The 112039-nt window shown below is 64.0% G+C and carries 114 protein-coding genes, 1 tRNA gene and 2 pseudogenes (2 of these 117 cut by a window edge); 52 read left to right on the top strand and 65 right to left on the bottom strand.

Annotated features, from left to right (window positions below; all coding sequences use genetic code 11):
• The 4 genes from DFR49_RS02355 to DFR49_RS02340 all read left to right on the top strand — a co-directional run.
• Positions 1-560, top strand: the 3' portion of a protein-coding gene (locus tag DFR49_RS02355; protein WP_004211643.1) for an OmpH/Skp family outer membrane protein. 25 nt of this gene lie to the left of the window's left edge; 560 of the gene's 585 nt are visible here — the last part of the coding sequence; its start codon lies beyond the left edge, outside the window; the stop codon is at positions 558-560.
• A 219-nt stretch (positions 561-779) separates the two neighbouring features.
• Positions 780-1961, top strand: coding sequence for a Fic family protein (locus tag DFR49_RS02350; RefSeq protein ID WP_004211644.1), 1182 nt, complete (start codon positions 780-782; stop codon positions 1959-1961).
• Between the two features lie 672 nt (positions 1962-2633).
• Complete coding sequence (locus DFR49_RS02345; protein ID WP_004211647.1) at positions 2634-4277, top strand: putative bifunctional diguanylate cyclase/phosphodiesterase; 1644 nt, start codon at positions 2634-2636, stop codon at positions 4275-4277.
• 478 nt (positions 4278-4755) lie between these two features.
• Positions 4756-5331, top strand: coding sequence for a hypothetical protein (locus DFR49_RS02340; protein WP_004211648.1), 576 nt, complete (start codon positions 4756-4758; stop codon positions 5329-5331).
• Positions 5332-5528: 197 nt separating this feature from the next.
• On the opposite strand, the gene DFR49_RS02335 is transcribed toward DFR49_RS02340, so the two are convergent.
• From DFR49_RS02335 to DFR49_RS02315, 5 genes are all read right to left on the bottom strand, one after another.
• Entirely contained in the window at positions 5529-6392 is an 864-nt protein-coding gene (locus DFR49_RS02335; RefSeq protein WP_004211649.1) for a class I mannose-6-phosphate isomerase, read from the bottom strand.
• Positions 6393-6424: 32 nt separating this feature from the next.
• Positions 6425-7498 (bottom strand): mannose-1-phosphate guanylyltransferase/mannose-6-phosphate isomerase, encoded by a 1074-nt coding sequence (locus tag DFR49_RS02330; protein ID WP_037491273.1) that lies wholly within the window; start codon positions 7496-7498, stop codon positions 6425-6427.
• Between the two features lie 76 nt (positions 7499-7574).
• Positions 7575-8429 (bottom strand): 3-deoxy-8-phosphooctulonate synthase, encoded by an 855-nt coding sequence (kdsA, locus tag DFR49_RS02325; RefSeq protein WP_004211652.1) that lies wholly within the window; start codon positions 8427-8429, stop codon positions 7575-7577.
• Between the two features lie 22 nt (positions 8430-8451).
• Entirely contained in the window at positions 8452-9240 is a 789-nt protein-coding gene (locus DFR49_RS02320) for a 3-deoxy-manno-octulosonate cytidylyltransferase (protein ID WP_080604517.1), read from the bottom strand.
• A 1-nt stretch (position 9241) separates the two neighbouring features.
• Entirely contained in the window at positions 9242-10246 is a 1005-nt protein-coding gene (locus tag DFR49_RS02315; RefSeq protein WP_004211655.1) for a KpsF/GutQ family sugar-phosphate isomerase, read from the bottom strand.
• Between the two features lie 516 nt (positions 10247-10762).
• On the opposite strand from DFR49_RS02315, the gene DFR49_RS02310 reads away from it, so the two are divergent.
• On the top strand, positions 10763-11506 hold the full coding sequence (locus tag DFR49_RS02310; protein WP_004211656.1) for a LuxR family transcriptional regulator: 744 nt from the start codon (positions 10763-10765) through the stop codon (positions 11504-11506).
• Positions 11507-11665: 159 nt separating this feature from the next.
• Here the strand turns inward: DFR49_RS02310 and DFR49_RS02305 are convergent, their stop codons facing one another.
• Both DFR49_RS02305 and DFR49_RS02300 read right to left on the bottom strand, forming a co-directional pair.
• The gene (locus tag DFR49_RS02305) at positions 11666-12454 is read right to left on the bottom strand and encodes an RES family NAD+ phosphorylase (protein WP_245968203.1); all 789 of its coding nucleotides are present in this window, start codon (positions 12452-12454) and stop codon (positions 11666-11668) included.
• A complete protein-coding gene (locus DFR49_RS02300; protein WP_051156925.1) occupies positions 12393-13076 on the bottom strand; it encodes a hypothetical protein in 684 nt (227 codons plus the stop codon). The genes DFR49_RS02305 and DFR49_RS02300 overlap by 62 nt, the downstream gene beginning before the upstream one ends.
• Before the next feature lie 282 nt (positions 13077-13358).
• On the opposite strand from DFR49_RS02300, the gene DFR49_RS02295 reads away from it, so the two are divergent.
• The 7 genes from DFR49_RS02295 (at position 13359) to DFR49_RS02265 (ending at position 18835) form a co-directional block, all read left to right on the top strand.
• Positions 13359-14501: a class I SAM-dependent methyltransferase gene (locus DFR49_RS02295; RefSeq protein ID WP_245968202.1), complete on the top strand. Its 1143-nt coding sequence runs from the start codon at positions 13359-13361 to the stop codon at positions 14499-14501.
• 18 nt (positions 14502-14519) lie between these two features.
• Positions 14520-15929 (top strand): hypothetical protein, encoded by a 1410-nt coding sequence (locus DFR49_RS02290; protein ID WP_004211662.1) that lies wholly within the window; start codon positions 14520-14522, stop codon positions 15927-15929.
• A 58-nt stretch (positions 15930-15987) separates the two neighbouring features.
• Positions 15988-16572 carry a hypothetical protein gene (locus DFR49_RS02285; RefSeq protein ID WP_004211663.1) on the top strand — a complete coding sequence of 195 codons (585 nt, stop codon included), beginning with the start codon at positions 15988-15990 and terminating at the stop codon, positions 16570-16572.
• A gap of 3 nt (positions 16573-16575) precedes the next feature.
• Positions 16576-17229, top strand: coding sequence for a DUF2971 domain-containing protein (locus DFR49_RS02280; RefSeq protein ID WP_004211664.1), 654 nt, complete (start codon positions 16576-16578; stop codon positions 17227-17229).
• A gap of 162 nt (positions 17230-17391) precedes the next feature.
• A complete protein-coding gene (locus DFR49_RS02275; protein WP_004211665.1) occupies positions 17392-17670 on the top strand; it encodes a type II toxin-antitoxin system TacA family antitoxin in 279 nt (92 codons plus the stop codon).
• The gene (locus DFR49_RS02270; protein ID WP_004211666.1) at positions 17667-18194 is read left to right on the top strand and encodes a hypothetical protein; all 528 of its coding nucleotides are present in this window, start codon (positions 17667-17669) and stop codon (positions 18192-18194) included. The genes DFR49_RS02275 and DFR49_RS02270 overlap by 4 nt, the downstream gene beginning before the upstream one ends.
• A 194-nt stretch (positions 18195-18388) precedes the next feature.
• The gene (locus tag DFR49_RS02265; RefSeq protein WP_004211667.1) at positions 18389-18835 is read left to right on the top strand and encodes a hypothetical protein; all 447 of its coding nucleotides are present in this window, start codon (positions 18389-18391) and stop codon (positions 18833-18835) included.
• Here DFR49_RS02265 and DFR49_RS02260 read toward each other — a convergent pair.
• From DFR49_RS02260 to DFR49_RS21570, 22 genes are all read right to left on the bottom strand, one after another.
• Positions 18832-22620, bottom strand: a complete 3789-nt coding sequence (locus tag DFR49_RS02260) for a conjugal transfer protein TraG N-terminal domain-containing protein (RefSeq protein ID WP_004211669.1) — start codon at positions 22618-22620, stop codon at positions 18832-18834. The two genes, DFR49_RS02265 and DFR49_RS02260, sit on opposite strands and share 4 nt — an antisense overlap.
• Before the next feature lie 14 nt (positions 22621-22634).
• Positions 22635-24056, bottom strand: a complete 1422-nt coding sequence (locus tag DFR49_RS02255) for a conjugal transfer protein TraH (RefSeq protein WP_004211670.1) — start codon at positions 24054-24056, stop codon at positions 22635-22637.
• A gap of 45 nt (positions 24057-24101) precedes the next feature.
• Entirely contained in the window at positions 24102-24686 is a 585-nt protein-coding gene (locus tag DFR49_RS02250) for a hypothetical protein (RefSeq protein ID WP_004211671.1), read from the bottom strand.
• On the bottom strand, positions 24686-25564 hold the full coding sequence (locus DFR49_RS02245) for a conjugal transfer protein TraF (protein ID WP_004211672.1): 879 nt from the start codon (positions 25562-25564) through the stop codon (positions 24686-24688). Before DFR49_RS02245 ends, DFR49_RS02250 begins: the two co-directional genes overlap by 1 nt.
• The gene (locus DFR49_RS02240; RefSeq protein WP_004211673.1) at positions 25561-26157 is read right to left on the bottom strand and encodes a S26 family signal peptidase; all 597 of its coding nucleotides are present in this window, start codon (positions 26155-26157) and stop codon (positions 25561-25563) included. Before DFR49_RS02240 ends, DFR49_RS02245 begins: the two co-directional genes overlap by 4 nt.
• The gene (locus DFR49_RS02235) at positions 26129-26725 is read right to left on the bottom strand and encodes a type-F conjugative transfer system pilin assembly protein TrbC (RefSeq protein WP_342768458.1); all 597 of its coding nucleotides are present in this window, start codon (positions 26723-26725) and stop codon (positions 26129-26131) included. Before DFR49_RS02235 ends, DFR49_RS02240 begins: the two co-directional genes overlap by 29 nt.
• A 253-nt stretch (positions 26726-26978) precedes the next feature.
• Positions 26979-28073 (bottom strand): conjugal transfer protein TraN, encoded by a 1095-nt coding sequence (traN, locus tag DFR49_RS02230; protein ID WP_004211676.1) that lies wholly within the window; start codon positions 28071-28073, stop codon positions 26979-26981.
• Positions 28073-30019, bottom strand: coding sequence for a hypothetical protein (locus DFR49_RS02225; protein ID WP_004211678.1), 1947 nt, complete (start codon positions 30017-30019; stop codon positions 28073-28075). The genes traN and DFR49_RS02225 overlap by 1 nt, the downstream gene beginning before the upstream one ends.
• A gap of 322 nt (positions 30020-30341) precedes the next feature.
• Positions 30342-31358: a TraU family protein gene (locus DFR49_RS02220; protein ID WP_004211679.1), complete on the bottom strand. Its 1017-nt coding sequence runs from the start codon at positions 31356-31358 to the stop codon at positions 30342-30344.
• Positions 31355-32032, bottom strand: a complete 678-nt coding sequence (locus DFR49_RS02215) for a hypothetical protein (RefSeq protein WP_004211680.1) — start codon at positions 32030-32032, stop codon at positions 31355-31357. Before DFR49_RS02215 ends, DFR49_RS02220 begins: the two co-directional genes overlap by 4 nt.
• Positions 32022-32258 carry a hypothetical protein gene (locus tag DFR49_RS02210; protein ID WP_004211681.1) on the bottom strand — a complete coding sequence of 79 codons (237 nt, stop codon included), beginning with the start codon at positions 32256-32258 and terminating at the stop codon, positions 32022-32024. The genes DFR49_RS02215 and DFR49_RS02210 overlap by 11 nt, the downstream gene beginning before the upstream one ends.
• Entirely contained in the window at positions 32255-32683 is a 429-nt protein-coding gene (locus DFR49_RS02205) for a hypothetical protein (RefSeq protein WP_004211682.1), read from the bottom strand. The genes DFR49_RS02210 and DFR49_RS02205 overlap by 4 nt, the downstream gene beginning before the upstream one ends.
• Positions 32680-33006 carry a hypothetical protein gene (locus DFR49_RS02200; RefSeq protein ID WP_004211683.1) on the bottom strand — a complete coding sequence of 109 codons (327 nt, stop codon included), beginning with the start codon at positions 33004-33006 and terminating at the stop codon, positions 32680-32682. The genes DFR49_RS02205 and DFR49_RS02200 overlap by 4 nt, the downstream gene beginning before the upstream one ends.
• Positions 33003-35525: a TraC family protein gene (locus DFR49_RS02195; protein ID WP_004211684.1), complete on the bottom strand. Its 2523-nt coding sequence runs from the start codon at positions 35523-35525 to the stop codon at positions 33003-33005. Before DFR49_RS02195 ends, DFR49_RS02200 begins: the two co-directional genes overlap by 4 nt.
• The gene (locus DFR49_RS02190) at positions 35522-36097 is read right to left on the bottom strand and encodes a TraV family lipoprotein (RefSeq protein ID WP_004211685.1); all 576 of its coding nucleotides are present in this window, start codon (positions 36095-36097) and stop codon (positions 35522-35524) included. The genes DFR49_RS02195 and DFR49_RS02190 overlap by 4 nt, the downstream gene beginning before the upstream one ends.
• A 35-nt stretch (positions 36098-36132) precedes the next feature.
• Positions 36133-37440 (bottom strand): TraB/VirB10 family protein, encoded by a 1308-nt coding sequence (locus DFR49_RS02185; protein ID WP_004211686.1) that lies wholly within the window; start codon positions 37438-37440, stop codon positions 36133-36135.
• Positions 37437-38195, bottom strand: a complete 759-nt coding sequence (locus DFR49_RS02180) for a type-F conjugative transfer system secretin TraK (RefSeq protein ID WP_004211687.1) — start codon at positions 38193-38195, stop codon at positions 37437-37439. The genes DFR49_RS02185 and DFR49_RS02180 overlap by 4 nt, the downstream gene beginning before the upstream one ends.
• Positions 38179-38817, bottom strand: coding sequence for a TraE/TraK family type IV conjugative transfer system protein (locus DFR49_RS02175; protein ID WP_004211688.1), 639 nt, complete (start codon positions 38815-38817; stop codon positions 38179-38181). Before DFR49_RS02175 ends, DFR49_RS02180 begins: the two co-directional genes overlap by 17 nt.
• Positions 38818-38826: 9 nt before the next feature.
• The gene (locus tag DFR49_RS02170) at positions 38827-39093 is read right to left on the bottom strand and encodes a type IV conjugative transfer system protein TraL (protein ID WP_004211689.1); all 267 of its coding nucleotides are present in this window, start codon (positions 39091-39093) and stop codon (positions 38827-38829) included.
• A gap of 134 nt (positions 39094-39227) precedes the next feature.
• Positions 39228-39542 (bottom strand): hypothetical protein, encoded by a 315-nt coding sequence (locus DFR49_RS02165; protein WP_004211690.1) that lies wholly within the window; start codon positions 39540-39542, stop codon positions 39228-39230.
• A 192-nt stretch (positions 39543-39734) separates the two neighbouring features.
• Positions 39735-40505: a DsbC family protein gene (locus DFR49_RS02160; RefSeq protein ID WP_004211691.1), complete on the bottom strand. Its 771-nt coding sequence runs from the start codon at positions 40503-40505 to the stop codon at positions 39735-39737.
• Positions 40492-40785, bottom strand: coding sequence for a hypothetical protein (locus DFR49_RS21570; protein WP_004211692.1), 294 nt, complete (start codon positions 40783-40785; stop codon positions 40492-40494). Before DFR49_RS21570 ends, DFR49_RS02160 begins: the two co-directional genes overlap by 14 nt.
• A gap of 445 nt (positions 40786-41230) precedes the next feature.
• On the opposite strand from DFR49_RS21570, the gene DFR49_RS02155 reads away from it, so the two are divergent.
• The 5 genes and pseudogenes from DFR49_RS02155 to DFR49_RS22475 all read left to right on the top strand — a co-directional run.
• A complete protein-coding gene (locus tag DFR49_RS02155; protein WP_004211693.1) occupies positions 41231-41647 on the top strand; it encodes a helix-turn-helix domain-containing protein in 417 nt (138 codons plus the stop codon).
• A gap of 312 nt (positions 41648-41959) precedes the next feature.
• On the top strand, positions 41960-42232 hold the full coding sequence (locus DFR49_RS02150; RefSeq protein WP_004211694.1) for a hypothetical protein: 273 nt from the start codon (positions 41960-41962) through the stop codon (positions 42230-42232).
• A gap of 45 nt (positions 42233-42277) precedes the next feature.
• Positions 42278-42517, top strand: a complete 240-nt coding sequence (locus DFR49_RS22480; RefSeq protein ID WP_037491284.1) for a FitA-like ribbon-helix-helix domain-containing protein — start codon at positions 42278-42280, stop codon at positions 42515-42517.
• Positions 42517-42960, top strand: coding sequence for a type II toxin-antitoxin system VapC family toxin (locus DFR49_RS02140; RefSeq protein WP_037491286.1), 444 nt, complete (start codon positions 42517-42519; stop codon positions 42958-42960). Before DFR49_RS22480 ends, DFR49_RS02140 begins: the two co-directional genes overlap by 1 nt.
• A 21-nt stretch (positions 42961-42981) precedes the next feature.
• A pseudogene (locus DFR49_RS22475) lies at positions 42982-44010 on the top strand (recombinase family protein); the annotation flags it as partial.
• A 30-nt stretch (positions 44011-44040) separates the two neighbouring features.
• Here the strand turns inward: DFR49_RS22475 and DFR49_RS02125 are convergent.
• The 3 genes from DFR49_RS02125 to DFR49_RS02115 form a co-directional block, all read right to left on the bottom strand.
• Positions 44041-44286: a hypothetical protein gene (locus DFR49_RS02125; RefSeq protein ID WP_037491290.1), complete on the bottom strand. Its 246-nt coding sequence runs from the start codon at positions 44284-44286 to the stop codon at positions 44041-44043.
• Between the two features lie 255 nt (positions 44287-44541).
• Positions 44542-44618 (bottom strand) — tRNA-Pro (locus DFR49_RS02120).
• 99 nt (positions 44619-44717) lie between these two features.
• Positions 44718-46019 carry an FAD-dependent oxidoreductase gene (locus DFR49_RS02115; RefSeq protein ID WP_119034377.1) on the bottom strand — a complete coding sequence of 434 codons (1302 nt, stop codon included), beginning with the start codon at positions 46017-46019 and terminating at the stop codon, positions 44718-44720.
• A 140-nt stretch (positions 46020-46159) separates the two neighbouring features.
• Between DFR49_RS02115 and lepA the strand changes: the two genes are divergently transcribed.
• The 3 genes from lepA to DFR49_RS02100 all read left to right on the top strand — a co-directional run bounded on the left by lepA (position 46160) and on the right by DFR49_RS02100 (position 50302).
• Positions 46160-47971, top strand: coding sequence for a translation elongation factor 4 (lepA, locus tag DFR49_RS02110; RefSeq protein ID WP_119034376.1), 1812 nt, complete (start codon positions 46160-46162; stop codon positions 47969-47971).
• Positions 47972-48036: 65 nt separating this feature from the next.
• The gene (locus DFR49_RS02105; RefSeq protein WP_245968200.1) at positions 48037-48642 is read left to right on the top strand and encodes a superoxide dismutase family protein; all 606 of its coding nucleotides are present in this window, start codon (positions 48037-48039) and stop codon (positions 48640-48642) included.
• 70 nt (positions 48643-48712) lie between these two features.
• The gene (locus tag DFR49_RS02100) at positions 48713-50302 is read left to right on the top strand and encodes an alpha-L-fucosidase (protein WP_245968199.1); all 1590 of its coding nucleotides are present in this window, start codon (positions 48713-48715) and stop codon (positions 50300-50302) included.
• A gap of 3 nt (positions 50303-50305) precedes the next feature.
• Here the strand turns inward: DFR49_RS02100 and DFR49_RS02095 are convergent.
• Positions 50306-51375 (bottom strand): annotated as a pseudogene (locus tag DFR49_RS02095) (PA0069 family radical SAM protein).
• A gap of 57 nt (positions 51376-51432) precedes the next feature.
• On the opposite strand from DFR49_RS02095, the gene DFR49_RS02090 reads away from it, so the two are divergent.
• The gene (locus tag DFR49_RS02090; RefSeq protein WP_119034374.1) at positions 51433-51777 is read left to right on the top strand and encodes a VOC family protein; all 345 of its coding nucleotides are present in this window, start codon (positions 51433-51435) and stop codon (positions 51775-51777) included.
• Between the two features lie 27 nt (positions 51778-51804).
• Here the strand turns inward: DFR49_RS02090 and moaB are convergent, their stop codons facing one another.
• The 3 genes from moaB to DFR49_RS02075 are packed head-to-tail and all read right to left on the bottom strand — an operon-like array spanning position 51805 to position 54828.
• The gene (gene moaB, locus DFR49_RS02085; RefSeq protein ID WP_119034373.1) at positions 51805-52332 is read right to left on the bottom strand and encodes a molybdenum cofactor biosynthesis protein B; all 528 of its coding nucleotides are present in this window, start codon (positions 52330-52332) and stop codon (positions 51805-51807) included.
• Positions 52322-54103 (bottom strand): lytic transglycosylase domain-containing protein, encoded by a 1782-nt coding sequence (locus DFR49_RS02080; RefSeq protein ID WP_119035236.1) that lies wholly within the window; start codon positions 54101-54103, stop codon positions 52322-52324. Before DFR49_RS02080 ends, moaB begins: the two co-directional genes overlap by 11 nt.
• On the bottom strand, positions 54103-54828 hold the full coding sequence (locus tag DFR49_RS02075; RefSeq protein WP_119034372.1) for a uracil-DNA glycosylase family protein: 726 nt from the start codon (positions 54826-54828) through the stop codon (positions 54103-54105). The genes DFR49_RS02080 and DFR49_RS02075 overlap by 1 nt, the downstream gene beginning before the upstream one ends.
• 136 nt (positions 54829-54964) lie before the next feature.
• On the opposite strand from DFR49_RS02075, the gene DFR49_RS02070 reads away from it, so the two are divergent.
• The 8 genes from DFR49_RS02070 to DFR49_RS02035 are packed head-to-tail and all read left to right on the top strand — an operon-like array spanning position 54965 to position 64510.
• A complete protein-coding gene (locus DFR49_RS02070) occupies positions 54965-56602 on the top strand; it encodes an electron transfer flavoprotein-ubiquinone oxidoreductase (protein WP_119035235.1) in 1638 nt (545 codons plus the stop codon).
• A gap of 40 nt (positions 56603-56642) precedes the next feature.
• The gene (locus DFR49_RS02065; RefSeq protein WP_119034371.1) at positions 56643-58214 is read left to right on the top strand and encodes a tetratricopeptide repeat protein; all 1572 of its coding nucleotides are present in this window, start codon (positions 56643-56645) and stop codon (positions 58212-58214) included.
• Entirely contained in the window at positions 58211-59038 is an 828-nt protein-coding gene (locus DFR49_RS02060; RefSeq protein ID WP_119034370.1) for a 4-(cytidine 5'-diphospho)-2-C-methyl-D-erythritol kinase, read from the top strand. The genes DFR49_RS02065 and DFR49_RS02060 overlap by 4 nt, the downstream gene beginning before the upstream one ends.
• A 46-nt stretch (positions 59039-59084) precedes the next feature.
• A complete protein-coding gene (locus DFR49_RS02055) occupies positions 59085-59792 on the top strand; it encodes an N-formylglutamate amidohydrolase (protein ID WP_119034369.1) in 708 nt (235 codons plus the stop codon).
• A 30-nt stretch (positions 59793-59822) separates the two neighbouring features.
• Positions 59823-61544: a dihydroxy-acid dehydratase gene (gene ilvD / locus DFR49_RS02050; RefSeq protein WP_119034368.1), complete on the top strand. Its 1722-nt coding sequence runs from the start codon at positions 59823-59825 to the stop codon at positions 61542-61544.
• Between the two features lie 43 nt (positions 61545-61587).
• Positions 61588-61941, top strand: a complete 354-nt coding sequence (locus DFR49_RS02045; protein ID WP_245968196.1) for a hypothetical protein — start codon at positions 61588-61590, stop codon at positions 61939-61941.
• Positions 61938-63320 (top strand): NAD(P)H-hydrate dehydratase, encoded by a 1383-nt coding sequence (locus DFR49_RS02040; RefSeq protein ID WP_119034367.1) that lies wholly within the window; start codon positions 61938-61940, stop codon positions 63318-63320. The genes DFR49_RS02045 and DFR49_RS02040 overlap by 4 nt, the downstream gene beginning before the upstream one ends.
• A complete protein-coding gene (locus DFR49_RS02035; RefSeq protein ID WP_245968195.1) occupies positions 63317-64510 on the top strand; it encodes a class I SAM-dependent RNA methyltransferase in 1194 nt (397 codons plus the stop codon). The genes DFR49_RS02040 and DFR49_RS02035 overlap by 4 nt, the downstream gene beginning before the upstream one ends.
• On the opposite strand, the gene truA is transcribed toward DFR49_RS02035, so the two are convergent.
• Positions 64501-65241: a tRNA pseudouridine(38-40) synthase TruA gene (gene truA, locus DFR49_RS02030; protein ID WP_119034366.1), complete on the bottom strand. Its 741-nt coding sequence runs from the start codon at positions 65239-65241 to the stop codon at positions 64501-64503. The two genes, DFR49_RS02035 and truA, sit on opposite strands and share 10 nt — an antisense overlap.
• Positions 65238-66137 (bottom strand): methionyl-tRNA formyltransferase, encoded by a 900-nt coding sequence (gene fmt / locus DFR49_RS02025; protein WP_119034365.1) that lies wholly within the window; start codon positions 66135-66137, stop codon positions 65238-65240. Before fmt ends, truA begins: the two co-directional genes overlap by 4 nt.
• A 55-nt stretch (positions 66138-66192) precedes the next feature.
• Here fmt and recR point away from each other — a divergent pair, with 55 nt between their 5' ends.
• Together recR and def are read left to right on the top strand one after the other, a co-directional pair.
• A complete protein-coding gene (gene recR, locus DFR49_RS02020) occupies positions 66193-66789 on the top strand; it encodes a recombination mediator RecR (protein WP_119034364.1) in 597 nt (198 codons plus the stop codon).
• Positions 66790-66822: 33 nt separating this feature from the next.
• Positions 66823-67356, top strand: a complete 534-nt coding sequence (gene def / locus DFR49_RS02015) for a peptide deformylase (RefSeq protein WP_119034363.1) — start codon at positions 66823-66825, stop codon at positions 67354-67356.
• Positions 67357-67367: 11 nt separating this feature from the next.
• Here the strand turns inward: def and DFR49_RS02010 are convergent, their stop codons facing one another.
• Positions 67368-67901 (bottom strand): hypothetical protein, encoded by a 534-nt coding sequence (locus DFR49_RS02010; protein WP_119034362.1) that lies wholly within the window; start codon positions 67899-67901, stop codon positions 67368-67370.
• 149 nt (positions 67902-68050) lie between these two features.
• Here DFR49_RS02010 and DFR49_RS02005 point away from each other — a divergent pair, with 149 nt between their 5' ends.
• On the top strand, positions 68051-69409 hold the full coding sequence (locus DFR49_RS02005; protein WP_119035232.1) for a DNA recombination protein RmuC: 1359 nt from the start codon (positions 68051-68053) through the stop codon (positions 69407-69409).
• A 26-nt stretch (positions 69410-69435) separates the two neighbouring features.
• Here the strand turns inward: DFR49_RS02005 and DFR49_RS02000 are convergent, their stop codons facing one another.
• From DFR49_RS02000 to DFR49_RS01965, 8 genes are read right to left on the bottom strand one after another with little or no spacing between them, the layout of a single operon-like run.
• Entirely contained in the window at positions 69436-70194 is a 759-nt protein-coding gene (locus tag DFR49_RS02000) for an META domain-containing protein (RefSeq protein ID WP_170150892.1), read from the bottom strand.
• A 59-nt stretch (positions 70195-70253) separates the two neighbouring features.
• Entirely contained in the window at positions 70254-71054 is an 801-nt protein-coding gene (locus DFR49_RS01995) for a TrmH family RNA methyltransferase (RefSeq protein WP_119034361.1), read from the bottom strand.
• Positions 71055-71324, bottom strand: a complete 270-nt coding sequence (locus DFR49_RS01990) for an HPr family phosphocarrier protein (protein WP_119034360.1) — start codon at positions 71322-71324, stop codon at positions 71055-71057.
• On the bottom strand, positions 71324-71731 hold the full coding sequence (locus DFR49_RS01985) for a PTS sugar transporter subunit IIA (RefSeq protein WP_119034359.1): 408 nt from the start codon (positions 71729-71731) through the stop codon (positions 71324-71326). Before DFR49_RS01985 ends, DFR49_RS01990 begins: the two co-directional genes overlap by 1 nt.
• 34 nt (positions 71732-71765) lie before the next feature.
• Positions 71766-72683, bottom strand: coding sequence for an RNase adapter RapZ (gene rapZ, locus DFR49_RS01980; RefSeq protein ID WP_119034358.1), 918 nt, complete (start codon positions 72681-72683; stop codon positions 71766-71768).
• Complete coding sequence (locus DFR49_RS01975) at positions 72680-73114, bottom strand: HPr kinase/phosphorylase (RefSeq protein WP_119034357.1); 435 nt, start codon at positions 73112-73114, stop codon at positions 72680-72682. The genes rapZ and DFR49_RS01975 overlap by 4 nt, the downstream gene beginning before the upstream one ends.
• Positions 73115-73139: 25 nt before the next feature.
• On the bottom strand, positions 73140-74708 hold the full coding sequence (locus DFR49_RS01970) for a sensor histidine kinase (RefSeq protein WP_119034356.1): 1569 nt from the start codon (positions 74706-74708) through the stop codon (positions 73140-73142).
• A complete protein-coding gene (locus DFR49_RS01965; protein ID WP_119034355.1) occupies positions 74677-75381 on the bottom strand; it encodes a response regulator transcription factor in 705 nt (234 codons plus the stop codon). The genes DFR49_RS01970 and DFR49_RS01965 overlap by 32 nt, the downstream gene beginning before the upstream one ends.
• A 157-nt stretch (positions 75382-75538) precedes the next feature.
• Between DFR49_RS01965 and DFR49_RS01960 the strand changes: the two genes are divergently transcribed.
• Positions 75539-77146 carry a phosphoenolpyruvate carboxykinase gene (locus DFR49_RS01960; protein ID WP_425454903.1) on the top strand — a complete coding sequence of 536 codons (1608 nt, stop codon included), beginning with the start codon at positions 75539-75541 and terminating at the stop codon, positions 77144-77146.
• Positions 77147-77226: 80 nt separating this feature from the next.
• A complete protein-coding gene (locus DFR49_RS01955) occupies positions 77227-77535 on the top strand; it encodes a hypothetical protein (protein ID WP_119034354.1) in 309 nt (102 codons plus the stop codon).
• 29 nt (positions 77536-77564) lie between these two features.
• Here DFR49_RS01955 and DFR49_RS01950 read toward each other — a convergent pair whose 3' ends face one another.
• A complete protein-coding gene (locus DFR49_RS01950; protein ID WP_119034353.1) occupies positions 77565-78026 on the bottom strand; it encodes an NfeD family protein in 462 nt (153 codons plus the stop codon).
• On the bottom strand, positions 78023-78997 hold the full coding sequence (locus DFR49_RS01945; protein WP_425454902.1) for an SPFH domain-containing protein: 975 nt from the start codon (positions 78995-78997) through the stop codon (positions 78023-78025). Before DFR49_RS01945 ends, DFR49_RS01950 begins: the two co-directional genes overlap by 4 nt.
• 178 nt (positions 78998-79175) lie before the next feature.
• Here DFR49_RS01945 and guaB point away from each other — a divergent pair, with 178 nt between their 5' ends.
• From guaB to DFR49_RS01930, 3 genes are read left to right on the top strand one after another with little or no spacing between them, the layout of a single operon-like run.
• Positions 79176-80633 (top strand): IMP dehydrogenase, encoded by a 1458-nt coding sequence (gene guaB, locus DFR49_RS01940; RefSeq protein WP_119034351.1) that lies wholly within the window; start codon positions 79176-79178, stop codon positions 80631-80633.
• Positions 80630-81817, top strand: coding sequence for an RsmB/NOP family class I SAM-dependent RNA methyltransferase (locus tag DFR49_RS01935; protein ID WP_119034350.1), 1188 nt, complete (start codon positions 80630-80632; stop codon positions 81815-81817). Before guaB ends, DFR49_RS01935 begins: the two co-directional genes overlap by 4 nt.
• 32 nt (positions 81818-81849) lie before the next feature.
• Entirely contained in the window at positions 81850-82362 is a 513-nt protein-coding gene (locus DFR49_RS01930) for a tetratricopeptide repeat protein (protein WP_119035229.1), read from the top strand.
• 3 nt (positions 82363-82365) lie between these two features.
• Here DFR49_RS01930 and rsmA read toward each other — a convergent pair whose 3' ends face one another.
• From rsmA to DFR49_RS01910, 4 genes are all read right to left on the bottom strand, one after another.
• Entirely contained in the window at positions 82366-83184 is an 819-nt protein-coding gene (rsmA, locus tag DFR49_RS01925) for a 16S rRNA (adenine(1518)-N(6)/adenine(1519)-N(6))-dimethyltransferase RsmA (protein ID WP_119034349.1), read from the bottom strand.
• Positions 83181-84185 (bottom strand): 4-hydroxythreonine-4-phosphate dehydrogenase PdxA, encoded by a 1005-nt coding sequence (gene pdxA, locus DFR49_RS01920; RefSeq protein ID WP_119035228.1) that lies wholly within the window; start codon positions 84183-84185, stop codon positions 83181-83183. The genes rsmA and pdxA overlap by 4 nt, the downstream gene beginning before the upstream one ends.
• Positions 84186-84213: 28 nt before the next feature.
• A complete protein-coding gene (locus DFR49_RS01915; protein ID WP_119034348.1) occupies positions 84214-85584 on the bottom strand; it encodes a peptidylprolyl isomerase in 1371 nt (456 codons plus the stop codon).
• Between the two features lie 92 nt (positions 85585-85676).
• The gene (locus tag DFR49_RS01910; RefSeq protein ID WP_119034347.1) at positions 85677-87917 is read right to left on the bottom strand and encodes an LPS-assembly protein LptD; all 2241 of its coding nucleotides are present in this window, start codon (positions 87915-87917) and stop codon (positions 85677-85679) included.
• Positions 87918-88079: 162 nt separating this feature from the next.
• On the opposite strand from DFR49_RS01910, the gene DFR49_RS01905 reads away from it, so the two are divergent.
• From DFR49_RS01905 to DFR49_RS01890, 4 genes are all read left to right on the top strand, one after another.
• Positions 88080-89552, top strand: a complete 1473-nt coding sequence (locus DFR49_RS01905) for a leucyl aminopeptidase (RefSeq protein ID WP_119034346.1) — start codon at positions 88080-88082, stop codon at positions 89550-89552.
• Positions 89553-89559: 7 nt separating this feature from the next.
• Positions 89560-89997 (top strand): DNA polymerase III subunit chi, encoded by a 438-nt coding sequence (locus DFR49_RS01900; protein ID WP_119034345.1) that lies wholly within the window; start codon positions 89560-89562, stop codon positions 89995-89997.
• Positions 89998-90073: 76 nt separating this feature from the next.
• Positions 90074-90496, top strand: coding sequence for a nucleoside-diphosphate kinase (gene ndk, locus DFR49_RS01895; protein ID WP_119034344.1), 423 nt, complete (start codon positions 90074-90076; stop codon positions 90494-90496).
• 13 nt (positions 90497-90509) lie between these two features.
• Positions 90510-91016, top strand: a complete 507-nt coding sequence (locus DFR49_RS01890; protein ID WP_342768456.1) for a GNAT family N-acetyltransferase — start codon at positions 90510-90512, stop codon at positions 91014-91016.
• A gap of 7 nt (positions 91017-91023) precedes the next feature.
• Here the strand turns inward: DFR49_RS01890 and DFR49_RS01885 are convergent, their stop codons facing one another.
• The 4 genes from DFR49_RS01885 to purM form a co-directional block, all read right to left on the bottom strand.
• Positions 91024-91695 carry a hypothetical protein gene (locus DFR49_RS01885; RefSeq protein ID WP_119034342.1) on the bottom strand — a complete coding sequence of 224 codons (672 nt, stop codon included), beginning with the start codon at positions 91693-91695 and terminating at the stop codon, positions 91024-91026.
• Positions 91692-92054 (bottom strand): MmcQ/YjbR family DNA-binding protein, encoded by a 363-nt coding sequence (locus DFR49_RS01880; RefSeq protein WP_119034341.1) that lies wholly within the window; start codon positions 92052-92054, stop codon positions 91692-91694. Before DFR49_RS01880 ends, DFR49_RS01885 begins: the two co-directional genes overlap by 4 nt.
• Positions 92051-92620, bottom strand: a complete 570-nt coding sequence (gene purN / locus DFR49_RS01875) for a phosphoribosylglycinamide formyltransferase (RefSeq protein WP_119034340.1) — start codon at positions 92618-92620, stop codon at positions 92051-92053. Before purN ends, DFR49_RS01880 begins: the two co-directional genes overlap by 4 nt.
• A gap of 77 nt (positions 92621-92697) precedes the next feature.
• On the bottom strand, positions 92698-93804 hold the full coding sequence (gene purM / locus DFR49_RS01870; RefSeq protein ID WP_119034339.1) for a phosphoribosylformylglycinamidine cyclo-ligase: 1107 nt from the start codon (positions 93802-93804) through the stop codon (positions 92698-92700).
• Positions 93805-93868: 64 nt separating this feature from the next.
• On the opposite strand from purM, the gene DFR49_RS01865 reads away from it, so the two are divergent.
• Genes DFR49_RS01865 through DFR49_RS01850 form a run of 4 tightly spaced genes read left to right on the top strand, consistent with a single transcriptional unit; the run spans position 93869 to position 99435 of the window.
• Positions 93869-95116 carry a heavy-metal-associated domain-containing protein gene (locus tag DFR49_RS01865; RefSeq protein ID WP_119035227.1) on the top strand — a complete coding sequence of 416 codons (1248 nt, stop codon included), beginning with the start codon at positions 93869-93871 and terminating at the stop codon, positions 95114-95116.
• Complete coding sequence (locus tag DFR49_RS01860; RefSeq protein WP_119034338.1) at positions 95113-95745, top strand: HdaA/DnaA family protein; 633 nt, start codon at positions 95113-95115, stop codon at positions 95743-95745. Before DFR49_RS01865 ends, DFR49_RS01860 begins: the two co-directional genes overlap by 4 nt.
• Positions 95742-97907: an RNA degradosome polyphosphate kinase gene (locus DFR49_RS01855; protein WP_119034337.1), complete on the top strand. Its 2166-nt coding sequence runs from the start codon at positions 95742-95744 to the stop codon at positions 97905-97907. Before DFR49_RS01860 ends, DFR49_RS01855 begins: the two co-directional genes overlap by 4 nt.
• A gap of 28 nt (positions 97908-97935) precedes the next feature.
• Positions 97936-99435, top strand: a complete 1500-nt coding sequence (locus tag DFR49_RS01850; protein WP_119034336.1) for a Ppx/GppA family phosphatase — start codon at positions 97936-97938, stop codon at positions 99433-99435.
• Here the strand turns inward: DFR49_RS01850 and DFR49_RS01845 are convergent, their stop codons facing one another.
• Together DFR49_RS01845 and rnd are read right to left on the bottom strand one after the other, a co-directional pair.
• A complete protein-coding gene (locus DFR49_RS01845; RefSeq protein ID WP_119034335.1) occupies positions 99436-99738 on the bottom strand; it encodes an I78 family peptidase inhibitor in 303 nt (100 codons plus the stop codon).
• Entirely contained in the window at positions 99735-100910 is a 1176-nt protein-coding gene (rnd, locus tag DFR49_RS01840; RefSeq protein WP_119034334.1) for a ribonuclease D, read from the bottom strand. The genes DFR49_RS01845 and rnd overlap by 4 nt, the downstream gene beginning before the upstream one ends.
• A gap of 183 nt (positions 100911-101093) precedes the next feature.
• Here rnd and aspS point away from each other — a divergent pair, with 183 nt between their 5' ends.
• Positions 101094-102920 (top strand): aspartate--tRNA ligase, encoded by a 1827-nt coding sequence (gene aspS, locus DFR49_RS01835; protein ID WP_119035226.1) that lies wholly within the window; start codon positions 101094-101096, stop codon positions 102918-102920.
• Between the two features lie 12 nt (positions 102921-102932).
• On the opposite strand, the gene DFR49_RS01830 is transcribed toward aspS, so the two are convergent.
• The 3 genes from DFR49_RS01830 to DFR49_RS01820 are packed head-to-tail and all read right to left on the bottom strand — an operon-like array spanning position 102933 to position 104229.
• Entirely contained in the window at positions 102933-103115 is a 183-nt protein-coding gene (locus DFR49_RS01830) for a hypothetical protein (protein ID WP_119034333.1), read from the bottom strand.
• The gene (locus DFR49_RS01825; RefSeq protein WP_119034332.1) at positions 103112-103585 is read right to left on the bottom strand and encodes a GreA/GreB family elongation factor; all 474 of its coding nucleotides are present in this window, start codon (positions 103583-103585) and stop codon (positions 103112-103114) included. The genes DFR49_RS01830 and DFR49_RS01825 overlap by 4 nt, the downstream gene beginning before the upstream one ends.
• Positions 103582-104229 (bottom strand): carbonic anhydrase, encoded by a 648-nt coding sequence (locus tag DFR49_RS01820; RefSeq protein WP_119034331.1) that lies wholly within the window; start codon positions 104227-104229, stop codon positions 103582-103584. The genes DFR49_RS01825 and DFR49_RS01820 overlap by 4 nt, the downstream gene beginning before the upstream one ends.
• A gap of 66 nt (positions 104230-104295) precedes the next feature.
• On the opposite strand from DFR49_RS01820, the gene lipA reads away from it, so the two are divergent.
• Positions 104296-105231 carry a lipoyl synthase gene (gene lipA / locus DFR49_RS01815; protein WP_119035225.1) on the top strand — a complete coding sequence of 312 codons (936 nt, stop codon included), beginning with the start codon at positions 104296-104298 and terminating at the stop codon, positions 105229-105231.
• A complete protein-coding gene (locus DFR49_RS01810) occupies positions 105231-105716 on the top strand; it encodes a type II toxin-antitoxin system RatA family toxin (protein WP_119034330.1) in 486 nt (161 codons plus the stop codon). The genes lipA and DFR49_RS01810 overlap by 1 nt, the downstream gene beginning before the upstream one ends.
• Here the strand turns inward: DFR49_RS01810 and DFR49_RS01805 are convergent.
• From DFR49_RS01805 to DFR49_RS01795, 3 genes are read right to left on the bottom strand one after another with little or no spacing between them, the layout of a single operon-like run.
• Positions 105650-106177 carry a CinA family protein gene (locus DFR49_RS01805; RefSeq protein WP_119034329.1) on the bottom strand — a complete coding sequence of 176 codons (528 nt, stop codon included), beginning with the start codon at positions 106175-106177 and terminating at the stop codon, positions 105650-105652. The genes DFR49_RS01810 and DFR49_RS01805 overlap by 67 nt on opposite strands.
• A gap of 3 nt (positions 106178-106180) precedes the next feature.
• Positions 106181-106720, bottom strand: a complete 540-nt coding sequence (locus DFR49_RS01800; RefSeq protein ID WP_119034328.1) for a hypothetical protein — start codon at positions 106718-106720, stop codon at positions 106181-106183.
• A 3-nt stretch (positions 106721-106723) separates the two neighbouring features.
• Positions 106724-107872: a bifunctional 2-C-methyl-D-erythritol 4-phosphate cytidylyltransferase/2-C-methyl-D-erythritol 2,4-cyclodiphosphate synthase gene (locus DFR49_RS01795; RefSeq protein ID WP_119034327.1), complete on the bottom strand. Its 1149-nt coding sequence runs from the start codon at positions 107870-107872 to the stop codon at positions 106724-106726.
• 81 nt (positions 107873-107953) lie between these two features.
• Here DFR49_RS01795 and dusB point away from each other — a divergent pair, with 81 nt between their 5' ends.
• The 4 genes in view from dusB to DFR49_RS01775 are tightly spaced (at most 52 nt apart) and all read left to right on the top strand, a layout consistent with a single transcriptional unit that may run on beyond the window.
• On the top strand, positions 107954-108952 hold the full coding sequence (gene dusB / locus DFR49_RS01790; protein ID WP_119034326.1) for a tRNA dihydrouridine synthase DusB: 999 nt from the start codon (positions 107954-107956) through the stop codon (positions 108950-108952).
• On the top strand, positions 108921-110021 hold the full coding sequence (locus DFR49_RS01785; protein ID WP_119034325.1) for a two-component system sensor histidine kinase NtrB: 1101 nt from the start codon (positions 108921-108923) through the stop codon (positions 110019-110021). Before dusB ends, DFR49_RS01785 begins: the two co-directional genes overlap by 32 nt.
• A complete protein-coding gene (gene ntrC / locus DFR49_RS01780) occupies positions 110018-111472 on the top strand; it encodes a nitrogen regulation protein NR(I) (RefSeq protein WP_119034324.1) in 1455 nt (484 codons plus the stop codon). Before DFR49_RS01785 ends, ntrC begins: the two co-directional genes overlap by 4 nt.
• Before the next feature lie 52 nt (positions 111473-111524).
• A protein-coding gene (locus tag DFR49_RS01775; protein WP_119034323.1) for a sensor histidine kinase NtrY-like crosses the window boundary here: on the top strand, positions 111525-112039 show its start. Its footprint extends 1726 nt past the window's final position; only the first 515 of its 2241 coding nucleotides appear in the window; the start codon lies at positions 111525-111527; its stop codon lies off the right edge, out of view.

Raw genomic sequence — 112039 nt, 5'->3', positions numbered from 1 at the left:
CTTTCCTTGCCGCCGGTGCGGCTCCTGTATCTCTCGCGGCGCAAACACCGACGCCTGCGCAAGGCCTCGGTGGACCTGTGATCCCCGGCATTTGTCTCTTGTCACGCGAAGCGATCTTCGCGAACGCGGCTGTGGCGAAAGCGGCCACCACGCGCTTGGCCGAATTGACACGAACGGCACAGGCCGAAATCGACCAGCAACGCACCCCATTGGAGGCCGAGGTAAAATCGCTGGAAGGTCAGCCGGACAACGCGCAGACCAAACAAAAGCGTGACGGACTCGCTACCCGCTGGACGGCTCTTCAGCGCAAGGCGGCCCACAACAGCCGTGAAATTGACGCAACGCGGGCCAAGGCCATGGAACGCATTTCAACCGAGGTGCAGCCGGTCATCGCGCAAGCCTATACGAGTAGGAAATGCGGGCTGCTGCTCGATCGGAACGCATCGCTGGGCGGCAATTTTGCTAACGACCTTACTGCCGATGTCGTGAAGGGGCTTGATGCAAAGCTTCAAAGCTTCAATTTCGATCGTGAGCGGTTGCCCGAACAACAGCAGCCATAGGATGCTGTCTTGCATTCCCGCACAGTCGATCGCCGGTGGTGATGACAGCTCTCGCATATGAGACGGCGGCTACACGAATTCGTGGCTACCGTCGTCCGCGGAGGGCGTATCCCTCAGAATGATGGTGTCGACGGTTATTTAAGTGCGCTTATCTTAGTTGAGACGCTATTTAAGCCAATGGCTCATTGCTTAAATAAGGCTGCTCCCGCATAGTGGGGCATGTCCGAATCAGCATCCAATATCCGGCTAGGCCGCTTTGTCGAGACCCCCGTTGCGGGCGAGATCGTGCGCGGCTTCGTACCACCCCCGCTACCGCCGCAGCCGCCGATTGATGTGCTGGCCCTTCTGGAGCGGCTAAGTCTGGCGGAACGTGCCTTGGGGCGCCTGGACGGCATCACTATGCTGCTGCCGCGCCAAGAACTGTTCCTCTATATGTACGTGCGGAAGGAAGCCGTCCTTTCATCCCAGATAGAGGGCACACAATCGACTCTTTCGGACCTGCTCCGCTTCGAAACCGAGGCGCAGGCTGGCCAGCCGATCGACGACATTCGTGAAGTGTCGAACTATGTCGATGCGATGATGTATGGGCTGGAGCGTCTCGAAAACCTGCCGCTGTCACTACGTCTGATCCGCGAGATGCATGAGCGACTGTTGCAAAGCGGGCGCGGCGGCACGAAAAATCCCGGCGAGTTTCGGCGGTCTCAGAACTGGATCGGTGGTTCACGTCCACGCAACGCACTATTCGTGCCGCCACCGCCGACAGAGATGGATGCATGTCTCGATGCGCTTGAGCGCTTCATGCACGAGGACGGTTCGCGTCTGCCCGCCCTGATCAAGGCCGGGCTGCTGCACGTCCAATTCGAGACCATCCACCCGTTCCTTGATGGCAATGGCAGGATCGGTCGCTTGTTGGTGACGCTGTACCTCTGCGTCAACGGTGTGCTGCGCAAGCCGCTGCTCTATCTGAGCCTCTACCTTAAAACGCATCGCGCCGACTATTACCGCCTGCTTCAGGAAGTGCGCGAGCACGGGGCATGGGAAGCCTGGCTCGACTTCTTTCTCACCGGCGTTGCGGATACGGCTAATCAGGCGTTCGATGCAGCCACGCGGATCGTCGATCTGTTCAAGGAAGACCGCGAGCGGATTACGACAGACAGTGACCGGGCAGGCTCCGCGCTGCGTATCCACGATCTGTTTCAGCAAAACCCGTTCCTGACGGCCAATCAGCTTGTTCAAAAAACAGGTCTCTCAGCGCCCACGGTCAATGCTGCGCTCGTCGATCTGGAGCGATTTGGTATCGTCGAGGAAATCACAGGGCGCAAACGAGGGCGCGTGTTCAGCTACCGACGATATCTCGCCATCTTGAGCGAGGGGACCGACCCGCTCCCCACGGCCGCCTAAACATATGGCCTGCTGAGCAGATGGCCGTATCAACAGTGTAGATACATCTATGCTGCACGGTCGATGGGTTCCTTCCGGACAACAGGCAATACTGACAGCGCGAGAAAGGCGAAGCGCTTCAATCGCTCCTGCGTTTCCGGGGCCTTTGGGGCGTCTGCAAGACGCCGAGACATACGTTCGAACAAGGCAACAGCTCATGCAGGGCCATGATTCGGTCAACTGGAGTGAGCAAGACTTAACCCAGGCTGCTCTCAGTCGAATTGATCCAGCGACAAAAATGGACATAGCGCTTCGACCACGCACACTAGGTCAGCGCGGATTGGTCGAGTGAATCGCCTTGAATGGGGGCGGTCATGCATGTCCATCCATAATGGATGATTAAACTGAAATTCATGCTCTCCGGTCAGCACTCCTCTACGCGATCACGATAATATTGTTGAGAATATTCTCAACTTCGAGACGTTTATGCTCCAATTTCGTGTCGGTATACTTGAATTGATCGCAACCAACGCTCCCCTCTCAATGATCCTTGAGCAGATTTGTGAAGCACCATCCCAGCGATTCCCGAACATGATTTGTACTGTGCTTGGTGTGGACCCGCAGGGCCAATTGCGTCCTCTTGCGACCTCTGCTTCTTCAGACAACTCTGGGGCGCTTCAGAGCGGAGTTCAGATGAGGGAGCAGGCCGAGCCGCGCGGAGCCGCTGTGGTTATGCACAAAATCGACCTCGCGCCCGAAAGCGCAACCGATTCCCGCGAGTATCATGTGCGCAACCTATCGCCGTCCATGGAGCTACGGTCGCATTTATCGGTGCCCGTCCATGATAGCGCCGGTCTCCTGAAAGGGGCCTTTAGGGTATATTTGCGCGAAAGCCGGGAACTAACCCCAGACGAGCAACTCATGGCTGAAACATGCGCGCGCCTTAGTGGCATCGCCATTGAGCGGAATGATTGCCAGTTCGAACGGGAGCAGAAAGCGAACATCGACGCGCTTACTGGCCTTCCAAATCAGGGGAGATTCAAACAGGCGGTGTCCCAGCTGTCCTGCAAGCAGCCGACGAGCTGGGCTTTGCTGCTTCTCGACCTCGACAACCTCAAGACAACGAACGATACGTTCGGCCATCATGCTGGCGACCTTCTGATACAAAAGGTGGCTTCTCGCCTTTCCAAAGCCGTCGAACCAGACCCTGCATTCCGCATCGGCGGAGATGAATTCGCTGTGCTGCTTCAGAAATCACCGGAGGCCGCGTACAATCTTGAACACATCGCAGAGCACATTCGCGCTGCAATCGAACATCCGATCGATTGCGATGGCCATGTGATGGTGCCTCGAGCGACGATGGGCGGTGCATCGCCATTAGCAGCCGACGAAACAGCCGATCAGGTGCAGCGTCACGCCGACCTGGCGCTTTATCACGCAAAGGATATCGGGCGCGGAGGCTTCGTCCGATACAGTCCGGATATTGGAAGTCGAATTTTCGACAGACTTTCCACGATCAGTATGGTTGCGGCGGCTCTGCGTGAGCATCGCATCGATGCATATTATCAACCTCTGGTTTGTCTCGACACGGCCAAGATTGTTGGGGTGGAGGCGCTCTGCCGATTGAAGACAGTAGATGGCGACGTGATTCCAGCCGCATCGTTTGATGACGCTTTCACAGATGCGCGTATCGCTTCAGATATCACGCGCCGGATGCTGTCGATCGTTGCTGCCGATGTTCGGCGTTGGATTGATCTCGGTATCCCGTTCCAACACGTTGGGCTCAACATCTCTGCGGCAGATCTGCTTGGCAGTGCGCTTGCTCGGGACATTGAATCGGCGTGCGCGACAGAAAATCTTCCTCTTGAGTACGTGATCCTCGAACTCCGCGAAAGGGCATCGCTTGGCGAGCGCAATCAGATTCTGGCGGATGCGACCGTCAAGTTGAGAGAATTGGGGGTGCGGTTGGCTTTGGACGACTTTGGTTCTGACTATGCCTCGCTGACCCACCTGCTTTCATTTCCCGTCGATGCCCTCAAAATTGATCACCCGATCACATCGAGGGTTGAATCCTCGGAGGCCTGTCGTGCCATTGTTCGATCCGTCGTGGATATCGGCAGGACATTGGGCATGAAGGTCATTGCCGCGCGTATTGAGACCCTTGAACAGGCAGCAAGTTTGCGGGGTTTGGGCTGTGAGATCGGACAGGGCCATCATTTTTTCGGCGCATTGGATCGCAGCGAGATCACTCGCCAGCTTCTATTGCGTCATATCCGAAGAGATGAAGTCGAGGCGGCTGTGGTGTCGGAATTAGCTCAGATGCTGCGAAATGGCTGATGACGCGCTATCGAGCTAAGCACGCACAAGGACTCAAGTCCCAGAGATATTCCGTAGCCGACTTTAGCTTATATGATGCGGGCAAAAAGACCACGGGACTGGAGGCTCTCCCAAGCGAAGTCGAAGGGCCCGCATCCAGACCGACACCAACGGCAATCTCGTCCACGCCTTGATCTAAACCGCCGACATCTAGGACCGCGATGGCGCGCCGCTGGTGCTCGCGGAGATTTCAGTGGCTGCGCCATGCCTTCGCCGATGGCGGTTATGCTCGTCCTTTCTACAATCGCGCCAATATGGCTCAATTTATACTGAACGACAGTATCGTAACCCCGTCAATTAATGTGCGATTTTGTTGCAGGCCAAAGACACGTCGATCTGACTCGACCGGGCGTGACTTTTGTTGTTCCTCGACGCCAGTCGTGTGTACTCGATTCGTCAGTTGAACGAGCGCGGGCGTGTTGGGGAAAGGCTAATCGACATGACGTCCACTACTGATCAAGCGCCGGCCGCGCCCAATTTCCTGATCACCGAATATGAGGCGATGCAGGCCCGGCTCAAATTCCTGCGTGAGGATCTCATCCGGTCGGAAACCATCGCTCCCCTGGCCTGTGCCGCGATCTACTCCTGGTCGCTGACCAATGAAGCGCTCACCCACGCGGGTCTGACCGTGATCCTAATCTTGCCGGTGCTGATCAGCGTCGTCGTCTTCCTAAGGCAGGTTTCGCGCTACAATTCGGTCAAGCAACTCGAGCGCTACATCAAGGAAGAGTTGGAGCCTCGGCTGCATCCGGCAACCGGGCCAGTGGGGTATGAGAATTATATCCGCTCGGGCGGCCGCCCGCTGGGTTTCCCCTATCTCTATGTGTCGCGATATATCCTTTGGATTTCGATGCTTGTGGGCAGCCTTTTCTTGTCCGTCGCGGTGGCCGCTGACCTGCTGCCGCTTGCCGCGAAGCCGAAGGTAGCCGCCGCCGCGCCATGCCCCGTCAGCCCTACTCCGAAGCACTCTGCGTCAACCGTTCCAACCCAGACTACAATAAAGAAAGTCCCATGATCGATCGCTGGAGTCCGGTCGGTCGCAGCGCCCAGCCGGAGGCCAATCGCAACCTCGCTTGTCAGAATTGCGGACATGGTCGCAGCCAACTTCGATGGATCAGAGCCGCCCGAGCTAACCCGTCCGCAATTACTGAAAAGAGCCATTCACGGTTATTGTTGGAATGACCGTTATGTCCCAGCTCGCGCCACGCCGAGTCAGGCGAACCTGCTGGGACGAGTCAGTTTGCTTGCCCCCGCCAAGTTTAATCTCGTTTGAGACGCATTTCGCGGTTCGACGAGTATAATGCACGTCTGCTTTTTTGCATGCAGTGACATGGGGCCATGCGCGAACCAGCATTGGTCCGCGGCAAACGCTTGATTGTCCACAATCCCTTCGCCTGACACGATCGCCAGACATGCCCGATCAGAGATGACCGTAACACGGCTATCGATCTCCACATCGAAGCGAGTGATCGTAAACGAAGCAAGGCCATCGGGCATGACCTCAACCGATCCGGTCTCCGTTCTCGCCTCGAAGAGCGCCTCTGCAAGATGAAGCGCACGATCCCGCCCGTAATCGAACAGGCGATAGGTGACGTCGCTCATTCCCTGAACTTCCAGCACGGTCAGCCCAGGCCCGAGGGCGTGGATTGTGCCAGCCCTAATAAAATAGGAACAACCCACGACCGGAGTGATACGATTGAGCAATGAGGGTAGGCTGCCGTTTCGAGCTGCCTCGGCGATTTTCGTCCGCGCTAAGGGTTCCTTTAGCCCAAGATCGATGTAAGCCTCAGCTTGGGTCTCAACCACGTACCACCACTCATCTTTCCGTCCTGCGCCTTGCGGATGTACTTGCACGGATAAGGGCTTGCTCGTTTGCAGCCATTTGATCGTCAGACCGACGTCGGGCACCCGATAGACTATTTCTCCGATCAGTTGCCCACCCGATGGGTCATCCGAGAGAGGTCTCCGACCCCAAGGTTTTGAAACATAGTGGGGCGTGAGCAGTTCGGCATAGCCGAGCCTGAACCGGACGTCTCCTCCGGCTCCGCCGCGATCATGGAACTTCGGCTGCAACATCGAAAGGGCTCCAATTTTGCGATGTCGTCGACCTACCGGTTGGACTCCACAGGCGCCGAAGGATTTCCAACCTTTTCGGCTAGCCGGCGAACATCCTGCGATCGGCCACGTGGGGCGATAAGCACTGCATCTGGGGTAACGACGACGATTAGGTCGGACACCCCAATCGTTGCGATAAGAGGGCCTGTAGTCTTCAACAGGCAATTGCGACCTTCGATCACCGTTACATTGCCGTCGACCATATTCTCAGCGGCATCGCGCTCACCGACAGCGTGAAGCATGTCCCAGCTACCGAGGTCCGACCAACCAATGCTAACTGGAACAACCGCGACCTTGGTTGCTTTCTCCATCACCGCATAATCGATCGAGGTCGCAGGTGCGTCTCCAAAGGCGGCCGGATCAGGTGCTACAGTGAAATTGCTGCGGTGCGCCAATGCGAGAGCCTGTTCAGCCGCCGCCAGAACATCTGGAGCGTGCGCTCTTATCGCTTCGACCATGATGTCAGCCCGAAAGAGGAAAATCCCGGCATTCCAGAAATGCCCACCGTCGGCGATCATCGCCGCAGCACTTGTCGCGCCCGGTTTCTCGACGAATGCCTCGACATCATGCACGCCGTGCGAAATCTCTACTCCGCTGCGGATGTAGCGATATCCCGTCTCGGGATAGTCTGGCTGAATACCGAATGTGACCATCCACCCTTGCTCGGCCAGCGGCACGGCTTGCTGTATCGCTGCCCCAAAAGCAGCGACATCTTTGATGATATGGTCACTCGGCAAGACGAGGAGTAAACTTTTCGGGGTCGGCGCCTCAAGGGAGGCCATGGCGATAGCCGGAGCCGTGTTGCGTCCTTCGGGCTCCAGTATGAGCCGGAAAGGCACACAAGCTACTTCCTTCAGTTGGCATTCAAGCTGAGCGACGTGGGCGATATTCGTCACCAGGATTGGCGCCTTCGCGATACCTGTTTGCCGTGCGCGAAGGATGGTCTGCTGCAGCAGGCTCTGGCTTCCCAGCAGAGGAATGAACTGTTTTGGACTATGGTGTGTCGACAAGGGCCAGAGGCGCGTCCCGGAGCCGCCCGAGAGGATAACAGGAACGATGTCGTTCATGCGCCTGGCGTGTCGCTCGGCGGCTGCTGATCGCGTTCGACCCAATCCTTCTGCAACCTCGTACCTTCTCTTTCTGTCAATGTGCTGATGGATAGGCCGCAAGGCTGCCTTTGACGAAACGGTCGAGACCCACGAGCTGCTCTACCAACGGATCGAGAAGATCGAGTGGCCAGGAGTTCGGGCCGTCCGACAGCGCCTTGGTCGGATCGGGATGCGTCTCAATGAATAGGCCCGCGACGCCTGCCGCCACCGCCCCCCGACACAGCAGCGGCACATATCGGCGCTCACCGCCCGATCGGTTCCCAAGGCTCCCGGGTGCTTGCACGCTATGACTGGCGTCGAACACGACTGGTGCGCCCGTGTCACCCATGACGGAAAGGCTCCGCAGATCGGTGACCAGATTGTTGTAGCCGAAGCTGGCGCCACGTTCGCAGAGGAGAAACGAGTTCGGATCCTGGCCGGCTGCAACGGCCGCAGATCGCGCTTTATCGAGCACGTGCGCCATATCTCCGGGGGCCATGAACTGCCCTTTTTTGAGATTGACGACCCGGCCTGAGCGCGCAACCGCGTCGATCAGGTCGCTCTGGCGCGCAAGTAGCGCGGGCGTCTGCAGTATATCGACGACCTCAGCCACTGACTTGACCTGAGCGGGATCGTGAACATCCGTCAGAACGGGCAATCCCGTCTTCTCGGCGACCAAGCGGAGAATTTCGAGGCCGTCATCAAGTCCTGGACCTCGATAGGATGTCAGTGAAGTCCGATTTGCCTTGTCGAACGAGCCCTTGAAGATGATCAGGATGTCATGCCGGAAAGCGATCTGCGATAACCGCTCCGCGACACGCAACGACAATTCCAGGGACTCCAGCACACAAGGGCCGGCGATCAGGAAGAGGGGGCTTTCCTGCCCAATCTGCCTGTCGCGAAACATCATGGACGACATTTGGCCAACCCCATCACGCGATACCACGCAACGCGAGAGCCTGCTCGACGATGTAAATGTCGCCGGGGTTGTTGACCTCCCAGAGACCACCAGCTGGCTCGCTGATCTCTACCATTCGCATCGGGATGCGTTCATCCAGAAAACGAAGTTGCTCCAGTCCCTCGGCTGCTTCGAGCGGAGCGGGGGGCAGGGCTGCATAGTGTAAGAGCGCACGGCGGCGATAGGCATACAGGCCAAGGTGGAGAAAAATCGGACATTCAACGCTACCGCCGCCATAAGGCAGCAGCCGCTTGGAGAAGTATAACGCATCTCCAGCCCCATCCGTGACGACGGTCGTGCCGCCAATGCGGCCTGCTGCTTCGTCTGCGCGCAGCCGGGTCACCGTGTCAGAGCCACATCGCGTCATGGCGGTGGCGACCATGACAGTGGGGTCAGTGCTCATTTCTGAAATGAGGGCAGCGATGGCGCTAGGTGGCGTGAGGGGCGCATCTCCCTGCAGGTTGACGATGACGTCGGCGTCAACGGCACCATCCTCAATCGCTGCAGCGCAGCGCTCAGTGCCATTCAAACACAGAGAGGACGTGATGGTTGAACGGGCTCCAGCTGAGCGGGCAGCGTCCGCAATCCGGGAGTCGTCGGTTGCTACAACGACCTCAATTGTAGGGCAGACGGCCAAGGCAGCATTGACAGTGCGCTCCAACAGCGATCGTTCAGTCCCAGAGGCTCCCTTAAGCTGCGCAAACGGCTTTCCCGGAAACCGCGAGGATTCATAGCGGGCAGGGATGACGATGGTAACGCGCATATCAACCGATCTCGAGACGGAGCAGATCATGGATGTGAACGAGACCGATAATCCGCCGCTCATCCTCGGCATCCATCACTAACAGTGACGTGATGCGGGCGTCTGAGAGCATCTCCAGCGCGTCTCGCGCTAGCATGCCTCCGAAAAGCACATGGGGATTACGTGTCATGACATCGCGTGCGACTGCTCCTCGGAGCGAATGAGCATGCCGCCTGAGATCTCCGTCGGTAATGACGCCCTCAAGATGTCCTTTTTCATCGACAACTGCGGCGACGCCAAAACCACCTTCGTTCATTGTGGCGACGACGGTCTGCATGCAAACGTCGGTTGCCACGATGGGCAATTGCTCTCCCCGATGCATAAAGCTTTCTACCGTCACAAGGTCGAGACCAAGCCGGCCTCCGGGATGAAAGCTATGCAACGTTGCGGCTGTAACGCCCTTCAACCGCATCAGAGTAATCGCGAGTGCATCACCCAGAGCGAGCATCATCGTTGTGGATGTCGTCGGAGAGCTCTGGTGAGGACAAGCCTCCGCCTTGTTGGGGAGAAACAGGCAAGTCTCGGCCGCTTCGGCAAGGCGCGAACCGCGGGCCGACGTAATCGCAACAATCGGAATATTCATATGATCCGCGCGCAAGAGGATCGTACCCAATTCGCGAGTGCTGCCGGAATTGGAAAGGATCAGAAGCGTATCGGCTTCGTGCAATGCGCCCAGGTCGCCATGCACCGCCTCGCTTGCGTGGAGGAAGATCGCTGGGGAGCCGGTGGCGGAAAGCGTCGCAGCGATCTTTCGCGCGATATGGCCGGATTTACCAAGCCCGCAGACACAGATACGTCCCTTGGTCTGCTGAAGTGTCGCGATGGCGTGGCCGAAGGACTGGTCGAGCTCGTTTCCCAAGGCCCAGAGCGCTTCCGCCTCCGTTGCGATGACGTTTCGGCCCAGCGCCACGAGCCGTTCCGGGCCTGAAGAGTAGGCTAGGCTGGGGAACGACGTGCAATCAGACATGGATGCTGTTCCTTCGGCAACTTTGCCGTTCACGCCTATCCGGGGGGCTGCAAGCCAACAATTACGGCTTTCCGCAGTTTTGGACGGCCGCCGTCTTCGAAAGTGCCTTCAGCGACATTTCGCAATTCACGACGAGGCGGCTTCATTCCCCTGGTGAGACCAGTGGCCTGCAATCATCTCGCGAGGCCGTTCCTGAAGGAAAATAGGCCGATATTGCTGCGATTGCCGGGCGTGGGCACGAGGATTCCGCGAGAACGGACTCAATTGGCAGCAAAAAGTTTCTACGGCCATTGCCAGAATGACCGGCTCAAAGTGTCTAACGAGGTATGGTTGCATCATTTGTTTGCAGAAATGTGACTCCCGTTCCGTGCGTAAAGGCAAGGACGCCTGTGTGTCAGTGTGGTTCGCGACCGCCTGGGCCGCATACCATGGCATTGGCCATGGACGAGCGACCCCGGCTTTGGATTCACGCGCGCGGCCGGATTGAGGAGTCCCGTTCCAGCAAGGAGGAATCCTGTGTTTATTGGACCTCACCTGCGCGACATTCTCTCACAGATTCTCAAGGCGACGTCATTCGATTCACTTTGCGAAAGCCTGGCTCGCGGTGCGAAGCAAATGGGCTTCGATCATGTGGCGCTGGTTCAGCACGGGAATCTGCCGCGCCTCGCCGAACGTGCCTTGGTGGTGACGAACTACCCTGCCGAATTCATAAACTCCTACATCGAGAATCATCACTATGTGTTCGATCCCGTCTACGAAGTCAGCGAGCTGCTTGATCGACCTTTTTCGTGGGATGAAATACCAGCGATAGTTTCCCTACGCGAACCGCAACTGGCGCTCTTCGGAGCGGCGCGGGTCCATGGTCTTTCGCATGGCGTGACGGTGCCTCTGCATGTTCCGGGAGAACCGCGCGCGTCCTGTACCTTCGCAGCCTCCCGGGTCGTTGAGGCAACACCCGACCTTCTGGCTGCACTTCATGTCATCGCTTCTTTCGGGTTCAACATGGCCCTGCGCCTGTATCAGCCCGCACGGCGGAATGCTGGCCCCAAGCTCACCCGTCGGGAGGCTGAATGCACGACACTCGTCGCGCTCGGCAAGACCGATTGGGAAATCGGCAAGATCCTTGGTCTTGGTGGAGCCACGGTCAAATATTTCATATCGGTCGCTATGCAACGTTACGGCGTTTATAAACGGTCGGCTCTCGTCGCCCGAGCCTTAATGGATGGGCAGATACTAAGAGAAGTGAACGACAGCGAATAACCTCACGGCGACGATTAGCAGGTTCGACAATCGCGAGGTGCCGCCCGACCGTCTTAGAGCGATTGCTTTGCCTCTTCGCAGAGGGGTTTGGTTGAGGAAGCGTAGCGCGAGGAGGGGGAGGGGGTATCGGCGCTGCCGGCAGCCTCATCGCTGAGCGATCTATTTGCCAGTGATGTTGACGCCAATGCGCTCCGCCAGCTTGATGATGTCTGCGTAGGTCGCTGCGTCGTTGACGATATCCACCGCCGATGCGTGTGCAGATAGCGGGGCCGTCCCGGTCCGGTCACCGAACAGCATGATGGCCAGCGATCGATCGTCCTGGCGCGATACCCAGCACAGACCCTGCACATCAGGGCATTGCGCGTGGATCGCCTCTGCCCATTTGCGGGTTTGGGGATAGACGTCTTTTTCGGTTTCAATCAGCTCACCGCGCTTGATCCCGAGATTTCGCAAAGCCGTGCTGCTGAGATCGACGAGTAGCAGATCGGTCGTCGCGAGCACTTGGGAATAATGGTGCCCCCTGAGCTTGCGCTTCGCGAGAGACTTGAGCCCGGGCGCGAAGGGTACGTCATGAAAGACGGATTCCATCCCCGCGCAGTCGAAGGTTTCGCCGCCATAGATGGTCGGGATCGAATTGCCCTTGGCATCGCAGATGGGGCTGAAGCGCGCATTACCATCCGGCCCCGGATTGAACTCCTCTCCCCGAAAACGGTCCTGATGAATGCGGTGGATCAGCCGCGTCTTTGGCCAGGTGGTCGTGCAGATGAGCTTGGCGAGATCGGTAGGAGGCGTCGGGATGATGACGCCCGTGCTTGCCGCGGTTGGAATCACCGGCGCTGGAGCGAGCGGGGCAGGGCTAGGCGTCGGGGTGATGGTGCCCTTTTTCCTAACCATGCAGGACGCCGTCGATCTCGTCTTGAGCGGCTGCCAGCACGCGATCAGGATCACTCTTAAGCATATCCATTGGCCGGACGCCGCCCAGGAAGCTGTTCACCGAAGCGAACCAGATAGCGATGTCCCAGTCCTCGAGATCGTTTCCGAAACGCTTGAGAATGGGCGCGAGTCCCTTCAGCGGACGGTATCTGGCGTCGGCGTCAAGCGCATATCCAGGATAATAGTCATTCCCCTGCTGGCGGACGGCGAAAATCTTTCCATCGCGCTTCCACTTGTTGGGCTGGGCACTGGCGTTCTGGCCACTGAATCCCGCAAGTTCGGAGAGCTGCGCGGCGGTTAGCCACTCGGCCGACATGAGCACCTCTGTCCGTGCCTCGGCGTTCATTCTGGCCTCTGCGACAAGATGCTGTGGAGGCGGAACTTGCGGAACGAGCGCGTCGACGAGTTTGTCGAGCGTTTCCTGATCACGGCGGGCAAGACGCGCGAGAATGAGCGGGGTGATAAGAGTGACGGCCTGAGCGAGCGCCTGCCGAAGCTTCGGAGTTCCATGCTCCAGCGCCAGCGCGACGACTTGATCGTCGTCGGCCGACCGAAGCTTCTTGCGAACCTCGGCTGCCGTGCCGGATAGAGTCTCGAACGCAACAGCGCCTGGCTCATCGGGATAAATCGTTGCCATGAATCGATCCAATCGGATATGTCGGATACGGATATAGCGTAATATCCTAAATAATCAATATCGGCCACCCACCTCGTCTGTTGCAGGGGCAGAGGTTGTCGATCGGAATCGCACTGGTGGCCGAAGCGGCCATGACCGAGGTCGAGGCGCAACAGCGAAACTTGGGCAATGCCATGTCTCTGAAAACATAGCCTGGACTGAGAGCTTTCCGGACTGTCTTGCTGGACGCAACGAAAGCGGCTCCCAACGGATCGCATGGGACAATGTAGGCTTGGTGGTTTTATGCGCCTGGAGCTTGCCAATTTTCGTTTTTCGCGTGTCCCTATGATAGAGGGGGCGCGTGCGTTCCTTCCGTTGGATGGAGGGAATTCCGAAGTGTCGCTGGGATCTAGACTGAAAAACCGCATTCTAAAGCGGTTGCTTGATCTGGTGACAGACGATGCTCAGCCGAATCTCAATGCGCTCAACGATATTGTGAAGAACGTCCGCATACTCGAACTGAATATGAAGGCGTTCGGCTATGATCTAGGCCGGAAAATGGCTGCGGCATTGCCCGTTAACGCCGAAACGCAAGCTCACTTCGTTGGCCTTGATTCGAAAGCATCGACGCAAAGCGACATTGAAAGCCAGTGGGTTGCCCATTGGGCGGCACAACTCAAAACGGCCATCGTCTATCACCGAAAGCTCTGGGAACTGACGTATGTTCTCCAAGCGATCTATGAGAACGGCCACATGACGAGCGGGAAGCGCGGACTCGGCTTTGGCTGCGGCGCGGAACCGATACCTAGCTATCTGGCCGCACAGGGTGTTCAGGTCACAGCGAGCGATGAGGCAGCCGCCAGCGCGGAGGCTGCCGGTTGGGCCAGCAGCAACCAACATCTCGGTTCTTCGCCAATCCCGTTTCAATCGCACCTGATCGACAAGGAGACGTTCGAACAGTTTGTCTCCATTCGAACAGTGGATATGAATAATATTCCAGGCGATCTTCGAGGTTATGATTTTTGCTGGTCGATTTGTGCACTTGAGCATCTTGGGTCTATAGATGCCGGGTTGCGCTTCATTGAAAATTCGCTCGATACTTTATCGCCGGGTGGATTGGCTATCCATACGCTCGAAATGAACGTCGAGAATGATGGGCCGACAATAGATAACTGGCTGACAGTGCTTTATCAAAAAAAGCATATCGAGAAATTCGCCAGACATATGGCGGAAAAGGGCCACGAAGTTGCGCCACTAAATTTCGACTTTGGCGAACACCCGATGGATCAGTTTATTGATCTACCGCCGTGGCACTATGATCCTAAAACCGATCATGCCAAGAAATTAGGCGATCCCATCCATTTAAAGATCGCAATAGATGGATTTATAAGCACTTCATTTGGGATAATTATCAGAAAGTCGGCGAATGGAAATTTAACGGATTAATGGGAATAGGAGGTCTCAATGAGAAACTACTTTATTCCGCTAGCGGCCGTATTGCTTTCAATACTAAATTTTTCGTCCGCTCATGCTCAAGCACACCCCGAGCTATACGACTATCTAACGCAGGATGTTTGCTTGAATTCGTCTGGCGCAGTTGTCGCGGGCGATCCTGCGACATGCCCGAACCGGCGCAACATCGGCCTTTACGAAAACTCGCCCTATATTGTTACAGACTTCGATAGCGTTACGGGGGCAACGTATTCGGCCACAAACTCATTCCCTGTTCTGGGAACCGATGGCTACACCCGAATCATGGTTTCGAAGAACCTTCAGGGAGGGTTTAACTCGAACTTCCAATTCAGCTTTTCCGAAGCCCGTGACGGTTACGACTTGATTGACGTGACATTCACTACCAGCGCGTCCTTCATCCGCACATCGGATGGCGGCTGCTACGATCAGATTTGGTCAAGATCAGCGAGCTATTCCACGCCGGGCGCCCGTGCGGGCGGTTGGAGATTGTTCCCCCTTCCTTCGGCACCGAGTTCATGGCCGCAAACAAATTCGGCTACCCATGCCACATACCATATTCAACTTACCCCCAATCGCCCTGGTTGCGTGAGTGGAAGCTCAATAGGCCGAACCTATTGGAATGCACCTGCTCAATATCAATTTGAGACGGGAAAGCTGCTCACTGCGATTCGGTCCGATCACTTTGCGGCCGAAAATCTGTCCCAGCAGAACAACGCGCTGGAACGCTACTACTTCACCAAAGAGTATGGCTACACCCGTTGGGAGGCGTGGATTCCTCGCAGTCGTTGCTATCAGGAGCGCGGGACTACGGCTCCGATCTGCCATCCTGAATCGACAAACTACCCCTTGCAGTCCCGTTGCAAGGTCATGAACGTCTCTTCCACAGGCCATCCCGGCCTTGATAGGTGGGGCAATCAGGATTGGGTCAGGGTCGATTGCCGCGACCAGACCAACTACGTTGCGCTGAACACGCCGCAGATCATGCTCGATACCGTCATGGCGCAGACCAATGGTGTCGTTGATATCAACTTCCATCAGCTCAATGAGAGCCTTGCAACCTACGCCGCGCCGGGGACGACGCTGCTTTCCAATCAGTCCATTATGTCACCGGATGGGCGGTTCACATTCAGAGCGCAATCAGACTTTAACGTGGTCCAATACATGAATGCCACGCCGCTATGGGCATCGAACACGGCCGGCGCGAGCGTCATGGGGCGGCTGGCTTTTCAGACGGACGGCAATCTCGTTCTCTACAACAACGTCAATGTTCCCTATTGGTCGAGCGCATCGCCCGGTTTTCCGAATGCGGCTCTCTACGTGAAGAACGATGGAAACGTCGTGATGCTCTCCAATAGGGCGCGCGGGGCGCTTCTATGGAGCACAAACACATGCTGTCATTAATCGTCAGTGTTCGGCATGCATGTGTATCTGATGCCGCCGGTCCGGAGGTGAAGGTTAGATGCTGATGTCCGGCTATGCACGACTGGCCAGACCAGCGAAGAAGTTAGGTCAGGGTTCGATGCCATATTTGCCGCTGATTACTACACTGATCGGCCCGTTAGTCGGGATATGGCTGGGCGTCGTCCTGACCGAACGAAAGACCTATCGCGAACGGGCGTGGGAACTGAAAGCCCGTGCCTATTCCGCGATATTCGAAGCGCTGGAAAAGATGCGCCGATCCTATGAACGTTCTTACAATGCAGAAGTCAGGGGCCGGGAGCGTGACGAGGCGGAGGAAGAAGCGGACAATCACGAGTTCCGCTCGACGAGGGACCAGCTTTTCATCCTGATCGCCAGCGAGAGCTGGATTCTGCCCGATGAGGTGAGCCACCAGATCACGAGCCTCGAAAAGCAGCTATCGATTCGGCACGATAGCTATTTTGAAGACGTTGATGATGGACGTATCGCCGTTCGCGATACCGCTGCAAGGTTGAGGCATTTTGCACGCCGCGACATGGCGACCCTGCCTCGATCCTGGCGCCCACGGCTCTTCTCGAGGGAAGGAAGGGGCGATCAGGCCACGCTGCCTGGGAAGCATTCGTAGATCATGCGCCTCTATCACTTTGTCCCTGCCGAACACGGCATCTCCAACATCGAGCGCCGGCGCTTGAAGATCGCGACGTTCGATCAACTCAACGATCCGTTCGAGCTATTGGCTGTGGCATCCAGGACCGCGGATGAGCGTGCCGCCTTTCGTCACGCTAAGGCACAGATGGCGGAGCGAGCAGGTCTGCTCTGCTTCAGTCGCAAGTGGCATAATCCGGTTCAATGGTCGCATTATGCGGGGAAGCATTCCGGGCTTTGCCTTGGCTTCGATGTAGCCGACGATATCGTCAAGCCGGTTCAGTATCAAGCGAAGCGCGTGCCCTTTGACCCCGCGATCCTGGACGATGAGGAAAAGGGGCTAGCTTTCATGCTGGAGCTGTCCTGCATCAAGTTTACGCATTGGAAATATGAGGACGAGGTCCGCGCTTTCGTTGGACTTGAGGATATGGACCGGGAGAGCGGAAAATATTTTGCTGAATTTTCTCCCAAGCTTGCGTTGCGCGAGGTGATTGTGGGCGCAGCCTGCACAGTGACGCGAGTTGAGTTGGCGCGCGCGCTGGGCGATCTTGCTGGAGAAGTACGGCAACGCAAGGCGCGGCTTGCCTTCAGATCCTTCCGAGTGGTGACGCAGCAGAAGAAGGATTATTGGTCCTGAACGGTGTCGACCATGCGCCCGCACGCGGCGAACGCATGGTGATGCCAGTGAGGTTCCTCCGCATTTTGAAAAGGGGGTGCAACGTACTCCTTCAAGGTGTACATATCTTGACCAACAGCATCATTTCGCGTACTAATTGAAATTGTACGAATGGAGGTGGCGATGCCCCGGGCTGTGGTGGAAGACAACAAGCGCATGAGCCTGCGCATCCGACCGGAGCAAAAGGCTTTGCTCGCCCGGGCGGCTGCGCTCAATCATACTGATTTGACCACCTTTGTTACGCGATCGGCTCTTCGTGTCGCCGAAAGCGTGATCGAAGAGGCCGAGCGGACGAAGCTAAGCGAGAGAGACAGCCTGCTCGTGCTTGATCTGCTCGACAACCCACCTCCGGCGAATGCGAAATTACGCGCGGCCATCGCCGCGATGCCAAAGCGAGCATGATGCTTCCTTCGTGGCATGAGGAAGCGATCTCGAAAGCCCATGACCGAGCCTTGTTCGACTGCGGCGATGAGGAACTGAACACCTTCCTGCAACGCTATGCGCGGCAAAGCCACGAGGCCGGAGGAGCCAAGACCTTCCTGGCGATCGATGACTCCGACAACAGAACGGTTCTTGGCTTCTACAGCATCGCGCCCGGCAGCATGAACTATGCCGATACACCTGAGTTGGTTAAGCGTGGCCTCGCAAGGCATGAAGTGCCCGGCTTTCGGCTCGCACGGCTTGCGACGGACATTCGCCAGCAGGGACAGGGGCTCGGCGGGCAACTCCTGGGGGCGATCGGCCGTAGGTGCATTCGCGTCGCCGCTGAAGTCGGTGGGGTCATGCTCATCATCGATGCAAAGAGTGAGCGTGCCGCTGCCTGGTATGCAAGTTACGGTGCGGTCCCTCTGCAAGATAAACCACTGACGCTCGTCTTGCCGTTTACGACGCTGGAAAGCGAATTGAGAAACGTAGGCCAATTATAGTTAGAGAAACCACATTACGAGATGCGCGCGAGAACTTCGCTTATCTCGATGAACATAAGGCAGTTGACTACAAGTTCGATTCACACAACTGAGCCAGAATCGAACCTCACGCTTGAGGTGCTCTCCGTATCTGTTCGCGAAGGATGGAACACCGCCACATTTTCTGCTACAGTCCAATTCTGAGGACAAGTTTGATGAATGCTGCCATCAACATCGACGAAAATGGGGTGAAGTTGCCGCAGCAAAAGCTGGCGGATTGGCTCTGGCACCCTTGGTATGCCAAAATTTGGTGGGCAACGATCCCCGTCTGGTGGGCGGGTATGGCCGCATCGACGAGGTTTCTGTCGCTGGCAGCTTTCTACGAAAGCGCGCTGGCGGGCTTTCTGAACATTCTGTTCTTTCCGATGACAGCACTCATGGTGCTGGGCGTTGGCTATGCGCAGCACTTGCTGGGCAGGCGACCCATTTCCGGCGATGGAAATGGGGCCGAGCTGCTCAATGTCGATTTGGATCCGTTTGGCGATGAGGTCGACGGTCGAAAATTTGGGCACCCGCATCCGTCGGTAGACATGTACCATCCGCGATCGGGAGGGCTGTATATCGGCAGTCCAGAAAGCCTACAGCATCCGGATCGTCACTAACGCTTCTTGAAGCTATCGTCGCCGTCACCTGGGCTCCCGTCAATATCGGTCGAGAACCGGCCAGACTTCAGGATAGAATTCTGCTCGATCGATGTGAGTGGACCGGTCACATCAAAAGTGGCGCGCCCTGCGTCGGCATCGTGAAGATAGCGGTTTCGCATACCAGTTGGCCCCAGGATACGATCAGACAATTCCCGCGAGAAGGCTTCTTCCGGGCGGCCGGACCGGGCAGCGGCCCGCTCGGCGGCGGCTATGGCGTTGCGAACATCGTGATTCACTACATCTAGGGACGATCTTGCAGTCTCATTCGTGACCCCCACATCGTGGCTTGTAAATCCTACATTCGCGCCGACACGGCCGTTAGTTGTATGGGCCTGTTGTGTTACCGGTCCTTGTGGAGCTTTCTGCCCCTTCTGAGGCACTCCACCTCTACCGCCGGTCGTTTCCGATTCCGTTTCCGAATTGGAAATGCCACCGCCCAGCTCAAGCCCAACATTGGTCCCCATTGTGGTCTGATCCTGTGCAGATCGGGTGAGCCCGCGCTGCCATCCAGTTTGTGCGATGATGGACTGCACATCCCGTGTGAGCGTGTCCGCTACCTGTGGATTGAGCCGCCAGTTGCCGTGCCGGTCCATCTCGAACCCGCCACGCAGCCAGTTCTGCATCATCGCCTGGCCCTGTTCGCCGCCGCCCAGGAAATGCTCAATGGTGTCAGGGCCTGCTTGCTTCCCCGCCTCGAACCGCGTGCTGGTATCGCTGCGCCCGGATTGCTGGAACCCGACCGAGCTGGAAACCAGCACATCATTCTCGGCGAAGCTGAACCGCGCGCGTCCGCCATTGGCAATGGCGCCTAGTTGGCTTTCGTTGATGAGGCCACCGCGCCACATCTGTGCGGCAGTTTCCGGCGTCAGGTTGAGGCTTAGGTCGCCATTCTGTGCCATGGCGATTTCACGCTTCGACATGGTAACGCCATGCTCGCCAAGCAGCTGCTGCATGCGGGTGAGCCGCTCATTCTCGACGATACGGGTCAACCGCTCGTTGCGCGCACGATCCGCAATGCCGGCCGCGCCACCCTCGGCCATATCCGTCTGATTGCCGACGCCCTGGCTCAATGTGCGAACGAAGCTATCTAGACGTGCCGCTTGGCGTACCGACATGCCCGCCGCGGCAGCGCCCTCCGCAAAGCCGGCATTGTCGGCCTGCCGACGCTGCTCACCGATGCGGGCGGCTGAACGTGTGCCGTCATGGCCGACCTCGCGCTGTGCGTCGAGCTTGCCCGAGCGTTCAGCGAAATCGTAGCCGGCAGCCTCGCGCGTGCGGCCATAGACGCTGGTGCCTTCACGGCCTGCCTCGGCCGTTGCGCCGTCGGCGGTGCCGACCTGCACGGCGGCGTTGTATGTCTCCAATGCGCGCAGCACCTGGGCCTCATTCCGGCCGGTGGCGCGGGAGAGTTGGGTAATGGCGGAGGAGCGGGCTTCGCCGGAGAGGGCGTTGATAAAGGCGATGCGGCGGGAGGTCTCCTGAACGGGGAGGCCGAGCATAGATGAGGCGTTGCGCTGCCCTTCGTTGCTCCCGGTCCTGTGGGCCTGCTCGGTTGCGACGTTCCGCCGCTCGATCGGTGTCACATTGTCACCTGCGAAGTCTCTCCGGCCTTCCATCGCTCCAACCTGGACCTGCGCACCGGTCAGGTCGTTGCGCAGCATCTGTTCCTGGTCATAGGTATTGGCGATGAGCTTGGCGAAGGTTGGATCGGCCGACGCCTGGGCGATCACCGTCGACGCCTTGAGCGCGGCATCCTTCTGGTCGTAACCATTGCGCTCGAAGTGCCGCTGCGCGCCCTGCATCATCATGTCGTAGGACCGTTGATCCCCGAACGCCCGCCACTGGACCATCTTCTGCGCGAAGGCGGCAAAGGCGCGTTCGCCGGACTGGCCCTCGCCAAAATAGCCGGTGCCCAGATTTCGGAGCGCGTCTTTCTCGGCAAAATTATGGATCGCCGATGTCGTGGCGTTGTCGCGCACTGCGCGCACGGTCGCGGGGTCGGAAAGGCTCCGCCCGGTGAGGGCAGGGGAGAGGCCGCCCATTTCGCGTGCCGCATCGAGTCCGCCTAGCCCGAATGCCGCCGTTCCGGATGCGCCTCCCCCGTGCTCGCCGATCACCCTGCTTGCCGCCCCGAAGGCCCGGTTTGCGCCGAAATTGGACCGCTCGCCAAAGTCGCCAAAGCTTGATGTCGCGCTGCGCCGGGCCATTGTGCCGGCCGCATTCGACTGCGCCTCGAGAGCGCCGGCATAGCCTTCGCTCGTTGTGAGGGGCGCGGCGGCGGCAGTGCCCTGGCCCTGGACTCCGAGGGCGCCGCTGGTGAAAGCCGTGAACACATTGCCCGAGAACCGGAACACCGTGAACACGAAGGCGCCAGCAAGTCCGGCCGCGGCTGTACGGAAAGACCCAAATATCGCGAGGGCCTTCATTGCCGAAGACGGCGCCAGCATCCAGGCGTTCGCCGCGACATTGTTGGCGCGCATCTCAGCCAGCACGTCGGTCGCGCGACCCAGGGTCAGCTGATAGATCCCGGCGTCGATCACGCCCCAAAGTGCGACGAAGACAAACAGGCCGAGGGCAAAACTCGCGACGCGCAGGTTGATCGGCGTCAGGATGAACAGCAGCGCCACCGGCATCATGAAGAGCATGATCCCGAACACTGTGGCGCGGATCGTCGGCATCCACTCGTTGGCCGTCGACATTGTGGCGAGCCCGGACGAGACTACGGCGCGGTTGGCCATGACGCGGGCGGCCGTGGCTGGACTGTCCTCAAACAGAACGTCGCCTATTGTGCTGCCAAGCATTACGCTGGTCAGGAATTGCTGAAGCGAAGCCGGGTTATCCATCATCATCCCGCCGAGCTCGCCAATATTGGCCCGGCATCGCTGAAGCTGAGCAGCATTGGCGATGTCATAGCCGGTGCGGGTGCAGACCTGTGCGACATAATTATCGAACAGCGCCGGTTCGGACAGCCGCGTAGAGATATGCTCCCATGCCTCGTTGCAACTCACCGTCGTTCCCGCCTTATCCGAGGACGTGAAAACGGTGCTGAACGTCGCTGGACCCGCCATCGCCGCGAAGGCTGCGGGGAGGTCCGTTGTCGTGCGAAAGAGCTGATCGTCATCGACGCCGTAGGCGGGCGACACCCGCGCCACCGGATAGCATTGACGCACATAGTCCTTGATCGTCGAATCCAGGAATACATCGGTCATCGGACCGCGTGGGCTCGCAGCGTTCAGGAACAGATCGAAACTATGCCCGCCCGCGCCGAATTCCAGCTTGGCATGGGGGTCCGTCGTGTTGTCGTCGATGACCTCGGCCAGCGCACGCTCCATCATGTTGGTCATGCCAGCAACGAGAACAATCAGATTCGGGACGTCGCCAACAGGTTGGTAGGCATTGCGCACCCGGTCATAGATATGAACCGTGCCGGTGGTGGCGACGAGCCCGACGAAAAGCCCAACTCCGATCAGCATCTGGAACCCGAAGGCCACGATGCCCATGCCAGAACCTTTGACGCTTGCGAGCAGCGCGCCCAGGGCAATGCCAACCACTGCGACGATCAGCACCAGTGTTTCATATCTCGGGTCGCCGAAGATCATGGAGACGAGGCGGAAGGCGTCCACAGTCTCGGCAAAACCGTCATACGTGTGGAAGCTGGTGTCGATCGCCAGCGCAGGTGTTGCCGTAAACGACAGTGTGAGCAGGGCGGTCAGGACCGACAGGGCACGAAGGATGCGTTTCATGGGGCTGATCCCGATCAGCGGTTGCGGTTGGCGGCAGCGCCGGCGGCATCGCGGGCGTCTCGGTCGCGCTGGCGAACGACCCCGGCATAGTTGGCTGAAAGGTTCGCCTGATTGAGGGCAGCCATATAGGACTGACGCATCTGTGCGCGCTGGCGCAGCACTTCGTCCCGCAGGTCGCGCAACTGCTCGATGCCCTTGGTCAAGATGCGCGTCTGGCACACCTTGGCGTTACCCGCATCGCTCGCGCCCGCCACGCTCACACCGCGCTCCGCGTTCGACACGGCAAAGTCGATCGACCGGGTAAGGTCGTTGAGCATCTGATAGGCGAGCGTCAGCGCGACAAGTTCATCGGTGTCGCCGATCACACTGTCGACGACGCCCTGACGCACGCCCCATTCCAGCAGACGATAGATCGGCAATGTCTTCACGTTGGCGACGAACTGCCGTTCATCGGCCGTCAGCGCGCTGCGGGTCCGGATCTTTGTAGCGATTGAATCCATCCGCGAGCGGGCGAGGATCAGCGCGCCTTTGCCGGCTCCATCGACTGAGCAATCGGCAGCGGTCGGCGGGATCGCAAGCGTCCGGGACTGGACCTTGCCGGTCAGGAAATCATCGACGCTCTCGGTATCCTGGCGCGGACAGGCGGGAATGGCTGAGAAAATCGGCACCTTGTCGGCCGGGTCCCAGCGCATGTAGACGTCGCCGACCCTGGCACGCATCACGCCCGCCCAGTCGGACGCGCCGACGCGTGCGGAAGCATGGGCGAGGAGAGAGCCCGTCTTGAAGATCTCGGTGACCTCCGCTGGACAATTTTCGAGCGCGTCCTTCAAATCTTCGGTTGGGCTATTGGCGTTCGCCTGAATTTTCTCGCGGCTGTGCTGATAGCTTTTGGAGAAGCCTTCCTTGACCGACTTGTAGCCCGTCATCTCCTCGATGATGCCCGACATGTTGTCGTCGCCCTTGGCGATCTGGACCATGCGGTTGGCGAGCCGGCAATCGTTGACCTGGATCGAGTTCAGGAAATTGGTCGCCGCCTCCATCTTCGAGATGATGTTGCCCATCTTCTCGTCGAGCGTTTCCAGCAGATACTGGAACGCCACGGCGGGCGCGGCCTGCAGGATGCTCTCGAGCTTCTGAACGAGATAGTCCGGGTCCAGAAACGACATACCGCCCAGGAACATATCGATGCCGCCGCAGCCCGCCTTAACCTTGGGCAGCGTAACGCTCATCAAGTAATCGTTGTGAACATCAACCCGGCCCGACATGCCACCCGCGGTCACGTAGCCCCTGGTTTGGTCTTCGAAACTGCCGGGACTGGTATAGGTCACATTGTCGAACCAGCTCTCCGCCCAGCCTTGAGCTTGGGCTGGCGTAGAGAGAGCAGCGAGGGCAACAAACGGCAGGGTGCGTACGCTCAGACGGCGCAGGGTGGCCATGGCAGGCAGCTTTCGATGGATGGAGCGAGGAAGCTGTCCCCCATGTCAGTTCCTCGCCCGGTTTGCGGATGGGCGCGTGGGAGCACCCACGATCCCGGTGAACTTCGACATGCCGCGTACGCCGACTGCGGGCTTCACACCTGTCAGCATCTTGGCGGCCAAATAGAGATTTCGCGCCAGATTGGGCGCATGATCGGTGCCGATCGCTATTGGGATGATGCGCCCCTGGTCGGCGATCGGCCGAACCCAGGCGACCGGATGGCCGACCCAGGGCAGACCGAGCCGCCCGGAACGCACCATTGCCTCCTGTGCGCCGATCGTGCGGACCTGCCAGCGGTAGCTGACCCCGAGCGCGCCGAGCCTGGTCCAGAGATCCGCGCAGGGAATGCAGCCGGGCGCCGTGCTCATCTCGATGATGAAGGTGGGGGCCTGACCTTTGAGCGTCTCGGCAAAATCAGGCGGCCAGTCGCGCGTGACCGGCACACGGGCAAGCCATTCGCGCATCTCGCTTTGGGTGGCGACCGGGTGAATTGCCGCGCGCATTGCTTGCTCACGGGTTGGGGCCTGCGCGTTGGCAGGCACGCTCACCACATTCAGGGAAGTAAGCGCCAGAACGGTGAGGGAGCGCATCACGGCCGCGGCTCCGCACGAACATCAACCAGGTCGCCGCCCAATGCACGGGGATCGGTAGCCGAGACCGGCCCATTGGCGAGGGCGTCAAAGAATCCGTCTTCCTCGCCAGCGCCGGTCATGAACTGCTCGGGGCGGATGTCTCCGGCGAGCAGCCGCACCGCCTGATAGGCCATCTGGATGAGGTTCGGGTACGCCTCGACTCCGCTGGCGATCACCATGCGCTGCTGGCTGTTCCGGCGAATGATCATCGTGGTTGGCGTCACCTCGACCCCGAACCGCTGCGCCAGCTCGGGCTTGCGATCGATATCCTGCAAGGATACCTGCCAGCCCATCTCCTCCTGGAAACGCTGGACAATCGGCCATTGGACTCGGCAATATCCGCAGGTCGAGCGCGAGAACATGACGAGCGCGAACTCGTTGGCGCGGGAGCGCAGATATTGGCGACGGACCTGGTCCTTTTGCGCCGATAGTTGGTCGCGTGCATCGCCGACCATGGGATTGGCTGACTTGGCGTTGAGTTCTGGATGCTGGAGCATGGCGATCTGGGTGACACCGGCAAAGGCGCGGGCCTTACGCCGGGCGAAGTCCTGCAACCGCCAGAAGTCGGCGACCGCATCGATGGTGAGCACCGTCGCGGCATAATCGCGCTGCTCCTCGATCAGCTTTCGAATCTTCGGCGGCGTCCATGTCGCCAGCTCCGCCATCGGGGGGATGGCCGGCTTGACCAGCGCGTCGGGATCGTCGGGCTCCTCGATCGGTTTGGGCGGCGCCTGATACCACCAATAGCCGGTGCGGCGCTCGTCGCGCTGCTGCGCTTGCGCGGCGGGACCCGAGACCATGGCGATCGCGGCGAGGCTGAGCGCGAGCCGCTTCACAGCAGCTTCTCCATCCGGCGCAGGCGATCGATCTCGACCGGGCCATAATAGCGGCTGTCGAACCCGCTGACATGCGAGGAGCCGACGAAGATGGTGCCGGGCAGGATTTGCCCATTGTCGGGCTGCCAGTGATCCAATTCCTGCCCATTGTGACCATAGGGCTTGCTCACGCCCAGCAGGCGCTCGTTGCAATAATACCAGCCATCCCATTTACCGGGCGTCATCGAGGGCTTCTCGATCAGCGAGATCCGGTCCCCGGGCAGGCAGAGCGCATATTTGGTGACCGTGACCGGCTTGGGACCGGCGAGCGGGTGCGACAGGGTGAACGAGACGAGATCGCCGCGCGCGATCGGCCCCGCCGCTTTGCGGATCAGATAAGCCTCAACCGAAGGACTCATGACGATCGTCACCTGGGGCAACGCCCAGAACGTCAAAAGCCCGATGGGCAGGACGATGCCAAAGGCCTTCCAAAGCTGTTCCGGGCGCGGTGGCTGGCCAAGTCCCGAACTGCCAAGCGCTACCGCTGCCTTGAGCGGTAGTATCTTGAGCTCGGCCCATCCGGCTTTAGCGGCCCTGTAGGCGAGCCTGAGCATCGCGCACCTCCTTTTTGCCGCCGAGGCGGGCATATTCTTCGAGCAATCCGGAAAGCGCCGCGTCGCCATAGACGATGTGCGCGGCACGCGGGCTGTCCTCCTCCCGCTCGCAATAGGGGAGCGCCGGATCGCCCGGCACCATCGCGAGCGCGGGCACGCGGGCGACCCCATGCTGGCGGAAGATCAGCGGATCGACGATGAGTTGTACGTTGCGCATCGTGCAGGCCGGGCCTTCGCAGCCGGGATCGAGCCGCAGGATCTCGGCCGACAGCTTCGCCATCGGCGCGACCCTGGTGAGACCACCCGGCATGCCCCGGAAGGCGAGGATGCCGCGGGCCTTCTCAAGCTGCGCGACATAGGTGCGCAGCGTCGTCACCGGCATCGAGGACGAAACGAACAGCACCGGCACCCAGCCTTGCGCCGATACCGGCTTCGTCACCCCGGCGACGGCGTCCATGTCGGGCGCCTCCAGCCCGAGCGCCTGGCCGAGCCGCCGCGCCATCGCTTCGCGCTCGGTTGCCATCGCGTCCTTGCCCTGGTCGAGCGCGGTGCGAGCGCGTGCGTCCATCTCTGTGTCTTGAACACGACCGCGTAGACCGTCGAACGCGCGGCGGCGCATCTCTTCGGTTGGCGTGGGCAGTGACGACGGCCCGCTGGCCTCTGCTTGCTTCTTCCGCGCAGCCGCGGCGCGTTCGAGCCTGTCGAACGCAGCATCGCCTTCGGCGGCAGCGCGATCGCGTGCGTTGTCCGGGCGCGGACTGTCCTGCGCCAAAGCGGACGCGGAGGCCAGCATCGCGATGACGGCGGCCAGACGGCGCGCGCTAGTTTTCGATAACCCGCATATAGGCATCGATCTTGTCCTTCATGTCGATCTGGATGTCGGCCTGAGCGCGGGCCTCGATCTCGGAATAATATTCGGAAAGGTCCATTTTGGAGAAATCCAGCGCCTGGAACTCCTCCGGTGTGAACCCACGGCAATAGGGCTGCTTGGGCGTGCCCCAGCCAAGCCCGTTGAAGCTCTTGAGCTGCGGGCGGCCCTGTTCCTGGATGATGCGGCCGAGCTTGGTGTTGAAGCAGCAATGTCCGCGCGCCTTCTGGACGCAGATGCCGAGGATCTTCGAGCTGCAATAGCTGCCGACCTCGTGGCACATCCCCGAACCCCGAAGCATGCCGACTTCCATGTCCTGTTGGTCACAACCGGAGAGCAGGAAATCCATCATGAAGTTGATCGCGAGGCTGATCGCGATCGAAGTCGGATCGATGCCGACGATGATGGCGTTGGCGCCGGCGCTCGCGGCCTGACCGGCGGTCGCGCCCGCTTTGAACGCCGTGAACGCCGCCTTCATGCCGGTGAACACGCCCTTGGCGACGGCGATCTTGGTGCCGATCGACGAGATCGAGCCGCCCATCCCGTCCTTGACGATCTTGCCCTTGTCCTTGCAGCAATTGGAGAAGGTGGTGCGAAGCCCTGCCGGGCGGCAGCGTGCTGCGCGTCCGGAGAAGATCTCGATATTGCCAAGGCAGGCGCCATCGGCATCGACCGCGCCATCGGCCGGAACCCCCGGATCGTCGGGCACAGGCTCATCCTCGATCGGGGTGATGGTGAGATCGGCGCATTGGTTGGGCGAACAGGCAGGACCACCATCCTGCGGCAGGCAGGCGAACTGCTCGCCCAGCGGACAGCTATAGGCACCGTCCTGTTGCTGGACGCAGGAGACCTTCTGCAGGGGGCATTGATATTGCCCGAGCGAGGTGATCTCGCAGGCCGCCGTCTCGCCGGTATCGTCGGCATCGCCATTGCCGTTGAGGTCGGCCGCGCAAATCTGCGTGGTCTGCGCCCACGCGGGCGCGGCGGGCATGACCATGGTGAGGGCCGCAAAGAGCCCGGCTATCAAGGGGAAAAAGGTTCGGCGCATCAGCGGGACTCCGAGGTGCAGATCATGTCCGCGCCGCCGAGCCGCACCGTCTGCATCATGACGATCGCCTCGGGGAAATCGTCGAGGCAGCCGCAGTCCGAGACCAGCTCCTCGCCATCGCCTACCGGGCAGATATCGGCGCCGGCGCTGGAGCGGGTGCAGGCGTGGTAGAAGGTGTCCCAGCCTATGGGCGCGTTCTGGCGCGCGCCGACCACGCCGTCGGGCGCGACCCCGGTGTTGGCCTTGGGCGCGCGCGTCTTGCAGATCGGCTCGCAGGCCGCGACCGAGCCGCGATCGGGCAGCGCGAAGGCGCGGGACGAGGTGGCATAGCCGCCGTCCTTCGTCTGCACTCGGTCGGCCAGCAGCGTCTCGGTGGAATGGTCGATAATATAGGCGCCGCGGCTGAGATCGGGCTGCGGCAGCACGCCGGTGTCGATGGTGCAGCGATAGCGCCGGTCGCGCTCGAACCAGGGGCGCACGAGGCTCAGCGAACAGGCGCCGCTCTCGAACAGGCGGGTCTGGGGCAGCGGCGTCAGGCCGGTGCCGACGCCATTTCTGAAAGTCTGGACGCCGTCGACATTTTCATCATGAAGCTGGCAATTGGCGTCGGCGGCATAGCCGGCGCACGTATCGATGAGCCGTTCGGTCGGATTGCAGCTCAGATCGAGCATCGCATCGATCCGCGCCGACACCTCGCCTTCGCCGCCGACCGCGACCCGCACCCAGATCTCGTGCGAGCCTTTGGTGAGGTATGGCTTCAGGTCGAGATTGGGATAGGCATACCAGGTCCGCCCGCGCTCGCATGTGCCCGGCGGCAGGCCGGCTCCGGTCCAGCTTCCCGGATCGGCGTGGACGAGCACGCCGTCGACGCGGACCTGCACCCAGTCGTCGAACAGGATCTGCGAGAGCCGTGCCGAGACGAGGCGATCGGGATCGCCCACATCGAGCGTCATCCGGAAATCATGGATGCGGCAGCTTCCGCCGCTCAGGCTGTCGTCACGCGGCGATCCCAGCAGGAACGCGCGGGTCTCGGGCGTATCGGCATAGGTCGCATAGCCACCTGAAGTTCGGGCGATGATGCCGTCGGCGGTCACCGCCTCGAGCTTCACCTCGCGCCGGATCGTGCAGGCGCGAATCTGCTCGGCCTTGCCCATGCCGGCAGGCGAGCCCTTCAATGCCTGGAACACGCTATTGCCGGCCGCGACCGACGCCGCATCGCCCTGGATCTGGGCGGGATTGGCGCGATAGACCGTCTGGGCGAGCGAGGGATTGGGAGCACAGGCCGTCGACTGCGCGCCGGTATAGCGGATGATCGGACCATCGATCGCCGCCTGGGCGACGCCGATGCGCGGGTCGGCGCTGGTGAGCGCGCCGACGACACCGCCGCCGATGTCCTTGAGGGTCGAGGCCAAATTGCCCCAGACGAGATTGCTGCCGCAGCTATTGTTGACGCAGTAGCAGCCCGCGAGCGCGGTCAGGTCGACCTCGGTGAGCTTGAGATCGCCGGCTGCCGAGACGTCCCATCTGTAGCTGCGGCACTGGTTCCAGGTGCCGGGCTGGCAGGCAATCACGCCATTGGCGCAAATGCCCGACACCGGCATCGGCAGGGTCAGCGTCTGGTCGAAGGTGCCATTGAGATCCTTGTCGCGCGAGATGCGCAAGGCCGAGATGTCACCCGTCGATCCCGGCTGCGCGAGGATTTCGAGCAGGGTCGCGGTGGTCTGGCAGGCAAGGCTCGGATTGAAGCTCTTCGTCCCGTCGACGGTGGTGATCGCCTCACCGGCAAGGCCCGGCGTCAGATAATTTTGCTGGATCGCCTCGATGTCGGCGCTCTTCTCGCGCGCGGCTTCGGCGGCGGTGCGGGCGCGTTCCTCCATGGTCTGCGCCTGTGCGGCGATCGGCATCGCAAGCGAGGTTGCCAGCAGAAGGAGGCCTCGCCAGGTCATGACGGTCTCGCCTTCGTGCTGCGCGAACCATAGGCGAAGCGGAACACGTCTCCCGCCCGGAACGCGGTGGATCCGGGCGAGAGTAGCTGAAAGACTGCCTGGCCTTCAAAAATAGTCAGCGCGGCCGAAACCGGAAGCGCAGCGGGTGGGGGCGTCGCCGGCTTCGCTGGGGTACATTCGGCCGCGCTGACCAAGGGTGGAGTGGCGGCGGCAGGGGGAACCGCCACCACTCGCGCCGCGCGCCCAACCACGGTGGGGAGCAATCCGTGACGAGCGGACCGGCCGCCCGCGCGGGACGCGCGGTTTGGGGGAAGCGATCTGCTCATGGCGTGGAGACCCCCGCGCAGCAGATCGCTTTTTCGAAGAGCATGAACTGGGCATTGTCTTTGCCGGGGGCATGTTTGCCGCTGGTCCACAGCGCGCCCGGACGCCCGATATTGACGCATTTGCCGCCCTTGACGGGCTCCATGATCTGGAGCTTGTAGCGGCTCTTGGTCCAGATCGGCTGCGCTTTCAGCGAGCAGCCATCCTCGGAATGGATGGTGAGCAAGCCCAGGCGCCCCATCATGAAGGTGGTGCGCGCGGCAAGGCCGGCCCAGGCCTCGACCCGATCACCCATGTGGATGTCGCCGGCGATTGGATAGGTCGCGCCCCAGCTTCCCATGCACCAGAACAGCGGGTCGATCGTCTTGCCGGCGGCGGCCGCCGCGCTGTCGGCCATGCACGCGAGACCGGCGGCGGGGTTGCCGAACAGGATGCCCTCGGGCTGGATGATCGCGCCCAATGTGCCCGACTGCCAGGTCGGCAGCACCTCGGTGATCATCGCCACGTCGAACCCTTCATCCTCGATGCAGGGCAGGTCGGTGAACATGTCGAGCATCTTCCAGACCGGCGAGATGTAGTAATGCGCCTGCGCGAACAATTTGGTCGTGTTGGTGCCGTCCGAGATCGACGACTGGCTGCCCTGGAGCTTGCCGCCGGTCGGCAGCAAATCGACGCCCAGCGCCATCATGCAGCCCGGCTCGGTCACGACGTCGACCATGCGGTTGGGCGACCAGAAGCTGACCTTCACCCCGAACCAAAAGGTCGCTCCCTTGCGACACGCGCATAAGGGTTTGGAGGCCGATTGCGCGTCGAGCGCCTTGTCGAGCTTGTCGAAGCTGCCGACCCGCACGCCGCCGATGGTGATCGGGAAGATGCAGTTCCAGCGGACCTTGGTGATCGGATTGAAGATCGTGCCGGCCTCGCACTTCGAGGCATGGGCCGGCGCTGCCGGAAGCAGGAAAGTCAGCGCGAGCGCGGCAGCGCCTGCACGCAATGTCGATGCCAGGCGGGTCATGGCCGTTTCTCCTGGGGAAGACCTTGGCCTCCCTTGCGCTCCAGATGGACTTCGGTGAGTTCGAGGCGTTGGCCGGCCTGGCGGACGATGACGGGGGCGACGGTAAGGCCGAGCCGGTCCTTGACCCGCTCCTCAAGGATGAACAGCGCGCGGCCGTGGCGTTCGCCGAGTGACAGCGCATCATCCTGACTGTCGCCGCCGCCGGTCAGAAGGATCCAGTCGGTGAACGCGGCCGTCTTCAGTGCCCAGCCAAGATCGCGCGGATGGACGATGACGAGGCGCTGCGGCAGCGACACATAGGTCAGCGGGTTGAAGGTGAAGCCCTTGGGGTAGAGGATCTTCCCATCGGCCAAGCGGATTTCCTGGTCGAGCGTGTAGAAGGGAACGACGCTGCGCACGCGGTCCGCCTTGGCGGTGCCGAGCGTGGCGCCCTTGAGCGCGCTCCACCCCGAGCGCGGGCCAAAGCGCGGCGCGATGCTTGCGGGCTGGCGCGCCACCGCCGCCTCGATCTCGGCCATCGCGTCGGGCTCGGCGATCGGCCAGGTCCGGCCGACATTGGATGTCTCGGCTTGCGCTGATCCGGCGAGGATCAGGGCACCGACGATCATCGCGCCGATCAGCGCGGACTGGATCGCGACGACATGCCAGCCTTGAGGGTAGCCCTCATCGTCCACGGCGGCGCTCCCTCCAGTTTGGCGGCGGGTTGCGGCTCTCGCCCCAGACGGCGCAGCAAAGACCGGTCGTGCCGACGAGCAGCGCGAGCCAGATGAGCGGGCGGGTGCCGTCGAGGTCGGCGCCCGACCAGATCAGCAGGAAGGCCTGGACCAGCAGGATCAGATGCGTTCCGACAAGCAGGCGGATCGACGACTGGCAGGGCGCGGCGGAGAAGATGCCGTTCATCGCCGCCTCCGCATGGGAAGCATGGCGCAGCGCGACCGGTGCGAGAGGAGCCAGTTCGTGACCTTCGGCCCGAACGTAGCGAAAGCGAGCACGAACGGACCGCCGGTGATCCCGGCGACGGCGACCACCCCGGCAATGAATTCGAACCTGGCGAACTCGGTTACGCCAGCGCGCACGAGGCCGACATAGGCGGCGGCACCGATCAGCGGTCCGGCCAGGGTCAGCATGATCCTGTCCTGCCGCCATGAGGCGCGGTCCATGTTCAGGATGTAGTCGGACACATCGCGCGCCCTTGCCAGCATCCGGACTCGGTTGACCAACGTGCGGTTGGCCCGAACCAGATACTCGTGCAGGCTTTCGTCGGGCTCACGCGGGACCTCGGTCAGATGCGCGTCCGAATTATAGGTGAAGGGCTCCTGGCTCATGATTTCCTCCTGAGCTTTGCGAGAAGGCGACTGGCTGCGCCGGTGAGGCCGATCAGCATCAGCCCGGTGAGGAAGCAGCCGATCCCGACGGTGGCGGCGCCGGTCAGCGTCTTCGACATCGGCAGGTCGAGCGCGATGCCGGCTGCGATCACCAATGTTGTCATCATCACAGATTCGATAATGACTAGGCGAAACCGCCATTGGATCGCCTGGACCTCGGCCCGCTCGGCGACGCGCGCCTCGATGATGCGTTCCAGTTCATCGTCGGTGTTGCCGACGAGACGCAGAGGCAACTGATCTGGAGATGCGGAATGGCGCTTCATGACCTTACGCTCCGCTTCACGTCGACGGTGCGTTCCGGCTGCCCCGCACCTCCGAATATCTCGGCGGGGTCGACGCCGGCCAATTGGCACACGGCTTCGAGCGGCGTGAGCCCTGCGCGCACCAGGCTGTCGAAGGCCGCGACCTCTTCAGGCGCGCTGGTGTTGATCCAATACGAAAAAGGGTCGACGACGAGGCGAGCGATGCCGAGCCCGAGCGGACTGTCGATGAAGACTTCGCTATAATTGGGCTTGTTGTTGCGGACCGATTTCAGGAGATCCAGGACGAACCCCGAATAGTCGAGGATGCGGTTCTCGACCGCCTTGTCGTAGGTCGATCCCTGCAAAAGGAAGCGCGTTGCCGCATTTTCGAGGATCACCTGACCGGTGCCGCCGAACAGCAGCAGATCGTTCATGCTCTGGAGAATGATCCCGAAGCTGCCGCGATACTTGCGCGCCCGGCGATATCCCTGGCTGATCGCTTCGGCGAGCCGCGACAGATCCTGGCCCTCCTGGCGCGTCATGAACTGCGCCGCTTCGTCGCACAACACGAAGCGGGGGCGGTCGCGGGCTGACAGGTAGAGTTCCTGTGTAACCGCGTTGATCACGACCATGATCACCACGTTGAACAAGTCGGGCATCGACTTGAGCCGCTCCAGCTCCAGCACGACAAATTCGTCGCGCGAGATGTCGAAGGTGGAAGGGCCGTTGAAATAATGGCCATAGGCGCCGTCCGACCCGAAATCGCGCAGGTTGAACGCCAGCTCGCGCGCGGTCGGCACGAGATGGTCCACCCGGTCGAGATCGGACGCGGTGTTGGCCGGATAGGCGCCGAGCCATTCGCGCACCGCATCGATCCCGGCTTCGGCGCGGCCGCTGTCGATCGCCCATTGCACGGCCGACTTGAGCAGGTTCCATTCGCTGGTGGTGACCGGCTTGCGGGTGGCGGCGTTCGCCATCTCCGCGACGATGGCGACCGCCATCGAGATCGCGGATTCGCGGTCATCGCCGTCCATCGCGAGACCGAGGTCGAACGGGTTGAGCACGAGATGCTCTTCGCCGAGATCGATGTATCGGCCCGAGCAGAGCGTGCAGAGCTTGCGGTATGACCCGCCGATATCGATGATACGGATGAGCGCGTTCTGCGCGAAATATTGCTGGCAGAGGTTGTTGAGCAGGAAGCTCTTTCCTGCGCCTGATTCCGCTGAGACGATGAAATTGTAGTTGTTGATGCGCGGGTCGAAGAGGTCGAGCGTGATGAGTTGCCCCTTGCGTCCCGTATAGAGAAGGGCAGGGCGTCCACCTCCGCGGAAATCGGTCTGGATCGGTGACATCAGCACGGCGGCGCGCGCCGGCACGCGGAAATCGCGCTGGAGCATGCCAATGGTGCGCCGGTCAGGATAAAGTCCGAACGGCAGGCTTGCGGCGAGCAGGATCGGGTTGAGGTAGCTTTCCTCCTGGACCATCCAGGGCAGTGGCTCGCTTTCCCACAACCGCTTGGCGCGGGCCGCCATCTCGCGGGCCTGATGCCGATCGCTGCCGAACACCCACATGGTCGGGATCACCGAGACGAAGCGGCTGTTGCCGATCTCGTCGAGGACCCAGCCGATCTCCTCGATCTGCTTGCCGACCTCGACGGCAAAGCTGCCCGCCGCTTTCTGCGCCGAGAGGATCTGCGCGCGCTTGTGAACCTCAAAAGCGGAATGATCGAACAGGACATTCAGCGTGTAGAGAAACGGGCCACCGATCTGGTCGCTGTCTTCGCTGCTGCCGCGCATGCCGCCGGTCAGGCGATTGGCGCGCTCGGCCGTGATCCGGCGCGGCGGCGATTTTGGCGTCAGGCAACGGGCGACCTGATTGCCGAGGAATACCTCCGGCCCATCGAAAGTCAGCGCTGGTCCCGCATCGATGATCTGGCGGCGGAGAGGCACATCAGCGGTCTGCGTGAACACGCCAGGTGCCGGTACGTGAACGCCATTGAATATCCGTCGGTAAAGAGAGATGATCTCACCCGGCGCCATCGACCGAATGCCAAGCTTCGCCATCTGCTCTTCGATCTGGCGCTTGAGGTCGCTGTCCATGGGCTGGCGCATCTTGACCGACAGGAAGGTGCGAAAGTTGCGTACCGGGATGCCGTGGAGCGCCTTGAGACCAGCGGTGCCGGCGCGCAGATAGTCGAAGGTGCGTTTCGCAGACGCCTGGATCAACGGATCCGGGCGGCTTTTCAGGTCGAGATAGGCGTCGAGCGCATCGTCGATCAGCGGATCGGCGAAGCTTTGGATCTGGAGCACCGTACCTTCGGGGAAATGCACGTTGAGCAGCCCGAGCAGCGCTTCATGGACATGCGCGAACATATAGGCCGAGGGGACCAGCTCCCAGGCATAGCCCCAACCATCGTCGATAGTGAGGAAAGCCTGTTCCTCCTCGACCCAGGCTGCGAGCGGCAAATAGTCGGAAAAGCTATCGCGTTCGACGCTACGCCGCAGCCTTGCGAGCGTCATGCCGCCGTGTTGCCGGCTCATGGCTGCGGCTCCGCATCGTTCTGGCGGTCCTGGACCTGTTCGAGGACGCTGGCGCGCGAGGCTGGCGCAACAGGTTCTACCAGATAGTCTCCGACCACCCATTGCGAGCGCTCGACCACCGAATACACATAGCGTGGCATGTAGAGCCGATCAGGTCGTTGCCGGTCGGCATAGGGAAGAATCAGCGTGCGGACCGAGCGTGGGGGCTTGAGCATGGGCGTGACAGGCTGGTCGATCAGCCCCTGCAACTCGCGATAGACGCTGTCACGATAGCCGACGAAGGAACCCGACGATGCCTTGCCTGCACCTCGCGTGCCCTTGTCGCCCCGGAGCATCGCCTTGTCACGTGTGACGGCGGGGTCGGATTTCGAAGCCACGCCCGCCACCGCATCGGCATAGGCCTTGTCCGGGTGGATGCATTGGCCGTGATCGTCGTTCTTGCACGAGAATTTCTCGCTGTAGGGCGACATGACCGATCCCAACGTCGCGCACCCGCTCAGCGTAAGCGCTGCCGCAACGGGAAGGACGAGGGACGCGGTGCGCGTCAGGTATCGCAGCGGTGATGACCGCATGGCTGGAACTCCCTGTTGGATAGAGGGTGCGAGCATCAGAATTTGCTCCCGGCGGTCGGCTTGATCTCAAGTGTGATGCCTTCCTGGATCACGACGACGACCTCCTTCGCGGCGCCCACTTCCACGATGGGGCCGGCCTGCCGGGCAAGGTCGAGATAGAAGTCGGTGAGCTTGTCCGAGGATCGCGACAGGCCGCCTGCAATCCCGGCTTTGGCGGCATCTCCGGCATCGAAGCTGCGCACTGAGCCGAGCGCCGATGTCGAGACATTGCCTACGGTGTTCTCGACGGTCTGCGCGACGCCGGTGATGGTCCCGGCTATGAACGTGCGAGCCAGCGCCGCTCCGGCGCGCGTCACAACCTTGCCAGAGAGGCCCTTTTTCCCGTCCGCATCGACGAAGAACCCCTTGACGGCCTGATCGACCACGGAACGTTCATCGAAGTCGACACAGGACAGTGACACGAGCTGTACCTCGACCCGCTCCTTGGCGAGGCTCCCGGTAGCATTGCCAATGACAAAGCAGCCGGAGAGATTGGCTTTCACGTCATTGGGGAGCACGGCGGGAGCCTGCACGCGTGCGATCAGCGGTTCGGGATTGCTGGTCGCGTCTCGGCTCGCCAGCGCGTCGATCCCGGTCAGAAGACGCGCCTTCATGAAACCAGGAGGCAAATAGATCGTCCGATTCTTTTTTTTCGAACCTCCCGCTTGATCGCCGGTCGCGACCGGACTGGTCGCGCCGCCGATCGCACCCACCGTCTTTTCAACCGGTGGTGCCGGAGGGGCAGGTGGGGTGGAGGGGGGAGCCGGAGGTGCGGAGGACGCAGACCCCATGTCGCCGCTCGTGGGCGGTTCAGGAAACCCGGGCACGTCACCTGGAAGCGCAGGCGGAAGATCCGGGTTCGTGGATTCACCGGAGGCGGATCGAGATCCCGCGCCGGGTACGATCTTGCCTTCCTCAATGGCGGTGACCCGGTCTCCCAGCAACGATTGGCCATCGAGAATCTTCTGCAGATCACCGCGAAGTTTGACCTCAAGGCTGTCGCCGCGGAGACCCGCGCCCATATCGAGTTTTGAAGCTGGTGGCGTGGCCGTTTGATCGGGCTTGTCACCGCTTGCGGTATATAGGCCAAGGCCCAGCACACCGATCGCACCCACGACTCCGACTTGCTTCAACCGAAGCTGATGGCGGGCGCCTAGCGCCGCCCAGCGTGCTTTGATGTCAAGCAGCGCCGGGCCGCGATCGAGACCGGGAGCCTGCGGGCGAGTTGCCTGATAGCTTTCGAGATCGAGTTCGTCGCCGTGCTCATCGGAGCCGCGATCGCGGGGAGGGCCGCCCGCGCTCATTGCCCGGCTCCCCGGCGCACGACAATGAGTCGTGCAGTCTCGCCTGCAGCGAGATTGTTGCGATCCAGCGTGACGGCGAAGATATTTGTGCCGAGCGCGCTGTCTAGGAAGCTTCGCTCATCGAGGACGGCTTCACCGCCGACAGAAACCAAATATTCGGATGCTGAAAGTCCCGAACCGTCTATCTCGACACGCCGGCGTTCCTCGATCGCTGCGCCGGGTAGGCCGGTGAGCCGGATCGCAGTGGAACGTGGTGCAACGGTGGTGAAGCTTCCCGGTATCCGATCCTGGAGCATTGCGAGCGTAATCGAAACCGCACGTTCTTCTTCCACCAACGGCCCAAGCAGTTCTTCGTTGGACCTGGCACGCTGGGGAGCACCCGGTTGCAACAAGACCGTTTGCGCAGGGATATCCGACGGTTCCGCATAAAGCGGATACACAGCGCCGTTGCAGGTGACAAAGAACTCAGACGGCGTCGTGACGAAGCTGCGCGTCACCATGCCGGAATCATCGATCTCGCGAACGAGGAACTTGATCCATGCGTCAGCGCCGGCGCGTTCGACCGCGATGGCCTTCTCCGCGCTGAACTTCACGTCCTCGATCTCGCCGCCAATGCAGACGACATGATTGATATCGCGGTTGGACAAACGGATTGTGCTGGTCTGGTCTGGCAGAGCGGCGACGGTCTGCGCTATTGCCGGTAGCGGCATCAGCGCAAGGCCGAGGACCAGCAGCCGCTTAACGGGGCTGGGCATCGAAATTTTCCTCTGTCAGGGCGGTGAGCCAGAAGCGGCCATTGTCGATCGCGTAACGAATCCGCAGATTGCCCCGGAACTTGCGGATCACGCCGCCGATGACCCGAACCTTCTCGACCGGCACGAGGATTTCGCGGTCGGTCCATGTCACGGGCTGATCGGGGCGGATGTAAGTCGCGATCGAGAGGGTTGGATTGTCGGCCAGCTCGTCGAGCAACCGATTGAGGCCATCCCTCAGGCTATTGTAGCTTGAGGGATGAACAATGCTCAGCAGCTCCTGGAACTGCCGATCGGCGGAATAAGCCGAATAGGTGCCCGAGAGCGAGACGATGTTGCGAGTGATCATTCTTAGATAGGCTTCGGACGGCCTGTTGCCCGTCACATAGAGATCACCACCCGCACCGAACGGCACAACTACGGTGCGCGTGTTCTGGTTGGAGGTGTAAATCACCATTCCGAGCACTGCGGTGATGCCAAACAAGCCGACCACGGCGAGTTTCAGCAGGCGGTTCTCTTCGAAGAGATTGCTGGCGCCCTGGACGTAGCGATGGATACCGAAGCTGGCCGGTTTGCCGAGCAACGGATCTCGCGCGGGGGTATCAGGGGTTTTGCGTCCGAACATCGCTTGTTCTCACTCGAAAAAGCGGGTCTGCGTCGGACCCGGATATTTGGACCAGCGAACCAGCCCCCAACGCCAGGCCAGGTGCGGGATGAACCCACGCGGCTTGGTCCGAAGCCAGGGAATGAAAAGGAGAAGGGCCGCGATGAGCGCCCAGCCGAGCATCCCGCCGAGGATTACGGCGACGAAGATGGTCGACATCACCAGCACGAACTCGTCCGACCCAAACCAGAGGATTTGAACCGGCTTGTGCAGATATTGGGGTAGCCGTTCGTCCACGAACCCTTCTCCTCCTGCTTCAAGACCGCCCTGCGAAGCTGCGGTTGAACAACACAGGCAGTCTCGCCAGCACGCCGAAGCGCTCTGGCTTGTTGAGGTCCGCCATCCGTGCAATCGGACGGCGAACCAAACCGTCAGATGACCATCCCGAAAGTCTGGAGGATGGTGTCGGATTTGATCAGGCAGACCGCGGCAACGATGGTGGGGATGCCGACCATGACGTTGCTGAACAGGCGCGAGACGCCGAACAAGAACGCGGCAACGCCGCCGACGAAACCGAGCGGTCCCTTCACGCCTTTGTTCACGACGATGTCATAGATGTCGTAACCAAGGTCGCCGACCGCCGGCGCGGTGAACGCGTGAGCGCCACCGCTCACCATCGCGGCGAAGGCCAGGGGAATGCCGATATTGGCGAAGGAAGCGGTTTGCCTTCCAAGTGTCTTCAACATGCACGTGCTCCAGTCAAAATGGGCCGCTCCGCAATATGCTGGCCGGCATCGATGGGGATCGCTGTCGGCCGACGGCGAGGCTGGACGGCCCGTTTCGGGTCTCGCCGTCGGCATTCCGGTGCGCGCGGCGCCGTCCTGCCATGCTGCAGGAGGACGGCCGCGAGCGTCCGCGATGGGAGAGTGGAGAACCGTTCAGCGCGCGGCATCGGCGAGCGCCTTCCCGGTCTTCAGAAATTCTTCCAATTCGGCCTGCTGGAAGCCGGATATGATCTTTCCGCCCACGATCAGCGTAGGCGTGCCGGTGATGCCCGCCTTGCTCACGACACGCGCGTCCGCCTCGACCCTGGCTCGGCCTTCCGCGCAGCTGCGGAGCTCAACTGGAGCCGCTCCCGCGTAAACCGTCTTGAACGCAGCCTCCTTGTCAGGCGAACAGAGGATATGCTCGGCCTTGGCGGCAGCTTCCGGATGGATGCCCGAGACAAAGATGATCAGACGGCGGACGGGCTTGCCCTCCGCTTCCTTCGCGGCCCAGAACCGGTCGAGCGCGCGGCAATAAGGGCAATCGGGATCGGTGAACTCGATCACCTGCGGGGCGTCAGCGGGGCCGATCGCCAAGGCCTTGCTTGTATCGATCGCCGCCAGCTTCCGCTGCGCAGACCTATCCTGGGCAAGAGCGGTAATGTTTATGCCATTGCGATCATAAACCGCCGCGAAGAGCAGGTGCTCGCTCTCAGGCGCGTAATATATGATCCGGCCGCCGGCACTCGCCTGATAGATCGGGCCCTTGACCGGTGCCGGACCGAAATCCTCGAACTGCAGGTTAGTGAATGTCTGCCGCAATTCGTTCTCGGCTTCGCGAGCCGCGACGACAAGAGGATCAACTTGCTGCGCAGAGGCGGCACTCTGGAAGACCAGGATAAAAGGCAGGACGAGGGCGAATGCCCCCGGCTTAGCGACGCGCATGCGAACTCTCCTCTGTTGAAAGGGCCGGACGCAGGAACAGCCGCGCATCAAGATGCATGTCGGCGCCGATCCGGATGATTTTGGATGGGGTCGGCGGAACGGAGGCGCTGCCGGCTCCACCGGCGCCGGAAGCCCGGATGACGAAGCCGCTCATCGTCGGAACGATGGTCCGCTGACCTTCCACGTTTAGCGGTGCGCTGCCGTCAGTTCCCGCCTGTGTGGATGTCGTGACCACGAGGGCGCAACAGGCAAGGGTCATCGCATTGGCAATCGGCGTCATGCACGACTCCATTCGGCGCATTGCGCCAGGTTTGAGAATTACTTGTGGACCCGAAGTAGAAGACCCGAATCGATCTGTATTTTTCGGCTCGATGTCTGAGTGATTTGAAACAGAAGTAATTGCAACAGCAGTAGGAGCGGAGCCGCGCCGCTCTCCAAAATGAGTTCTAAATGTACGAATTTAGTTGGTTATAGGCGCGGCTTTGCTCAAATCACCCGGTGTAGGCCATTGCCGGCGTCGCATTGTCAAAATAGTCGAAATCCGACGAAATGCACCAAAAGGATGGCTTCAGTGACAATGCGAAAGCAAATGAGCATTTCTCTGCCTTATCGGCAGTGAAGTACCTCTAAATTCAACGCCATCTATTATTGCTAAATATCGGATGAATACCTTACGCCCTGCCTCAATTTATCATGTCAGGAGATTTTCCGAGGAGAGCGGAGCAATGTCATCGAATGAGAAATTCGCCCCCGTCGACCTGTCCCTTTTCAAGGTCATCAAAAAGATGGCCGGGGAGCGGGTCAGGCAGGAACGTAAACGTCGACAAGTCACGCAATCGGAACTTGCTCACGAGATGGGGTTTGGACCGCGATGGCTACGGGATGTAGAGGCCGGTGCTCCGGGTACGCGATTGGAAGATCATATCAGCGCAACCTTGCGGCTAGGGGACTCGATCGGACATATTATGTTCCCGGTCCTCTTTATGGCGCACGGCATCCGTTTTCCGCAGCACTTATACTACGAGGATATCAGGGGCCTCGAACGCAAGTGCATCGAGTTGATCGTGGATTGGGCGGTCAATTCTCTGAAGCAGGATTTGCCGTCAGAATGGTGGCCTTCCAGTCACCACGACGAACGTTGATCAACTGGCATCCAAAAGGCATCAGGGCGCCTGTTTGTGCCAATTGGTGCCAAAACTGCAATCTTGGTCCTTCATCGCATTCATTCATAATGCTACACTGCCTAAGCTTCTTGATCGCCTTGCGCTGCCTTTGAGGTGGCGTTCCATGAATATAGCCAATCTGAACAGATCTGACTGTTCGTTCCGGATCGATGAACGACGTTGTCTCGTCCCCGGCTTCCTTTGTACTGACGATCAAGTGCTAGCAGCACAGTTCGCCTTCACTGTTGGCGCAACCAGGGGGGTCAGCCGTATGGCTGAGCAGGCCAACCAATGACGGGGCGCGACAATAGCGGTATTGACGTTCCGGGCGAGCGTTCTGTCCGCCACAGTAGGCGGTTCTCCGACCAGTTGGTCGAGAAAACCCGGAAGCTCTTCCAGGAACGTACAACCAGGCAGCTCACCAACGAGGATGCGCGTCAAATTCTGGAGAATCTGACGGGTTTCTTCCGGGTGCTCGGCGAATGGGACAGGGCACAAGAGAAGGCGTCTGCTGAGGAGCAGTTACCCGAAAATTGCCGGAACGTCCGAATTGACGAGGAATGACGTCACTGGCATCATTGACATCATTCCTCGTCGATAGGTGTCGCAATGGCTGGTGCGCTTCAGGTACGTAATCTTGACGACGACATAATCCAGCGTTTGCGCCGAAGGGCTGCAAGGCACGGCCGCTCGGTTGAGGCTGAGCATAGGGAAATTCTGCGACAAGTTTTGTCGACTGAGACGGACCCCTCCTTCGAAACACTGGCAGCCGAGATGCGTGCTCTGACCGCAAAGCGGCAGCAGACTCCCTCGGAAGTCCTGTTGCTTGAAGGGCGTGAGGAGCGGTGATGCGCATCGTAATAGATGCGAGCATCGCGGTGAAATGGGTTGTTACCGAAGATGGGACGGACGAAGCCGTATCATTGTTGTCTGGACACCATTTGTCAGCCCCTGATCTGCTCATTGCAGAATGTGCCAACATACTCTGGAAAAAAGTTCGCCTGACCGAGATGTCAGCGGACGAAGCGATGGTTGCGATGCGAATCATCCAACGCGCTAACTTAGAGCTTTGCCCCATGCGGTCTCTGATGGAGCCAGCCGCAAAACTTGCTATTGACCTTGATCACCCAGCATATGACTGTGTGTATCTCGCGCTGGCAATGAGCCAAGGATGGCAATTCGTCACCTCTGATGCGCGCTTCCTCGAAAAGGTTCGGCAGTCCTCGCCTGCGGCTGCGCAATCGATTCTTTCCTTGAAGGAAGTGGCAGGCGGGAGCGGAGAACGGCATTAGCCGGCACAACGGAGTATCGATATGGCGCGAGCAGTTCGAACGAAAACGAAGCAGAAAGCGCAGGAGGTTCAAACTCCCAAGGCCGTGGTCTATGCGCGAGTGTCTTCACGCGAACAGGAGCGCGAGGGCTTCTCGATACCTGCCCAGTTGAAATTGCTTCGCGAGCACGCCGAGGCCAGCGGATTTACCGTAGCGGCCGAATATGTGGACGTGGAGACGGCTAAGCAAAGCGGACGGACCAATTTCGACGAGATGATCCGCTACCTTCGCAAGCATAAAACCATCCAGACGATTATGGTCGAAAAGACCGATCGCCTCTACCGCAATCTCAAGGATTGGGTGACAATCGACGAGCTCGATGTCGAAATCCATCTTGTGAAAGAGGGTATCGCGCTCTCTCGGGAATCCCGGTCTTCTGAAAAGTTCATGCACGGCATCAAGGTGCTGATGGCTAAGAACTACATCGACAATCTGTCCGAGGAAGTCCGCAAGGGCATGTTGGAGAAGGCAGAGCAGGGTCTTTGGCCGAGTGCTGCGCCATTCGGATATCAGAATCTAATGGGTCAAGATGGCAAAAAGCGGATCGTCATCGACCCCGATCAGGGCCCGATCATCAGGCGATTGTTTGAGTGGTATGCAACTGGAAGCTACTCATTGAAGGAGATCGGCGCTCTCGCTCGGCAGGAAGGTCTTGCCTACCGCAAGAGCCAGCGCCCAGTGCCAATCAGCACCGTGCATAAGATTCTTCGGAGCCGCCTCTATGCCGGAGAGTTCGAATGGCTAGGCAAGGTCTACCAAGGAAGCCATGAACCGGTCATCTCGAAAGATCTGTGGTACTGTGTGCAGGACATTCTGGATGGACGGAACAAGAAAACCCGCAACGCTAAAACCGGCGGTGGTGTCCGTGAATTTGCTTTTACCGGCCTAATTAGCTGTGGCCACTGCGGCTGCGCTGTGACGGCCGAGATCAAGAAAGGCAAATATATATATTACCACTGCACCGGCTTCCGGGGAAAATGTCCCGAGAAATTCGTGCGTGAAGAAGTTCTTGAGGAGCAGTTTGCCGTACTGATGGCCAAGCTACGTTTCGACGAGAATGTTTACGATATTATCGTCGAAGCGCTGAAGGACAGCTTCGAGGTTGAGCGGCACGACCATGATGAAGCGATGACGCACCTTCATGCGGAGAGCGAGCGCCTTCGGAAGCGTCTGGAAGCTGTCTATGTCGATAAGCTGGATGGCACTGTCACTGACGATTTTTATCGCCGCATGGCTTTGCAATGGCGCGACGAGCTCGATCGCTGCCAACGCGATCTCGTCCGGCATCAAGATGCCAGCAATAACTATATGGATGAAGGGGTGGCCCTGCTGAAGCTAGCGCGCAAAGCGCTCGGATTGTTCGAGGGTTCTAATGGAATCGAGAAACGTCGGTTGCTCAATTTCGTACTATCGAACTGCACTTGGAAGCATGGCGAACTGAGTGCCGAGTACCGCCAACCATTTGATATGCTTGCAAATACCGTAAATGAAACCGACCCATCTCAAGGGGGCAGCGGCGCCGCTACCCCCTTAAATGAGATTTGGTCGGGAAGAGAGGATTCGAACCTCCGGCCCCTGCCTCCCGAAGGCAGTGCTCTACCAGGCTGAGCTACTCCCCGACGGAGTCACGCGCGTCGCCCCAGCGGGGCGAGCGACTAGCTGGAGGCGCGCCTATACCGAGGAGCAGGCAGGCGCGCAAGCGGGTTGGTGCGCGATCGTCATTGCCCGCTGCGTGCGTCGAGCAGCGCATCAATGCTGGTGAATTTCTCGCGTGGTGAGCCGTCGCGCGCACGATCGATTTCTGCCTGCTCGATCCGCTGCCAGTCGCGAAACGTGACGACGTCGACACCGCGTTCCGCCAACAGGGCATCGAGCGCCGGGCGACCCTGTTTGCCGCCGTCCTCGGGCAGATCCTCGGCGAGATGCTCGGCAAGCGCATAGCCGTCGGGGCGGTTGGTGCCGATCGTCCCCGAAGGCCCGCGTCGCGCCCAGCCGACCGCGTAGAGCCCCGGCGCGATCCGTCCGTCTTCGTTGGCGAAACGGCCGCGCGCAGCATCGTAGGGCACGCCCTCGATCGGCGGGGTGCGATAGCCGATGCAGCTCACCACCAGTCCCGCCGGCACGGCATAGGTTTCGCCGGTGCCCGTGGCCCCGCCATCGCGGTCGAGCTGCGTCCGCTCGACGATGATGCGTTCGACCGCGCCGTCGCCTTCGATCGCCACCGGCCGCGCGAAGAAATCGAACACGATGCCGATCGGCTTGTCCTGCGGATGCGCCGCAAACTCGCGCAACAGCGTAACCGACTTGCGCTGACCCGGTTCGAGCGCGGTGTCGGCGTCCTCGGGCGGGAAATCGGCGGCATCGAGACGCGGGCTGGCGCGCTCGAGTTGGCCCAGTTCACCCAGTTCCTTGGGTGTCATCGCGATCTGGTGCGGCCCCCGGCGGCCGAGGATCGTCACCGTGTCGATCGTATGCTCCCCCAACCGATCGAGCGCGTGGTTGACGATATCCGATCCGAGGAACTCCGCCTCGGTCTTGGCGAGGATGCGCGCGACGTCCAGGGCGACATTGCCGTTCCCGATCACCACCGCTCCGGGTCCGTGGAGCGCGGGCGCCAGGTCGGTGAAATCGGGGTGGCCGTTATACCAGCCGACGAATGCCGCAGACCCGATCACGCCGGGTAGATCCGCACCCGGAATATCGAGCGCGCGATCCGATGGTGCGCCGGTCGCGAGCACGACGGCGTCGTAGAGCGCGCGCAACTCCGCGACGGTTACGTCTTTGCCGACGGTGACGTTGCCGACGAAGCGGACATTGTCGGTCAGCGCGACGCTTTCGTAGCGCCGCGAAACGCCCTTGATCGATTGATGGTCAGGCGCGACCCCCGAACGGATCAGGCCGAAGGGCACCGGCAGGCGATCGATGATATCGACGCGGACGCCGTCGCCAAAGGTCTTCTGGCAGGCTTCGGCGGTGTAATAGCCCGCCGGCCCCGATCCGATCACCGCGACGTGACGCATACACCCGCTCTCCCTTGCCGTTGGAGGTGCACCGTAATCGCTTGGCGCGACAGGGCAAGCGCGGCTATCGCTGACGCTTTGGCAAAGCGTCGCGCGCCTGCTATCGGCGCGGCATTCCTCCTTCAGGCAAGAATCGATCCGTGGCCACTCCGCTCGAAAATATCCGCAATTTCAGCATTATCGCGCATATCGATCACGGTAAGTCGACGCTCGCCGATCGTCTGATCCAGGCGACGGGCGGGCTTACCGATCGCGAGATGAGCGAGCAGGTGCTCGACAATATGGATATCGAGCGCGAACGCGGGATCACGATCAAGGCGCAGACGGTGCGCCTCGCCTACACCGCCGCTGATGGCGGAACCTATGAACTCAACCTCATGGATACGCCGGGCCATGTCGATTTTGCCTATGAGGTGAGCCGCAGCCTCGCCGCGTGCGAGGGCGCGCTGCTCGTGGTGGACGCGGCGCAAGGCGTCGAGGCGCAGACGCTCGCGAACGTTTATCAGTCGATCGAGCACGATCACGAGATCGTCCCCGTCATCAACAAGATCGATCTGCCCGCGGCCGAGCCCGACAAGGTGAAGGCCGAGATCGAGGATATCATCGGCCTCGATGCATCGGATGCGGTGCTCACCAGCGCCAAATCGGGGATCGGCGTCACCGAGGTGCTCGAAGCGATCGTCAAGCGTATCCCGCCGCCCAAGGGGGATCGTGACGCGCCGCTCAAAGCGATGCTCGTCGATAGCTGGTACGATCCGTATCTCGGCGTCGTCATCCTCGTGCGGGTGATGGAAGGCACGCTCAGGAAAGGCCAGCAGATCAAGTTCATGCAGACCGGGACGACGCATCTGGTCGATCGCGTCGGCTGCATGCGGCCCAAGATCGAACAACTGACCGAGCTTCAAGCGGGCGAGATCGGCTTCATCACCGCGCAGATCAAGGAAGTCGCGCAGACCGCTGTCGGCGATACGATCACCGACGCGAAAAAGCCCGCCGCGGCACCTTTGCCGGGGTTCAAGGAAGTCCAGCCGGTGGTGTTCTGCGGGCTGTTTCCCGTCGATGCCGCCGATTTCGAGAAGCTGCGCGAATCGATCGGAAAGCTGCGCCTCAACGACGCCTCGTTCAGCTTCGAGATGGAGACCTCGGCCGCGCTCGGTTTCGGCTTCCGCTGCGGCTTCCTGGGGCTGCTCCACCTCGAAATCATTCAGGAGCGGCTGACACGCGAATATGATCTCGATCTGATCACGACGGCGCCCTCGGTCGTCTATCAGATCGAGTTGACGCACGGCGGCGGCCATGTCGAACTGCACAACCCGGCCGACATGCCCGATCCCAACAAGATCGAGACGATCGCCGAACCGTGGATCGAAGCGGTGATCTATTGCCCCGACGAGTATCTCGGCGCGATCCTCAAACTGTGCCAGGATCGCCGCGGCATCCAGAAGAATCTCACCTATGTCGGCGGCCGCGCGCAGGTGACGTACGAACTGCCGCTCAACGAAGTCGTGTTCGATTTCTATGACCGGTTGAAGTCGATCAGCCGCGGCTATGCGAGCTTCGATTATCATCAGATCGGCTATCGCAACGGCGATCTCGTCAAGATGAGCATTCTCGTCAACGCCGAGGCCGTCGATGCGCTCAGCATGATCGTCCACCGCTCGACCGCCGAAAGCCGGGGCCGGGGAATGTGTGAGCGCCTCAAGGATCTGATCCCGCGTCATTTGTTCAAGATCCCGATCCAGGCGGCGATCGGCGGCAAGGTGATCGCGCGCGAGACGATCGCGGCGTTGCGCAAGGACGTGACCGCCAAATGCTATGGCGGCGATATCACGCGCAAGCGGAAGCTTCTGGAGAAGCAGAAGGAAGGCAAGAAGCGGATGCGCGAATACGGTTCGGTGAGCATTCCGCAGGAGGCTTTCATCGCCGCACTGCGCATGGGCGACGAAAACTGATACGGAACTCTGTCGTTGATCGGGGGGTTCCCCTCCGACCACGAGATAACAACGGGAGAAGAGTGATGCGATTCATGGCGATGACGGGCGCGGCGGCGCTTGCAATGGCGTTGGCGGCATGCTCGGGCGGAACCGGGACGACCAACGATGCCGCGATGAACGACACCGCCTTTGGCAATGACATGGGGCTCGACAACATGGTCGACGGCAACATGATGGCAGCCGGCGGTACCGCGATCGCCGCGCTCAAGACCGCCGACGGCAAGGATGCCGGTAGCGCCACCGTCACCGAGGCCGATGGCGCGCTCCACGTTACGCTCACCGCGACCGGGCTGCCGGCGGGCACGCACGCGGTCCATATCCACACGACCGGCAAGTGCGATGCACCGACCTTCGAGACCGCGGGCGGCCACTGGAACCCGACCGGCGCCCATCACGGCATCAACAACGCCGAATCGCCGCGGCCGCATCTGGGCGACCTGCCCAACATGGACGTCGGCGCGGATGGCAACGGCACGCTCGATTTCGACGTCGCCGGCGCGACCCTTGCGGGCCTGCTCGATACCGACGGTGCCGCGCTGGTGGTGCACGCCGATGCCGACGACCTCAAGAGCGATCCGTCGGGCAATGCCGGCGGCCGGATCGCCTGCGGTGTGATCACGGCGCAATAGCGCCGGCACACGTTGACATCGACCATGCCGCATGATCGGATGCTGCATGGTATCGCTAACGAGACGCGCCATGCTGGGTGGCATGGCAGCATCGGGCGTCGCGGCAACCGCGGCGCCCGTTTCGCCGAACTGGTCGAATTTGCGGAGCGCCTTCTCGGTCCCCGACTGGTTCCGCGATGCCAAGTTCGGCATCTGGGCGCATTGGAGCGCGCAATGCGTGCCCGAGGCGGGCGATTGGTACGGGCGGCTGATGTACGTCCAGGGTCACCCGATGTACGCGCACCATCTCGCGCATTACGGGCACCCGGCGGATACCGGCTTCATCGAGATCGAGAATCGCTGGAAGGCCGAACATTGGCAGCCAGAGGCATTGATCGACCTCTACAAGCGAGCGGGCGCCAAATATTTCATGGCGCTGGGTTGCCATCACGACAATCTCGACGCGTTCGATAGCGCACACCACGCCTGGAACAGCACGCGCGTCGGGCCGAAGCGCGATATCGTCGGCACATGGGAAAAGGCGGTGCGCCGGGCCGGGCTGCGCTTCGGGATCAGCAATCACAGCTCGCACGCCTGGCACTGGTGGCAGACCGCTTACGGCTACGACGCCGAAGGCCCGCGCGCGGGCGAGCGCTACGACGCGTTCAAGCTGACCAAGGCGGACGGCAAGGGCACATGGTGGGACGGCCTCGACCCGCAGGATCTCTATTGCGGGCCCAGTTTCGTCTCGCCCGACGGCATCGGCTCGATCGCGGCGATGAACGCCTGGCACGACGTCCACGATGGCCGCTGGATGGAATTCGTGCCGCCGCAGAACCCGGCCTTCGCCGCCAACTGGCTCGCGCGGCAGAAGGACATGGTCGAGAAATACCGACCAGATGTGGTCTATCTCGACGATACCGGCCTGCCGTTCGGCAGTTACGGCATCGAGGCGCTCGCGCATTATTACGCGCAAGGGAAGGGCGCCGATGGCGGGCTCGATGTGGTGCTTACGGCGAAGAAGCTCACCGATTATCAGCGCGGCGCGTTGGTGGAAGATGTCGAGCGCGGTTTTTCCGACCGCCTGCGACCCGAGCCGTGGCAGACGTGTACCTGTATCGGCGACTGGCATTACAATCGCGCGCGCTTCGAGCAGAAAAGCTATGTGCCCGCCGAACAGGTGATCCAGCGGCTGTGCGATGTGGTGGCGAAGAACGGCAATCTGCTGCTGTCGATTCCCGTGCGCGGCGACGGTACGATCGATAGCGAGGAGGAAAAGATCGTCGCCGGCATCACGCGCTGGATGGCGCGAAACGGCGAGGCAGCGATCTATAGATCGCGACCGTGGCGGATCTTCGGCGAAGGCCCGACCGCCGTGCCCGTCGGCGTGATGAACGAGGGCGAGGCTAAGCCCTTCACCGCTGAGGACGTGCGGTTCACGGTCAAGGACGGCGCGCTGTGCGCGATCCTGCTTGCATGGCCAACCGGGCCGGTGACGATCGCCGCGCTGGGGCGCGATGCGCTTCCCGGTGCGACGATCGAGCATGTGCGTCTGGTCGGCGGAGGGCCGCTTGCGATCGATCGCAGCGATGCCGGGCTTCGGCTGGCGTTGCCGCCGGCGGGTGCGGGCGATGTCGTGCCCGTCGTGCGGATCGAGGGCAGGGGGCTTGCCGCCACCTGACCGTCAGAACAACTCGCCTTGCGCGCCTGCGGGCGGCCGAAACAGATCGGTGCGCAACACGATCCGCTCGTTGGCGAGCCCGTAGCGCCTGCACGCGAGTATGAAGCGTGTGCGGATCAACTCGGCCCACGGCCCTTGCCCGCGCATCCGGGTGAAGAATTCGGGATCGTTGTCCCGCCCGTCGCGGATCGAATTGATAATCGCCATCACCTTGCCCGCGCGGTCGGGAAAGTGCGTCTCCAGCCAGGCGCGAAACAGCGGCGCGACCTCGTGCGGCAGCCGTACCGGCAGGAAGAACGCGCCACGCGCGCCCGATTCGGCGGCGCGCTCGATGATGTGCTCGATCTCATGGTCGGTGATCGCGGGAATGACGGGGGCAATCGAGACATAAACGGAGACGCCCGCATCGGCGAGCCGCCGCACCGCTGTCAGCCGTCGTTCCGGGGCGGGCGCACGGGGTTCGAGCGTCATCGCGATCCGCGGATCGAGCGAGGTTATCGATACCGCTACCGCCACCAGCCCCTTGCGGGCCATCGGTTCGAGCAGGTCGAGATCGCGCAGCACGCGATTCGATTTGGTGGTGATCGTCAGCGGATGCTGCGTCTGGGCGAGCAGTTCGATGCAACCGCGCGTAATCTTCCAGGTGCCTTCGATCGGCTGGTATGGATCGGTATTGGTGCCGAATGCGATCGGCCGGACGGCATAGCCCCGTTTCGCCAGCGCCTCGCGGAGCAAGGCAGGCGCACCGGGCTTGGCGAACAGCCGGCTCTCGAAATCGAGGCCCGGCGACAAGTCGTGATAGGCATGGGTGGGTCGCGCGAAACAATAGATGCAGCCATGCTCGCAGCCCCGATACGGATTCACCGATCGATCGAAACCGATGTCGGGTGACGTGTTGTAGGTGAGGATCGTCCTGGGCTTTTCGATCGTGATCGTCGTGCGCAGCGGGGGAGGGGCGCCATCGATCGCGGCGCGTGCATCGAGCCAGTCGCCTCGTGCGTTTGGGGCAGGTTGAAGCGCTTGCTCTCGCGGTTGAGGGTGGCGCCGCGCACGGCGCGCTGCTTGATCGCCATTGACAAAGGCATAGCGCTCGCTCCAGAACATATCAAGAACGATTACGGGAGACAGTGATGACCGCGCGGATCAATTATCTCGAGCTTCCCGTCGCCGATACGGGGGCCGCAAAGACCTTCTACGGCGCCGCGTTCGGGTGGAGCTTCACCGATTTCGGCCCGACCTATGCCGCAACGACGAGCGGTGATACCGATATCGGTTTTCAGGCGGACGCAAAGGCCAAGACCGCCGCTGCGCTGCCGGTGATCGAGGTCGACGATCTCGAATCCGCCGAGGCCGCGGTTTGGACCGCAGGCTGCACGATAACAGCGCCGATTTTCGCTTTTCCCGGCGGCAGACGCTTCCATTTCCGTGATCCCGATGGCCATGAGATCGCGGTGATGCAGCCCGCGGTGGAATAGGGCTGCCGCGCGTCCAATACGGCCTTCCTAACGCTCCCGGAGGCGCGGCATCAGTTCGACGAAGTTGCAGGGCTTATGGCGGCTGTCGAGCTGGTCTTTGAGAATGCCGTCCCATCCGTCTTTGACCGCTCCGGTCGAGCCGGGCAGTGCAAAGATATAGGTGCCGCGCGCGACACAGGCGCACGCGCGCGACTGCACCGTCGAGGTGCCGATCGACTGGAAACTCAGCCACCGGAACAACTCGCCGAAGCCGGGGATCATCTTATCCGCGACTTGGCCGATGGCCTCCGGGGTCACGTCGCGCCCGGTAACGCCGGTGCCGCCGGTGGTGATGACGCAATCGATCATGGGGTCGTCGATCCAGGCGGCGAGGCGCGCCACGATCGCGGCGACGTCGTCTTTCGCGATCGCACGATCCGCAAGCGTGTGCCCGGCGGTCTCGATCCGTGCCACGAGAATATCACCCGACCGATCGTCCGCGAAGGTGCGTGTATCGGATATGGTGAGAACCGCGATCCTGACCGGGAGGAACGCGGCTGTTTCGTCAATCGGCACTGGCGGTCATCGTCGCGCGCGGCGTGTCGCCCATGCGGATCGCGGTGGCGCCCGACATTCCCGGGAACCGCGGCCACATGCCCTGTGCGAGTGCGGCGCGGCTCGGCGAGCCCTTCTTGCCCGTCTCACCTTCGTAGATCCAGTAATTGCGCAGCACCGTCGTCACATAGCCGCGGGTTTCCCAATAAGGGATCGATTCGATGTAGAGCAGCGGATCGCCATTGTCGCGCGTCGAGGCGTTCCAGGCGCTCACCGGCACCGGGCCGGCGTTATAGGCGGCGATCACCTTGGGAAGCAGCCCGCCGGTACAGGCCTGATCGCGAAGTTGCTCGAGATAGGATTGGCCGACCTCGATATTGGTCGAAGGCCGCGTCAGATCGGCCCGATCGATCACGCGGCCGTGCGCGCGGCCGATGTCGATCGCTGCGGCGGGCATGATCTGCATCAGACCATAGGCGCCGGCGGGGCTGACGACATCGGTGCGGAAGCGCGATTCCTGGAGCGTGTGGGCGTAGACGAGCGCCTTGTCGACGCGCCAGCCGCCGTCGGGTACCCAATCGGGGGCCGGGAACCGGGCCGAGGCGACCGCCGTCGCGCCGGCGGGCGCGTTATGCGCGAGCCAGAGCTGCGTGCTCGGCAGGTTCATCGCGGCGGTAACATGGATGAGTGCGGCATAATCGCTCGCGGCGCCGATCTCGGCCTGGTGGCGGATCACTTCGTCGGCGAGACGATTTTCACCGATTTCGACCAGCGCGGCGGCGACCTGCGCGTTGGGCCGATGTTCAAGCTGCGCCCAATCGGCCGAGACGTTGACGGGGCGGAACATCGGCGCATCGATCCCGAGCGCCTGCCGCGCGAGCTGGCCGTAGAAGGTCTCGTCATATTGCGCGGCGGTCTGGAGGTGACCCTGCACCTTGTCGGGACGGCCGCATGCCATGTCTGCGCGCGAGGCCCAATAGGCTCCGGCAGCGCGCATGTCCGAATCGCCCGCGCGGGTCGCCACCGCCTCGAATGAAGTGCCCGCGACGGCGCAATCGCGCTGGCGCCACGCCGCGAGCCCGGTGACCCAATGCGCCTGCACGCCCCATTCGCCGGGATCGCCGGCAGCGGTCGCGGCCACGCGCCGGGCGTTGGTGTCGTCACTTTCGAGATAATACATCCACGCGACGCGCTGACGCCATTCGGTCGTCGCTTCGGGGGTGAGGCCCTGGGTTTGCCCGAGCAACGCTTCCGCGCTCGCGCCATCATCCGCCTTGATGAACGGGCGCATTTCCACGGCAAGCGCAGCGGACGCGGCGTCGCTGATGCCTTTCGCGCGGCGCCGCGACGGTGCGCCCGCGATCCAACGCAGGTCATGCACTTCGGGCAACGGCGGCAGATCGGCATCGGTTGCGCCGCGCAGCGCGGCAAGACGCGATAGCTGTGCTGCTTGTGGAAGCTCGGGCGCTTCCCGCAGCAGCGCCAGTAACGGATCGAGCGCGACTTTGGGGCTGCCGGCGGCGGTATAAAGCTCGGCCCGCGCGATCGCGTGGAGCGGCCCCGGCTTCATCAGATCGAGCCCGAGTTGCGCGTCCGTCCAGCGTTTGTCGCGGATCGCCGCGAAGACGGCGCGATAGCCTTCGCGCTGGCGGGCGTCGAGTTGGGCAGGGATGGCGGCACCACGATCGGCCCCCACACGCGGCACGCGGGTATCTACGGCGGTGTCGGCAGGGGCGGCCAAGGCTGGCGCAGAAAATGCGGCAAACGCGCAGACCAGTAGCCATCCTCGCATCATGCCAACCCCCCGGCCACCAATTGCAAGTCTTTCCACGCTTCCGCCTTGCGCGTGGGTTGTTCGAGCAGGAACCGCGGCGGGAAGCTGGCGACCGTCTCGGCTTGTCCGCCGGCATGGTTAAGGACATGCAAACAACCGCGTCCTGCGGCCGCGTTGACCCCGAGCAACGCACGGCTCGCCGCATTACCCATCAGCAACAACCGCCTAGGACGGCACAGAGCGAGCCGATGAAGGGCAATTTCTGCGAGCGGCGGGCCGAGATCGGCGGGGATCTGACCCGACATCGGTCGGATTGCGCAGAGCGGCGCGAGATAGACGCTCGATCGATCGCGCCCGATCGCGGCAAGCATACGATCGAACAATATGCCTGCGGCCCCACTGAGCAAGGTATCGCCATCGTCGCGCTCGGGCATGTCGACCACGATCGCAAGGTCAGCGGCGGGGTTGCCGCGCGCGGCGATCGGGGCGCCGGGCCATCCGGCCTCGGGAGCGCCCGGGCCAATGCGCCACGTCTCGAACGCGTCGATTGTGTCAGGCAGTGCCGCGGGTTGAGCGGGAGCAGGGGCGGCAATCTGGTCCGCCGGGCGTGCCTCCGCCGCGCGTGGCTCGCGCAGCCACGCGCGCGGCGCATCGTCGACCAGCGTATCGACGCCGGCCTCGTGCCACCAATCGAGCGCGCTTGCCGCCGCGTGCCGCCAGTTGATGTTCTGATCTGCCCCCATATCGCGATCAATAGAGTCACTGGTTGACGAGCCGGTCAATTGGCAGGCACTGACCCTCGGACAGGACGTTGCTGCAACACGACGAGCGCAAGTCGGCAACGCGGCGTGGAGAGATTTTGTGAGCGAACGTGAATCGATGCCTTATGACGTGGTGATCGTCGGCGCCGGCCCCGCGGGGCTGGCAGCGGCGATCCGGCTCAAGCAGCGTGCGACCGAAACAGGGCGCGACCTTTCGGTCTGCATCCTCGAAAAGGGCTCCGAAGTCGGCGCGCATATCCTGTCGGGCGCGGTGGTCGATCCCAAGGCGCTCGACGAACTGCTGCCCGATTGGCGCAATATGGACTGCCCGCTCGCCGAGACGCCGGTGACCGAAAATCATCATTGGATCTTGAGCGAAACCGCCAAGCGCGAAATGCCGCATTTCATGTTGCCGCCGCTGATGAGCAACAAGGGGACCTATACCGGCAGCCTCGGCAACCTGTGCCGCTGGCTTGCCGGGCAGGCCGAGGCACTGGGGGTGGAGATATTCCCCGGCTTCGCGGCGGCCGAAATCCTGTTCAACGACGACGGCTCGGTGAAGGGGGTGGCGACCGGCGACATGGGCGTCGCGCGCGACGGCACGCACAAGCCCGATTACCAGCCGGGGCTCGAACTGCACGCCAAATATACCTTCCTTGCCGAAGGCGTGCGCGGACATCTTTCCAAAGAACTGATCCGCCAGTTCGATCTCGCGCGCGACAGTCAGCCGCAGGTCTATGGATTGGGCATCAAGGAATTGTGGGACATCGCGCCTGAAAAGCACGTCCCCGGTCGCGTTATCCACACGCAGGGCTGGCCCTTGGGCGAGGACGCGAACGGCGGCGGTTTTCTCTATCATCAGGCAGGCGGGCAGGTTGCGCTCGGCTTCGTCACCTGGCTCAATTACCGTAACCCGTATCTCTCGCCCTTTCAGGAAATGCAGCGCTGGAAGACGCATCCTGCGATCCGTGCGGTGCTCGAAGGCGGCAAGCGCGTCTCGTACGGCGCGCGTGCGATCAACGACGGCGGCTGGCAATCGGTGCCCAAGCTGGTGTTTCCGGGCGGCGCGCTGATCGGTTGCTCGGCAGGTTTCGTCAACGTGCCGCGGATCAAGGGCTCACACACCGCGATGAAGACCGCGATGATGGCCGCCGACGCCGCGTTCGAAGCGATCGAAGCGGGGCGCGAGCATGACGAACTCACGGCCTATCCGGCCGCTTATGAGAAAAGCTGGGTCTACAAGGAACTCAAGAAGGTTCGCAACGTCGTGCCGCTGGTCAAGAAATATGGCGATTTCCTCGGCTCGGGGCTGGCGGGGGTCACGATGTGGGCCGAACAGCTCGGCATCACGATGCCATTCACGCTCGGCCATCATCCCGACCACGAGAGCCTGTGGCGCAAGGATCTGGTGCGGCCGATTTCCTATCCCAAGCCCGACGGTGTGATCAGTTTCGATCGGCTGTCGTCGGTGTTCCTCTCCAACACCAATCACGTGGAGGACCAGCCGGTCCACCTGACGCTGCGCGATCCCGACATTCCGGTCGATTACGATCTGCCGATGTACGACGAACCGGCGCAGCGTTATTGCCCCGCGGGCGTTTACGAGATCGTCGGCGAGGAAGAAGGCAATCCGAAGTTCGTGATCAACGCCCAGAATTGCGTCCATTGCAAAACGTGCGACATCAAGGATCCCACCCAGAACATCAATTGGGTGGTCCCCGAAGGCGGTGGAGGCCCCAATTATCCGAATATGTAAGCCCGCGCTGATCGTCGCGCTTCTCGCTGGTACATTCGCCGTGCCCGCAGCGGCAAGCACGCGCCCCGCCGATCTTGCCGACTATATCAAAGCCCGAGCGGCCGATGCCGAGGGCGATGCGCGCCGCGCCGCTCTGGGGTATGCCGCCGCGCTTGATGCGGCCCCGGCCAACGAACTGGTCGCGATCCGCGCCTATCGCGCGGCGATGGAGGCAGGCGACGCGGCGCTTGCCGATCGCGCGCTCAGCGTTCTCGAACGTTCGGGCGTTGCGCCGCAAGACAGCGCCTTGTGGCGGCTCGCCGGCGCGGTAGCGGCGAAGGACGACAAGGCGGCGACCCGCGCGATCGACGATTTACGCCGCGGACCACTTGCCTTCACCATGCCGATCCTGAGGGCCTGGCAAGCCGTCGGCCGTAAGCGTGATCCCTTTGCGGCGCTCGATACGGCCGCCGACAACCCGCTATTCAAGCGCTATGGCGCCGAAAATCGTGCGCTGCTCCGAATCGCGCGCGGCGATATCGACGGCGGCCTTGCCGGTATCCGGGCGGTTTCCGGCCTTGACCAGTCGGGCATCGACACGCGGATCAATGCCGCGCGATTGCTCGCCGGGAGCGGGCACACGGCACAGGCGCACGCGCTGCTGGCCGGCAACGATCCCGAAGTCGCGGCGGTTGCGGCAGGGTTGGGCAAGGGCGCCAAGCCGTCGTTCGGTTTCGGGGTATCGCAGCTCTTCACGCGGCTGGCGGGCGATCTGGCGATCGGTGATCCGACGCCGCTGTCGATCGTGCTGATGCGCGCGGCGTTGCGCGCCGATCCCGGCAACGATCGCGCGCGGTTGCTGCTCGCAGCGTCGTTGAGCGATCTCGGCGAGACCGAACTCGCGCTCGAAACCCTCGATGCGGTCGATGTCAGTGGCTCGTTCGGGCCTGCTGCGGCCGATGCCCGTGTGACCGTGCTCGCCAACGCGGGTCAAGACGCCCGAGCGCTTGCCGCGGCGGCGGCGCTTGCAGAAGCGCCCGATGCCGGCGTCGCGGCCGCACAGCGTTACGGCGACCAACTCGTCAACGCTGCACGCTATACCGACGCGGCGAGGATGTACGACACCGCGATCACGCGCGCGGGGGGGCGCGCGACCTGGCTGCTCTGGCTTCAGAAAGGTGGCGCGCTGGAGCAGGCGGGCGATTGGAAAAATGCGCGGCCGGCGCTCGAAAAGGCGCTCAAACTGGCGCCCAACGAGCCGATCGTGCTCAATTACCTGGGGTACTCGTCGCTCGAACATGGTGGCGATCCCGCCAAAGCGCTGGCGCTCGTCGAACGGGCGAGCGCGCTGGAACCCGATGATCCCGCGATCACCGACTCGCTGGCTTGGGCGTATTTCCGGCTAGGTGATCTCGCCAAGGCGTTGCCGCTGCTTCAGGAGGCCGCCAGGAAATCGCCCGCCGATGTCGAGATCAACGAGCACCTTGGGGATGCCTATTGGAAGGCAGGCCGCGAATATGAGGCGCGCTATGCCTGGCGCGCCGCCGCGATCTATGCCGAGGGCGACGACGCCAAACGGCTCGCCGGCAAGATCGAAGGCGGGATGGGCGCGCAGGAGAGCGCGGCGCGGTGATCGTCGAACGCGCGCCGGCCAAGATCAATCTCGCGCTCCACGTTCGGCATCGCCGGCCGGACGGCTATCACGCGATCGAGACGCTGTTCGCTTTTGCGCGCGACGGCGATGCCGTCAGCGTCGAACTCGCTGCCGCGTCAAGCTTTACGATCACGGGGCCGTTTGCGGCGGCCCTTTCGACGCTGGACAATCTGGTTCTGGCGGCGATCGAGGCGTTCGCCAGCGCATTCGGCACACCCGGGCCGCTCGCAATCGGCCTCGACAAGAACCTGCCGGTTGCCTCTGGGATTGGCGGTGGCTCCGCCGATGCCGCGGCGGTGCTGCGGGCGCTCGCTCGGCTGACGCAGGTCTCGCCGGACGATCCCCGGTTGGCCGCCTGTGCGGTTGAGTTGGGGGCCGATGTTCCGGCGTGCCTTTTGGGCCGCGCCGCGCTTGGCACCGGACGGGGCGAACAACTCGCGCCGCTCGACGGCCTGGCAGGCACACCGCTGCTGCTCGTCAACCCGCGCGTGGCGGTTTCGACCGCCGCCGTTTTCGCGCGGTGGGACGGCGAGGACCGCGGCCCGATCGCCGAGGGCGGATTGCTCGACCGCGCGCTAAGCGGCCGCAACGATCTCGAAGCGCCCGCGCGGGCGATCGCGCCGGTCATCGGTGATGTCCTGGCGGTGCTGGGCAGTACCGGCGCCCCGCTGCTCACGCGGATGTCGGGGTCGGGTGCGACTTGTTTCGCGCTCTATCGCGATGCCACCGAACGCGCGCATGCCGCAGCCGCGATTCGGGCGAGCCATCCCGACTGGTGGTGTCTCGAATCGGCGCTCGCGTGATAGGGGAGCAACCGAACGTGGATATATCGACCCCCGGGAGTGATTCATGAGCCGACCGACGATCCTCGACGGCGATGCGGATATCCTGCTGCTGTGCGATCATGCTTCGAACGTGGTTCCCGAAGGCATCGCGCTGGGGATCGCGCCCGAGTTACTCGATCTCCACATCGCGATCGATATCGGCGCCGAACCGCTGACGCGCGCGCTTGCCGAACGTCTCGACGCGCCCGCGATCCTCGCCACGGTGTCGCGACTCGTGATCGATCTGCATCGCGAGCCCGATCATCCCGCGCTGATCCCGACGGCGAGCGACGGCCACGTCATTCCGGGCAACGCGGTAGCCGATCGCGACGAGCGGATCGATCGTTTCCATCGGCCGTATCATGAGGCGCTCGCGCGGCTGATCGATACGCGGGCGCCCAAGCTGTTGGCGTCGATCCACAGCTTCACGCCGCAACTCGAAAACGGCGGCACGCCGCGACGTTGGGAAGCCGGCATCCTGTATAACGAGGACGACCGCGCGGCGCAGGTGGCGATCGCGTTGCTCCGCGCGAAGCATATCGAGGTCGGCGACAACGAGCCCTATTCGGGGCGGTTACTCAATGCGACGCTCAACCGTCACGGCGAAGCGCGGGGACTGCCCTATCTCGCGATCGAAGTGCGCAACGATTTGATCTCGGACAGCGCGGGTGTCGCGCGTTGGACAGAAATCCTGACCGAAATTATCGCCGAGACGCGCAACAGGGTTGCGTAGCGCGATGCGTTGGGGAAATAGGCTGTCGTCATGACCCGTCATTTCGATAAATCCCGCCTGCCGAGCCGCTATGTGTCGGTCGGCCCCGAACGTGCCCCGCAACGCAGCTATTATTACGCGATGGGGATACCCGAGGAGGATATCGCCAAGCCCTTCGTCGGGCTGGCGAGCGCCGGCAACGACAGCGCGCCGTGCAATATCACGCTCGACATGCAGGCGGATGCCGCGCGCGCGGGTGTGATCGCGGGTGGCGGGATGCCGCGCCGGTTCAACACGATCACCGTCACCGACGGGATCGCGATGGGGCACCAGGGGATGAAATCATCGCTGGTCAGCCGCGAGGTGATCGCCGACTCGGTCGAATTGTCGGTGCGCGGGCATTGCTACGACGCGCTCGTCACCTTCGCGGGATGCGACAAATCGCTGCCGGGCATGATGATGGCGATGCTGCGGCTCAACGTGCCGTCGATCTTCGTCTATGGCGGGTCGATCCTGCCGGGCCATTTCAAAGGCGACGACGTCACCGTGATCGACGTGTTCGAGGCGGTCGGCAAGCACGCCGCGGGCGGGTGTCCGCTCCACGAACTGATCGCGCTCGAAAAGGTCGCCTGCCCCGGCGCGGGCGCGTGCGGTGGCCAATATACCGCCAACACGATGGCGTGCGTGGGTGAGGCGATCGGGTTGTCGCTGCCCAATTCCAATATGATGCCTGCGCCTTATCCCGATCGCGCCAGCCTGGCGGTGGCGGCGGGTGAACAGGTGATGGCGCTGGTCGAGCGCAACCTGCGCCCGCGCGACATCTGCACGCGCGCGGCGTTCGAAAATGCGGCGCGCGTCGTTGCGGCGACCGGCGGTTCGACCAACGCCGCGCTCCATCTGCCCGCGATGGCAAGCGAGGTGGGCATCGATTTCGACCTGTTTGACGTTGCCGAGGTATTCAAATCAACGCCTTACATCGCCGACCTGAAACCGGGTGGAAGGTATGTCGCCAAGGATATGTACGAGGCCGGCGGCGTCTACATGCTGATGAAGACGATGCTTGCCGAAGGGTTGCTCGACGGCAATTGCATCACGGTCACCGGCAAGACGCTCGGCGAGAATATCGACGAGGTGACGTGGAACCCTGACCAGAAGGTGATCCGCGACGCCAGGACGCCGATCACGCCGACGGGCGGCGTCGTGGGCTTGCGCGGCACGCTGGCGCCCGACGGGGCGATCGTGAAGGTCGCAGGCATGAAGCGGCTGCGCTTCGAAGGCCCGGCACGGGTGTTCGATTGCGAGGAAGCGGCGTTCGAGGCGGTCGAGAATCGCGAGATCGCCGAAGGCTCGGTGATCGTGATCCGCTACGAAGGCCCCAAGGGTGGCCCCGGCATGCGCGAGATGCTGGCGACCACTGCCGCGCTCTATGGGCAGGGGATGGGCGAAAAGGTTGCGCTTATCACCGACGGCCGTTTTTCGGGCGGCACGCGCGGCTTCTGTATCGGCCATGTCGGCCCCGAAGCGGCCGACGGCGGCCCGATCGCGCTGATCGAGGACGGCGATACGATCCGTATCGACGCGGTCGAGGGCACGATCGACCTCGATGTCGGCGAGGATATTCTCGCCGAGCGTCGCACGCGCTGGCAGGCGCGCACCAACGATTACGGTTCGGGCGCGCTGTGGCGCTATGCGCAGAACGTCGGCCCGGCCTATAAAGGCGCGGTCACCCATCCGGGAGCCCGAGCCGAACGCCATGTCTACGCGGATATCTGAGAAAAGCCGGCTTTCCCTGACCCGTCATGCCGGATTTGCCACGGTGGTGCTGCTACTGAGCACGGTCGCGGCGTGCGGGCAGCGCCCGGCCGGGGAGCAGGCTCGCAACACGCAATCTGACGCGCAATCCATCGACCCTGCGGCTGACGATCACATCTTCTGCGCGCTCGACGGCGCCGCCGGCTTCACGCGCGATTGCACAATCGACCACGATGGCGATACCATCACCGTCCGCAATCCCGATGGCGGCTTCCATCGCTTCGTCATCGCTGGCGACGGCAGCGTAAGTGCCGCCGACGGCGCCGAGGCCGCGCAGGTCACGGCGCGGACGCAAGGGATGAGCGAGGTCTCGATCGGTGGCGACCGCTATCGCTATCGTCTGCCGGCGACACCATGACGCCGATCGCTGGTCAGCCCGTCCTCACCGCCAACGAGATGCGGGCGGCAGAGCAGCAGGCGATCGATGCCGGGGGTTCGGTCGAAGCGTTGATGGAACGAGCAGGCCGCGAGGTGGCGCGCGCGGTTGCCCGCCTGGCCTCGCGCGCACCCGTTCTCGTCCTGTGTGGCCCCGGCAATAATGGCGGCGACGGCTATGTCGCGGCGCGGTTTCTTGCCGGGATCGGGCTCGATGTTCGTGTCGCGGCGAGCGCTGCCCCCGCGACCGCTGCGGCGCGCGCCGCGAGGGCGGGGTGGTCCGGCCCGGTTACGCCTGTCGCCGATGCCCAACCCGCGGCGATCCTGGTCGACGCGCTGTTCGGCACCGGGCTGAAGCGTCCGCTTGATCCCGCACTGGCCGATTGCCTCCGTACCCTGGCGGGCAAGGCGCGGCGCACCATCGCGGTCGACCTGCCGAGCGGCGTTACCACCGACGATGCGCGCACGCTGGGCGACGTGCCGATTTTCGACGTGACGCTTGCGCTCGGCGCGTTCAAGCCGGCGCATCTCCTCCAGCCCGCAGCGCGTCACTGCGGCGAAACCCGCCTGCTCGACATCGGAGTCGATGTACGGAGCGATCTCCATGTTATTGAAAAACCGTCCTTGCGTACACCCGACGCCGACTCACACAAATATAATCGCGGGATGGTCACCATCGTCGGCGGCGCGATGACCGGGGCGTCGTTGCTGGCGGCGGAGGCGGCGATGCGCGCGGGTGCGGGGTATGTCGCGCTGCTCGGCGGCCAGGGTGGCGGGCCGCATGCGCTTGTCCACAAGTCGTTCGACGACGATGCGCTCGATGACGATCGTATCGGCGCGCTCCTGATCGGCCCCGGGCTCGGCCGCGACGACGGGGCGGCGCGCCGGCTCGATCGCGCGCTCGCCACGGCGCACCGCCTCGTGCTCGACGGTGACGCACTGCATCTGCTGAAAGACCGGATGGCCGTTCTGGAATCGCGCGCAGCCCCTGTCATCCTCACCCCGCATGCCGGCGAGTTCGCGGCGTTGTTCGGCGAGGGCGAGGGCAGCAAGATCGACCGCGCCCGGGCGGCCGCCCGCGAGACCGGCGCGATCGTGGTTTTCAAGGGCGCGGATACCGTTGTCGCCGCACCGGATGGGCGCGCACGAATTGTGGGCGACACCAATGATTGGCTTTCGACCGCGGGCACCGGCGACGTGCTCGCCGGGGTGATTTCGGCGATGCTCGCGGGCGGCATGCCTCCATTCGAGGCGGCGACGGCGGGGGTGTGGCTACACGCCGACGCCGCGCGGCGCCTTGGTGCTGCCTTCATTGCCGACGATCTCGCGGCCATGCTGACCGAATCGAGGGCATCGTTGTGAGCGACGACGAGATCGTGCGCGTCGCTGCGCGTGGCGAGGGCATGACCGAGGCCGGCCGCGCCGTGCCGCTTGCCGCGCCGGGCGACAGGCTCACCCCCACTGGCGACGTGCTTCCCGGCCCGCACCATCTGACGCCGCCATGCAAGCACTATCCACGTTGTGGGGGTTGCCAGCTTCAACACCTCGATGACAGCGCCTATGCGCGCTACCTGGTCGAGCGGATCGAAGGTGCGCTCGCCGCGCAGGGGCTGGAAACCGACATTCGCCCGCCGCCGCTATCGCCCGATCGCAGCCGCCGCCGCGCCGTGCTCCATGCCGAGCGGCGCGGGCGCCAGGTCTGGATCGGCTTCACCGAGGCGCGCAGCCACGCCTTGGTCGATATGGAGCAATGCTGGGTGATCGCGCCCGATCTGTTCGATCTCGTCCAGCCATTGCGCGGGCTGCTTGCCGCGATCCTGCCCGGATCGCGCCGCGCCAATCTGACGCTGACGCGCACCGATCAGGGCCTGGACGTGCTGATCGAAGGAATCGAAGCCGATGGATTGGCCGCCGCAGAGGGGCTTACCGCCTTCGCGCAGCGCCACAATCTCGCGCGTCTTGCGATCGACAGCGGTTACGGGCCAGAGGCGCGCTGGGAGCCAGAGCCGGTGACGATCACGCTTGGCGGCGTGCCGGTGTCGTTTCCACCCGCCGCGTTTCTGCAAGCAACACCCGAGGGTGAGGCGGCGCTGGTCGCCGCGGTACGTGAGGCGATCGGGCCCGCCACGACGACCGCCGATCTGTTCGCCGGCCTCGGCACTTTCGCGCTGTCGATCCCGGGCAAGGTCTACGCCGCGGAGGCGGCGCGCGACGCCAGCCTCGGCCTCAAGGCGGCGGCCGCGCGCGCGCAGCGGCCGGTGTTCGTCGAGCATCGCGATCTGTATCGCCGCCCGTTGACCGCCGACGAACTCGGGCGGTTCGAGGCCGTGGTGCTCGATCCGCCGCGTGCGGGTGCCCGGGAGCAGGCGACAGCATTGGCGCAATCGACCGCGCCAAAGATTGCTTATGTTTCGTGCAATCCGAGCACGTTTGCACGCGATGCAAAGGAATTGGTCGAAGGCGGCTATACGCTCGACTGGATCCAGCCGGTCGGCCAGTTCCGCTGGTCGACGCATGTCGAGCTGGCGGCGCGGCTCAGCCGTCAAGGATAATCGGCGCGGACGAAATACAGGCCGTCGGGCGGGGCGTTGAGCCCCAGCGCGGCCCGATCGCGCGCGGCGAGCGCGGCGGCGATATCGTCGGGGGTCCACTTTCCCTGGCCAACCAGTGAGAGACAACCCACCATCGAGCGTACCTGATGGTGGAGGAACGATCGCGCGGAGACGTGGATCATGATGCCGTCGTCGGTCTCGGTCACGTCAAGGCGGTCAAGCGTTCGCAACGGGCTGTTGGCCTGGCAATGCGCCGAGCGGAAGGTCGTGAAATCGTGTCTACCCAACAGTCTGTTGGCGCCTTCTTGCATCAATTCTCTATCGAGCGGGGTAGGGATGCGCCATGCAAACCCCTTGGCGAGCGTCAACGGCGCGCGCCGGGTGACGATCCGATATTCGTAATGCCGCGCGATACACGAGAAGCGTGCGTGCCAATCGTCGGGGACGACCTCGCAGCCGAGGATCGCTACCGGTGCGGGCCGCATCACCGAATTGAGCGCTTCCATCAGCCGGAATGGCGCGAAGGCGCGCGCGATATCGACATGCGCGCGCATCCCCAGCGCATGTACCCCGGCATCGGTTCGGCCGGCGGCGTGGACCACCGTTTCCTCGCCAGTGATCGTGTGCGCCGCGTCCTCGATCGTCTGCTGGACGCTCGGCCCGTGCGCCTGGCGCTGCCAGCCCATGAAGGGCGTGCCGTCATATTCGACGGTGAGTGCGAACCGTGTCACAAACGGGTGCCGACGGGGATCGGGAAGCCGCGCAGCAATTCATCCGCGCTCATGACACCGCGGCCGGCGCGCTGGACGAGGATCGGCTCGATCGCGCCGACGGCGCAGGCGATCGTCAACTCGCCGTCGAGCACCGTTCCCGCACCGCCCCGGCCGTCGGCCATCGCCGCCGAGAGCACGCGGATTCGCTCGCCATTGTGTTCGAACCACGCCCCCGGCGGGTTGAATGCGCGCACCTGTCGCGCGACCTGTGCCGCGTCCTGCGTGAAATCGAGCCGAGCCTCGGCCTTGTCGATCTTGCCGGCATAGGTGACGCCATCCTGAGGCTGCGGGTGGGGAGGAAAGCCGTCGAGATCGGCCAGGACATCGATCATCAACACTGCGCCCATCGCGCTCAACTCTTCGGTGAGCGCGCCCGCGGTTTTGCCGTCGATCGGGGTCCGCGCTTCGAGTCGCACCGGCCCGGTGTCGAGCCCGGCTTCCATCTGCATGATCCCCACCCCGGTCTGGGCGTCGCCGGCAAGGATCGCGCGCTGGATCGGTGCGGCGCCGCGCCACCGCGGCAGCAGCGAAGCGTGGACGTTGAGGCAGCCGTGACGCGGCGCATCGAGCACCGCTTGCGGCAGGATCAGTCCGTAGGCCGCGACCACCGCGACATCGGCGTCGAGCGCGGCCAGTGCCGCTTGCTCATCGGCGGTTTTCAGGGAGACCGGCGACCGTACCGCGATCCCGAGTGCGGTGGCGCGCGCGTCAACGGGTGACGGCAATAGCTTCTTGCCGCGCCCCGCGCGCCGTGGTGGCTGCGTGTACGCCGCGACGACCTCGTGCCTCGCTTCGACCAGCGCGTCGAGCACCGGCACCGCGAAATCGGGGGTTCCCATGAAAATGATGCGCATCCAGCCCCTGTCGCCGCTTGGCAGGGCAGGGCGCAAGCCCTTATCTATCGTCGCTATGGCATCCCCCGAGATCGAGGCGCTGACGCAAGCGCTTGCCCGCCTTCCCGGGCTCGGCCCGCGGTCGGCCCGGCGCGCCGTCCTCCATCTGCTCAAGAAGCGCGCCGCCGCGCTCGAACCGCTGCGTGTCGCGCTGGAGGCGGTCGACGAGCGGCTCGCGACCTGTTCGGTCTGCGGCAATGTCGATACGACCAATCCTTGTGGTATCTGTGCCGATCCGCGCCGCGACGATCGCGCGCTCTGCGTGGTCGAGGATGTCGCCGACCTTTGGGCGCTCGAACGCTCGCGGCTTTTCCCGGGCAGATTCCATGTGCTCGGCGGCCGGCTTTCGGCCCTCGAGGGCGTGCGGCCGGAGGATCTGTCGATCGATTCGCTCGTTCGCCGGATCGAAGCGGGCGGGGTGGACGAGGTCGTGCTGGCGATGAACGCCACGCTCGAGGGCCAGACGACCGCGCATTACATCGCCGAGCGGATCGAGCGGTTTCCGGTGCGCGTCACCCAGTTGGCGCATGGGCTGCCGGTGGGGGGCGAACTCGATTACCTCGATGAAGGTACGCTGGCGCAGGCGCTCAGGGCGCGGCGTCCTGTCGCTTGACGTCGGCGTGCGCGCAACCTAGCTCACCGGAATATGGCCGTGCTCGAAATCCTCGAAATTCCCGATCCGCGGCTGCGCGCGGTGGCGAAACCCGTTGCGCAGGTGGACGATGCCGTCCGCACGCTGATCGATGATATGTTCGAGACGATGTACGATGCGCGGGGAATCGGCCTTGCCGCGACCCAACTCGGTATCGAGCAGCGGGTACTCGTCATCGATCTTCAGGAACGCGAGAGCGAAGCGGAGGAAGGCGTCCCGGTTCGCGACCCGCACGCCTTCGTCAATCCGGAGCTTTTGTGGGTCAGCGACGACGTTTCGGTCTATAACGAGGGCTGCCTGTCGATCCCCGAGCAATATGCCGAAGTCGAACGCCCCGCGCGTTGCCGGGTCAAATGGCTCGACCGTGACGGCAAGCCCCACGAACAGGAGTTCGACGGGCTGATGGCGACGTGCATGCAGCACGAGATCGACCATCTGAACGGGGTGCTGTTCATCGATCACCTCTCGCGCCTCAAGCGCGACATGGTGGTCAAGAAGCTCACGAAGATGCGCAAGAACGCGGCATAAGCTCCTGGTATCTATTCTACCGGCCCGCAATAACTTAACCCGATACCGTCCCACATCTTCGAACTGACGAGCATCGCGCGGGCCGATTCGGCGAAGCGAAGCTCGATCGTGTCGCCGGTCCGGTTTCCTTCCGCGAGGCAGGTTGCGGCGATGTCGTAGCCGCCGGGTGCCTTTTCGATCTTGTCGAAGGTGCAGGATACCTCGCCCGCGGTATCGAGGCGCCGTTCATGGAACCGCCACGCTCCCGTCGCGCATAGTTGCCGGGTCGCTGCCCAGCGGCCGACATAGCGATAAGCGGCATCGGCAGGGGGCAAGCTGCCCGCCGCGGTTGCGGGCGGTGGCGTTGCGGCGGCGTCGCTTCCGGCAGGCGCCAGGTCGTCTCGAGAGGACGAACCGTCGGCGCCCACCGCGACACTCTCATCCGGGGGCACTTCGGTAAATTCCATATTGCCTGCCGCCTGTGTCGTCTGTGCATCGCTCGCATTCTGCGGCGCCTGCTGGCATGCCGCGAGACACAATCCGGCCGTGAGAAGCACAATCCGCATCGTCGCTCTCCTTTTGCCGCGATGACGCCAACGGCGCTGGTGGCAAGGATGTTCCCCTTGTCGACGAGCCGCGCGGGCGGTAAGTTCGTGCTTCGTTCCGCCTCTGGAGAGCCGATTTGGACGTTCTTGCCGCCATCCTGATCGTGGCCATGCTCGCAATAGGGCTCGCGCTCGGCTGGTTCGCGGGCAACCGCGGCGCCGCAACAATGCGTGCCGAGCGTGACGCGCGGGCCGAGGATGTCCGCAAGGCGATCACCGATCTTGCCGGCGCGGAGGAGCGCGCCAGGGCGGTCGACGGGCTGCGCGCCGAACTGGTCGCGCTCCGCGACGAGCGCGATGGCGCGCGTACCGAGCTTGCGACGCTCAAGGCCGACGCACGCGCCTTCGAGGCGCGGCTGACGGAGTTGAAGGAGGCCAAGGACGTCATGGCGTCGCAATTCGCCGAGGTCGCCAACAAGCTGCTCGGCGAGGCGCAGGCGAGCTTTCTCGAACGCGCGCAGCAGCGCTTCACCCAGGCAGGCGAATCGAACGAAGCCAAGCTCAAGGCGCTGCTCCAGCCGGTCGAACACACGCTCAAACGCTACGAGGAGAATGTCGCCAAGGTCGAGACCGAGCGTAAGGAAGCCTATGGCAATCTCACCGGGCTGATCGACGCGATGCGGATCGGGCAGGAATCGGTGCGCGGCGAGGCGGCGAAGCTCGTCAATGCGCTGCGCTCGGCGCCCAAGGCGCGCGGCCGCTGGGGTGAGCAGCAATTGCGCAACGTGCTCGAGACCTGCGGATTGGCCGAACACACCGATTTCGAGATGGAGGTCAGCGTCGAGAGCGAGGGCGGTCGACTGCGCCCCGACGCGATCGTGCGCATTCCCGGCGGCAAGAGCCTGGTGATCGACGCCAAGGTATCGCTGAACGCCTATCAGGACGCGCACGGCGCGGTCGACGAGACCGAGCGCGCGACCCACATGGCGGCGCACGTCGCCTCGATGAAGACGCACATCAACGCGCTGGGCGCCAAGGCGTATCAGACGCAGTTTGAGGATACGCCCGATTATGTGATCATGTTCGTGCCCGGCGAGCATTTCCTTTCGGCCGCGCTCGATTCCACGCCCGACCTTTGGGATTACGCTTTCGACCGCCGCGTGCTGATCGCGACGCCGACCAACCTGATCGCGATCGCGCGGACGGTAGCGGCGGTCTGGCGACAGGAAAAACTCGCCGGCGAGGCGCGAGAGATCGCGGCGCTCGGCAAGGAACTCCATGCGCGGCTGGCGGTGATGGGCGGCCATGTCTCGCGGCTGGGAAAGAATCTCGAAACCGCGATGGGCGCGTATAATGCCTTCGTCGGCAGCCTCGAATCGCAGGTAATGACAAGCGCCAAACGCTTCGAAACGCTCAATATCGATACCGCGGGCAAGTCGATCGACGCGCTGCCGGTGGTCGAACAATCACCGCGCCCGCTGACCAAGCTCGCCGCCGTGCAAGAGGTCGATGCCGAGGCGGCGGAGTAACCCGTCACCCCGGCGGCGCCGCCGTTTTATCGCGACGCCTTCCGCAGCGTCACCGATCCTTCGCGGCTGGTGAGCGTGAGCGTCTGGCCGCGCTGCTGAACCGTCACCGGGCCGCCGAGGATTTTGAGGAAGCGGTTTTCCACCGTCATCGCATTGCCCTGGCACATCATCCTCGTCACCGCGAGTTGGCCCGCGATCAGCGTATCGCGGCGCTCCTGATAGTCGCCGCTGAAGCGATTGCAGCCGGCGCTGCCCTGCATCCGGTCGCGGGTGAATTCGACGTTGGCGGGGCGATCGAGCCGCACGGATCGGCCATCGATCGCCGTGATCGTCCAGCTCGTGCCGGCCAGGCTTGCTCCCGGCCGTCCGGGGCCGCCCGGTCCCGGACGATCGTTGGAGAGGCCGCCGCAGCCGCGCGCGGTGCCGCGTCGGGTCGTGACGCGCACCGTATCGGGATAGCGCCGGTCGCTCATGCCGTCGCTGCACGGGGTTCGGGTGATGTCGACCGTCATCTGGCGCGTTTCGTAGCGCCGGCCGTTGAAGGTCGGCCGCGCCTCGGGGGTCGGCGCTTCGACGACATTCTGCCCGTAATCGCCCTCGTAGCGCATCGTGCGCGGGCCGATCGTCAGCGACCAGCCGGGTTCGGTGCCGATCGCGCGATAGGTGTCGCTCGCAGGCGGTCTTGGGCGCGGGGGCGGTCCGGGGCGATCGGGGCCGGGAAATTGTTCCATAGCGCAACCGCCAAGTCCGACGGCACCAACGAACAGCACGACCGCACGACGCATCTGATTTCTCCTTCGTTGCTGGGGTGCAACGATCGAGATGAACCGAAGGTTGCGCTTCGTCAGCCGCGATGCTGCGCGAGCACCTCGTACGCCATCACCGCAGTGGCGACGGCGGCGTTGAGGCTGTCCGCCTTGCCCAGCATCGGCAGCTTGACGAGCAGATCGCATTCGGCCTCATACGCGTCCGGCAGCCCCTGTGCTTCGTTTCCGGTCAGCAGGAAGGTGGGGGCGATGTAGCGGACACCACGATAATCCCGATCGGTATCGAGGCTGAGGCCGACGAGTTGGCCGGGGCCGGCGCGCAGCCAGGGCACGAATTCTTCCCAGCGCGCCCTGACGATCGGGATCGTGAACAACGCCCCCATGCTGGCGCGCACGGTCTCCACCGAAAACGGATCCACGCAATCGTCGATCAGGATCAATCCGCCTGCACCAACGGCGTCCCCGGTGCGCAGGATGGTGCCGAGATTGCCCGGATCGCGGAGTTTCTCGGCCACAAGCCAGAGGGGCGCGCAGCGTCGATCGATCGCATCGAGCGTGCGCGCGAATTCGGCGAAGACGCCCACCACCGCCTGCGGATTGTCCTTGCCAGACAGCTTGGCGAGAATATCGGGCGTTGTTTCGATCGCGTCGCCGCCCGCCGCCTCGACCGCCTCCACCAGCGCCTGAACGAGCGGATGGCGCGCGCTCTGGCGTGCGAAAAACAGCATTTCGGGGAGTCGCCCGGTTTCGCGCGCCTCGGTCAGAATGCGCAAGCCTTCGGCCAGGAACAGCCCTTCCTCGCGCCGATGCCTCTTGTCGCGCAAATTGCGGACCCGCTTGATCAGCGGGTTGGAATAGGCCGTGATCTCGCGGGGCACCTATTCCTCGCCGAACTTGTCCTCGACCAGCCGGACGAGCGCGGCGACGGTTTCTTCCGCGCCCGCGCCCGCGGCGCTGATCGTGATCGAATCGCCCATCGCGGCGCCCAGCATCATCAACCCCATGATCGAGGTGCCCGTTACCGGGGTGCCGTCCTTCGACACCGAAACCTCGCACGGCAGCGTCGAGGCCAGGGTAACGAACTTGGCGCTCGCACGGGCGTGCAGGCCGCGCTTGTTGGTGATGTCGACCGCCCGTTCGGCCCGCATCAGGCGATCGCCTCGCCCAGGATTTCGGAAGCGACCGAGATATATTTGCGCCCGGCCTCGCGCGCGGCCGCCACGGCATCGGCCACCTTCATCACCTTGCGTGCGCCTTCGAGCCGGATCAGCATCGGCAGGTTGACGCCCGCGATCACCTCGATCCGCCCTGCTTCCATCAGCGAGATCGCGAGGTTGGAGGGGGTGCCGCCGAACAGGTCGGTCAGCACGATCACCCCGCTGCCAGTGTCGGCCTCGGCGATCGCCCCGGCGATGTCCGCGCGGCGCGCCTCCATGTCGTCGTCGGGGCCGATGCAGATCGTCCCGATCCGTTCCTGCTTGCCGACGACGTGCTCCATCGCGGTGACAAATTCCTCCGCGAGTCGCCCATGCGTGACGATGACGAGGCCAATCATGATGCTGATACTTCCTGAATCTGCCTGAATTTGCTCAAGCGCCGGTCGCGGCGTCCTCCAGCGTGTCCTGCGGCGCGGTTCCAAGATCGCGATGGGAGACCGTGGGCGAAAAACCCTCTGCGTGCAACCGGGCGCCGATCCGTTCGGCGACATGAACCGACCGGTGTCTCCCACCGGTACACCCGAAGGCGATCGTGACATAGGCTTTGCCCTCCGCCCGGTAGCGGGGAAGCAGCAGCATCAGCAACGATTCGATCCGGGTCATTGCCTCGGCATAAGCCGGGTCTTCGGCGATGTACGCGCTGACGTCCGCATCGAGCCCGGTGCCGGGGCGCAAGGCGTCCACCCAGTGCGGGTTGCGCAGGAAACGCATGTCGAACACCAGATCGGCGTTGCGCGGCACGCCGCGAGCATAGCCGAACGACATCACCGACAATGTCGGTTGGTCGAGCCCGTCGCGCGCGAAGGTGTCGCGGATCTGTTGCCTCAGTTCGTTGGGCGCGAGATCGCCCGTGTCGATCAGCCGATTCGCCCAACGCCTGAGCGGCGCCAGCAACTCGCGCTCGCGCCAGATGCCGTCGCTTGCGGGACGATCGGACGCCAGCGGGTGGCGGCGGCGGGTTTCGTCATAGCGTCGTTCGAGTTCCTGCCCCGGGCAATCGAGGAACAGCGTGCCGATGTCGTAGCCGTGCCGCTCGCGTAGCGCCTTGATCCGTTCAACGATGCGCTGCGGATCGAAATCGCGTGTGCGCGTACCGATCCCGAGTGCAAGCGGGCGCGAGTCGCTTGCCGCGTCCTTGGGCGGCGGGGCGGACAGCAATCGGTCGAGCAGGATGAGCGGCAGGTTGTCGACCACTTCCCAGCCCAGATCCTCCAGCGTCTTGAGCACGGTCGATTTGCCCGCGCCCGACATGCCGGTAATCAGCAGGATTTCCTTCGGGATATGCTTCATGCCCCGGCGCCGTTCCTCGCCAGCGCGAGTTCGACCTTGATCGGGGCCGATGCCTCGTGCGCGTTGAGCGAGATTTCAGGGACGACGATGCCGGCGATCAGACGATCGCTGTCATCGGCGGGCATCCGTTCGGGGCGATCGACCAGCCGCACGAGCAGGGCGACCGGCGCGCGATCGACATGCGGCATCTCGACGATACCGATCGCGCGCACCTCGATACGCCCGGCGATAGTGGGAGGAGGGGACGCCTTGAGCGCGCCGTCCTCGCGCGCGAGGATCGTATAATCGTCGGCCACGAGCTGCGCGCCACGATCGATCAGGCGCAACGCAAGGTCGGATTTGCCGCTGCCCGACGGCCCTTCGATCAGCACCGCGCGGCCATGAATCGCGACGCAAGAGGCGTGGAGCGTTTCCGACGAGACGGTCGTCATATCGAATCCCTCATCATGCCGCTGCTCATCCCCGGTCGGCGAGCGGAAACCGCACGACGAAGCGGGCGCCGCTCAGCCTGTCGTCGCGCGATTCGACCGCGATCCTGCCCTGATGCCCCTCGACGATCGTGCGTGCAATGGCGAGGCCGAGGCCCGAATGCGTCCCGAACGCCTCGCCCTGGGGGCGAATCGACTGGAACCGGCGGAAGATCGCGTCGCGCGCCTCCTCCGGAACGCCAGGGCCTTCGTCCTCGACACGCACCACGAGGACACCGTTCTCGCGGGCGATCGCGATCGTGATCAAGCCGTCGTCGGGCGAGAACGAGATCGCATTGTCGATCAGATTCTCGAACACGCGTTCGAGCCGCGCGCCGTCGCCCATCACGATCAGCGGCCCCGCGCCGGGCGTATCATAGGCGATGCGGATGCCGCGCTCGATCCCTCGGTCGGTGCGGGCATCGAGCAACGCGCCGACCAGTGCGCCGATATCGATCGGGTCGAATTTTGCGCGGCTCAACTGCGCGTCCAGCCGCGACGCATCGGAAATGTCGGTGATCAGCCGGTCGAGCCGATGGATATCGTCGCGCACGATCCCCAGCAGCCGCGCCCGCAATTCCGGGTCCTCGACCGTCGCGAGGCTTTCCGCCGCCGAGCGCAACGACGCAAGCGGGTTCTTGAGTTCGTGCGTGACGTCGGCGGCGAATGCCTCGGTCGCGTCGATGCGCGCGCGCAGGGCCTGGCTCATGTCCGAAAGCGCGCGCGCGAGCATGCCGATCTCGTCACGGCGTGAGGGCAGGCGGGGGACCACGACCTCGCGCGCGCGCCCCAGCCGTACCCGCACCGCCGCCCGCGCCAGCCGCCCCAGCGGCCGCACGATCGTGCGGGCGAGGAACAGCGACAATATCACCGAGACGAGCGTGACGATCCCCAGCACCACGCTCAGCCGATAGCGCTCGATACGCACCGTCTGCGTGATGTCGCGCGCGTTGACGGTAGTCATCACCGTGCCGCCGTTGGGCAGCGCCGCGGCCGCGGTGATCACCGGCGTCCGATCGGGCGCGCGCCAGACCGTCGTCGGCAGGGTTCGCGTGGAATGTGCGGTGCGCACGTCGGGCCAGTCATAGCCCGCCTGATGCTCGCGATAGAGCGGGGCGCGCGCGGCGCCGACGACGGTGTCTATCACCGCGTCGAGAAAGCGCGCGGCGTTCTGTTGCCACGGCTCTTTGTCGGGATCGATCAGGCGGAAGTTCGCGAGACCGAGATCACGGCTGTCGGCGATTTCGTCACCGCTATCGTCGTAGAGGCGGATTCGCGCGCCGGTATCGCGCGCCAGGCGGAGCAGCAGCCGATCGCGACGCTCGGGGGCGGCATCGGCGAGCGCTTCGGCAACGAGCCGCACCTCGCGCGCGGCCTGGGCGACCCGGCTGTCCTCGATCCGGCTGCGATACGAATCGAGATAGAAGAACCCGCCCGCGAGCAGCGCCAGCGCGAAGATGTTGACCGCGAGGATACGCGGCGTGAGCGAGACCCGGCCCGACCAGCGGAGCGCGAGATCGCCGTCATCACTCCTCGGAGAATCGGTAACCGGCGCCATACAGTGTTTCGATTGCGTCGAACTCGGGGTCGAATTGACGGAATTTGCGGCGAATGCGCTTGATGTGGCTGTCGATCGTGCGGTCGTCCACATAGATGTCGTCGTGATAGGCAGCATCCATCAACTGGTTGCGCGTCTTCACGATGCCGGGCCGCTGCGCCAGCGTCTCCAGGATCAGGAACTCGGTGACGGTCAGCGTCACGGACTTGCCGTTCCAGGTCACGCGGTGGCGCGGCGGGTCCATCGACAGCCGGCCGCGTATCAGCACTTCGGCCGTTTCCTCGTCGCCCTCGATGATGCCCTGGGCAAGCTCGGTCCGGCGGAGGATCGCCCTGATCCGCGCGATCAACAGCCGCTGCGAAAAAGGTTTGGCGATATAATCGTCCGCGCCCATCGCGAGCCCGAGCGCCTCATCGAGTTCGTCGTCCTTTGAAGTGAGGAAGATGACGGGGGTCGTCAGCTTCTCGCGCAGGCGGCGCAGCAGTTCGAGTCCGTCCATCCTGGGCATCTTGATATCGAGCACGGCAAGGTCGGGCGGGTTCTCGATCAGCGCCTTCAGCGCCGCCTCGCCATCCGAATAGACGCGCGTCAGGAACCCTTCGGCCTGCAAAGCGATCGAAACCGAGGTCAGGATATTGCGATCATCGTCGACAAGCGCGATCGTGGCGGTCATGCGCGGGGCGTCTCCGTGCTGTGGACGAATCGCGTAGGGCAATCGCGTCGATTGCTCAACTCGGGCGTTTGACGATGATAGGGCCGCCCGATAAGCGCGACGCAATTTGGTATCGGATGCGACGACAGAGCGCACCGATGATGTGGGAGAACAGATCGTGAAACGTACGCCGCTCATGGGCCTCGATGCCCAGGGCATCCGCACGGATGCGCAACTTCACTGGAATCTGCCGACGGCGCCGCTGGTCGAGGCGGCGGTGGTCCGCGGCGAGGGGCATCTCGCCGCCGATGGCCCGCTCGTCGTCGCGACGGGGCGGCACACCGGCCGCTCGGCGAACGACAAGTTCACCGTCCGCGACGCCGAAACCGCTGATACGATCTGGTGGGGCGCCGCCAACCAGCCGATGACGCATGCGCATTTCGCCGCGCTCAAGGCCGATTTCCTGGCCGCCCTTGCCGACAAGAGCGCGTTGTTCGTCCAGGATCTTCACGGCGGTTCGCAGCCCGAGCACCGCGTCTGCGTTCGCGTGGTCACCGAACTGGCGTGGCACAGTCTGTTCATCCGCACGATGCTTGTGCGGCCCGAGATCGAGGAACTACGCGGCTTCGCGCCCGATTACACCGTCATCGACCTGCCGAGCTTCCGCGCCGATCCCGCGCGCCACGGCTGCCGGAGCGAGACGGTGATCGCGGTCAACCTCACCGACAAGCTGATCCTGATCGGCGGCACCGCTTATGCCGGCGAGATGAAGAAATCGGTGTTCGGCCTGCTCAACTATCTGCTGCCCCCCAAGGGCATCATGCCGATGCATTGTTCAGCCAATATCGGCCCCAAAGGCGATACGGCGGTGTTCTTCGGGCTGTCGGGAACCGGCAAGACAACGCTGTCCGCCGACGCCAGCCGCACGTTGATCGGCGACGACGAACATGGCTGGTCCGACACCGCCGTGTTCAATTTCGAAGGCGGCTGCTACGCCAAGATGATCCGGCTTTCCGAGGAGGCCGAGCCTGAGATTTTCGCGACCACGAAGCGCTTCGGCACCGTGCTCGAGAATGTCGTGATGGATCCGATCGAGCGGACTCTCGATTTCGACGATGCCAGCCTCGCCGAGAATTCGCGCGGGGCTTACCCGATCGATTGCATCCCCAACGCGAGCGCCGACAATATGGGGCCGGTGCCGCGCAACATCATCATGCTGACCGCCGATGCGTTCGGCGTATTGCCGCCGATCGCCCGGCTGACGCCCGATCAGGCCATGTATCATTTCCTGTCCGGCTATACCGCCAAGGTCGCCGGCACCGAGATCGGCGTCACCGAGCCACAGGCGACCTTTTCGACCTGTTTCGGTGCGCCGTTCATGCCGCGCCATCCGTCGGTCTACGGCAATTTGCTCAAGGAGCGGATCGCGCGCGGCGGCGTCGATTGCTGGCTGGTCAATACCGGCTGGACGGGCGGCCGTTACGGCGAGGGCACAAGGATGCCGATCAAGGCGACGCGCGCATTGCTCAATGCCGCGCTGGACGGCAGCCTCAACCAGGCCGAGTTTCGCAGCGATCCCAATTTCGGTTTCAAGGTGCCGATTGCGGTGCCGGGGGTCGATCCGGCGATCCTCGATCCGCGCCAGACCTGGGCCGACAAACAGGCCTATGACGCCACGGCGGCGCGGCTTGCCGACCTGTTCGTCGAGAATTTCGCGCAGTTCGCCGATCATGTCGACGATGGGGTTCGCCGCGCGGCGCCGAGTATCGCGGTCGCTTGCGAGTAGCCCCTGTCGTTGGATGCGCCGCCGCGTCGCGCCGCTGGCCGATCCGTGCTAAACGAGGCCGTCATCGCAGGAGACGACACATGGGAATGCTTGACGGGCTGCTGGGCCAGATCACGAACAATGTCGATATCGCGAACCTTGCCGAGAAGGTCGGGCTCGATCCCGCGCAGGTGGAGCAAGCCGTCTCGGCGCTCGCGCAGGCGCATCCCCAGCCCGGCGATACCGCGGAGCAGGCGGCGGCCGCGACGGGCCTTTCCAGCGATTCGATGCGGCAGATCGTCGATCATATCGGCGGCGAGGGCGCGCTCGGGCGCTTCGCGGAATTGCTGGGTGCGCAGGGCGGTGCCGGCGGGCTGGGCGACATGGTCTCCGGATTCTTCAAGCGCTGAAGCAACGCCATGATGCGCGGACGGTCGTGTCAGCGGCTGGCCGCCTCCGGTTCGATAAGCAGCGCGCCCGAATCGATCCCGGTGATGCGTACATGCGCGCCCACCGGCACGTCAGGACCGTGCGCGGGCCAGGTGCCGTCACCGACGCGCACGCGGCCCGCGCCGTTTTCGATCGCGTCGGTAACGACGACGATGTCGCCGATCAGCCGCGCCGCACGGTCGTTGAGCAGCGGATCGGCCGATTCGACCGGATAATCGCGATACCAGCGTCTACCGATGAGGACCGCAACGGCGGTCCACACGCCGAACGACACCAGTTGCGCCACCGGCGATAGATCGGCGAGCACCAACGTCGCCACGCCGGTGATCGCCGCCGCGATCGCGAGGAAGATCAGGAAGACGCCCGGCGCCAGCAATTCGGCGATGCCGAGCCCCACCGCGAGGATCAGCCACAGCCACCCCGCCTCGCCGACGAGTGTGCCCAGGTTCATTGGGTGTCGGGTTCGAACGGCCCGCGCTTGCGTGGCGCGGGCGCGGCGGGCGGCGCCGGCGCATGGGTGCCGAGCGCTTCCTTGGCGAGTTCGCCGATCCCGCCCAGCGTGCCGATCAACTGGGTCGCCTCGACGGGGAACAGGATCGTCTTGGCATTGGGCGAGGTGGCGAATTTCCCCACCGCTTCGACATATTTCTGCGCGACGAAATAGTTGATCGCCTGCGTGCCGCCCGAGGCGATCGCGTCCGACACGACCTGCGTCGCCTTGGCTTCGGCCTGCGCCGAGCGCTCGCGGGCTTCCGAATCGCGGAACACGGCTTCGCGCCGGCCCTCGGCCTCGAGGATTTTCGATTGCTTCTCGCCCTCGGCGCGTAGGATCGCGCTGGCGCGCGCGCCTTCGGCGTCGAGGATATTGGCGCGTTTCTCGCGCTCGGCCTTCATCTGGCGGGCCATCGCGTTGACGATGTCGGTCGGCGGGCGGATGTCCTTGATCTCCACACGCGTGATCTTGACGCCCCAGGGGTTGGTCGCGTGATCGACAACGTTGAGCAACCGCACGTTGATCTCGTCGCGCTTGGACAAGGTTTCGTCGAGATCCATCGATCCCATCACCGTGCGCAGGTTGGTGGTCGAAAGCTGCATGATGCCGACGAACAGGTCGGACACCTCATAGGCCGCCTTGGCCGCATCGAGCACCTGGAAGAACACCACGCCGTCCACCGCGACCATCGCGTTGTCCTTGGTGATGATCTCCTGCCCGGGAATATCGAGCACCTGCTCCATCATGTTCACCTTGCGGCCGACACGATAGAAGAACGCGGGGTAGAAATTGAATCCCGGCGGCGCGACCTTGGTGAAACGGCCGAAATGCTCGATCGTGTATTGATAGCCCTGATGGACGATCTTCACGCTCGACATCAGGTACAAGAGCACCAGGACCAGCACCAGCACCACAGCGATCAAACCCATCATCATCCCCGATACAGCTCACGTCGGCAGCGCTGCCGACCTGTGACGACGCTAGCACAAGCTGGCGCAACCCTCATCAAAAACCGGATACGAGGCGTTCGCGTTCGGCCCCTAGCGCGCGGGCGTGGTGTTGGTTACATGGGCCGCCATACATCCCCCGCGCAGGATCCGGCACTCTATGGACATCAGACTCGGCCTCACCTTCGACGACGTTCTGCTGCAACCGGCGGAATCGAGCGTGCTGCCGAGCCAGGCTGATACCCGCACCCGTCTCAGCCGCGAGATCGCGCTCAACATCCCGATCCTGTCCGCGGCGATGGATACCGTCACCGAGTCGGACATGGCGATCGTGATGGCGCAGCTTGGCGGGATCGGCGTGCTCCACCGCAATCTGACGGTCGACGAGCAGTGCGACGCGGTGCGGCAGGTCAAACGCTACGAAAGCGGCATGGTGGTCAACCCGATCACGATCGCCCCCGATGCGACGCTTGCCGAGGCGCAGGCGCTGATGGCCCATCACCGGATCAGCGGCATTCCAGTGACCGAACGGAACGGCAAGCTGGTCGGAATCCTGACGCACCGCGACGTGCGCTTCGCCGAAAACCCGGGCCAGAAGATCGCCGAACTGATGACCCATGAGAATCTGGCGACGGTGAGGGCCGGCGTCGGTCAGGACGAGGCACGGCGCCTGCTCCATCAGCGCCGGATCGAGAAACTGCTGGTGGTCGACGACGCCTATCGCTGCGTCGGGCTGATCACCGTCAAGGATATCGAGAAGGCTGTGACCTATCCCGATGCCACCAAGGACGAAGCCGGGCGCCTGCGCGTCGCGGCGGCAACCACAGTCGGTGACAAGGGGTTCGAGCGGACCGCGGCGTTGGTCGATGCCGAGGTCGATCTCGTCGTCATCGATACCGCGCACGGCCATAACCGTGAGGTCGCCGGTGCGGTCGAGCGGGTCAAGAAGCTGTCCAATTCGGTCCAGGTCATCGCCGGTAACGTCGCCACGGCGGAGGCGACGCGCGCGCTGATCGATGCCGGTGCGGATGGCGTCAAGGTGGGGATCGGGCCGGGCTCGATCTGCACGACGCGGATCGTCGCGGGCGTCGGTGTGCCGCAACTCACCGCGGTCATGGATTGCGCGGAGGAGGCGGCAAAATCGAATGTACCGGTGATCGCGGATGGCGGCCTGCGTACCTCCGGCGACATCGCCAAGGCGCTCGCGGCGGGCGCCTCGACCTGCATGGTCGGCTCGCTGCTCGCGGGCACCGAAGAGGCACCGGGCGAGACGTTTCTCTATCAGGGGCGTGCGTATAAGAGCTATCGCGGCATGGGGTCGGTTGGCGCGATGGGGCGCGGTTCGGCCGATCGTTATTTCCAGGGCGATATCAAGGATCAGCTCAAGCTGGTGCCCGAGGGGATCGAAGGGCAGGTGGCGTTCAAGGGACCGGCCAAGGATGTCATCCACCAGTTGGTCGGCGGCGTGAAGGCGGCGATGGGCTATACCGGTGCCGCGACGATTCCCGATCTCAAGCAGCGCGGGCGGTTCGTGCGGATCACGGGGGCGGGCCTGCGGGAGAGCCATGTCCACGACGTGACGATCACGCGCGAGGCACCCAACTACCCGACTCGATGACACCCGGCGGGCGCGCCCAGGCGGCCGTCGAGTTGCTCGACGCGATCATCGCCGCCGCGCGCGACCAGGGTGCGGCGGCGGACACGCTGATCGCGCGCTATTTCGCCGAACGGCGCTATGCCGGCAGCAAGGATCGCCGCGCGGTACGCGAGCTGGTCTATGCCGCGATCCGCCTGCTCGGCGAACGGCCGGAGAATGGCCGGCAGGCGATCGTCGCGCTGGCCCGGCACGATCCGATGGTTGCGGCGATGATCGACGGTTCGGCGCACGCGCCGCCGCCGATCGACCCGGTCGAACCTGGTGCCGTTGAGGGCATCGCGCCCGCGTGGCTCGTCGATCGGCTCGAACGCTCGGGATTGGCTGCAGAGGCGCTGCCGCCTCTGTTGGAGCGCGCGCCGCTCGATATCCGCGTCAACCGGTCGAGCGCCGATCCAGCGGCGATCGCTGCCGAGATCGAGGGTGCCGTGCCGCTACCCCACGCCCCCAATGGGTTGCGTCTCCCGAACGGCACATCGGTAGAACAGCTCGACGCGTGGCGCCGTGGCGCGATCGAGGTGCAGGACGAGGGCAGCCAACTCGTCACCACGGCCGCAGAGATCGCCCGGGGGATGCGTGTCGTCGATCTATGCGCGGGCGCGGGCGGCAAGACGCTCGCGCTGGCCGCGGCGATGGGCAACCAGGGGCAGATCCTTGCATGCGACAGCGACCGCGCCCGATTGTCGCGGCTCGCACCTCGCGCTGAACGGGCAGGGGCGACGATCGTCGAGACGCGCCTTCTCGATCCTGGCCGCGAAGCCGAAGCGTTGCAGGACTGGACGGAAGCGGCCGATGTGGTGCTGGTCGACGCTCCCTGTTCGGGGACGGGCACATGGCGCCGCAACCCGGAGGCGCGCTGGCGCCTCACCCCCGATCGGCTCGAAAGGTTGTCGACGCTTCAGGCTCATTTGCTCGAAGTCGCTTGGCCGTTGGTCAAGCCGGGCGGGGCGCTGGTCTATGTCGTCTGCTCGCTTCTTGATGAGGAAGGCGCCGGGCAGATCGCGGCCTTTCTCGGCGTGCATGAGGGTTGGTCGGCCGAGCCACCGCGCATCCCTACCGGCGTCGCGCGGGGCCTCGGCTGGCGGCTGACGCCCGCGCATGACGGCACTGACGGCTTTTTTGTCGCAAGGCTGGTGCGCACATGCTAGCCCTGAACCCCACGCCGATGCTGGAGAATGTCATGCGTTTCACCTCGGTCGCCATCGCCGCTGCGCTGACGCTGGTCACCGTTTCGACCGCGCTGCACGGGCAAAAGCGCGACGACCAGATCGACGCGCGCTCGACGGCGCTGCTCACCGAGGGCGAGGCGGCGGCGAAAGCAGGCGATCTCGATAGTGCGGCGGATACGCTCGAAACCGCTCTTGCGGTCGATCCACGCAACCGCGCCGCGTTCGTGGCGCTGGGCGATGTGACCCACAAACGTGGCATGCCGGGCAAGGCCATCCGGCTCTATCGCGAAGCGCTCAACCTCGACCCCAACGACATCGCCGCGTTGCGCGGCGAGGGTGAAGCGCTGGTCGCGCGTGGGGCGGTCGAGCAGGCCAAGGCCGATCTCGCCAAAATCCGGCGCCTTTGCGCCAATGCTTGCCCCGAAGCGAGCGCGCTCACGGCCGCGATCGCCAAGGGGCCACCCGCGACCGCGCTGGCATCCAAGACCGAGAACGAGGCGCACGCCGCTACGTCGGCGGAATAAGACTCAGTTCGAAAGCGTGCGCGCCAGCGCGACGAACTCGTCGACCGCCAGCGTTTCCGCCCGCCGCGTCGGGTCGATACCGAGCGTATCCAGCGCCGCGGGGGCGCCGGGCACGCCCTTTAGGCTCTGCCGCAGCATCTTGCGGCGCTGGCCGAAGGCGGCGGCGGTGACCCGTTCCAGCACATCGAACCGCACGCCGCGCGGCGCATCGATCGGCGTCACATGGACGACCGCCGACATCACCTTGGGCGGCGGCGTGAAGGCGGAGCGGTGGACGGTCATCGCGATCCGCGCCTGCGCCCGCCATTGGGCAAGAACGGCGAGCCGGCCATAGGCGGTGCTGCCGGGGGCGGCGACAATCCGATCAGCCACCTCGCGCTGGAACATCAGCGTCAGGCTTCGCCACCACGGCCGCCAGTCGGCTGAGAGCCAGCGCACGAACAGCGCGGTGCCGACATTGTACGGCAGGTTGGCGACGATGGCGGGGGTTCCCTCGAACAAGCTGCGCGCGTCGATATCCAGCGCGTCGCCCTCGATCACGCGCAGCCGGCCGGGGTAGAAAGCGGCAAGCTCGTCGAGCGCGGGGATGCAACGACGGTCGCGTTCGATCGCCGTCACGCGCGCGCCCGCGGTGAGCAACGCGCGCGTCAATCCGCCCGGACCGGGGCCAATCTCGAGGATTTCGGCGTTGGCAAGATCACCCGGAATTGCGGCGATCCGGCCGAGGAGCTGGCCATCGAACAGGAAATTCTGGCCAAGCGCCTTGCTCGCGCTCAGGCCATATTGCGCGATAACCTCTCTGAGCGGCGGCAGTGCCGTCACGCGGCCGGGCAGGCGAGGACGAGGCGGCGATGCGCGACCGCACTCGCGGCAAGCTGGATCGCCGCGATCATCGCGCCCGGCTCGGCCCGATCCTTGCCGGCGATCGCAAACGCCGTGCCGTGATCGGGCGAGGTCCGCACGATCGGAAGGCCTAGCGTCATATTGACGCCCTCGTCGAAATGCAGCGTCTTGATCGGGATCAGAGCCTGGTCGTGGTAACAGCAGAGGGCGACATCATATGTCGCGCGGGCGCGGGGGTGGAACATCGTATCGGCTGCGAAGGGGCCGGTCGCGTCGATGCCTTCGGCGCGCAGAATGTCGACGGCAGGGGCGATGATCTCGATTTCCTCACGGCCGAGCGCACCTTGCTCGCCGGCGTGCGGATTGAACCCGGCAAAGGCGAGCCGCGGGGCTTCGAGCCCGAAATTGCGGCACAAGCCGCGCGCGGTCGCACGCCCCTTGGCGACGAGCAGATCGATCGAGAGAATCTCGGAGACCGCCGCGAGCGGGATGTGCGTCGTGATCGGCACGACCCGCAACGACGGGCCAGCCAGCATCATCACCGCGTTTTCGCCCGCGACGCCGAACCGTTCGGCCACGAACTCGGTCTGCCCGGGATGCGTGAAGCCGATGTCGTAAAGCTGCGCCTTCGACACCGGGCCGGTGACGAGCCCGCCCGCCGCGCAGGTCTGCGCGAGCCCGGTGGCGATTTCGAGCGAGCGGAGCGCCGTCTGCGCGCCCGCGCGATCGGGCTGGCCGGGCGCGATATCGCCCGATCGCTCGATCGGCAGGACGGGAAGCCCCTGCGCAAAGGCGGCCGTCGCCTGCGCCGGTTCGAGCAACGTCGTCACCGGTCCGTCCCACACCGCCTTCACCGACCGCGGATCGCCAACGGCAAAGAACGGCGCGAGCCGGCGTTGCTTGCGCTGGCTCCAGGCCTTGGCGACGATTTCGGGACCGATCCCGGCGGGATCGCCCAACGCGATGGCAAGCGGCTTCATCGACTCCGGCGTGATGCGATCCACCGCATCACCGATACTCGACGATTGCGTCGCGCCTGAGATCACGCAGCATCTGCTGCGCACGCAGGTTGACGCGTTGCTGTTCAAGCTGCCCTTGAACCTGAGACGGATCAGGGAGCTGGCCCGATTGCGGATCGTCGCGGCCGCACAGCACGAGCGTCCGCACGCCTTCGGTCGGCGAGCCGAACGGCGGCGTCGCTTCGCCGATGCTCATGTTGAGGACGAGTTGCTGCAATTGCGCCGGCAGGTCGCGTACGCGCACTTGATCGTTGTCGACCACTTCGGCGCCGATCTGCTTCGCGACCGCGGTCGCGTCGCCGCAACCCTTGATCGCCTTGGTCGCCTCCGCGAACTGGCTGGCGCGTGCGGTGGCCTGTTCCTGCGACGTTCCCTTGGCGAACTGGATCGTCAACTGACGCAGACTCAGCCGCGCATCGCGCGGATCGGCGGTCAGCACCTTGCGCTCGTCGACCAGATACAAGATCGAGAAGCCGCCGGGAATCTGGATCGGGCCGGCAACCTGCCCGACTTCCATCTGCTGCGCGGCCTCCGCGAGCGGGGCGGGCAGCGTATCGGTCTGGACCCAGCCGAGATCGCCGCCGACAGCCTTGGTCGAGGCTTCGGAATATTGGGTGAAATATTCGAACGGCTGCTGGCCCTTCTTGATTTCATCCATCAGCCCTTGCGCATTGCGCGCAACCTCGTCGAGCCGATCGGGGGTGGCGCCGAGGAAGATTTCCTTGAGGTGATATTCAGGCTGGCCTTCCTGCGACTTCAACCGGTTGAGGATTCCCTGGACCTCTTCCTCGCCTACATTGATGTATGGCGTCACCTGCTGGCCGAGATAACGCTGCCAGGCGAGTTCGGCCTCGATCTGGAGTTTGAGCGTCCGATCCGACGAGCCGATCGAATGCAGATATTCGCGCATGCTGTCAGGTGTCTTCTCGAAGTTCCGGGCAACACGCGCGAAACCCTGATTTACCTCGGCCGGCGTGACCTTGATTTCGTTGGCCTTGGCTTCCTGGATTTGCAGCGTCTCGTCGATCAATTGCGCCAGAATCTGGAGTCGCAGCCGCTCGAGGTCCGCAGGCGGCAGATCGGGAATGTTGTTGGCCGCCTTGATCAACGCCACGCGCTGATCGACGTCGGTGCCGGTGATGACCGCATCGTTGACGATCGCGGTCGGCTTGCGCACGTTGGGATCGGCCTTGCCGAGAATCTGGGCATCGGCGGGGATGTTCAGATTGGCCGCCGAATTGGGGGCATCGCCCGCCGGCTGTTGATCGGCGGTCTGCGCCACGAGCGCGGTCGCGAGCGCCAATCCCGCAGCGAACCCCGTCCAGCGGCCCAGCCCCGCCGCTTTCGTCAACGATATCATCACAATGTTCAAAACCTCATTCGTCGCGGCCGCGCGCTCGCGGGCTGACCTATGCCCATTTTGCTGAACCTTGGCTTAGCGGCCCCGGTTCTTCAACCCCCCAGGTTCTTCAATCCCAGAGTCAGTAAAAACGTGTTTCCCCGCCGTGCGTCCCCGGTATCCGCATAATCGCGCCGCCAGGTGACACCAAGCTTCAGGCAATCGTCCTCATAGGCGACGCCGAGCCGGTGGCGAACCGGATCGAACCCGTCGGACGACGATAACGGGTCCTCCTTGCGATCGGTGAGGTCGACGATCGCCGAGCCGAACACCGACCAGAACCGCGTGACCTGCACCCGCGCACCGACCCGCGCCTCTTCACGGTCGCGCAGATCTTCCAGTTCCTCGGTGATGTTGCGGTTGAGCCGCAGATAGCCCAGCATCGCATAGGTCCGCCGCGACCCGATCGTCGCATCGATCTCGTTACGCCGGAACGCGAGATTGTCCTTGTCGAGCCGGAAACGATGCACGAGCGAGACGAAATCGCGATAGCGGATTTCGGTGCGGCCGACATAATCGGAGAAACGATCGGTGAGCCCGGTGCCGTCGGGGAACAGGCTGGGCCGCGTCGTCAGGCGGTAGCTCTGCCCCACCGTGGTATCGATCGAGATGCCCGGCAGGCTCAGCGAATAATCCACGCCGTAGGTGAACCGCGTCGAATCCTCGAACCGGTCATAGCCGGCGAAGCGATTGAGCGCGAACAGGTTCGAATCCTCAAGATCGACGGCGCGCGCGTCCTCGTTGGGCAGATCGAGATTGGCGATATGCGGCGAGGCGACGACCTGGACGCGCGGCGTCAAGCGCTGCGTGCCGCCCAGGAAGCTGCCGATCAGCGGCCATTTGACGTCGACCGCGACCGCCCCGATCGCGCGGGCGTTGAACCCCGGCTCGCCGCGATAGCTCGCCACCGTGGTCTCCAGCGTGTCGTGCGTGTTGTAGAGATCGCCGCGCGCATAAGCGGTGAATGTCACTTCCTGCCCCCAGCGGGTCAGCTTGCGCAGATCCCAGCGTGCGCTGGCGAAGGCGCGTTGCGTATCCTGCCCCTCGGTACGGGTGAGCGCGAGCGAATTGGCCTGGAGCATCAGCGTGCCGCCGAGCGGCGCGTGCTCGATCCGGCGGCGATAGTCGATCTCGGGCAGAGCGATCGGCTGCATTCCCTGGTCGTCGTCGACGCGCAGCGTCTGCACCGCCCAGCCGGCGATCGAGAAATAGCTGTCGCGATCGATCCGTTCGAGCCGGATCGTGTTGCGCAGCCGATCGTCGCGCGAAATGTCGTAGCGGCGCAGGAAGGTATCGTCGGTCGCGAGCCGGATCGATCCGCTGACGCTCCAGTTCGGATCGAGTTGATAGCGGCCCGTGGCATCGAGATAGCCGCGAAAATCCTGTTCGCTGTCCGACAGGGAGGAGCCGATATGATCGTCGCTGCGGCGGCTGACGGTGCCGTAGCCGGTCACCCGGAACGCGCCGAGGCGATTGATTTCGCGATATTCGGCCTGGAGCATCGGCATCGTGTCGCTGAACAGGTGCGGCGTTACCGTCGCCGCGCGATTGAGCGCGAACTGGAAATTATAGGGGACGGCGATCTCGATGCCGTTGGTCCGGTCATAACGGATGTCGGGGGCCAGGAAGCCGCTGTCGGCACCGTCGCCGATCGGATGCGAGAACGACGGCAGCGGTATCCCGATCCCGAACAGATCGAGCCGCGCGCCCTGATAATAGACCCGGTGCCGATCGGGGCGATAAGTGACGCGCACCGCGCTGATCTTCCACGTCGGCTCCTTGGGGCACCCGGCCGACGTCGTCACCGCGCACGGCGTGTAGGCCGCGCCTTCGAGCGTGGCGACGCCATTTTCGTCGCGCGTGCCGCGCCGCGCCGCCAGGCGACCGCCCTCATCGAGCACGATCAGCATGTTCTCGACCACCCCGTCGCGCAGCGAATCGGTGAGTTCGATGCGATCGCCATAGGCGATGTCGCCTTCGGGGTTGGTCACCGCGATGTTGCCGGTGGCGACGACCTGGCCCGTCTTCCGGTTCCAGACGACCTGATCGGCGCGCAACCGATCGCCGCGGCGGGCCATCCGCACGTCGCCGCTCGCGGTGACGATATCGGCATCCATATCGTATTCGAGCGTGCCCGAGGAGAACTGGATCTGGTCCGGATCCTCGGGGAGCGCCTGCTCGGCGGGAGGCGGGGGCGGGGCATCCGGCCGCAGCAGATCCTGCGCGTGCGCGCGGCCGCCCATCAGCGCCGTCGCGCTGAAGACGCAAGTGGCCAACAAGGCGTGCCGGGTCACGGTAAACTCTTCCCCCAACGGGCCAGGTGCGTTCAAGCGGGGAACGCCTATCGCACTGCCGCACGCGGATCGCAATCGACGGTGCGCGCTTTGCCACGCAACCGTGGCTCGATTAGGACGAGCACACGACTCGCCTGAGCGAATTATTTTTCCGAGGATTTGATGCAGATTCAATTTTCAGCCGCCCGCGCCGATGCGGATTTCGTGGTGCTTCCCGTCGAAAAGGACGGTCTGGCGCGGATCGCTTTCGGCGATCTCGACGCGTCGGCGCAGCGCGTGCTGCTCGCCGCCGCCCGGGCCGGACGCTTCGAGGGCGAGGCGGGCGCCATCGTCGAGGCGGTGGTTGCAGCGGGCGAGGGCGTTCAGCGCGTCGCGTTGATCGGGATCGGCGCCGGCGAGGCCGATTACGAACGCGCGGGCGGGGCGCTGACGGCGCGCTATCTCACCTCGGGCACCACCACGATCACGGTCGATTTCGGCGCGCTGCCCGGGGCACCCGCGCCGCGCGCGGTGGCACGGTTCGCCGCCGGCGCCGCGCAGCGCGGTTGGCGGTACGACCTCTATCGCACCAGGCTTGCCGACAAGGCGAAACCGACTTTGGCGACGATCACGATCGCCGGTGCGCCCGCGGGCACCGATGCCGAATGGGCACCGCGCGAGGCGCTGACGCAGGGCTTGTCGCTGACCCGCGAACTCGTCACCGAGCCCGCCAATATCATCTATCCCGAAAGCTTCGTCGCCCGCGTCAGCGAGTCTGTCGAAGGGCTCGGGCTCGAGATCACCGTGCTCGGCGAGGACGAGATGCGCGACCTCGGCATGGGAGCGCTGCTCGGCGTCAACCAGGGATCGCGCCGTGCGCCGCGGCTGCTGGCGCTCAAGTGGAACGGGGCCGGGGAGGGCGATCCCGCGCTCGCGCTGGTCGGCAAGGGCGTGACCTTCGATACCGGCGGCATCTCGATCAAGCCCGCCGGCGGCATGGAGGACATGAAGTGGGACATGGGCGGCGCGGGCGCCGTCGTCGGAACGATGAAGACGCTCGCGCTGCGCAAGGCGAAGGCGAACGTGATCGGCGTGTGCGGGCTGGTCGAGAACATGCCCGACGGCAACGCGCAGCGCCCCGGCGATGTCGTGACGTCGATGTCGGGGCAGACGATTGAAGTAATCAACACCGACGCCGAGGGGCGATTGGTGCTCAGCGACGCGCTCACCTGGGTCCAGCGCACGCATCGACCCAAGACGATCATCGATCTCGCGACGCTGACCGGCGCGATGATCATCGCGCTCGGCAACGAGCATGGCGGGCTGTTCTCGAACGATGACAAGCTCGCCGAGCAACTGCTCGCGGCGGGGCTCGCCTCGGGCGACAAATTGTGGCGGTTCCCGCTCGCCGATGCCTATAACAAGCTGCTCGACAGCCAGATCGCCGACATGAAGAACGTCGGCCCGCGCGGCGCGGGATCGATCACCGCGGCGCAATTCCTCAAGCGCTTCGTCGAGGACGGGGTGCGCTGGGCGCATCTCGACATCGCCGGCATGGTCTGGGCCGACAAGCCCGGCGCGACCTATGACAAGGGCGCGACCGGATTCGGCGTGCGCGTGCTAGATCGGTTCGTGGCCGATAATTTCGAGCAATAGCAGGGTTGTGCAGGTCGATTTCTACCATTTGACCGCAACACCGCTCGATCGCGTGCTGCCGCGGCTCGCCGAGCGGGTCGTCGCCGACGGCGGCCGTCTGCTGATCGTCGTCGAAGACGCCCGGCTGCCCGCGCTCGATCGGTTGCTCTGGACGTACAAGGCGGAGAGCTTTCTGCCGCACGCCTGCGCCGGGGGCGATCGCGACGCCGCGCAGCCCATCCTGCTCGCGGCCGCGCCCGACGCGGCGAACGGCGCGCGCAACATCCTGCTTGCCGACGGGGTGTGGCGCGAGGAGGCGCTGGGATTCGATCGCGCCTTCCACCTGTTCGACGAGGAGCGGATTCGCGAGGCGCGGCTGACGTGGAAATCGCTCGCGACGCGGGACGGCATCGACCGCCGCTATTGGAAGCAGGACGACAGCGGCCGCTGGGAGCAGGCCGCCTGAGTCGGGTTGCATCGCAGCGCGACCGCGACTAGGGCGGCGCGACTTTCGACACAACCAGCAGGAGCACGCGACCGCCATGGCCGCCAATCGTACCTTTTCGATCATCAAGCCCGATGCCACGCGCCGCAACCTGACCGGCGCCGTCACCACGATGCTCGAGGATGCCGGCCTGCGCGTCGTCGCCTCGAAGCGCATCAAGATGACGCGCGAGCAAGCCGAAGGCTTCTATGCGGTGCACAAGGAACGCCCGTTCTTCAACGATCTGGTCGAGTTCATGATCTCGGGGCCGGTTGTGGTGCAGGTACTCGAAGGCGAGGACGCGGTGCGCCGCAATCGCGACGTGATGGGCGCGACCAACCCCGCCGACGCGACGCCGGGCACGATCCGCAAGGAAATCGCCGAATCGATTGAGGCCAATTCGGTCCACGGCTCCGATTCGGATGAGAATGCGGCGATCGAGATCGCTTATTTCTTCACCCCCGACGAAATCGTCGGCTGAAATGGCGTGGCGGGTGCGAGCGGCGGAGCGCGATGACGCGGCCGCGCTCGCGCTCGTCGCCTCCGCCACCTTTCTCGACGCGTTTGCCGGCGTGCTCGACGGCGCCGATATCATTGCGCACTGCCTGAAGCACAACACACCCGCCGCCTTCGCCGATTGGATCGACGATCCCGACAGCGCGGTCGCCGTGGTCGAGGCGATTCCCGGCGGAGCGCCGCTCGGCTACATGCTGCTGACCACGCCCGATCTGCCGATCGAGACCGGCCCGCAGGATATCGAACTCAAACGAATTTACACGCTTTCGCGCTGGCACGGCGCGGGGATGGGGCCGGCGCTGATGAACCAGGCGCTCGACGACGCCGCCAACCTCGGCAAAAACCGCATCCTGCTTGGTGTCTATGGCGGGAACGCGCGGGCGCGGGCCTTCTATGAACGCCACGGCTTCGCGCTGGTCGGTGAACGGCGGTTTCTCGTCGGTACTACCTGGCATGACGACGTGATCTACGCTCGCGCGGTATAGACGCGGCCTAGTTCGCCGGTTTTTCTCGCGCCCATAATGCGTTGAGCCGCTTGGGCGAGTCGCTGCGTTCGCGCAGCACCAGCCCCTTGAGGCGTAGCGTGCGACCGCGCAGCAGGCGGCCCTCGATCCGCCAGACGACATCGTAGATTGCCGTATCGGTGCGATGCTGGTCGGCGTCCCAATAGTCACTGGTGATCAGGACCGGGAGCCGGCCCTCGGCCTCGTCCGCCCCGCCATCTGTCAGATCGAGAATTTTGCCGGCGAACCAGTTTGCCTCGAGTCGCGTATCGACCACCGTGTTGCGGCTGGAAAGACCGAGTTCAGCCGGAAAGGTGAAGCTCATGCTCTGGATACGGTGCGCCGGATCCTTGAGCGCGAGCGCAGCCCCGCTGTCGATCGGGGTCGCGACGAGCGAGACGATCGCGGCGGCGTGCGCCTGCTCGGCCTGCTCGGCCTTGCGCGCGGCATCCTGATCGCGGCGGTCGGACCAGTTGGTCCACAGCGTCAGCGCGGCGATCGCGACGCCTGCGATCGCGAGCACTTCGGCAAGCGTGATCCAACGACGGCGGGTGGCCGCAGCTTCCGCCTTGGCGACCGCGCGTTCGGCGGCGGTGTCCATTCTCGACAGCGGCGACGGATCGGCGTCCTTTGCGGGTTCGCTGGGCGGAGAATCGCTCATCGTCCGCCGGCTTCCAGCAGCCGCGCGGGTGCGGCCAATTCCCAGCTTCGCGCGAGTCGATCCTCGACATGGCTCCAATCGGTGTCCGCGCGGGCGAGGTCGATCGCCAGCCAGCTCGGCAGATAAGCCGGCTTGCTGTACGTCTCCGGATCGACGTCGAGCAACATCGCCTGTTCGTCACCGCCGCTTACACGCACGCAGACGACGGTACGGCCGTCACCGTGGTGGTTGTCGCGAAACTGCGCGAATTGCTTGCCCGCGACGAAGAAGGTCGGCTGGCCGTGCGACACCTTTTCGCTCGTCTCGGGAAGGGCGAGGCAAGCGGCGCGGACGCGGGGAAGGGGGCCGTCGTCGGTCATCGGGTTACGAACTCTGCCAGAACGCGCGGATAAAGGCGATGCTCCTCGGCAAGGACACGCGTGGCGAGGGTCTCCGGGGTGTCGCCGGGCAAAACGGGTATCCGGGCCTGCCCGAGCACCTCACCCCCGTCGAGATCCTCGGTCACGATATGGACCGAGCAGCCCGCGACCGCATCGCCCGCGTCGATCGCGCGCTGGTGCGTGTCGAGCCCTTTGTATTTGGGCAGCAGCGAGGGGTGGATGTTGATGATCCGCCCGCGCCAGCGCGCGACGAAATCGTCCGACAGCAGCCGCATATAACCCGCCAGCGCGATCACCTCGGCACCCGCCGCCCGCAGCGCGGCGTCGATCTGCGCCTCGTAGGCCGCCTTGCCGATGCCCTGGGGGGAGAGCGCGAAAGTCTGGATGCCCTCGGCGCGCGCCCAGCCGAGCCCCGGCGCCTCGGGCTTGTCGCTGGCGACGATGGCGATTTCGTAGGACCAGTCGGCTGCCTTGGCTGCTTCGACGAGCGCCATCATGTTCGATCCGCGCCCCGAGATCAGGATGGCGACTTTGGCCTTATCCATATCGCGCTTCCCGGGCAGAGGCCGGGGACCGGCTACGACTGGCACGATACTGGACCGCCGGGGAAGAAAATTGGGGGTTACGCATTATGTGCCGCTGACCAGTCTTCCTTGGCACCCCAGCATCCCGCCGGTCCCTCGACAGTGCAGCCGCGCGTGCCCTTTTCGATCACCCCGATCCGGTGGACCGTCTCATTGGCCCTGGTCAGCGCGTTGGTGACGGCCTCGACCTCTGTCTCAGCGACGATCACCGTCATGCCGATCCCGCAGTTGAAGGTACGCGCCATTTCCTCGGGCTCGATCCGGCCTTCGCGCTGGAGGAAAGCCATCAGCGACGATTGCGGCCATGCCGCGGCGTCGATCCGGGCGTGCGCACCTTTAGGCAGCACGCGCGGGATGTTTTCGAGCAGCCCGCCGCCGGTGATGTGCGCGAGCCCCTTGATCCGACCCTCGGCGATCGAGGGGAGCAGCGCCTTCACGTAGATCCGCGTCGGCGCCATCAGCGCCTCGATCAGCGCGATGTCGTGGTCGAACGGGGCAGGAGCATTCATATCCCAGCCCTTGTCGGCAGCGAGACGACGCACGAGCGAGAAGCCGTTGGAATGCACCCCTGAGGAGCCGAGCCCGAGAATGATATCGCCCCCCGCAATCGTTTCGCCGGTCAGCACGCGATCGCGCTCGACCGCGCCGACACAGAAGCCCGCGAGATCGTAATCGCCCTCGGCATACATGCCCGGCATTTCCGCGGTCTCGCCACCGATCAGCGCGCAGCCGGCCTGGCGGCAGCCGTCAGCGATCGAAGCGACGACGCGTTCGGCGACGCCGGCATCGAGCCGGCCGCTGGCATAATAATCGAGGAAGAACAGCGGCTCGGCGCCCTGGACGATCAGATCGTTGGCGCACATCGCGACGAGATCGATGCCGACGCCGTCGTGCCGGTCATGATCGATCGCGAGCTTGAGCTTGGTGCCGACGCCGTCATTGGCGGCGACGAGCAGCGGATCGGTGAAGCCTGCGGCCTTGAGATCGAACAAGCCGCCGAAACCACCCAGATCGGCGTCGGCGCCGGGCCGGCGTGTGGCGCGCGCAAGCGGCGCGATCGCCTTCACCAACGCGTTACCCGCGGCGATCGAAACGCCGGCGTCGGCGTAGCTATAGGGGCCGTGGCCCTCGGACGTGTCGTTCATATCGACGCGCCTAACCACATCGCGCTTGGATTTCCACGCCTGCTTCGCCAAAAGGGCGCACATCATGCGTCGGCTTCCCCTTTTCCGCCCGCTCGTCCTGCTGCCCGCTGCGGCGGCGCTCGGTATCGCCGGCGCGGTCACCGCGCAGATCGCGGGCGACCGCGGTGTCGCCCCGATCGACAGCTCTGGCAATTTCGAGGTCACCGACGTCCATGTCGATGTCGGTGCCAAGACCGCCGAGGACGCGCGCAAGGGCGGCTGGCGGCTGGCACAGCGCAAGGCTTGGCAGATGCTGTCGAAAAGGATGACGGGACATGCGGGGTCGCTTTCCGATGCGACGCTCAACGGGCTCGTCTCGGGGATCATCATCGAGAACGAGCAGATCGGCCCCACCCGCTATATCGCGACGCTGGGGGTGCTGTTCGATCGCGGTCGCGCCGGCTCGCTGCTCGGAGTCGGCGGGCATGCCTTCCGATCGCCGCCGATGCTGGTCATCCCGATCGAATGGAGCGGCGGCGTCGCCCGGAGCCTCGAACGCCGCACCGGGTGGCAGGAGGCGTGGGCGCGTTTCCGCACCGGCAGCAGCTCGATCGACTATGTCCGCCCGACCGGTACGGGATCGGACCCACTGCTGCTCAATCTCGGCCAGACCGGGCGGCGCGATCGCGGCTGGTGGCGGATGGTGCTCGATCAATTCGGCGCGTCCGATGTATTGATCCCGGTTGCGCGGCTCTATCGCCAATATCCCGGCGGCCCGGTGATCGGCGTGTTCGAAGCGCGCTTCGGGCCGGATAATCGGCGGATCGCACGCTTCACGTTGCGCGTGGAAAATGCCGACGGCGTGCCCGCGCTGATGGATGCGGGGGTGCAGCGGATCGACCAAGCATATCAGAACGCGCTGCGCGGCGGCATCCTGCGCGTCGATCCCAGCCTCGCCTATATTCCGCCGCCCGAGGAGGAACAGGCGCCCGACGAGGGGCTGGGCGAGGATATCGTCGAGATGACCCCGGCCCCGGTGACGGGGGCGACATTCAGCATCCAGTTCGATTCGCCGAGCGCGGCGGCGATCAACACGACCGAAGCGGCGATGCGCGCGGTGCCGGGGGTCGGCTCGGCGGCCACGACCAGCCTCGCGCTGGGTGGCGTCTCGGTGATGCAGGTGACCTATGCGGGCGACGTCAAGGCGCTGCGTGCCGCGCTGGAAGCGCGCGGCTGGCAGGTCGATGTCGGCGGCTCGACGCTGCGCATCCGGCGGCCGGCGGCGCCCGCAGCACCCGCGCCGCCCGCCGGCGGAGGCGCGACGGCGGGATGAGCCAGTTCGCGCTGCCCTTCGAGTGGCCGGCGGACCCCCGCGATGACGAATTCCTCGTCAGCAGTTCGAACGCGTCGGCCGTGCATACGCTCGAACATTGGGGCGCGTGGCCGGTGATGACGGCGATCCTCGTCGGCCCGCGCAAATCGGGGCGCAGCCTGCTCGCACGGATCTTCGTCGCCAAGAGCCACGGGAGCATCATCGATGATGCCGATCGCGTCGCCGAGACCGATTTGTTCCACGCCTGGAACCGCGCCCAGGCGGAACGACACCCGTTGCTGTTGGTCACCGAACAGGCACCGCCCGAGTGGAAGGTGCGCCTGCCCGACCTCCGGTCACGCCTTGCCGCGAGCGCGGTCGCCCGGCTTGGCGCCCCCGACGACGTGCTGATGCGGGCTCTGTTCGAGCGGCAGTTCGTCAAGCGCGGGCTCGATGCGCGGCCCGATCTGATCGACTGGCTGCTCGCGCGGATCGAGCGTAGTCATATTGCTGTCATGCGCACCATCGATGTGCTCGATCAGCATGTGCTCGAACGCCGTAAACGCTTGTCGATTCCCTTGGCGCGGTCCACGCTGCGCGAGGCCGGGCTGGTGAACGACCACGCTGCCGACCTCAGGGAGACCCGATGAACCGCCCCGCGCATCTCGCCCGGTTCCACGACGACGACGATCCGTTCCTCGGCGACAGCGGCGGTGATCGGTTCTTCAATCGCGAGCTTTCGTGGCTGGCGTTCAACCGCCGTGTGCTTGAGGAGGCGTGCAACACGGCGCATCCGTTGCTCGAGCGGCTGCGCTTCCTGTCGATCTCGGGATCGAACCTCGACGAATTCTTCATGGTCCGCGTCGCCGGACTCAAGGGTCAGCAGCTTCAGGATGTCGAGCGGCGTTCGGCGGACGGGCGCACGCCGGGGCAGCAGCTCTCCGAGATCAGCGCTGCGGCCGCCGCCCTGATGGCGGACATTCAGGCGGTATGGCATGCGATCCGCCGCGAACTGGCGGGCGAAGGAATCGAAATGCTCGATATCGAGCGTATTCCCGCCGAACAGGTCGAATGGCTCGAAGCGCATTTCCGCTCCCAGGTTTTCCCTATCGTCACCCCGCAGGCGCTTGATCCGGCGCATCCGTTCCCGTTCATCCCCAATCGCGGCTCGGGGGTGATGTTCGATCTGGTGCGGCTTTCCGATAACGCGCCGGTACGCGAGCTGGTGATACTGCCCGGCACCGCGCCGCGCTTCCTGCGTCTGCCGGGGGAGCCGGCCCGCTATGTCGCGCTGGAGACATTGCTCGCGCGTTTTTCGGCGCTGATCTTCCCCGGATATCGCGTCAAGGCGGCGGCCGCTTTCCGCGTGCTGCGCGACAGCGATATCGAAATCGAGGAAGAGGCCGAGGATCTCGTCCGCTATTTCGCCAACGCGATCAAGCGCCGTCGCCGGGGCCGCGTCATCCGCCTCGATCTCGAAGCAGGCATGTCGGAGGAATTGAAGGCGCTGCTCCGCGCCGAACTCGGCGGCGCCGAGGCGATCATCACCGACTCGGGCGATTTCCTGGGGATCAGCGATCTCGATACGCTGGTTGAGGAGGATCGGCCCGATCTCAAATTCCCGCCTTTCGCGCCGCGCTTTCCCGAGCGCATTCGCGAATATGGCGGCGATTGCTTCGCCGCGATCCGCGCCAAGGACATCGTTGTCCACCACCCTTATGAGACGTTCGATGTCGTGCTCGCCTTTCTCAAACAGGCGGCGGCCGACCCCGATGTGGTCGCGATCAAGCAGACGCTCTATCGCGCGGGCAAACAGCCGGCGGTGATCAACGCGCTGATTGCCGCGGCCGAGGCCGGCAAATCGGTGACCGCGGTGGTCGAACTCAAGGCACGCTTCGACGAGGAGCAGAATCTGCTCTGGGCTTCGGCGCTCGAACGCGCTGGGGTGCAGGTCGTCTACGGCTTCATCGATTGGAAGACCCACGCCAAGATTTCGATGGTGGTGCGCCGCGAGGGGGCCGGGTATCGAACCTACTGCCATTTCGGGACCGGAAATTACCACCCCGTTACCGCAAAAATATATACCGATCTCAGCTTCTTCACCGCCGATCCTCGGATCGGCAGCGATGCCGCGCATGTGTTCAACTACGTCACCGGCTATGTCGAGCCCGAACATCTCCAACTGATCAGCATGTCGCCGCGCGACCTGCGGTCGCGGTTGATGGCGCTGATCGGCACCGAGATCGAGAATGCGCGCGGCGGCAAGCCCGCGGCGATCTGGGCGAAGATGAACGCACTGGTCGATCCCGCGATCATAGAGAAGCTCTACGAAGCGTCGGGTGCCGGCGTAGAAATCGATCTCGTGGTGCGCGGCATTTGTTGCCTGCGTCCGGGTGTGCCCGAGATGTCCGAACGTATCCGCGTCAAATCGGTGGTCGGCCGTTTTCTCGAACACAGCCGCATCTGGGCGTTCGGCAACGGCAATGCGCTGCCCAATAACGGCGCGAAGCTGTTCATTTCCTCGGCGGACTGGATGCCGCGCAATTTCGATCGCCGCGTCGAATATATGCTGCCGATCGAGAACCATACCGTCCACGACCAGATCCTCGATCAGGTGATGGTCGCCAATCTGCTCGACAATGAGCAGAGCTGGGAATTACAGCCCGACGGCACGTATATCCGCGACGATCCGGGAGACCGCCCGTTCAACCTCCACCGCTATTTCATGACCAACCCGTCGCTTTCGGGCCGCGGCGCCGCGCTGAAGACGAGCGAATCGGTGCCCAAGCTGTCGTTACGCCGTCGCCGGTGACGGCGAGTCGTCGCGCAGACTAGACGCGATGGCGACCGTTCTCTCGCGCAGCGCCGAGGCCGATCCCGATGGGGCGGCACGGGTCGCGATCATCGATATCGGTTCGAACTCGATTCGACTCGTGGTCTACCAAGGGCCGCCGCGGCTGCCGCAGGTGTTGTTCAACGAAAAGGTGATGGCGGGGCTCGGCCGCGAATTGGCGAGCAAGGGGACGATCGGCGCCGACGCGATGGCGCGCGCGCGCGGCGCGCTTGCCCGCTTCGTCGCCGTGGTGCGCACGATGGGGGTCTCGCGGCTGACGACGGTCGCCACCGCCGCGGTGCGCGAGGCGGATAACGGCCATGAATTGATTGCCCATGCCGAGGCGCTCGGGCTCGACGTGACCTTGCTGTCGGGCGAGGAAGAAGCCCGGATTTCCGGGCAAGGGGTGCTGTCGGGCATCCCGGATGCCGATGGCATCGTCGGCGACCTCGGCGGGGGCAGCCTCGAACTCGTGCGCGTCGCGGGCGGCGAACTGTGCGATCGCGCATCGTTTCCGCTCGGCGTGCTGCGGCTCGCCGCGATCCGCGAGCGGGGTGATCACACGCTCGAACGTTATGTCGGCAAGATGCTCAAGCGGGCCGGCTGGGCCGATGCGGGGGCGGGGAAACCTTTGTATCTCGTCGGCGGATCGTGGCGCGCGCTGGCGCGGCTCGACATGCACATCACTAATTATTCGCTGCCTATCCTCCACCAATATGCGATGACGGCCGATGCGGTGGCACGGCTGGGTCAGACAATCCCGCGACTCGAAAAATCGTGGCTGCGCGACGTGCCCGAACTGTCCAACGCGCGGATCGCGACGCTGGGGGACAGCGCGGCGTTGCTCTCGACCTTGCTTCGGTGCCTGGGCAGCGAGACGATGGTGGTCTCCGCCTTCGGATTGCGCGAGGGGCTGCTCTACGGCCAGCTCGACCCGCACCAGCGCGCCAAAGATCCGTTGATCGTCGCCACGCGCGAGGAAGGACGGCGACTTGGCCGTTTCGCCGAGCACGGCGATCTGCTCGATCGGTGGATTGCGCCGCTCTTTGTCGACGAAGCGCCCGATCTCGCGCGACTGCGCCATGTGGCTTGCCTGCTCGCAGACGTCGGTTGGCATGCCAATCCCGAATTTCGCGCCGAACGCGGGCTTGATGCGGCGCTCCACGGCAATTGGGCGGCGATCGATGCGCGTGGGCGGGCGAGGGTCGCGCAAGCGCTGTTCACCAGTCTTGGCGGGGGCGTCGTATCGCCGGCACCCTTGCCGGATCTGGCAACGGCGGATGATCTCGATATGGCGACGCGCTGGGGGCTTGCGATCCGGCTCGGCCAGCGGTTCAGCGCGGGCGTGGCCGCCCCGCTCAAGCAATCGCGGCTTTCGTTGACGGCAGACGCAGTCACGCTTGATCTGCCCGCATCGGGCGCGGCGCTCTACGGCGAAACCGTCGAGCGCCGGCACAAGGCGTTGGCGGCGCAATTCGGCCGCAAGCCCGCCCTGACGCTCAGTTGATCAGCCGCAGGTGAACGAGGTGACGACGTTCTTGTCGTCGAGCATGATGTTCAGCCGGTCGACACGAAAATCCATCGTCACCGCGGTGTTGGGCTGAATCCAGCGCAACGTTCGCGCGCCCGACCGTTCCAGTGCGGTTGCCCCCAGATCGGCGCCGGCGGGCTGACCGACCAGATCGGTAAGGCCGTCCGCGTTGCACGCCACACCGGCATTGTCGTTCGTCACGGGCGGTTCCTCGGCAGGCGGTGGGGTCTGGGCACAGGCGGCAAGCGCCATCGCACCAAGCAGGATCATCCGGGTCATGCTGCCTCCTCCGTTCGGCTCATCTTGAGCTTGCCGTTCTGGACCGCAAACGCAAGCTGGCCTTCGACGAGCGCCAGCGCGTCGCGGCCGAATTGCTCGAACCGCCAGCCTTCGAGGATCGGCAGCCCGTCGCGCTTGCCCGCCGCCAGCGCTTCGAGATCATCGCTGCGTGCCAGCAGCTTCGGCGCAACGTCGATCTCGCGCGAGCGGATCTTGAGCAGCAGCTTGAGCAAGTCCGCGACCAGCGCGCCTTCCTTGCCCAACCCCGGCTTGCGATCGTCGCGTGACGGCATCTCGCTTGCGGGCAACGGCTCTGCACCCGCCAGCGCCGCCATCAGCCGCCCGCCGATATCGTTGCCCGCCCACGCGCCGGAAAGCCCGCGCACGCGCGCCAGATCGGCCTGCTTCTTGGGCGGAGACAGCGCGAGATCGGCGAGCGTTTCATCCTTCATGATGCGCCCGCGCGGCAGATCCTTGCCCTGCGCTTCGAGTTCGCGCCAGCGCGCCAGAGCCTTCAACCGCCCGAGCGCCTCGGGCTTGCGCCCCGAAATGCGCACCCGCTTCCACGATTGATCGGGATCGTTGATGTAATGGGCCGGATCGGCGAGTCGCTCCATTTCCTGATCGAGCCAGGCGCCGCGCCCCGTCTTCTTGAGCTTCGCGAGCATCTTGGGGAAAATGGCCGCGAGGTGCGTCACATCGGCGATTGCGTAATCGATCTGCCTTTTGTCGAGCGGCCTGCGGCTCCAGTCGGTGAAGCGCGCGCCCTTGTCGATCTGGATGCCGAGCCAGCTATCGACGAGGTTCGAATAGCCGATCTGCTCGCCTTGCCCCAGCGCCATCGCCGCCACCTGAGTATCGAACAGCGGGTGCGGCGTGGTGCCGGTGAGATTGGCGACGATCTCGATATCCTGCCCTCCGGCGTGGAAGACCTTGAGCACCTCGCGATTCTTCGTCAGCAGGTCGAGCAGCGGCGTCAGATCCATGCCCGGCGCGAGCGGATCGATCGCGGCCGCCTCGTTCTTGTCGGCGATCTGGATCAGGCAGAGTTCGGGCCAATAGCTGTTTTCGCGCATGAACTCGGTATCCACCACCACGAACGGTGCGGTGGAGAGGCGGCTGCAAAGGTTGGCGAGGGCGGCCGAGTCCTCGATCAGGTCATGGATGTGCATCGCGGCTCCATAGCGGCGGCGCGGCGGGTTGACAAAGCGCGTATTGCAAGGGAAGCGCGGCAATTCTCTTAAGCGTCATCCCCGCGAAAGCGGGGACCCATCTTCAAACCGTCTCTTGCAAGGCACGGATACGAGATGGGTTCCCGCTTTCGCGGGAATGACGAGATATTGGAAGACGACGACATGCACGCCTATCGCACTCATACCTGCGGCCAGCTTCGCGCGGACAGCGCCGGCGAAACCGTCCGCGTCTCGGGCTGGGTGCATCGCAAGCGCGACCACGGCGATCTCGTCTTCATCGACCTGCGCGATCATTACGGCATGGCCCAGATCGTCACCGAGGTCGACGGCCCCGTGTTCGAGGTGATCGAGGGGCTGCGCGCCGAAAGCGTGGTAACGATCACCGGCAAGGTCGAGCCGCGAGCCAAAGACGCGATTAACCCCAACCTCCCGACCGGCGAGATCGAAATCCGCGCGGTCGAGGCGTCGGTACTGTCGGCCGCCGCCGAACTGCCGCTGCCGGTTGCGGGCGAGCAGGAATATCCCGAGGACGTGCGGCTGCGCTATCGCTTCCTCGATCTGCGCCGCGAGACGCTCCACGCCAATATCGTCAAGCGGACCAGGATCATCTCGGACATGCGCCGCCGCATGGAAGCCGCCGGCTTCACCGAATATTCGACGCCGATCCTGACCGCGTCGAGCCCCGAAGGCGCGCGCGACTTCCTGGTGCCGAGCCGCATCCACGCTGGCAAATTCTACGCGCTGCCGCAGGCGCCGCAGCAATACAAGCAATTGCTGATGGTCGCTGGCTTCGACCGCTATTTCCAGATCGCGCCGTGCTTTCGCGACGAAGACCCGCGCGCCGACCGGCTGCCGGGCGAATTCTACCAGCTCGACCTCGAAATGAGCTTCGTCACACAGGAAGACGTGTGGAACACGATGGAGCCGGTGATCGCCGGGGTGTTCGAGGCGTTCGCGGAAGGGCGGCACGTCACGCCCGCGGGTAGCTTCCCGCGTATCCCGTATAGCGAGGCGATGCTCAAATACGGATCGGACAAGCCCGATCTGCGCAATCCGGTACTCATCGCCGACGTGACCGATCATTTCGTCGATTCGGGCTTCGGCATCTTCGCCGGCATCGTCGCAGGTGGTGGCGTCATCCGCGCGATCCCGGCGCCGGGGGCAGGGGCGGGCAGCCGCAAGTTCTTCGACGACATGAACAATTGGGCGCGCTCGGAAGGCTTTTCGGGGCTCGGCTATATCAACATCAAGGACGGCGAGCCGGGCGGGCCGATCGCCAAGAACCACGGGTCGGAAGCGACCGCCAAGCTGATCGCGGCGCTTGGGCTCGGGCCGAACGATGGCGTGTTCTTTGCCGCCGGCAAGGAAGCGCAGGCGACCCGGCTGGCTGGGCTGGCGCGGGTGCGCGTCGGCGAGCAGCTCGACCTGATCGACAAGGATCGGTTCGAATTGTGCTGGATCGTCGATTTTCCGTTCTACGAATATGACGAGGACGAGAAGAAGGTCGATTTCGCGCACAACCCGTTCTCGATGCCGCAGGGCGGGCTCGACGCGCTCAACGATCAGGATCCGCTGACGATCAATGCGTACCAGTACGACATGGTCTGCAATGGCTTCGAGATCGCGTCGGGATCGATCCGCAACCAGTCCCCCGAAACGATGGTCAAGGCGTTCGAACTGGTCGGGCTGTCGAAAGCGGACGTCGAGGAGCGGTTCGGCGGTCTCTATCGCGCCTTCCAGTACGGCGCGCCGCCGCATGGCGGCATGGCGGCCGGGGTCGATCGCGTAGTGATGCTGTTGTGTGGTGCGCAGAACCTGCGCGAGATCACGCTGTTCCCGATGAACCAGCGCGCCGAGGATCTGCTGATGAGCGCACCGTCGCCGGCCAGCATGAAGCAGCTTCGCGAACTCTCGATCCGTGTGGTCGAGCAACCTGCCGCCCCTGCGAAGAAGGACGTCGAGGAGATCGTCTCCCCCAAGGCCGGCTGACCGCCGGGCGCCTCAGCGCAGCTTGGCGATGGCCAGGCCGTCCTGCTTGGCGCGCTCCTTGACCGATTCCTCGCTGCGCGTGAGCGCCTTGGCGATCGCCTTGAGCGCCATGCCCTTCTTCGCCAGCGTATGCAGCTTCTGCACCTCGTCGGGCCGCCAGGGCTGGCGGTGGCGTTCAAAGGTCTTGGCGCTCATGCGTCGTCCTCAGCGGGAATGGGGAAGGCAGCGAGGATTTCGATCGCCTCGGGCCGGTCGTTGAAGGGCAGGGTATCGCCACTTTCCGCGCCGATCATCGCCTGCGCCAGCGGTGCCGCGAAGCCGATTCGCTGTGCGGCGGGGTCGGCCTCGTCGGCGCCGACGATATCGATCGTGCGCTCGGCGCCGTCGAGGCGGAAGTGCACGCGCGTGCCGATCGCGACCTCGCCCTCGGGTGGGGGCGGGGCCAGTTCGGCGGTCGCGGCGCGGGTGTTCCAGTAGCGCAGTTCGCGTTGGCGCGACTCGGGCTCGGCCGGATCGGCGGCAAGCGATTGTTCGAGCACCAGCACCTGATCGCAGATCAGGCGAAGACCGCGCGGCGTAACGATATTGGGCCCGGCCGGCAGCGGCAGTTCGAAACGAGGTTCCTTGTGTTCCTCGTCGCTTTCGCGCCGGAAGGCGACGCTCACGTCTCCGCGCTGCCGATCACGGGGTTGAACGCGCCGGTATCGTCCATCACCCAGAGCACGCCGTCGCGAATCGCGAAATAGGCGCCGCGCAGCGTCAGTTTTCCGGCGGCTTCGCGCTCGGCCACGAACGGAAAGGTGCGGATATTGGCGATCGAGACGCGTACCGTTTCGAGTTCGAGCGCACGAGTCGCTTCCTCGCCTTGCCCATGTTCGGCGACGATCCGGTCGCGGGCCTCGTCAAGCATGTTGACCCAGTTGGCGATGAAGGCGCCGTCACCGGGCGCCTTGTCGACGAACGCGTGGCTGAGCGACGCGCTGACGCCACCGCACGATCCGTGGCCCATCACCACGATCTCGGGAACTTCGAGTTGCGAGACCGCGAATTCGATCGCCGCGGACACGCCGTGGCGGCCGCCGCCGATCTCATAGGGCGGCACCAGATTGGCGATATTGCGGACAACGAAAATCTCGCCGGGCGAGGCATCGAACACCGTCGCCGGATCGGTGCGGCTGTCGGCACAGGCGATCACCATGACGCGCGGTTTCTGGCTTTGCGCAAGCTCGGCCCAGCGCGCGTGGTGATCTAGATAGTCATGGTCGTGAAAACGGCGATAACCGGCGATGAGGTCCGCGAAGTCTGTCATGGACCGCCCTATTTGCAGGTTGACGCAGGGCTGGCAAGCGGTTGCGACAATCGCTATCTGGCGGCCATGAACGAGATGACTCCGCTCGCCCGTCCGCCGCGCGCACGCAAGCCGGACTGGATTCGCGTCAAGGCGCCGACCAGCGCCGGCTTCGCCGAGACCAAGCGACTGATGCGCGAGAAAAACCTTACGACGGTCTGCGAAGAAGCGGCGTGCCCGAACATCGGCGAGTGCTGGACCAAGAAGCACGCGACGGTGATGATCCTGGGCGACACCTGTACCCGCGCCTGCGCCTTCTGCAACGTCAAGACCGGGATGCCGCGCGCGGTCGACCCGTTGGAGCCGCAGCATGTCGCCGAGGTCGCGGTGCAGATGGGGCTCCAGCACATCGTCGTCACCTCGGTCGATCGCGACGATCTGCCCGATGGCGGCGCACGTCAGTTCGTGCGGGTGATCGAGGCGATTCGCAAGGCGGCACCCAAAACGACGATCGAGATCCTGACCCCCGATTTCCGCAACAAGGCCGATGCCGCGGTCGAGATGATCGTCGCGGCGCGGCCCGACGTCTACAACCATAATCTGGAGACGGTGCCGCGGCTCTATCCCACGATCCGCCCGGGCGCGCGCTATTACGCGTCGCTGCGGCTGCTCGAGAGCGTCAAGAAGCTCGATCCGTCGATCTTCACCAAATCAGGCGTCATGCTCGGGCTAGGTGAGGAACGACTCGAGGTGCATCAGGTGATGGACGACATGCGCTCGGCCGATGTCGATTTCCTGACGATGGGCCAGTATCTCCAGCCGACCCCGCGCCACGCCAAGGTGATCGATTTCGTCACTCCTCAGGCGTTCGATGCTTATGCGGCGATCGCGCGCGCCAAGGGCTTCCTGCTGGTCGCTTCGTCGCCGCTGACGCGGTCGAGCTATCACGCCGGCGACGATTTCGAGCGGATGCGCGCCAATCGCGAAGCGAAGCTGGCCGGGGCGGCTGCACCGGCGGCCTGATGCCCCAGCACCACGAGGTCCGCCACCTTCCGTACAGTTGCGAGCAGATGTTCGATCTGGTCGCCGACGTGAAGCGTTATGAGGAATTCCTGCCCTGGGTCAGCGCGATCCGGGTGCGCTCGGACAGTGCGACCGAGATGGTCGCGGACATGATCGTCGGCTTCAAGGGCTTGCGCGAAACCTTCACCTCGCGCGTCCAGAAGACGCGGCCGAGCGAAATCCATGTCGATTATCTCGAAGGGCCGCTAAAATATCTTACGAATCATTGGAAGTTCGCGCCCGAACCTGATGGTTGCGCGGTTGATTTTTGCGTCGACTTCGCGTTTCGCAATCGCGTGTTCGAAATGCTGGCGGGGCAGGTGTTCGATCGCGCGCTCAGGAAGATGATCGGCGCGTTTGAGACGCGCGCGGCCGAGCTTTACGGTGCCGATGCGAAGGGTTCGACGTCGGGCATCAGCAATTCGAGCGCGCACAGCGCGGCCTGAAGCCGCACCCCGCCACGCCCCTGATCGCCGAAATCCTTGGCGTCGGCGATCACATCGGCCGGATCGGCCCCGCGTTCGGCGCGCGCGAACACCACGCGGCCCACCGGTTTCTTCTCGCTGCCGCCGCCGGGGCCGGCGATCCCGGTGATCGCGACCGCGACATCGGCGCCCGATTGTTCGAGCACGCCCTGCGCCATGCTCCACGCGACCGCGATCGACACCGAACCGAAGGTTTCGATGACGTCGCTGCTGACATGGAGCGACGCCAGCTTGGCCTCGTTCGAATAGGTGACATACCCTGCGTCGAGCACCTCGGACGAGCCAGGGATTTCGGTGAGCGCGGCGCAGACGAGCCCGCCGGTGCAGCTCTCGGCTAGCGCGACGCGGCGGCCCGCGGCCTGATTGGCATCGACCACGCGACGCGCGGCCTCGACGAGTTCGGCGGGGAGGATGGTATCCATGCGTCAGCGCCTCTGCGCCGGGCAGAGCGGGAGATCAAGCGTCGGCAGCCGCGTATCGAGCACGCCCGCGTCCTGCTTCTCACGGATCAGTTCGAGCGCGGATACCACGAGCCCCGCGATGTTGCGCGGAGGCAGCGGCTGGAGCAGCGTGATCATGTGATCGATCGCCCCGCAATCGCGCGTCTGGATCTGCCCGACGAGCGCCGGCGCGAGCAGTGACACGAGCAATGGCCGGGTGAATTCGGATTGCAGCAACGGCGCCATATCCGGCCCCGCGACCTTTGCGAGCGCGGCCTGCGCTTGCGGCCAGGCCCGGTTCGCCGCGCTGTCATATTGCGCCAGAAACGCGCCGCTCGTCTGGCGAATCAGCGCGGTTGCGGGAAGCATCGCGGCGCATGCCTGCCCGGTCTGACGGATGATCTCGGGCATCGCGACGAGCGCGATCGATTCGGCCTCGGCGGTGGTCACGCACGGGGTCGCGGCAGCGGCCGCACTACTGGTGGCAACGAGCGCGAACGCACTCAGGCAGGCAAGGAACTTCATACGCTATCCTTTTGGTATTCTGACGGTTGCGATCGCCTGTGCGGCAATACCTTCGCCGCGGCCGGTGAAGCCCAGCCGCTCGGTGGTGGTCGCCTTGATGCTGACCTGATCGGGCGCGAGGTCGAGCAGGCTCGCGATCCGCGCGCGGATCGCCTCACGATGCGGACCGATCTTCGGCGCTTCACACATCACGGTAAGATCGACGAAATCCACAATACCGCCTCGCGCGACGATCAGCGCGGCCGCATGCCGGAGGAACCGGTCCGACGCCGCATCCTTCCATTGCGGGTCGCTTGGCGGAAAATGCGTGCCGATATCGCCCGCGGCGATCGTGCCCAGCAACGCATCGGTAAGCGCATGGAGCGCGACATCGGCGTCGCTATGCCCCGACAGCCCCTTGTCGTGTGGGATCAGCACGCCGCCCAGCCACAATTGTTCGCCCGCGACGAGGCGATGGACATCGAATCCGGTCGCGCTGCGCGAGACCATCGCGCCGCCGATGCGCGCCTCGGCGGCGGCAATGTCGGTGGGGTAGGTGATCTTGTCGAGCATCGTGTCTCCCTCGACCAGTGCGATTCTGCCGCCAAAGCGGCGCACCATCTGCGCATCGTCGGTCGCTTCCTCGCCGGCGGGCCAGCGCGCATGGGCTTCGAGTAGCGCCTCGAACCTGAACGCTTGTGGAGTCTGGATTCGGTACAGGCCATCGCGCGCCACCGTCTCACCGAGTGTCGCGCCGCCCTGCGCGAGCGTATCGGCGATCGGAAGCACCGGCACCGCGCCGTCATGCGTCTCGAGCGCCGCGAGCAGGCGATCAACCACCGCAGCCGAGAGGAACGGGCGGGCGGCATCGTGGACCAGCACGCGCGCGGGCGCGTCGTCCGCCAGCGATGCGAGCCCCGCCTGCACCGATTCCCGGCGTGTCGCGCCGCCGGTGACATGCCGCACGGGGCCGATCGCGGCAGCCAGCATCCCGCTCTGTCCGGCGCCGACCACGACGACGACGTCATCGATCGCTTCGTGCGCAGAAAGCGCGGCGTAGCTATGCATGATCATCGGTTTGCCGCAAAGCATCGCGAACTGCTTGGGCGGGCCGCCGAGCCGCGTTCCCTGGCCGGCGGCGACGATCAGCGCGATCGTGCGGTGCATGGTCATCGCGTGCGCCTAGCCCAAGCCAGCGACGCTTGCCAGCAGCGCGCGCGTCCGATAAAGCGCTGCCCAATTTTCAGGCACATCATGACGACACTCGCCCCCATCCAGGTCGGCCCCGTGCGGATCGACAGCCCGATCGTGCTGGCGCCGATGACCGGCGTTTCCGACATGCCGTTCCGCACGCTCGTGCGCCGCTACGGCTCGGGGCTCAACGTCACCGAGATGATCGCCAGCCAGGCCGCGATCCGCGAGACGCGCCAGTCGATCCAGAAGGCGGCGTGGCATCCGCTCGAGGAGCCGGTGTCGATGCAGCTCGTCGGCTGCACCGCGTACGAAATGGGCGAGGCGGCCAAGCTCGCCGCCGACAAGGGCGCCGCGATCATCGACATCAACATGGGCTGCCCGGTCCGCAAGATCGTCAACGGCTGGGCGGGCTCCGCGCTGATGCGTGACGTGAAACTCGCCTCTGATATCATTGAAGCGGTGGTAAAAGCCGTCGACGTTCCGGTGACGCTCAAGACCCGGATGGGCTGGGATCATGCCAGCCTCAATGCGCCCGAGCTGGCGCGGATCGCCGAGGACATCGGCGTCAGGATGATCACCATCCACGGCCGTACACGCTGTCAGCTCTACAAGGGCGAGGCCGATTGGAGCTTCGTGCGCCGGGTGAAGGATGCGGTGACCGTGCCGGTGCTCGTGAACGGTGACATCTGTGGAATCGACGATGCCGAAACCGCGCTGGCGCAATCGGGCGCCGACGGGCTGATGGTCGGGCGTGGCGCCTATGGCCGGCCGTGGCTGCTCGGCCAGATGATGCACTGGTTCGCCACCGGCACGCGCCGTCCCGATCCGTCGCTTGACGAGCAATATCACGTCATTGCAGAGCATTACGATGCGATGCTCTCCCATTACGGCACCGAAACCGGGGTCAATATGGCGCGCAAGCACATCGGTTGGTACACGCGCGGGCTGCATGGTTCGGCGGAGTTCCGCAACAAGGTCAATCAGGAACCCGACGCCAGGGTCGTCAAGGCGATGCTCGCCGATTTCTATGCGCCGTGGCGCAATCGTGCCGCGGCCTGAAACCCTCGCGGCGGGCGGCCCGGCGCTGTCGGAACTGCTCGCGGCCTTGCCGGTCGGTATCCTCGTCATCGATCCCGATCGGCGGATCGCGCGGGTCAATGCCGCGTGCGAGCAGTTACTCAACCTTTCCGAACGCGTTCTCGTCGGCCAGCGGCTCGATGATCTGCTCGCCTTGCCCGGTCCCGCACGCGCGCGCCGCGACGGCCATGCGCTCGCGGCGTTCGATGTCGAAATCGAAACCAGCCGCGGCGCGCGCGTCCGGGTCGATTATCTCGAAGCGCTGCTTGCCGATCACGCCGGATGGCGCGTGATCACGCTCCACCATGCCGCCACCCCGCGCGCGATGGGGGTATCGCCGGGGCGCGATGCGGGCGCGCGCGCCGCGGTGGGCGCAGCGGCGATGCTCGCGCACGAAATCAAGAACCCGCTGTCGGGCATTCGCGGGGCCGCGCAGCTTCTCGAGGGCGGGGAAGGGGCCGCCGACCTGACGTCGTTGATCGTCACCGAGGTCGATCGGATCGCCGCGCTGATCGACGGGATGCAGGATTTCAGCGACACGACCCCGCTCGAATTGACCTCGGAGAACATCTATCCGCTGCTCGATCACGCCCGCCGCGTCGCCCGCGCGGGGTTTGCGCGCGATGTAGCGATCGACGAACGCTTCGACCCGTCGTTGCCGCCGGTGCTCGTCAACCGCGATGCGCTGCTCCAGGTCGTCATCAACCTGCTCAAGAATGCGTGCGAGGCCGTGGCGGGGCAGGTCGAGCCGCGCATCTTGCTCACCACCGCCTATCGCCAGGGCGTCGCGATCGACGCCGGCCCCGACAAGCCCCGGCGGGCGCTGCCGATCGAACTCGCGGTGATCGATAACGGTCCCGGCGCGCCGCCCGACATTGCCGAACTACTGTTCGATCCGTTCGTATCGGGCCGTCCCGAAGGCAAGGGATTGGGGCTGGCTTTGGTCGATAAATTGGTGCGGGCGATGGGCGGTATCGTCCAATATGCGCGTGAAGGCAGCCCCGAGGCGACCGTCCTCCGGGTGCGTCTCGCACGCGGGGCGGCGGCATGACCGCGACCGTGCTCGTCGTCGACGACGATGCAGCGATCCGCACCGTGATCGCGCGTGCGCTCGATCGGGCGGGGCATGACGTCGTCGCTGCCGGATCGCTCGCCGAGATGCGGCGCGCGCTCGATCGCGGGCTGCCCGACGTGCTGGTGACCGATGTCGTGCTGCCCGACGGCAACGGCCTCGACGCGGTCGCCAGTTTCGTGCGCGATCATCCGCGACTGCCGGTGATCGTGCTGTCGGCGCAGAACACGCTGACGACGGCGGTCCGCGCGACCGAGGTCGGCGCCTATGATTATCTGCCCAAGCCGTTCGATCTCGACGCGCTGATGCGTGCGGTGGCGGGCGCGCTCGCCCGCGAAGGCGGCGTTCCCGTCGCGCCGCTGGGTGAAGAAGACGCCGCGCTGCCGCTGATCGGCCGCTCGCCGGCGATGCAGGACGTCTACCGCGTCATCGCCCGCGTCGTTTCGAACGATCTGACGGTGCTGGTGTCGGGCGAATCGGGCACCGGCAAGGAACTGGTGGCGCGGGCGATCCACGATCTCGGGCCACGCCGCCACGCGCCCTTCGTCGCGATCAACATGGCCGCGATCCCGCGCGAGTTGATTGAATCGGAGCTGTTCGGCCATGAACGCGGCGCCTTCACCGGCGCGCAAGCCCGCGCTGCCGGGCGTTTCGAGCAGGCAGCCGGCGGCACCTTGTTCCTCGACGAGATCGGTGACATGCCGATGGAAGCGCAGACTCGGTTGCTGCGCGTGCTCCAGTCGGGCGAGTTTACCACCGTCGGCGGCGGACGGACGATCCGTGCCGACGTCCGCATCGTCGCCGCCACCAATCGCGACCTCACTCGCGCTGTCGCCGACGGGCGGTTCCGCGAGGATTTGTTCTACCGGCTCAACGTGGTGCCGATCACGCTTCCTGCGCTGCGCGAACGGCGTCAGGACGTCGCGCTGCTCGCACGGCACTTCCTCGATCGCGCCGCCGAGGCGGGGTTGCCGCGCAAGCAGCTCGACGCGGCCGCGGTCGCGCTGCTCGAAGCGCACGACTGGCCTGGCAATGTGCGCGAGCTTGAAAATATCACCAGGCGCATGGCGGTGCTGAGCCGTGATAGAGTGATCGGCGCGGCTGAGGTTCGCGCGACGCTGGGCGGAGGATCGCCGGATGAGGTGGCATCGGCCGACATCGGTATCGAAGCCGCCGTTGACGCATTCGTCGACAGGCTCGCGCGCGAGGCGCCCGATGCGCTGACCAATGGCACGCTCTACGATCGCGTGATCGCCGAAGTCGAGCGCCCGCTCATCCGGCGGATGCTGGCGCGCAACGGGAACAATCAGCTTCGCACCGCGCGCGCGCTCGGTATCAACCGCAACACGCTGCGCAAACGGCTCGATACGCTGGGGATCGACCTCGACCCAGACGATGAGGCGCGTCCATCTGGTCCGGGTGACCGGTGAAGCGGGCTAATATGTGTTTTGCTTGCATCGGTATTGTTGTAATCATGCAACGATGAGTGCCGATGCGGTGACGATCGCGGGCGGGAAGCCGCGCCGCTGGCAATCGCGATTGTCGTGGCCGGCGCTGATCGAGATCGCGGTGTTGGTTGCCGCGATCGTGATGGGTGTCGCCACCTATTTCATCCTCGACGACAGCAGCACCTCGCAGAAACTGCTGAGCCCGGGCGTCGCCGCCTTGCTGCTGCTCGGCAACCTGCTGCCGGTGGCGGCGCTGCTAGTGCTGATCGGGCGCCGGGTCGCCAAGCGCCGCGCGGCGCGCGCGGACGCGGCCGGCGACGGCAGGCTGCACGTTCGCCTGGTCGCGATCTTCTCGCTGATCGCGAGCGTGCCGATCGTGTTGACGGTGATCGCGGCATCGGTGATGTTCCAATCGGTCAACCAGTTCTGGGCATCGAGCAAGGCCGAGACGGCGTTCAACTCGACGATCGCGCTGGTCGAGGATGCGCAGGGCCAGTTCATCGATCGCTGGGTGGCCGAGGCGCGGGCGATGGCGACCGATCTCGGCGA

It is taken from the genome of Hephaestia caeni, from assembly GCF_003550065.1.
In the GTDB taxonomy this organism is placed as follows: Bacteria; Pseudomonadota; Alphaproteobacteria; order Sphingomonadales; family Sphingomonadaceae; genus Sphingomonas; species Sphingomonas caeni_A.
This window is presented reverse-complemented; position numbering and strand designations above follow the sequence as displayed.

Bases quoted from the DNA above. Each gene is read 5' to 3' on its own strand.
- DFR49_RS02105 (WP_245968200.1), top strand. From the start codon at position 48,037: ATGCGATTCATGGCGATGACGGGCGCGGCGGCGCTTGCAATGGCGTTG.
- DFR49_RS01915 (WP_119034348.1), bottom strand. From the start codon at position 85,584: ATGATATCGTTGACGAAAGCGGCGGGGCTGGGCCGCTGGACGGGGTTC.
- rapZ (WP_119034358.1), bottom strand. From the start codon at position 72,683: ATGAAGCATATCCCGAAGGAAATCCTGCTGATTACCGGCATGTCGGGC.
- DFR49_RS02225 (WP_004211678.1), bottom strand. From the start codon at position 30,019: ATGACCTGGCGAGGCCTCCTTCTGCTGGCAACCTCGCTTGCGATGCCG.
- DFR49_RS22480 (WP_037491284.1), top strand. From the start codon at position 42,278: ATGGCTGGTGCGCTTCAGGTACGTAATCTTGACGACGACATAATCCAG.
- aspS (WP_119035226.1), top strand. From the start codon at position 101,094: ATGCACGCCTATCGCACTCATACCTGCGGCCAGCTTCGCGCGGACAGC.
- DFR49_RS02270 (WP_004211666.1), top strand. From the start codon at position 17,667: ATGATGCTTCCTTCGTGGCATGAGGAAGCGATCTCGAAAGCCCATGAC.
- DFR49_RS02155 (WP_004211693.1), top strand. From the start codon at position 41,231: ATGTCATCGAATGAGAAATTCGCCCCCGTCGACCTGTCCCTTTTCAAG.
- DFR49_RS02315 (WP_004211655.1), bottom strand. From the start codon at position 10,246: ATGTCTGATTGCACGTCGTTCCCCAGCCTAGCCTACTCTTCAGGCCCG.
- dusB (WP_119034326.1), top strand. From the start codon at position 107,954: ATGACGACACTCGCCCCCATCCAGGTCGGCCCCGTGCGGATCGACAGC.
- DFR49_RS01975 (WP_119034357.1), bottom strand. From the start codon at position 73,114: ATGACGACCGTCTCGTCGGAAACGCTCCACGCCTCTTGCGTCGCGATT.
- DFR49_RS02115 (WP_119034377.1), bottom strand. From the start codon at position 46,019: ATGCGTCACGTCGCGGTGATCGGATCGGGGCCGGCGGGCTATTACACC.
- DFR49_RS01865 (WP_119035227.1), top strand. From the start codon at position 93,869: ATGCGTCGGCTTCCCCTTTTCCGCCCGCTCGTCCTGCTGCCCGCTGCG.
- DFR49_RS02220 (WP_004211679.1), bottom strand. From the start codon at position 31,358: ATGACCCGCCTGGCATCGACATTGCGTGCAGGCGCTGCCGCGCTCGCG.
- DFR49_RS01945 (WP_425454902.1), bottom strand. From the start codon at position 78,997: ATGGGTTTGATCGCTGTGGTGCTGGTGCTGGTCCTGGTGCTCTTGTAC.
- DFR49_RS02300 (WP_051156925.1), bottom strand. From the start codon at position 13,076: ATGGCAACGATTTATCCCGATGAGCCAGGCGCTGTTGCGTTCGAGACT.
- DFR49_RS02250 (WP_004211671.1), bottom strand. From the start codon at position 24,686: ATGCGCTCCCTCACCGTTCTGGCGCTTACTTCCCTGAATGTGGTGAGC.
- DFR49_RS02005 (WP_119035232.1), top strand. From the start codon at position 68,051: ATGCTCGCAATAGGGCTCGCGCTCGGCTGGTTCGCGGGCAACCGCGGC.
- DFR49_RS01950 (WP_119034353.1), bottom strand. From the start codon at position 78,026: ATGAACCTGGGCACACTCGTCGGCGAGGCGGGGTGGCTGTGGCTGATC.
- DFR49_RS02295 (WP_245968202.1), top strand. From the start codon at position 13,359: ATGCGCCTGGAGCTTGCCAATTTTCGTTTTTCGCGTGTCCCTATGATA.
- DFR49_RS21570 (WP_004211692.1), bottom strand. From the start codon at position 40,785: ATGACGCCGATTGCCAATGCGATGACCCTTGCCTGTTGCGCCCTCGTG.
- DFR49_RS02320 (WP_080604517.1), bottom strand. From the start codon at position 9,240: ATGCGCGTTACCATCGTCATCCCTGCCCGCTATGAATCCTCGCGGTTT.
- purM (WP_119034339.1), bottom strand. From the start codon at position 93,804: ATGAACGACACGTCCGAGGGCCACGGCCCCTATAGCTACGCCGACGCC.
- ntrC (WP_119034324.1), top strand. From the start codon at position 110,018: ATGACCGCGACCGTGCTCGTCGTCGACGACGATGCAGCGATCCGCACC.
- DFR49_RS02275 (WP_004211665.1), top strand. From the start codon at position 17,392: ATGCCCCGGGCTGTGGTGGAAGACAACAAGCGCATGAGCCTGCGCATC.
- DFR49_RS02080 (WP_119035236.1), bottom strand. From the start codon at position 54,103: ATGCGAGGATGGCTACTGGTCTGCGCGTTTGCCGCATTTTCTGCGCCA.
- kdsA (WP_004211652.1), bottom strand. From the start codon at position 8,429: ATGATGTTTCGCGACAGGCAGATTGGGCAGGAAAGCCCCCTCTTCCTG.
- DFR49_RS02265 (WP_004211667.1), top strand. From the start codon at position 18,389: ATGAATGCTGCCATCAACATCGACGAAAATGGGGTGAAGTTGCCGCAG.
- def (WP_119034363.1), top strand. From the start codon at position 66,823: ATGGCCGTGCTCGAAATCCTCGAAATTCCCGATCCGCGGCTGCGCGCG.
- DFR49_RS02185 (WP_004211686.1), bottom strand. From the start codon at position 37,440: ATGAGCGCGGGCGGCCCTCCCCGCGATCGCGGCTCCGATGAGCACGGC.
- traN (WP_004211676.1), bottom strand. From the start codon at position 28,073: ATGCGCCGAACCTTTTTCCCCTTGATAGCCGGGCTCTTTGCGGCCCTC.
- ilvD (WP_119034368.1), top strand. From the start codon at position 59,823: ATGACCCGTCATTTCGATAAATCCCGCCTGCCGAGCCGCTATGTGTCG.
- DFR49_RS02280 (WP_004211664.1), top strand. From the start codon at position 16,576: ATGCGCCTCTATCACTTTGTCCCTGCCGAACACGGCATCTCCAACATC.
- DFR49_RS02335 (WP_004211649.1), bottom strand. From the start codon at position 6,392: ATGTTGCAGCCGAAGTTCCATGATCGCGGCGGAGCCGGAGGAGACGTC.
- DFR49_RS02235 (WP_342768458.1), bottom strand. From the start codon at position 26,725: ATGGACGCACGCGCTCGCACCGCGCTCGACCAGGGCAAGGACGCGATG.
- DFR49_RS01785 (WP_119034325.1), top strand. From the start codon at position 108,921: ATGCGCCGTGGCGCAATCGTGCCGCGGCCTGAAACCCTCGCGGCGGGC.
- lipA (WP_119035225.1), top strand. From the start codon at position 104,296: ATGAACGAGATGACTCCGCTCGCCCGTCCGCCGCGCGCACGCAAGCCG.
- DFR49_RS01810 (WP_119034330.1), top strand. From the start codon at position 105,231: ATGCCCCAGCACCACGAGGTCCGCCACCTTCCGTACAGTTGCGAGCAG.
- recR (WP_119034364.1), top strand. From the start codon at position 66,193: ATGGCATCCCCCGAGATCGAGGCGCTGACGCAAGCGCTTGCCCGCCTT.
- DFR49_RS01905 (WP_119034346.1), top strand. From the start codon at position 88,080: ATGCAGATTCAATTTTCAGCCGCCCGCGCCGATGCGGATTTCGTGGTG.
- DFR49_RS01985 (WP_119034359.1), bottom strand. From the start codon at position 71,731: ATGATTGGCCTCGTCATCGTCACGCATGGGCGACTCGCGGAGGAATTT.
- DFR49_RS01990 (WP_119034360.1), bottom strand. From the start codon at position 71,324: ATGCGGGCCGAACGGGCGGTCGACATCACCAACAAGCGCGGCCTGCAC.
- DFR49_RS01880 (WP_119034341.1), bottom strand. From the start codon at position 92,054: ATGACCGACGACGGCCCCCTTCCCCGCGTCCGCGCCGCTTGCCTCGCC.
- DFR49_RS02160 (WP_004211691.1), bottom strand. From the start codon at position 40,505: ATGCGCGTCGCTAAGCCGGGGGCATTCGCCCTCGTCCTGCCTTTTATC.
- DFR49_RS01845 (WP_119034335.1), bottom strand. From the start codon at position 99,738: ATGACCCGGATGATCCTGCTTGGTGCGATGGCGCTTGCCGCCTGTGCC.
- DFR49_RS02340 (WP_004211648.1), top strand. From the start codon at position 4,756: ATGACGTCCACTACTGATCAAGCGCCGGCCGCGCCCAATTTCCTGATC.
- DFR49_RS02200 (WP_004211683.1), bottom strand. From the start codon at position 33,006: ATGAAGCGCCATTCCGCATCTCCAGATCAGTTGCCTCTGCGTCTCGTC.
- DFR49_RS01970 (WP_119034356.1), bottom strand. From the start codon at position 74,708: ATGGCGCCGGTTACCGATTCTCCGAGGAGTGATGACGGCGATCTCGCG.
- DFR49_RS01850 (WP_119034336.1), top strand. From the start codon at position 97,936: ATGGCGACCGTTCTCTCGCGCAGCGCCGAGGCCGATCCCGATGGGGCG.
- guaB (WP_119034351.1), top strand. From the start codon at position 79,176: ATGGACATCAGACTCGGCCTCACCTTCGACGACGTTCTGCTGCAACCG.
- DFR49_RS01805 (WP_119034329.1), bottom strand. From the start codon at position 106,177: ATGGATACCATCCTCCCCGCCGAACTCGTCGAGGCCGCGCGTCGCGTG.
- DFR49_RS02255 (WP_004211670.1), bottom strand. From the start codon at position 24,056: ATGGCCACCCTGCGCCGTCTGAGCGTACGCACCCTGCCGTTTGTTGCC.
- DFR49_RS02055 (WP_119034369.1), top strand. From the start codon at position 59,085: ATGAGCCGACCGACGATCCTCGACGGCGATGCGGATATCCTGCTGCTG.
- DFR49_RS02165 (WP_004211690.1), bottom strand. From the start codon at position 39,542: ATGTTGAAGACACTTGGAAGGCAAACCGCTTCCTTCGCCAATATCGGC.
- DFR49_RS02205 (WP_004211682.1), bottom strand. From the start codon at position 32,683: ATGAGCCAGGAGCCCTTCACCTATAATTCGGACGCGCATCTGACCGAG.
- DFR49_RS01965 (WP_119034355.1), bottom strand. From the start codon at position 75,381: ATGACCGCCACGATCGCGCTTGTCGACGATGATCGCAATATCCTGACC.
- DFR49_RS02140 (WP_037491286.1), top strand. From the start codon at position 42,517: ATGCGCATCGTAATAGATGCGAGCATCGCGGTGAAATGGGTTGTTACC.
- pdxA (WP_119035228.1), bottom strand. From the start codon at position 84,185: ATGAAGCCGCTTGCCATCGCGTTGGGCGATCCCGCCGGGATCGGTCCC.
- DFR49_RS02075 (WP_119034372.1), bottom strand. From the start codon at position 54,828: ATGGGGGCAGATCAGAACATCAACTGGCGGCACGCGGCGGCAAGCGCG.
- DFR49_RS01935 (WP_119034350.1), top strand. From the start codon at position 80,630: ATGACACCCGGCGGGCGCGCCCAGGCGGCCGTCGAGTTGCTCGACGCG.
- DFR49_RS01830 (WP_119034333.1), bottom strand. From the start codon at position 103,115: ATGAGCGCCAAGACCTTTGAACGCCACCGCCAGCCCTGGCGGCCCGAC.
- DFR49_RS02150 (WP_004211694.1), top strand. From the start codon at position 41,960: ATGACGGGGCGCGACAATAGCGGTATTGACGTTCCGGGCGAGCGTTCT.
- DFR49_RS02100 (WP_245968199.1), top strand. From the start codon at position 48,713: ATGCTGGGTGGCATGGCAGCATCGGGCGTCGCGGCAACCGCGGCGCCC.
- ndk (WP_119034344.1), top strand. From the start codon at position 90,074: ATGGCCGCCAATCGTACCTTTTCGATCATCAAGCCCGATGCCACGCGC.
- DFR49_RS02210 (WP_004211681.1), bottom strand. From the start codon at position 32,258: ATGAACGGCATCTTCTCCGCCGCGCCCTGCCAGTCGTCGATCCGCCTG.
- DFR49_RS02125 (WP_037491290.1), bottom strand. From the start codon at position 44,286: ATGCCGGACGAGATCGCGTTGGCAGCGATCGAGCTCGTCGCGCCATTG.
- DFR49_RS02260 (WP_004211669.1), bottom strand. From the start codon at position 22,620: ATGAAACGCATCCTTCGTGCCCTGTCGGTCCTGACCGCCCTGCTCACA.
- DFR49_RS02240 (WP_004211673.1), bottom strand. From the start codon at position 26,157: ATGCTCAGGCTCGCCTACAGGGCCGCTAAAGCCGGATGGGCCGAGCTC.
- DFR49_RS01860 (WP_119034338.1), top strand. From the start codon at position 95,113: ATGAGCCAGTTCGCGCTGCCCTTCGAGTGGCCGGCGGACCCCCGCGAT.
- rnd (WP_119034334.1), bottom strand. From the start codon at position 100,910: ATGCACATCCATGACCTGATCGAGGACTCGGCCGCCCTCGCCAACCTT.
- DFR49_RS01855 (WP_119034337.1), top strand. From the start codon at position 95,742: ATGAACCGCCCCGCGCATCTCGCCCGGTTCCACGACGACGACGATCCG.
- DFR49_RS02010 (WP_119034362.1), bottom strand. From the start codon at position 67,901: ATGCGGATTGTGCTTCTCACGGCCGGATTGTGTCTCGCGGCATGCCAG.
- DFR49_RS01800 (WP_119034328.1), bottom strand. From the start codon at position 106,720: ATGAAGTTCCTTGCCTGCCTGAGTGCGTTCGCGCTCGTTGCCACCAGT.
- purN (WP_119034340.1), bottom strand. From the start codon at position 92,620: ATGGATAAGGCCAAAGTCGCCATCCTGATCTCGGGGCGCGGATCGAAC.
- DFR49_RS02180 (WP_004211687.1), bottom strand. From the start codon at position 38,195: ATGCCCAGCCCCGTTAAGCGGCTGCTGGTCCTCGGCCTTGCGCTGATG.
- DFR49_RS01955 (WP_119034354.1), top strand. From the start codon at position 77,227: ATGGGAATGCTTGACGGGCTGCTGGGCCAGATCACGAACAATGTCGAT.
- DFR49_RS02285 (WP_004211663.1), top strand. From the start codon at position 15,988: ATGCTGATGTCCGGCTATGCACGACTGGCCAGACCAGCGAAGAAGTTA.
- DFR49_RS01930 (WP_119035229.1), top strand. From the start codon at position 81,850: ATGCGTTTCACCTCGGTCGCCATCGCCGCTGCGCTGACGCTGGTCACC.
- DFR49_RS02195 (WP_004211684.1), bottom strand. From the start codon at position 35,525: ATGAGCCGGCAACACGGCGGCATGACGCTCGCAAGGCTGCGGCGTAGC.
- DFR49_RS02070 (WP_119035235.1), top strand. From the start codon at position 54,965: ATGCCTTATGACGTGGTGATCGTCGGCGCCGGCCCCGCGGGGCTGGCA.
- DFR49_RS02190 (WP_004211685.1), bottom strand. From the start codon at position 36,097: ATGCGGTCATCACCGCTGCGATACCTGACGCGCACCGCGTCCCTCGTC.
- DFR49_RS02090 (WP_119034374.1), top strand. From the start codon at position 51,433: ATGACCGCGCGGATCAATTATCTCGAGCTTCCCGTCGCCGATACGGGG.
- DFR49_RS01795 (WP_119034327.1), bottom strand. From the start codon at position 107,872: ATGACCATGCACCGCACGATCGCGCTGATCGTCGCCGCCGGCCAGGGA.
- fmt (WP_119034365.1), bottom strand. From the start codon at position 66,137: ATGCGCATCATTTTCATGGGAACCCCCGATTTCGCGGTGCCGGTGCTC.
- DFR49_RS02000 (WP_170150892.1), bottom strand. From the start codon at position 70,194: ATGCGTCGTGCGGTCGTGCTGTTCGTTGGTGCCGTCGGACTTGGCGGT.
- DFR49_RS02290 (WP_004211662.1), top strand. From the start codon at position 14,520: ATGAGAAACTACTTTATTCCGCTAGCGGCCGTATTGCTTTCAATACTA.
- DFR49_RS02350 (WP_004211644.1), top strand. From the start codon at position 780: ATGTCCGAATCAGCATCCAATATCCGGCTAGGCCGCTTTGTCGAGACC.
- DFR49_RS01885 (WP_119034342.1), bottom strand. From the start codon at position 91,695: ATGAGCGATTCTCCGCCCAGCGAACCCGCAAAGGACGCCGATCCGTCG.
- DFR49_RS02175 (WP_004211688.1), bottom strand. From the start codon at position 38,817: ATGTTCGGACGCAAAACCCCTGATACCCCCGCGCGAGATCCGTTGCTC.
- DFR49_RS02040 (WP_119034367.1), top strand. From the start codon at position 61,938: ATGACGCCGATCGCTGGTCAGCCCGTCCTCACCGCCAACGAGATGCGG.
- DFR49_RS01820 (WP_119034331.1), bottom strand. From the start codon at position 104,229: ATGACAGACTTCGCGGACCTCATCGCCGGTTATCGCCGTTTTCACGAC.
- DFR49_RS02330 (WP_037491273.1), bottom strand. From the start codon at position 7,498: ATGAACGACATCGTTCCTGTTATCCTCTCGGGCGGCTCCGGGACGCGC.
- DFR49_RS02345 (WP_004211647.1), top strand. From the start codon at position 2,634: ATGAGGGAGCAGGCCGAGCCGCGCGGAGCCGCTGTGGTTATGCACAAA.